At 53.3% G+C, this 115,343-nt stretch carries 100 protein-coding genes, 8 tRNA genes and 1 pseudogene (2 of these 109 cut by a window edge); 67 read left to right on the plus strand and 42 right to left on the minus strand.

From position 1 onward, the window contains the following. Both gsiB and F3J40_RS15070 read right to left on the minus strand, forming a co-directional pair. Window positions 1-313, minus strand: partial view of a glutathione ABC transporter substrate-binding protein GsiB gene (gene gsiB, locus F3J40_RS15065; protein ID WP_237761000.1) — the 5' portion only. 1,211 nt of this gene lie to the left of the window's left edge; 313 of the gene's 1,524 nt are visible here — the first part of the coding sequence; the start codon lies at window positions 311-313; its stop codon lies off the left edge, out of view. Window positions 314-380: 67 nt separating this feature from the next. Beyond that, window positions 381-2,243: a dipeptide ABC transporter ATP-binding protein gene (locus F3J40_RS15070; protein WP_167015858.1), complete on the minus strand. Its 1,863-nt coding sequence runs from the start codon at window positions 2,241-2,243 to the stop codon at window positions 381-383. Window positions 2,244-2,617: 374 nt separating this feature from the next. Here F3J40_RS15070 and moeA point away from each other — a divergent pair, with 374 nt between their 5' ends. Continuing rightward, window positions 2,618-3,853 (plus strand): molybdopterin molybdotransferase MoeA, encoded by a 1,236-nt coding sequence (gene moeA / locus F3J40_RS15075; RefSeq protein WP_167015860.1) that lies wholly within the window; start codon window positions 2,618-2,620, stop codon window positions 3,851-3,853. Beyond that, window positions 3,854-4,615 (plus strand): molybdopterin-synthase adenylyltransferase MoeB, encoded by a 762-nt coding sequence (gene moeB / locus F3J40_RS15080; RefSeq protein WP_167015862.1) that lies wholly within the window; start codon window positions 3,854-3,856, stop codon window positions 4,613-4,615. A 10-nt stretch (window positions 4,616-4,625) separates the two neighbouring features. Here moeB and F3J40_RS15085 read toward each other — a convergent pair whose 3' ends face one another. The 8 genes from F3J40_RS15085 to mntR form a co-directional block, all read right to left on the minus strand. Then, a complete protein-coding gene (locus tag F3J40_RS15085; protein WP_167016172.1) occupies window positions 4,626-6,218 on the minus strand; it encodes an ABC-F family ATPase in 1,593 nt (530 codons plus the stop codon). 266 nt (window positions 6,219-6,484) lie between these two features. Beyond that, window positions 6,485-6,883 carry an H-NS family histone-like protein gene (locus F3J40_RS15090; RefSeq protein WP_017346949.1) on the minus strand — a complete coding sequence of 133 codons (399 nt, stop codon included), beginning with the start codon at window positions 6,881-6,883 and terminating at the stop codon, window positions 6,485-6,487. Between the two features lie 423 nt (window positions 6,884-7,306). Continuing rightward, window positions 7,307-8,791 (minus strand): sugar porter family MFS transporter, encoded by a 1,485-nt coding sequence (locus tag F3J40_RS15095; RefSeq protein ID WP_167015864.1) that lies wholly within the window; start codon window positions 8,789-8,791, stop codon window positions 7,307-7,309. A 266-nt stretch (window positions 8,792-9,057) separates the two neighbouring features. Further along, window positions 9,058-10,581: an efflux transporter outer membrane subunit gene (locus tag F3J40_RS15100; RefSeq protein WP_167015867.1), complete on the minus strand. Its 1,524-nt coding sequence runs from the start codon at window positions 10,579-10,581 to the stop codon at window positions 9,058-9,060. Between the two features lies 1 nt (window position 10,582). Then, window positions 10,583-12,151, minus strand: a complete 1,569-nt coding sequence (locus F3J40_RS15105; RefSeq protein ID WP_167015869.1) for a DHA2 family efflux MFS transporter permease subunit — start codon at window positions 12,149-12,151, stop codon at window positions 10,583-10,585. Then, window positions 12,148-13,290, minus strand: a complete 1,143-nt coding sequence (locus F3J40_RS15110) for an HlyD family secretion protein (protein ID WP_167015871.1) — start codon at window positions 13,288-13,290, stop codon at window positions 12,148-12,150. The genes F3J40_RS15105 and F3J40_RS15110 overlap by 4 nt, the downstream gene beginning before the upstream one ends. 135 nt (window positions 13,291-13,425) lie before the next feature. Further along, window positions 13,426-14,535 carry an SLC13 family permease gene (locus F3J40_RS15115; protein ID WP_167015873.1) on the minus strand — a complete coding sequence of 370 codons (1,110 nt, stop codon included), beginning with the start codon at window positions 14,533-14,535 and terminating at the stop codon, window positions 13,426-13,428. 22 nt (window positions 14,536-14,557) lie between these two features. Beyond that, window positions 14,558-15,016: a manganese-binding transcriptional regulator MntR gene (gene mntR / locus F3J40_RS15120; RefSeq protein ID WP_167015875.1), complete on the minus strand. Its 459-nt coding sequence runs from the start codon at window positions 15,014-15,016 to the stop codon at window positions 14,558-14,560. 259 nt (window positions 15,017-15,275) lie between these two features. On the opposite strand from mntR, the gene F3J40_RS15125 reads away from it, so the two are divergent. Then, the gene (locus F3J40_RS15125; protein ID WP_017346942.1) at window positions 15,276-15,467 is read left to right on the plus strand and encodes a hypothetical protein; all 192 of its coding nucleotides are present in this window, start codon (window positions 15,276-15,278) and stop codon (window positions 15,465-15,467) included. 136 nt (window positions 15,468-15,603) lie between these two features. Here the strand turns inward: F3J40_RS15125 and fruA are convergent, their stop codons facing one another. The 4 genes from fruA to F3J40_RS15145 all read right to left on the minus strand — a co-directional run bounded on the left by fruA (window position 15,604) and on the right by F3J40_RS15145 (window position 19,898). After that, on the minus strand, window positions 15,604-17,298 hold the full coding sequence (gene fruA / locus F3J40_RS15130; RefSeq protein ID WP_167015877.1) for a PTS fructose transporter subunit IIBC: 1,695 nt from the start codon (window positions 17,296-17,298) through the stop codon (window positions 15,604-15,606). 16 nt (window positions 17,299-17,314) lie between these two features. Then, on the minus strand, window positions 17,315-18,253 hold the full coding sequence (gene fruK / locus F3J40_RS15135; protein WP_017346940.1) for a 1-phosphofructokinase: 939 nt from the start codon (window positions 18,251-18,253) through the stop codon (window positions 17,315-17,317). Continuing rightward, complete coding sequence (gene fruB, locus F3J40_RS15140) at window positions 18,250-19,380, minus strand: fused PTS fructose transporter subunit IIA/HPr protein (RefSeq protein WP_167015879.1); 1,131 nt, start codon at window positions 19,378-19,380, stop codon at window positions 18,250-18,252. Before fruB ends, fruK begins: the two co-directional genes overlap by 4 nt. Before the next feature lie 263 nt (window positions 19,381-19,643). After that, window positions 19,644-19,898 (minus strand): YkgJ family cysteine cluster protein, encoded by a 255-nt coding sequence (locus tag F3J40_RS15145; RefSeq protein ID WP_167015881.1) that lies wholly within the window; start codon window positions 19,896-19,898, stop codon window positions 19,644-19,646. A 161-nt stretch (window positions 19,899-20,059) separates the two neighbouring features. Here F3J40_RS15145 and yeiP point away from each other — a divergent pair, with 161 nt between their 5' ends. The 9 genes from yeiP (at window position 20,060) to yejF (ending at window position 30,927) form a co-directional block, all read left to right on the plus strand. Further along, window positions 20,060-20,632 (plus strand): elongation factor P-like protein YeiP, encoded by a 573-nt coding sequence (gene yeiP / locus F3J40_RS15150; RefSeq protein WP_167015883.1) that lies wholly within the window; start codon window positions 20,060-20,062, stop codon window positions 20,630-20,632. Window positions 20,633-20,734: 102 nt separating this feature from the next. Further along, a complete protein-coding gene (locus F3J40_RS15155) occupies window positions 20,735-21,709 on the plus strand; it encodes a CobW family GTP-binding protein (protein WP_167015885.1) in 975 nt (324 codons plus the stop codon). A 39-nt stretch (window positions 21,710-21,748) separates the two neighbouring features. Next, window positions 21,749-22,456, plus strand: coding sequence for a phosphatase PAP2 family protein (locus tag F3J40_RS15160; protein ID WP_167016174.1), 708 nt, complete (start codon window positions 21,749-21,751; stop codon window positions 22,454-22,456). A gap of 515 nt (window positions 22,457-22,971) precedes the next feature. Beyond that, window positions 22,972-23,559, plus strand: coding sequence for a bifunctional murein DD-endopeptidase/murein LD-carboxypeptidase (gene mepS, locus F3J40_RS15165; RefSeq protein ID WP_167015887.1), 588 nt, complete (start codon window positions 22,972-22,974; stop codon window positions 23,557-23,559). A gap of 225 nt (window positions 23,560-23,784) precedes the next feature. Then, window positions 23,785-25,350 (plus strand): cyclic di-3',5'-guanosine monophosphate phosphodiesterase PdeN, encoded by a 1,566-nt coding sequence (pdeN, locus tag F3J40_RS15170; protein ID WP_167015889.1) that lies wholly within the window; start codon window positions 23,785-23,787, stop codon window positions 25,348-25,350. 40 nt (window positions 25,351-25,390) lie between these two features. Continuing rightward, window positions 25,391-27,199, plus strand: a complete 1,809-nt coding sequence (locus F3J40_RS15175) for an extracellular solute-binding protein (RefSeq protein ID WP_167015891.1) — start codon at window positions 25,391-25,393, stop codon at window positions 27,197-27,199. Window positions 27,200-27,209: 10 nt separating this feature from the next. Next, window positions 27,210-28,301, plus strand: a complete 1,092-nt coding sequence (locus F3J40_RS15180) for a microcin C ABC transporter permease YejB (RefSeq protein WP_017346932.1) — start codon at window positions 27,210-27,212, stop codon at window positions 28,299-28,301. Then, on the plus strand, window positions 28,298-29,320 hold the full coding sequence (locus F3J40_RS15185) for a microcin C ABC transporter permease (protein WP_167015893.1): 1,023 nt from the start codon (window positions 28,298-28,300) through the stop codon (window positions 29,318-29,320). Before F3J40_RS15180 ends, F3J40_RS15185 begins: the two co-directional genes overlap by 4 nt. A 2-nt stretch (window positions 29,321-29,322) precedes the next feature. Next, window positions 29,323-30,927: a microcin C ABC transporter ATP-binding protein YejF gene (gene yejF, locus F3J40_RS15190; protein WP_167015895.1), complete on the plus strand. Its 1,605-nt coding sequence runs from the start codon at window positions 29,323-29,325 to the stop codon at window positions 30,925-30,927. 54 nt (window positions 30,928-30,981) lie between these two features. Here the strand turns inward: yejF and F3J40_RS15195 are convergent, their stop codons facing one another. From F3J40_RS15195 to rsuA, 3 genes are all read right to left on the minus strand, one after another. Next, on the minus strand, window positions 30,982-31,308 hold the full coding sequence (locus F3J40_RS15195; RefSeq protein WP_017346929.1) for a YejG family protein: 327 nt from the start codon (window positions 31,306-31,308) through the stop codon (window positions 30,982-30,984). 294 nt (window positions 31,309-31,602) lie between these two features. Further along, a complete protein-coding gene (locus F3J40_RS15200) occupies window positions 31,603-32,799 on the minus strand; it encodes a Bcr/CflA family multidrug efflux MFS transporter (RefSeq protein WP_167015897.1) in 1,197 nt (398 codons plus the stop codon). Between the two features lie 11 nt (window positions 32,800-32,810). Then, window positions 32,811-33,533, minus strand: a complete 723-nt coding sequence (gene rsuA, locus F3J40_RS15205) for a 16S rRNA pseudouridine(516) synthase RsuA (protein WP_167015899.1) — start codon at window positions 33,531-33,533, stop codon at window positions 32,811-32,813. A 158-nt stretch (window positions 33,534-33,691) separates the two neighbouring features. On the opposite strand from rsuA, the gene radD reads away from it, so the two are divergent. Beyond that, entirely contained in the window at window positions 33,692-35,446 is a 1,755-nt protein-coding gene (gene radD, locus F3J40_RS15210; RefSeq protein ID WP_167015901.1) for a DNA repair helicase RadD, read from the plus strand. Window positions 35,447-35,580: 134 nt separating this feature from the next. After that, window positions 35,581-35,862, plus strand: coding sequence for a 50S ribosomal protein L25 (gene rplY / locus F3J40_RS15215; protein ID WP_017346925.1), 282 nt, complete (start codon window positions 35,581-35,583; stop codon window positions 35,860-35,862). 57 nt (window positions 35,863-35,919) lie between these two features. On the opposite strand, the gene yejK is transcribed toward rplY, so the two are convergent. Further along, a complete protein-coding gene (yejK, locus tag F3J40_RS15220) occupies window positions 35,920-36,924 on the minus strand; it encodes a nucleoid-associated protein YejK (protein WP_167015903.1) in 1,005 nt (334 codons plus the stop codon). A gap of 160 nt (window positions 36,925-37,084) precedes the next feature. Between yejK and F3J40_RS15225 the strand changes: the two genes are divergently transcribed. The 5 genes from F3J40_RS15225 (at window position 37,085) to F3J40_RS15245 (ending at window position 41,395) form a co-directional block, all read left to right on the plus strand. Further along, entirely contained in the window at window positions 37,085-37,312 is a 228-nt protein-coding gene (locus F3J40_RS15225; protein WP_017346923.1) for a YejL family protein, read from the plus strand. A 22-nt stretch (window positions 37,313-37,334) separates the two neighbouring features. Next, on the plus strand, window positions 37,335-39,089 hold the full coding sequence (gene yejM, locus F3J40_RS15230) for an LPS biosynthesis-modulating metalloenzyme YejM (RefSeq protein ID WP_167015905.1): 1,755 nt from the start codon (window positions 37,335-37,337) through the stop codon (window positions 39,087-39,089). A 73-nt stretch (window positions 39,090-39,162) separates the two neighbouring features. After that, window positions 39,163-39,239 (plus strand) — tRNA-Pro (locus tag F3J40_RS15235). Between the two features lie 242 nt (window positions 39,240-39,481). Further along, a complete protein-coding gene (locus F3J40_RS15240; RefSeq protein ID WP_167015907.1) occupies window positions 39,482-40,504 on the plus strand; it encodes an oxidoreductase in 1,023 nt (340 codons plus the stop codon). A gap of 111 nt (window positions 40,505-40,615) precedes the next feature. Then, on the plus strand, window positions 40,616-41,395 hold the full coding sequence (locus F3J40_RS15245) for a TIM barrel protein (protein WP_167015909.1): 780 nt from the start codon (window positions 40,616-40,618) through the stop codon (window positions 41,393-41,395). A gap of 48 nt (window positions 41,396-41,443) precedes the next feature. Here F3J40_RS15245 and F3J40_RS15250 read toward each other — a convergent pair. After that, window positions 41,444-42,573, minus strand: a pseudogene (locus F3J40_RS15250) (RNA-guided endonuclease InsQ/TnpB family protein). A 244-nt stretch (window positions 42,574-42,817) separates the two neighbouring features. Between F3J40_RS15250 and F3J40_RS15255 the strand changes: the two are divergent. Further along, on the plus strand, window positions 42,818-43,720 hold the full coding sequence (locus F3J40_RS15255; protein WP_167015911.1) for a LysR family transcriptional regulator: 903 nt from the start codon (window positions 42,818-42,820) through the stop codon (window positions 43,718-43,720). 177 nt (window positions 43,721-43,897) lie between these two features. Beyond that, complete coding sequence (locus F3J40_RS15260) at window positions 43,898-44,413, plus strand: SRPBCC family protein (RefSeq protein ID WP_167015913.1); 516 nt, start codon at window positions 43,898-43,900, stop codon at window positions 44,411-44,413. 144 nt (window positions 44,414-44,557) lie between these two features. Here F3J40_RS15260 and F3J40_RS15265 read toward each other — a convergent pair whose 3' ends face one another. Continuing rightward, entirely contained in the window at window positions 44,558-44,887 is a 330-nt protein-coding gene (locus F3J40_RS15265; RefSeq protein WP_167015915.1) for a hypothetical protein, read from the minus strand. Window positions 44,888-45,159: 272 nt separating this feature from the next. Between F3J40_RS15265 and F3J40_RS15270 the strand changes: the two genes are divergently transcribed. Beyond that, window positions 45,160-45,363 carry a hypothetical protein gene (locus tag F3J40_RS15270; RefSeq protein WP_167015917.1) on the plus strand — a complete coding sequence of 68 codons (204 nt, stop codon included), beginning with the start codon at window positions 45,160-45,162 and terminating at the stop codon, window positions 45,361-45,363. Window positions 45,364-45,425: 62 nt separating this feature from the next. Further along, the gene (locus tag F3J40_RS15275; protein WP_167015919.1) at window positions 45,426-46,169 is read left to right on the plus strand and encodes a 4'-phosphopantetheinyl transferase family protein; all 744 of its coding nucleotides are present in this window, start codon (window positions 45,426-45,428) and stop codon (window positions 46,167-46,169) included. Window positions 46,170-46,306: 137 nt separating this feature from the next. On the opposite strand, the gene F3J40_RS15280 is transcribed toward F3J40_RS15275, so the two are convergent. From F3J40_RS15280 to apbE, 3 genes are all read right to left on the minus strand, one after another. After that, window positions 46,307-47,959: a multidrug ABC transporter permease/ATP-binding protein gene (locus F3J40_RS15280; protein ID WP_167015921.1), complete on the minus strand. Its 1,653-nt coding sequence runs from the start codon at window positions 47,957-47,959 to the stop codon at window positions 46,307-46,309. A gap of 79 nt (window positions 47,960-48,038) precedes the next feature. Beyond that, a complete protein-coding gene (alkB, locus tag F3J40_RS15285) occupies window positions 48,039-48,680 on the minus strand; it encodes a DNA oxidative demethylase AlkB (RefSeq protein ID WP_167015923.1) in 642 nt (213 codons plus the stop codon). A gap of 16 nt (window positions 48,681-48,696) precedes the next feature. Next, window positions 48,697-49,740: an FAD:protein FMN transferase ApbE gene (gene apbE / locus F3J40_RS15290; protein WP_255464872.1), complete on the minus strand. Its 1,044-nt coding sequence runs from the start codon at window positions 49,738-49,740 to the stop codon at window positions 48,697-48,699. A 359-nt stretch (window positions 49,741-50,099) separates the two neighbouring features. On the opposite strand from apbE, the gene F3J40_RS15295 reads away from it, so the two are divergent. After that, window positions 50,100-50,243: a hypothetical protein gene (locus tag F3J40_RS15295; RefSeq protein WP_167015927.1), complete on the plus strand. Its 144-nt coding sequence runs from the start codon at window positions 50,100-50,102 to the stop codon at window positions 50,241-50,243. Between the two features lie 58 nt (window positions 50,244-50,301). Here the strand turns inward: F3J40_RS15295 and ompC are convergent, their stop codons facing one another. After that, window positions 50,302-51,420, minus strand: coding sequence for a porin OmpC (ompC, locus tag F3J40_RS15300; protein WP_167015929.1), 1,119 nt, complete (start codon window positions 51,418-51,420; stop codon window positions 50,302-50,304). Window positions 51,421-52,689: 1,269 nt separating this feature from the next. On the opposite strand from ompC, the gene rcsD reads away from it, so the two are divergent. Next, a complete protein-coding gene (rcsD, locus tag F3J40_RS15305; protein ID WP_167016176.1) occupies window positions 52,690-55,341 on the plus strand; it encodes a phosphotransferase RcsD in 2,652 nt (883 codons plus the stop codon). A gap of 1 nt (window position 55,342) precedes the next feature. Further along, complete coding sequence (gene rcsB / locus F3J40_RS15310; RefSeq protein ID WP_017346906.1) at window positions 55,343-55,990, plus strand: response regulator transcription factor RcsB; 648 nt, start codon at window positions 55,343-55,345, stop codon at window positions 55,988-55,990. A gap of 41 nt (window positions 55,991-56,031) precedes the next feature. Here rcsB and rcsC read toward each other — a convergent pair whose 3' ends face one another. Both rcsC and gyrA read right to left on the minus strand, forming a co-directional pair. Next, the gene (gene rcsC / locus F3J40_RS15315) at window positions 56,032-58,863 is read right to left on the minus strand and encodes a two-component system sensor histidine kinase RcsC (RefSeq protein ID WP_167016178.1); all 2,832 of its coding nucleotides are present in this window, start codon (window positions 58,861-58,863) and stop codon (window positions 56,032-56,034) included. Between the two features lie 123 nt (window positions 58,864-58,986). After that, window positions 58,987-61,626, minus strand: coding sequence for a DNA topoisomerase (ATP-hydrolyzing) subunit A (gyrA, locus tag F3J40_RS15320; RefSeq protein WP_017346904.1), 2,640 nt, complete (start codon window positions 61,624-61,626; stop codon window positions 58,987-58,989). A 175-nt stretch (window positions 61,627-61,801) separates the two neighbouring features. Here gyrA and ubiG point away from each other — a divergent pair, with 175 nt between their 5' ends. The 4 genes from ubiG (at window position 61,802) to yfaE (ending at window position 66,752) form a co-directional block, all read left to right on the plus strand. After that, window positions 61,802-62,530 (plus strand): bifunctional 2-polyprenyl-6-hydroxyphenol methylase/3-demethylubiquinol 3-O-methyltransferase UbiG, encoded by a 729-nt coding sequence (ubiG, locus tag F3J40_RS15325; protein ID WP_167015931.1) that lies wholly within the window; start codon window positions 61,802-61,804, stop codon window positions 62,528-62,530. Window positions 62,531-62,998: 468 nt separating this feature from the next. Next, a complete protein-coding gene (nrdA, locus tag F3J40_RS15330) occupies window positions 62,999-65,284 on the plus strand; it encodes a class 1a ribonucleoside-diphosphate reductase subunit alpha (RefSeq protein ID WP_167015933.1) in 2,286 nt (761 codons plus the stop codon). 74 nt (window positions 65,285-65,358) lie between these two features. Then, complete coding sequence (gene nrdB, locus F3J40_RS15335; RefSeq protein WP_017346900.1) at window positions 65,359-66,489, plus strand: class Ia ribonucleoside-diphosphate reductase subunit beta; 1,131 nt, start codon at window positions 65,359-65,361, stop codon at window positions 66,487-66,489. A 2-nt stretch (window positions 66,490-66,491) separates the two neighbouring features. Further along, complete coding sequence (gene yfaE / locus F3J40_RS15340) at window positions 66,492-66,752, plus strand: class I ribonucleotide reductase maintenance protein YfaE (protein ID WP_017346899.1); 261 nt, start codon at window positions 66,492-66,494, stop codon at window positions 66,750-66,752. Here yfaE and nei read toward each other — a convergent pair. The 9 genes from nei to seqA all read right to left on the minus strand — a co-directional run bounded on the left by nei (window position 66,747) and on the right by seqA (window position 75,465). Next, a complete protein-coding gene (gene nei / locus F3J40_RS15345; RefSeq protein WP_167015935.1) occupies window positions 66,747-67,535 on the minus strand; it encodes an endonuclease VIII in 789 nt (262 codons plus the stop codon). The genes yfaE and nei overlap by 6 nt on opposite strands. 10 nt (window positions 67,536-67,545) lie before the next feature. After that, the gene (pxpA, locus tag F3J40_RS15350; RefSeq protein WP_167015937.1) at window positions 67,546-68,286 is read right to left on the minus strand and encodes a 5-oxoprolinase subunit PxpA; all 741 of its coding nucleotides are present in this window, start codon (window positions 68,284-68,286) and stop codon (window positions 67,546-67,548) included. Then, a complete protein-coding gene (gene pxpC / locus F3J40_RS15355; RefSeq protein WP_167015939.1) occupies window positions 68,276-69,208 on the minus strand; it encodes a 5-oxoprolinase subunit PxpC in 933 nt (310 codons plus the stop codon). The genes pxpA and pxpC overlap by 11 nt, the downstream gene beginning before the upstream one ends. Continuing rightward, the gene (gene pxpB, locus F3J40_RS15360) at window positions 69,202-69,858 is read right to left on the minus strand and encodes a 5-oxoprolinase subunit PxpB (protein ID WP_167015953.1); all 657 of its coding nucleotides are present in this window, start codon (window positions 69,856-69,858) and stop codon (window positions 69,202-69,204) included. Before pxpB ends, pxpC begins: the two co-directional genes overlap by 7 nt. A gap of 123 nt (window positions 69,859-69,981) precedes the next feature. Next, on the minus strand, window positions 69,982-70,725 hold the full coding sequence (locus tag F3J40_RS15365) for a type 2 GTP cyclohydrolase I (protein ID WP_167015963.1): 744 nt from the start codon (window positions 70,723-70,725) through the stop codon (window positions 69,982-69,984). Window positions 70,726-70,743: 18 nt separating this feature from the next. After that, entirely contained in the window at window positions 70,744-72,168 is a 1,425-nt protein-coding gene (phrB, locus tag F3J40_RS15370; RefSeq protein WP_167015965.1) for a deoxyribodipyrimidine photo-lyase, read from the minus strand. A gap of 3 nt (window positions 72,169-72,171) precedes the next feature. Then, window positions 72,172-73,125, minus strand: a complete 954-nt coding sequence (locus tag F3J40_RS15375) for a YbgA family protein (protein ID WP_167015967.1) — start codon at window positions 73,123-73,125, stop codon at window positions 72,172-72,174. Window positions 73,126-73,262: 137 nt separating this feature from the next. Beyond that, window positions 73,263-74,903 (minus strand): phosphoglucomutase (alpha-D-glucose-1,6-bisphosphate-dependent), encoded by a 1,641-nt coding sequence (pgm, locus tag F3J40_RS15380; RefSeq protein WP_017346891.1) that lies wholly within the window; start codon window positions 74,901-74,903, stop codon window positions 73,263-73,265. Between the two features lie 25 nt (window positions 74,904-74,928). Next, complete coding sequence (gene seqA / locus F3J40_RS15385) at window positions 74,929-75,465, minus strand: replication initiation negative regulator SeqA (RefSeq protein WP_017346890.1); 537 nt, start codon at window positions 75,463-75,465, stop codon at window positions 74,929-74,931. A gap of 246 nt (window positions 75,466-75,711) precedes the next feature. Here seqA and ybfF point away from each other — a divergent pair, with 246 nt between their 5' ends. The 4 genes from ybfF (at window position 75,712) to fur (ending at window position 78,365) form a co-directional block, all read left to right on the plus strand. Continuing rightward, window positions 75,712-76,476 carry an esterase gene (gene ybfF / locus F3J40_RS15390; protein WP_167015969.1) on the plus strand — a complete coding sequence of 255 codons (765 nt, stop codon included), beginning with the start codon at window positions 75,712-75,714 and terminating at the stop codon, window positions 76,474-76,476. Window positions 76,477-76,632: 156 nt separating this feature from the next. Further along, the gene (ybfE, locus tag F3J40_RS15395) at window positions 76,633-76,914 is read left to right on the plus strand and encodes a LexA regulated protein (protein WP_017346888.1); all 282 of its coding nucleotides are present in this window, start codon (window positions 76,633-76,635) and stop codon (window positions 76,912-76,914) included. A gap of 129 nt (window positions 76,915-77,043) precedes the next feature. Further along, window positions 77,044-77,574 (plus strand): flavodoxin FldA, encoded by a 531-nt coding sequence (fldA, locus tag F3J40_RS15400; protein WP_167015971.1) that lies wholly within the window; start codon window positions 77,044-77,046, stop codon window positions 77,572-77,574. Window positions 77,575-77,921: 347 nt separating this feature from the next. Further along, the gene (fur, locus tag F3J40_RS15405) at window positions 77,922-78,365 is read left to right on the plus strand and encodes a ferric iron uptake transcriptional regulator (RefSeq protein ID WP_017346886.1); all 444 of its coding nucleotides are present in this window, start codon (window positions 77,922-77,924) and stop codon (window positions 78,363-78,365) included. A 50-nt stretch (window positions 78,366-78,415) separates the two neighbouring features. Here fur and F3J40_RS15410 read toward each other — a convergent pair whose 3' ends face one another. The 3 genes from F3J40_RS15410 to nagE all read right to left on the minus strand — a co-directional run bounded on the left by F3J40_RS15410 (window position 78,416) and on the right by nagE (window position 82,821). Further along, window positions 78,416-78,808 carry a hypothetical protein gene (locus F3J40_RS15410; protein WP_167015973.1) on the minus strand — a complete coding sequence of 131 codons (393 nt, stop codon included), beginning with the start codon at window positions 78,806-78,808 and terminating at the stop codon, window positions 78,416-78,418. 161 nt (window positions 78,809-78,969) lie between these two features. Beyond that, window positions 78,970-80,637: a glutamine--tRNA ligase gene (glnS, locus tag F3J40_RS15415; protein ID WP_167015975.1), complete on the minus strand. Its 1,668-nt coding sequence runs from the start codon at window positions 80,635-80,637 to the stop codon at window positions 78,970-78,972. A gap of 150 nt (window positions 80,638-80,787) precedes the next feature. Beyond that, entirely contained in the window at window positions 80,788-82,821 is a 2,034-nt protein-coding gene (gene nagE / locus F3J40_RS15420; RefSeq protein WP_167015977.1) for an N-acetylglucosamine-specific PTS transporter subunit IIBC, read from the minus strand. 316 nt (window positions 82,822-83,137) lie between these two features. On the opposite strand from nagE, the gene nagB reads away from it, so the two are divergent. From nagB to F3J40_RS15475, 11 genes are all read left to right on the plus strand, one after another. After that, on the plus strand, window positions 83,138-83,938 hold the full coding sequence (gene nagB, locus F3J40_RS15425) for a glucosamine-6-phosphate deaminase (RefSeq protein ID WP_017346882.1): 801 nt from the start codon (window positions 83,138-83,140) through the stop codon (window positions 83,936-83,938). A gap of 47 nt (window positions 83,939-83,985) precedes the next feature. Further along, the gene (nagA, locus tag F3J40_RS15430; protein ID WP_167016180.1) at window positions 83,986-85,134 is read left to right on the plus strand and encodes an N-acetylglucosamine-6-phosphate deacetylase; all 1,149 of its coding nucleotides are present in this window, start codon (window positions 83,986-83,988) and stop codon (window positions 85,132-85,134) included. Window positions 85,135-85,141: 7 nt separating this feature from the next. Further along, a complete protein-coding gene (gene nagC, locus F3J40_RS15435; RefSeq protein ID WP_017346880.1) occupies window positions 85,142-86,362 on the plus strand; it encodes a DNA-binding transcriptional regulator NagC in 1,221 nt (406 codons plus the stop codon). Window positions 86,363-86,671: 309 nt separating this feature from the next. Further along, complete coding sequence (gene asnB / locus F3J40_RS15440) at window positions 86,672-88,336, plus strand: asparagine synthase B (protein ID WP_167015979.1); 1,665 nt, start codon at window positions 86,672-86,674, stop codon at window positions 88,334-88,336. Window positions 88,337-88,587: 251 nt separating this feature from the next. Beyond that, a tRNA-Met gene (locus F3J40_RS15445) sits at window positions 88,588-88,664 on the plus strand. A 15-nt stretch (window positions 88,665-88,679) separates the two neighbouring features. Further along, window positions 88,680-88,764 (plus strand) — tRNA-Leu (locus F3J40_RS15450). 19 nt (window positions 88,765-88,783) lie between these two features. After that, window positions 88,784-88,858: transfer RNA gene (locus tag F3J40_RS15455), tRNA-Gln, on the plus strand. A gap of 36 nt (window positions 88,859-88,894) precedes the next feature. Next, a tRNA-Gln gene (locus tag F3J40_RS15460) sits at window positions 88,895-88,969 on the plus strand. 36 nt (window positions 88,970-89,005) lie between these two features. Continuing rightward, window positions 89,006-89,082 (plus strand) — tRNA-Met (locus tag F3J40_RS15465). 6 nt (window positions 89,083-89,088) lie between these two features. Continuing rightward, window positions 89,089-89,163 (plus strand) — tRNA-Gln (locus tag F3J40_RS15470). 28 nt (window positions 89,164-89,191) lie between these two features. Continuing rightward, a tRNA-Gln gene (locus F3J40_RS15475) sits at window positions 89,192-89,266 on the plus strand. A 96-nt stretch (window positions 89,267-89,362) separates the two neighbouring features. Here F3J40_RS15475 and ubiF read toward each other — a convergent pair. Then, window positions 89,363-90,535 (minus strand): 3-demethoxyubiquinol 3-hydroxylase, encoded by a 1,173-nt coding sequence (gene ubiF / locus F3J40_RS15480; RefSeq protein ID WP_017346877.1) that lies wholly within the window; start codon window positions 90,533-90,535, stop codon window positions 89,363-89,365. A 171-nt stretch (window positions 90,536-90,706) separates the two neighbouring features. Between ubiF and miaB the strand changes: the two genes are divergently transcribed. From miaB to F3J40_RS15525, 9 genes are all read left to right on the plus strand, one after another. Continuing rightward, on the plus strand, window positions 90,707-92,128 hold the full coding sequence (gene miaB, locus F3J40_RS15485; protein ID WP_205297379.1) for a tRNA (N6-isopentenyl adenosine(37)-C2)-methylthiotransferase MiaB: 1,422 nt from the start codon (window positions 90,707-90,709) through the stop codon (window positions 92,126-92,128). 208 nt (window positions 92,129-92,336) lie between these two features. Next, a complete protein-coding gene (locus F3J40_RS15490; protein ID WP_017346875.1) occupies window positions 92,337-93,392 on the plus strand; it encodes a PhoH family protein in 1,056 nt (351 codons plus the stop codon). Then, window positions 93,389-93,862, plus strand: a complete 474-nt coding sequence (ybeY, locus tag F3J40_RS15495) for an rRNA maturation RNase YbeY (RefSeq protein WP_017346874.1) — start codon at window positions 93,389-93,391, stop codon at window positions 93,860-93,862. Before F3J40_RS15490 ends, ybeY begins: the two co-directional genes overlap by 4 nt. A gap of 84 nt (window positions 93,863-93,946) precedes the next feature. Beyond that, window positions 93,947-94,828, plus strand: a complete 882-nt coding sequence (gene corC, locus F3J40_RS15500) for a CNNM family magnesium/cobalt transport protein CorC (RefSeq protein ID WP_167015982.1) — start codon at window positions 93,947-93,949, stop codon at window positions 94,826-94,828. A 3-nt stretch (window positions 94,829-94,831) separates the two neighbouring features. Beyond that, window positions 94,832-96,355, plus strand: a complete 1,524-nt coding sequence (gene lnt / locus F3J40_RS15505; protein ID WP_167015984.1) for an apolipoprotein N-acyltransferase — start codon at window positions 94,832-94,834, stop codon at window positions 96,353-96,355. A 458-nt stretch (window positions 96,356-96,813) separates the two neighbouring features. Further along, entirely contained in the window at window positions 96,814-97,743 is a 930-nt protein-coding gene (locus F3J40_RS15510) for an amino acid ABC transporter substrate-binding protein (RefSeq protein WP_167015986.1), read from the plus strand. Window positions 97,744-97,898: 155 nt separating this feature from the next. Beyond that, window positions 97,899-98,639 carry an amino acid ABC transporter permease gene (locus F3J40_RS15515; RefSeq protein WP_167015988.1) on the plus strand — a complete coding sequence of 247 codons (741 nt, stop codon included), beginning with the start codon at window positions 97,899-97,901 and terminating at the stop codon, window positions 98,637-98,639. Further along, complete coding sequence (gltK, locus tag F3J40_RS15520; protein WP_167015990.1) at window positions 98,639-99,316, plus strand: glutamate/aspartate ABC transporter permease GltK; 678 nt, start codon at window positions 98,639-98,641, stop codon at window positions 99,314-99,316. Before F3J40_RS15515 ends, gltK begins: the two co-directional genes overlap by 1 nt. After that, on the plus strand, window positions 99,317-100,042 hold the full coding sequence (locus F3J40_RS15525; protein ID WP_167015992.1) for an amino acid ABC transporter ATP-binding protein: 726 nt from the start codon (window positions 99,317-99,319) through the stop codon (window positions 100,040-100,042). Between the two features lie 47 nt (window positions 100,043-100,089). Here F3J40_RS15525 and F3J40_RS15530 read toward each other — a convergent pair whose 3' ends face one another. Further along, entirely contained in the window at window positions 100,090-100,572 is a 483-nt protein-coding gene (locus F3J40_RS15530; protein WP_167015994.1) for a zinc ribbon-containing protein, read from the minus strand. Window positions 100,573-100,760: 188 nt separating this feature from the next. Here F3J40_RS15530 and leuS point away from each other — a divergent pair, with 188 nt between their 5' ends. The 13 genes from leuS (at window position 100,761) to lipA (ending at window position 114,316) form a co-directional block, all read left to right on the plus strand. Continuing rightward, complete coding sequence (leuS, locus tag F3J40_RS15535) at window positions 100,761-103,343, plus strand: leucine--tRNA ligase (RefSeq protein WP_167015996.1); 2,583 nt, start codon at window positions 100,761-100,763, stop codon at window positions 103,341-103,343. A gap of 14 nt (window positions 103,344-103,357) precedes the next feature. Beyond that, window positions 103,358-103,954, plus strand: coding sequence for an LPS assembly lipoprotein LptE (lptE, locus tag F3J40_RS15540; RefSeq protein WP_167015998.1), 597 nt, complete (start codon window positions 103,358-103,360; stop codon window positions 103,952-103,954). Then, window positions 103,951-104,982: a DNA polymerase III subunit delta gene (gene holA / locus F3J40_RS15545; RefSeq protein WP_167016000.1), complete on the plus strand. Its 1,032-nt coding sequence runs from the start codon at window positions 103,951-103,953 to the stop codon at window positions 104,980-104,982. The genes lptE and holA overlap by 4 nt, the downstream gene beginning before the upstream one ends. After that, window positions 104,975-105,619, plus strand: a complete 645-nt coding sequence (gene nadD, locus F3J40_RS15550; protein ID WP_167016002.1) for a nicotinate-nucleotide adenylyltransferase — start codon at window positions 104,975-104,977, stop codon at window positions 105,617-105,619. The genes holA and nadD overlap by 8 nt, the downstream gene beginning before the upstream one ends. Before the next feature lie 89 nt (window positions 105,620-105,708). Further along, window positions 105,709-106,026: a ribosome silencing factor gene (gene rsfS, locus F3J40_RS15555; RefSeq protein ID WP_167016004.1), complete on the plus strand. Its 318-nt coding sequence runs from the start codon at window positions 105,709-105,711 to the stop codon at window positions 106,024-106,026. A 3-nt stretch (window positions 106,027-106,029) separates the two neighbouring features. Beyond that, window positions 106,030-106,500 (plus strand): 23S rRNA (pseudouridine(1915)-N(3))-methyltransferase RlmH, encoded by a 471-nt coding sequence (gene rlmH, locus F3J40_RS15560; protein ID WP_017346861.1) that lies wholly within the window; start codon window positions 106,030-106,032, stop codon window positions 106,498-106,500. Window positions 106,501-106,534: 34 nt separating this feature from the next. Beyond that, window positions 106,535-108,439, plus strand: a complete 1,905-nt coding sequence (gene mrdA, locus F3J40_RS15565; RefSeq protein WP_167016006.1) for a peptidoglycan DD-transpeptidase MrdA — start codon at window positions 106,535-106,537, stop codon at window positions 108,437-108,439. An 8-nt stretch (window positions 108,440-108,447) separates the two neighbouring features. Beyond that, window positions 108,448-109,560: a peptidoglycan glycosyltransferase MrdB gene (mrdB, locus tag F3J40_RS15570; RefSeq protein WP_167016182.1), complete on the plus strand. Its 1,113-nt coding sequence runs from the start codon at window positions 108,448-108,450 to the stop codon at window positions 109,558-109,560. Window positions 109,561-109,570: 10 nt separating this feature from the next. Beyond that, window positions 109,571-110,737, plus strand: coding sequence for an endolytic peptidoglycan transglycosylase RlpA (gene rlpA / locus F3J40_RS15575; protein ID WP_167016008.1), 1,167 nt, complete (start codon window positions 109,571-109,573; stop codon window positions 110,735-110,737). A 132-nt stretch (window positions 110,738-110,869) separates the two neighbouring features. After that, window positions 110,870-112,081 (plus strand): D-alanyl-D-alanine carboxypeptidase DacA, encoded by a 1,212-nt coding sequence (gene dacA, locus F3J40_RS15580; RefSeq protein WP_157060529.1) that lies wholly within the window; start codon window positions 110,870-110,872, stop codon window positions 112,079-112,081. 102 nt (window positions 112,082-112,183) lie between these two features. Further along, window positions 112,184-112,447 (plus strand): DUF493 family protein YbeD, encoded by a 264-nt coding sequence (gene ybeD, locus F3J40_RS15585; protein WP_017346856.1) that lies wholly within the window; start codon window positions 112,184-112,186, stop codon window positions 112,445-112,447. 82 nt (window positions 112,448-112,529) lie between these two features. Beyond that, window positions 112,530-113,183 carry a lipoyl(octanoyl) transferase LipB gene (gene lipB / locus F3J40_RS15590; protein WP_167016010.1) on the plus strand — a complete coding sequence of 218 codons (654 nt, stop codon included), beginning with the start codon at window positions 112,530-112,532 and terminating at the stop codon, window positions 113,181-113,183. Window positions 113,184-113,350: 167 nt separating this feature from the next. Further along, window positions 113,351-114,316: a lipoyl synthase gene (lipA, locus tag F3J40_RS15595; RefSeq protein ID WP_017346854.1), complete on the plus strand. Its 966-nt coding sequence runs from the start codon at window positions 113,351-113,353 to the stop codon at window positions 114,314-114,316. 138 nt (window positions 114,317-114,454) lie between these two features. On the opposite strand, the gene tatE is transcribed toward lipA, so the two are convergent. Continuing rightward, window positions 114,455-114,658 (minus strand): twin-arginine translocase subunit TatE, encoded by a 204-nt coding sequence (gene tatE / locus F3J40_RS15600; RefSeq protein ID WP_017346853.1) that lies wholly within the window; start codon window positions 114,656-114,658, stop codon window positions 114,455-114,457. Between the two features lie 119 nt (window positions 114,659-114,777). Then, window positions 114,778-115,343 carry the 3' portion of a deaminated glutathione amidase gene (locus tag F3J40_RS15605; protein WP_167016012.1) on the minus strand. The gene runs 226 nt beyond the window's last position, so only the last 566 of its 792 coding nucleotides appear in the window; its start codon lies beyond the right edge, outside the window; its stop codon occupies window positions 114,778-114,780.

Raw genomic sequence — 115,343 nt, forward strand, 5'->3', positions numbered from 1 at the left:
TCACCGCTTCCGCATTAAAGTCCGTGCCGTCCTGGAATTTAATGCCAGAACGCAGCTTAATGGTATAGGTCAGGCCGTCTGGGCTGACCTGATAGCTTTCTGCCAGCACCGGCTCAACTTTCAGGTCTTTATCCAGCCCGTACAGGCCCTGATAAAATGATTTGGCGACCGTTTGCGACAGCGTGTCGTTGGCATCGTAAGGATCCAGCGTGGTAAAGTTCGATCCGACGGCGATCACTGCATCCTTGGCGGCCCAGGCGGGAAGCGCCACCGCACTGCTCAGCAGTCCTGCTACTACCCATCCCGTACGCATTTTATTGTGCATTGTTGTGCTTCTCCTGTGATCCCTGTTCTGCCAGGGTAAGTGCGAAATGCCGTATTTATGCATTGCCCGCTGTATGGCGGGCAACAAAATGACCCGGTGCCACTTCCATCAGCGGCATCACTTCAGGTTCTTCTCCCAGTTTGCGCACCGCACTTGGGATCTCATCCACCAGCAAGGGACGTTCACGACGGCGTTGACCTGGATCGGCAACCGGAACGGCTGCCATCAGCTTACGTGTATAAGGGTGCCGTGGCTGTCCGAAGACCGCCTGGCGCGGACCGATCTCCACAATTTGGCCGAGATACATCACTGCCACCCGGTGGCTAATGCGCTCGACCACCGCCATATCGTGGGAAATAAACAGAAACGCCAGGCCCAGCTCACGTTGAAGATCGAGCATCAGATTGACGATTTGCGCCCGCACCGAGACATCCAACGCGGAAACAGATTCATCGGCAATCACCACTTTCGGATTGAGCGCCAGCGCGCGCGCAATACAAACGCGCTGCCGCTGGCCGCCGGAGAATTCATGGGGATAACGTGCGGCGTGCTCTGGCAGTAACCCGACTTTTTCCAGCAGCCAGGCTACCCGTTGTTCAGCCTGCTTACGCGGCATCACTTTATGCACTAACAACGGTTCCATAATGGAGTAACCGACCGTATGACGTGGATCGAGCGACGCATAAGGGTCTTGAAAAATAAACTGAATATCACGGCGTAGAGGCGCTAACTGGTGAGCGGACAGGGTATCAATGCGTTGGCCATCAAAGGTGATGCTTCCCCCCTGGCTCTGAACCAGGCGCAATAATGCGCGGCCCGTGGTCGATTTCCCACAGCCCGACTCCCCCACCAGCGCCAGGGTTTCACCGGCATAGAGATCAAAACTGATTTTTTCTACGGCGTGGACACGACGCTGCACGCGATTAAGCCAGCCACCACGCAGATCAAAGCGCGCGACTAAGTCACGCACCTGCAAAATGGGGGGCTGTTGGTAACGGGCAGTATCCTGCGGTTGCCCGGCTGCGCGCGCTTCGTCGGTACCGAGCAAAGGAAATTTCAGCGGTAAGGGCTGGGTTTTCATTTCGCCTAAACGCGGTACCGCAGCCAGTAGCGCCTGGGTATAGGGCTGCTGCGGCTGGCTGAAGAGTTGCTGTACCGGGGCCTGTTCGATCACGTCTCCGCGATACATAACCTGCACACGGTCAGCCATTTCTGCCACCACGCCCATGTCGTGCGTGATAAAAATCACCCCCATCGACATCTCTTTTTGCAACACGCGAATCAGTTGCAGAATCTGCGCCTGAATCGTGACATCCAGCGCAGTGGTCGGCTCATCGGCGATCAACAATGCCGGTTTGCAACTCAGGGCCATGGCAATCATCACCCGCTGACGCATACCGCCAGAGAGTTGATGGGGATAACGCGTCATCACGTTTTTGGCTTCAGGAATGCGCACCCGCTCCAGCATCTCGTGAGCTTCTTTCAGCGCTTCACGCTGGCTTTTCCCCTGATGCAGCCGAATCGACTCGGCAATCTGCTCCCCTACCGGAAACACCGGATTGAGCGAGGTCATCGGTTCCTGAAAGATCATCGCCATATCTGCACCACGCACCTGACGCAGATGGGCAGGCGACGCGCGCATAAGATCCAGCACCTGATCGTTACGACGGCGCAGCAAAACGTCCCCGGTCACCGTGGCACTCGATCCGCCCAGCAGTTGCATCAGCGCCAGTGAACTCACTGATTTACCCGAACCGGATTCGCCGACCAACGCCAGCGTCTCCCCTCGCTGCACATCCAGTGAGAGTTGACGAACCGCCGTAGTGTTTACACCTTCACGCCGAAAGCTGACAGTGAGATCGCGCACTGCCAGCACTTGCTGTGGGGCGAGTTGTAGGGTTGCTTTTGCGGCGGGCATCACACCTTCTCCTTAGTATTTTTCGCCAGACTGTCCCTCTGGCGAGGTGGCATTTAGCCGACCGGCCTGAAGATGTACTTACAGGGAAGACCTGCGTACCCGCAGCGGATACTGCATTGAGTATAGAAGCTCACTGCGCAGATGCCGCAGCCGAGTGGACCTGAACAGAAAGTGCTGAACTCTCTGATTTCACGCATCTTTCATCGTGACAGGTGAATTTTCGACTATAAAAAAATCAGCCGGGTGCTGTAAAGCAAAAAGTCACCTTACGGTCATAACCTTTTGTTTTGGCTTATAACCGGTTGTAAGTGTGACATCCCGAAAAAACCTTTTCATAATGAAGGTAAATCCAGACTTAAGCAGGTATAAGCAGCATGGAAAGTTTCACCGCAGGATTGATCTCACTGGAAGACGCGCAGGCCAAAATGCAGGCGCAGCTCAAGCCGATTACCGATTCACTGATGGTCTCTCTGGCTGAAGCCGCTGGCCGAATCACCGCCAGTGCCATTCAGTCACCCATCGACGTCCCCTCTTTTGATAACGCCGCGATGGATGGTTATGCCGTACGTCTGGCAGACGTTGCCGCTGGCCTGCCGCTGCCCGTGGTGGGTAAAGCGTTTGCGGGTGCCCCCTTTAACGGTGAATGGCCTGCCGCTAGCGCCATTCGGATTATGACCGGTGCGCCGGTTCCTGCCGGGTGTGAGGCGGTGGTGATGCAGGAACAGACCACATTGCAGGACGATGCGGTCACGATCAATGCCGACGTCACTGCCGGGCAAAATATACGTCGCGTGGGCGAAGATGTCCGTGCTGGTGCCCCCGTATTAGCCGCAGGCGTGCGCCTGGGTGCCGCTGAATTACCGCTGTTAGCCTCATTGGGCATTGCTCAGGTCAGCGTGCTACGAAAACTGCGCGTCGCCATCTTCTCGACCGGGGACGAACTGCGTCCGGTTGGCGAACCGCTGGAAGCGGGTCAGATTTATGATACCAACCGTTTCACCGTCTCTCTGATGCTCAATAAACTTGGCTGTGAAGTGGTTGATCTCGGTATCGTCAAAGATGATCCCGCCGCGCTGCGTGCCGCTTTTGCCGAGGCCGATCATCAGAGCGATGTGGTGATCAGCACAGGCGGTGTTTCCGTTGGCGAAGCCGATTTTACTAAAGCGATGCTGGAAGAACTCGGGGCAATCACCTTCTGGAAGCTGGCGATCAAGCCAGGCAAACCCTTTGCCTTTGGTCGTTTAGCCAGTAGCTGGTTCTGTGGCTTGCCGGGCAACCCGGTTTCTGCCGCCGCCACCTTCTATCAACTGGTACAGCCGATGCTGGCACAGCTGACCGGACAGACACGCTCCCCACTGCCGACGCGCCAGCGTGTCCGTGCGGCGACTCGCCTGAAAAAAAGCCCTGGCCGGCTCGATTTCCAGCGTGGCATTTTGCAACGTACGGCGAACGGCGAGCTGGAAGTCAGCACCACCGGGCCACAAGGTTCCCATATTTACAGCTCTTTCGCGCTGGCGAACTGTTTTATCGTGCTGGAACGTGAGCGTGGTGATGTTGAGCCTGGTGAATGGGTTGAGGTAGAACCGTTCAATACGCTGCTGGAGGGATAAATGCAGGCGGAACTCAGTCGGGAAGAGATGCTGCGCTACAATCGCCAACTGGTACTGCGCGGCTTTGACTTTGATGGCCAGGAGCGTCTGAAAGCTTCCCGCGTATTAGTGGTGGGGCTGGGCGGGCTGGGTTGTGCGGCCACGCCCTGGCTGGCTTCCGCGGGTGTCGGTAAGTTAACGCTACTTGATTTCGACCAGGTGGCGCTGTCCAATTTACAGCGTCAGATCCTGCACCATGATGCGGATATCGGTCATGACAAAGTGCGCTCTGCCGCTGCCAGCCTGCAGGCTATCAATCCACACTGTGAAATTACCCCTTGTGCCTCCAGGCTTGATGATGCTGCGTTGTCTGCATTACTGGCACAGCATGATGCCGTGCTGGATTGCAGCGATAACGTTGAGACACGGGAACAGCTTAACCGGCTATGCCTGGCACAGCGGGTGCCCTTGATCTCCGGCGCAGCGATTCGTATGGAAGGCCAACTGATGGTGTTTCGCTGGCAAGCGCATGAACCTTGCTATCGCTGCATCAGCCGTCTGTTTGGCGATCAAACATTAAGCTGCGTAGAAGCAGGTGTGATGTCACCGTTAGTGGGCGTGATCGGGGCACTGCAAGCGATGGAGACGTTGAAGATATTGGCGGAATTTGGCGTGACGCAGCCAGGGAAATTGCTGCTGTATGAGGCAATGACGTTGCAGTTTCGCGAAATTAAAATCAATCAAGATCCGCGCTGTGAAGTGTGCGGCCACCCCGCAGGGTGACCGCCCGACATCAGGCGATGCCCTGGCTGCGCAGGTAATCTTCGTAGTTGCCGGTGAAATCCACCACGCGATCTGCTTTGATTTCCAGAATACGTGTGGCCAGTGAGCTAACGAACTCACGGTCGTGAGAGACAAACACCACGGTCCCTTCGTAGCCTTCCAGCGCCAGGTTGATCGATTCGATCGATTCCATGTCGAGGTGGTTGGTGGGTTCGTCCATCAGCAGGATGTTGGGTTTTTGCATCATCAGCTTACCGAACAACATGCGACCTTTCTCACCACCGGAGAGGACCTTAGCCGGTTTCTTAATATCATCCTGGCTGAACAGCAAGCGGCCCAAAATGCTACGTACTGCCTGCTCATCATCGCCCGGTTGCTTCCACTGGCTCATCCAGTCGAATACCGTCAGGTCATCAGCAAAATCAGCCGCGTGGTCCTGCGCATAATAACCAATCTGCGCATTTTCAGACCATTTTACCGTTCCGTTATCCGGGGTTAATTCACCCACCAGGGTTTTTAACAGCGTGGTTTTACCAATACCGTTGGCACCGAGCACGGCAACTTTTTCACCGACTTCTAACAGCAGGTTAAAGTTTTTAAACAGCGGGCCATTATCAAAACCTTTCGTCAGTGCTTCGACTTCCAGTGCGTTACGGAAGAGTTTTTTATCTTGCTCGAAGCGAATGAACGGGTTTTGACGACTTGATGCTTTAACTTCATCCAGTTTAATTTTATCAATCTGTTTAGCGCGCGATGTCGCCTGACGAGATTTAGAGGCGTTAGCACTAAAGCGACTGACGAAAGATTGCAAATCTGCGATCTGGGCTTTCTTTTTCGCGTTATCAGATAACAGACGTTCACGCGCCTGCGTTGCCGCAGTCATGTATTCGTCATAATTACCTGGGTACACACGCAGTTCGCCGTAATCCAGATCGGCCATGTGCGTACAAACCATATTCAGGAAGTGACGGTCGTGCGAAATGATAATCATGGTACTGTTACGTTCGTTAAGTACCTGCTCCAACCAACGGATAGTATCGATATCCAGGTTGTTCGTCGGTTCATCGAGTAACAAAATATCTGGATTGGCAAACAGTGCCTGCGCCAGTAACACACGCAATTTCCAGCCCGGCGCTATTTCACTCATTGGGCCATAATGTTGCTCAACGGGAATGCCAACACCGAGTAATAATTCTCCAGCGCGTGATTCAGCGCTGTAGCCATCCATTTCACCGTACAGCACTTCAAGGTCAGCCACTTTATAGCCTTCCTCTTCGCTCATTTCCGGCAAAGCATAAATGCGGTCGCGCTCTTCCTTTACTTCCCACAGCTCGTTGTGGCCCATAATGACCGTATCCAACACGCTGTATTCTTCGAACGCAAACTGATCCTGACGCAGCTTACCAATGCGCTCATTAGGATCGTATGAAACGTTGCCTCCGCTCGGAACCAGGTCTCCACCCAGAATTTTCATAAAAGTGGATTTACCGCTGCCATTAGCACCGATTAAACCGTAACGATTACCCCCACCAAATTTCACGGAGATATTCTCAAACAGCGGCTTACTGCCAAACTGCATGGTGATATTGCTGCTGACTAACACGGCGATGACCTTTTTTTGATTCAGAGAAGAAAAAACAGTCGCCATTATGCCAGAGGAAGCCGCTACCCCGCCACCCCGGACAACACGACATCAGTAAGTAAAAAAGCCGATGAACGCTTTCGCGATCATCGGCTCCCACTTCCAAGGATTGTGTACTTCTCACCAGGCTTCCATTATCTGATAGCGTTGCTGCGACCTTGCGGTACAGCCGTATGCGCATCCACGCACACCTGCCATCCTTTGCTGCCCGGCGTATTGCTCAATGATTAGATCAGGAAATCATCCAGGCTTTTGCCTGCGTCCAGTGCTTTTTTGATTGCAGCTGGAGTACGGCCCTGGCCAGTCCATGATTTCTGCTCACCGTTTTCGTCGGTGTAAGAGTATTTAGCTGGACGCGGTGCACGCTTAGCGCGTTTTTTACCGGTTTCCAGTGCACCCAGCAATTCATTCGGGTCGATACCGTCTGCCAGCAGCATTTCACGGTATTTAGACAGTTTTTCTTCTTTTTCGCGATTCTGAGTTTGCTCAGCTTCAACTTCTTCGCGACGTTCGGTCACAACTACAGTTAATTTCTCCAGAATTTCTTCCAGATCGGTCAACGCAACTTCACGAGCCTGAGCACGCAATGTGCGAATGTTGTTCAATACTTTAAATGCATCACTCATCACAATGTCCTTGATTAAGGGGGGTAATAAAACTGTAGCGCCAAGATTACCTAAATCAAATAGAAAAATAAAATAATTTTGTTGTCACGTTAATTCTATACCGCACATTTATCACTTTTTGTCCTTTTCCAGGGCACATTTTGTTTAATAAATCGGGGGGAATAAAATGCGGGGTAAAGCCAGTAAAACTCTATGGTATCGATTTCAAAGACCGGACTAACTTAAACCATGGATTAACAATATTGTTAAGAAGGCGTGAATGGTAAAGCGGATAGCCAGAGATAATGCACGAGTCAGCGGAGAGTTCCTGACACAATCCTTTCAGTATTCAGCGAGATTTGTCACATTTTCGCCAACAATTGCCATAAAAAAAGCCGGTTTAAGACCGGCCTGAAATAGTTAGCAACAGCTTAATATTTTAGATTATGAAGTTCGCTTAACCGGTTGAGAAAGCGTCGCCTGCTCCGCTTCATTCGGCGACAGCCACTCATGTAAGTAGTGTTCGATTTGTTCAAGGCTACGATCGCGCGTTTCGGGTACACAGGTAACAACAAAAATGGCACCCAATATTCCGATACCGGCAAAGATAAAGAAAGTGCCAGCCAGACCCACGCTCGCCAACAGTACCGGGAACATCAAAGCGATTAAAAAGTTAGAAATCCAGAGTGCAAACACCGCTCCGCCCATAAAAATACCGCGCAAACGCGTAGGGAAAATCTCAGATAACAGCAGCCAGGTCACCGGTGACAGCGCGCCCTGCTGGAAGCTCAGGAAAAGCAACATTCCTAATAGCACCATATAGCTACGCAGAATATCAGGCTGTCCGTTGATACTTTCCGGCATTAAATAACTCACCGTCCCAATAAATACCAGGCATGCGGTACAACCAAACTGACCAATCATCGTCATGGTGCGACGACCTATTTTCCCCAGTAACCAGATGCCAACAAAGGTCATTAATACCGAAATGACCCCATTAGCAATGGTGGCAAATAACGCTGCACTATCGTCCATTCCCACCGATTTCAACATGGTCGGGGCGTAGTACATGATGGTATTAACACCGGTTAGCTGCTGAATCATCGCAATCCCCATCCCGATCCAGAACAGGCGGAATAACCACGGCTTGCGCAATTCACGCAGACGCGGCTTCTGTTTTTCCTGCTCTTCCGAGAGGGTTTCCTCAATTTCCGTCAGTTCCCACTCCACATCCTGTTTGGCTCGGGTACGTTCCAGGACTTTACGCGCTTCAGCCAGGCGGCCTTTCATGGCATACCAGCGTGGGGTATCAGGCATAAATAGCATGCCAAACCACAACAGCACCGCTGGCACCGTGGCGACAGCTAGCATCCAACGCCAGGTGGTATCCCCACCCCAGGCCGCATTGAAGCCCGCGTTAGACATAAATGCCAACATCTGGCCGCTGACAATCATCAACTCCTGCAACGTCACAAACTGACCCCGTTTATTCGCCGGGGCAATTTCCGCGATATATACCGGTACCGTCGCTGAAGCGCCGCCAACGGCAACCCCGAGGATGACACGGAAAATAATCATCCATTCAACGTCAGGGGCCAGCGACGTTCCCAATGCACCAATGGCAAAGATAATCGCCAGCACCAGAATGATTCTACGCCGCCCGATAGCCGCCGCGCAGTGACCCGACAACAGCGCGCCGAAAGCGGCACCAAATAACAGACTGCTGGTGACTAACCCGGTGGTAAAGGGGGTTAGATGCAGTTCTCCCCCCATAAACAACAAGGCCCCTGAAATCACGCCGGTGTCATAGCCAAACAACAAACCACCCAGGGTGGCAATCAGCGCGATTACCCTGACAAAGGGCTCAGCTTTGGCCGAACTGTTCGGCCCTGAGGCTTTGTTAAGGGTGAGATATTTTTCCCGGGACATACAATCTCCTTATTAGGATTATGATGAGATGCTCCTTTTGAAAATAGATTATTTTTACCAAGATCTGCGATAATGAAATTTAAGTTTTGCGCGGCAGCGCATAGAAAACAGACAAAGAGGTAATTGAGATCACATTTACATCATAAAAAGATGGATATGACCGCAATGATGGGAGTCAATCATTTCATGGAGGGGATTTAAAGCGGATTTTTGTTTCATTCATTCTTCGCAGTCGACCTGAAACTGCGAAGAATGAAATAAATTTTTTATTGCACCCGAGTGCCAGGTCCAAATACTGAGTATTCTGGTAACTGCACCTGCTGCCAGGACTCCCAGCCACCGCCTAACGCTTTGTACAATGCCACCAGATCCAGCGCACTCTGCATTCTTGCCTGAGTGGATTGCTCCTGTGCCTGCGACAGCTGGCGCTGAGCATCCAGCACTTCCAGGAAGCTGCTGATCCCCTGGCGATAGCTGGTAGTGGCTAAATCAAAGCTGCGTTGCAGTGCGCCTGCGGTATTATCCAGCGCAATAACCCGCTGTTGGTCGGCACGGTAGCTCACCAGCGCATTTTCAACATCCTGTAAGGCCGTCAGTACCGTCTGGCGGTATTGCAGCGCCGCGTTGGCCTGCTGCGCTCGCGCCAGTTTCACGCTAGCCACCAGTTGCCCGCCCTGGAAGATGGGAATCGATAACGATGGGCCGAAGCTGTAGAAATGGCTGCTCCAGTTGTCCAGATAACTGGCATCGGTATTACGTACGCCCAACTGGCCGGTCAGTGACAGGCTAGGGAAAAGTTGGGCGACCGAGACACCAATGTTGGCTGTCTGGGCATGAAGTTCCGCTTCCGCCTGACGAACATCAGGGCGACGGCGCGCCAGCGTCGAAGGAATACCGACGTTCACCATTTTTGGCAGCTCTGGCAGCGCTTTTTGCTGACTTAACTCGCCATCCAGCGAGCCCGGCACTTTGCCCAGTAGCACCGCCAGGCTGTTCATCGCCTGCTGCACCTGCGCCTGATATTGCGGCAGTTGCGCTTGCAGGCTAAAGAGTTGCGCCTGCGAGTTCTCCACATCCGTGAGTGGCGCTAAGCCATTATGCTGCTGATTCTGCGTCAGGGACTGTGTCTGCTGCGCGATGGAGATCTGCTGCTGCAAGGTTTGCAAGGTGGTTTGCGCACCGCGTAATTGCAGATAGGTGCGTGCCACTTCAGCTTCCAGTGACACCAGCGCATCATTACGCTGCTCAACGGCCACCTGCTGCTGCGCCCCCGCCATCTCTACCTGGCGGCGTACTTTGCCCCACATATCCAGTTCCCAACTGGCATCGAAACTTCCCTGATAGAAGCCGCCGGATTGCGTCAGGCTATCCAGTGAACCAGCCACATCGCTGTCCACTTTGCTGTAGACATCCTGAGATTTTAGTATCCCCTTCAGCCCCAGCTGTTCCCGGCTGGCTTTCACGGAGCCATTCACGCTCGGTAAGAAGCCACCCCGCGCCTGAGTAAGCTGTTCACGCGCCCCGGCGATACGTAACACCGCCTGCTGTAACGATAGGTTCCCGGCCACTGCGCGGTTGATCAGGCTATCGAGCTGCGGATCGTTGAAACTGTGCCACCAACGCGGATCGGTTGCGGTGGCCTGCGTTTTAGAGGCCTGCTGTGAAGCCACATCGTGGAAGCTGTTTGGCAACTGAGGCTTAGGTGCCTCGTAGTCTGGCCCTACAGCACAGCCACTGAGTGTAATCGCCAGCGCCAGTAGGCTCAGGCGAGGAAAGTAAGAAACGTTCATGTCAGTGTGCTCCTGCACTGCCTTCGCTTTTAATCGGCGAAAGTAGCCAACAAATGGGGATCAGAATCAGTGCCAGCACCGTCAACCCGGTAAATACATCGATGTAAGCCAAAATACGCGCCTGGGTCATCATCTCTTGATAGATTTGCCCGGTCGCCAGCGAAATCGGATCGCCGATGGCGCTGGTGTAGTCGCGGATGTTTTGCGCCCACTGCTGTACCGTGATGTTAAATTGCTCATTTAACGGCGTCATGTTGTGCACCATATTGGCCGAGTTAACCTGTGTTCTCTCGGTGATCGCCGCCGTCGAGAGCGAGATCCCAATCGATCCTGCCACATTACGGAACATGGTAAACAACGCCGCCGCGTCAGCATTCAACTGCTGGGGAACGGTGATAAAGGCTATGGTCGTGAGCGGGACGAACAGGAAGCCCAGACCGATGGATTGTGCACAACGCATCAACATCAGCGTGGTAAAGTCCACCGTGGGTGTCAGGGTGGCAGAGTAGACAAACGAGAGCGCCATACAGAGAAAACCAAACGCAATCAGATAGCGCGTCTGCACCACCGGCATCAGTTTTAACACCAACGGGATCGTCAGGACGATCAAGGCTCCACTGGGCGAGAGGAATAGCCCTGCCAGGGTGGCGGTATAGCCCAAATCCTGCTGTGCCAACTGCGGCATCACCACGGAACTGCCGTATAACGCGACGGACATGCCCGCCATCAGCAGCCCTGCGACCCAGAAATTGCGATCTTTCATCACGGTCAGGTCAACCACTGGCTTACGGACATAAAGCAGCCAGTAGATAGCGCCGACAATTCCGATCACCGCCAGCGTGGCGAATACCATAATGAAGTGGGAATTGAACCAGTCTTCATCTTCACCGCGATCGAGGAAGACCTGTAAGCAGCCCAGGCCTAAGGTGATTAGCGAGATGCCAATGTAGTCAATGCGTAAACGATGACGTGCCCACTTACGCTCCCACGGTGGATCTTCGAGCAGATTATAAATCGCGATCACCGCCATAATGCCGACCGGGATATTAATAAAGAAGACCCAGCGCCAGTTGAAATTATCGGTGATCCAGCCGCCCATCGTCGGGCCAATAATTGGCGCGACAATAATGGCGATTGAAGAGAGGCCAAAAGCCTTGCCGCGATCTTCCGGCTTGAAGTAATCCAACAGTACCGATTGCTGTACCGGCTGCAAACCACCACCAAAAAAGCCCTGTAAGACGCGGAATAAAATGATCTGCCACAGTTCAGTAGCAATACCGCACAGGAAAGAACAGATGGTGAACATCACAATACAGATAATAAAGAACTGCCTACGACCAAATACGCGGGTAAAGAAGGCCGAGATCGGCAGCACAATGCCGTTCGCGACCAAATAAGAGGTTAATACCCAGGTAGATTCGTCGTAGCTGGACGAGAGCGAGCCAGCAATGTGGGGTAGCGCAACGTTGACAATCGTGGTGTCCAGAATCTCCATGAACACCGCGATAGTCACTGTTATCGCGACCAGCCAGGGGTTGCTGGTGGGTTTCCAGCTCTGCGCCCCGTTCATTTCACGGTGACCTTCGGTTCAACCGACAGACCCAGTGGCAGAGGACGGTTTGGATCGAGACCTTTATCAATCACGATTTTAACCGGCACGCGTTGCACAATTTTCACGTAGTTACCGGTGGCATTTTCAGACGGGAAAGTCGAGAAGCGTGAACCGGTCCCCATCTGAATACTGTCCACATGCCCTTCGAGCTTCAGATCCGGCAAAGCATCGACACTGATCGTCACTTTATCGCCAGGGTTCATGTGTTGTAACTGTGACTCTTTAAAGTTAGCGGTGATCCAGATATCGGGAGAAACCAGCGAGAACAACGCGGTGCCCGCCTGAACCAGTGAACCCACCTGGACATTACGTTTAGTAACAAATCCGTCGTAAGGCGCGCGAACCTGAGTGTAGGAAAGATTAAGTTCTGCGGTGTTGAGCTGCGCCTGCGCCTGATCGACCTGCTGCTGACGCGCCTCTACGTTTGTCTCTTGCTGACGAATTTGCAGCGCGACCTGAGAAGCCACTTCCACCTGTGCTTTGGCACTTTGTAACTGTGCCTGAGCAGAGCGGAGCTGCGCGCTCGCGTTATCGATATTACGCTGTGTGGTCGCGCGTGGATCAACGGCACGCTGGCGACGATCGTCCGCCTGGGCATTGAGTAAGTTCGCCTGGGCTTTTGCCTGGTCTGCCAACGCCTGATCGCGCTGCGCAGGGTACTGCACGCGTGACAGGCTAAGTTGAGCCTGCGCCTGATGCAGCTGTGCCTGAGCTAAGCCTAACTGCGCTTTTGCCTGATCGCGCTGGGCAGCGTTATCTCGTGGGTCAATCTCTACCAGCAGATCGCCCTTCTTCACCCGCTGGTTATCCGTGACCAGTAGCTTGACCACATAGCCGGACGCTTTCGGCGCAATGGTTACCGCATTCCCTTCGGTAAAAGCATCGTCTGTGGTTTCTTCATTACGCGTACTCAACCAGTACCACAGGGCGATCACCACCGTTATCACCACGATGATAACGAGGATCACCAGCGGTTTTTTACCGGGGCGTTTGCGTTCAGGCTCGTTTTCTTGCTGCTGGGAAGTGTGGTTTGCGTTGTTGGTGTCTTCCTGACGTGAATCACCATGATTTGATGCGGGGGTGCGGTTCTCGCTCATAATTCCCTTCACTAGCCATTGGCCCTTTATCTTGGGCAAAAAAGGTCAGCTTAAAAGGTAATTGCTAAATGGAAAAACACCAGCGTTTCTTAACTGTTACGAAAAATAAAAGGCACAATATGTCAAAGTTTAACGCTAGCTAAACAGTTGCAGCAGACCCCAGCCGACCAGCATGGCCCAGGCCAGCATCGGCACAGAGAACAGATGGAACTGCCACCAGACGCGACGGTCTTGCGCCATGCGTAACGCGATCAGGTTAGCCAGTGAGCCAGGTAACAGGCCAAAGCCACCGATATTCACCGCCCAGGCCAGGACCTCGGACGGTGGCAGTTTTTGCAGTAGCAGAATGGTAGTGGGCACGTTGCTGATCACCTGAGAGAGCGCAATCGCCAGCAGGTAGACACCCCCCTGCCCTAACTGGCTGACGGCAGAAAAATGGGCTTGCAGCAGCGGTAAACCGGTCAGAAGGCGGACATCAATGAACATCACGATGAACACCAGCAACAGGCTCCAGTCGATGTGCAACAACACCTGGCGGGCCATCACCAGATAGCAAGCAAAGATCAGCAACAATGCCGCGCCGGTAAGATGCCACTCCAGCGCGGCGATAAACAGCAGGTACAACGCCAGGCTGGTCATAAACAGCGGCTTTTGCCACTCAGGAGACGCCTGGGCAGTGTGTTTTTCGATGGTTCGAGCGGGGAAACTCCACCAGGTGAGCGCCATCAGCGTCAGTAACAACACCGAAAACAGCGGCAGCATCTGCCAGATAAAACTCGCTACTCCGGCTCCACTCTGGCTCCATAACAGGATATTTTGCGGATTGCCCACTGGCGTCAGCAGAGAACCGGCATTCACCGCCAGTGCTTCAAAAATGATTAAACGCCCCAGTGGCAGGCGGGAGTATTTACGCAGTGTCAGGGTTAACGGCACCAGGATAAACAGTGCCACATCATTCGTGAGGAAAGTCGATAACAGCGCCGCTGCCAACACCATGAACAGCGCCAGCGCTCGCTCATGGTGAAAACGGCCCATCAGACGCGCGCCCAATACATCAAAGTACCCGCTGTTCTCTAACCCTTTGGTCAGCAGCAGCAACCCCGTCAGGGTGATGATGGTGTGCCAGTCTACCGCTTGCGGCAGGTCGGAAATGCTTACATCCGACCAGATAAACAGTAATGCTCCGAGAACCAACAACAGATGCAGAATGCGATCCTGCAGAAAAGAACGGAACACGATAGACATCGGGTGCAGCGCCTTATAGTGACTAGCGACTCTCGTAAAATTTCTGGAACACTTGCAGGGTCTCATCGCTCACGTGATGCTCGATGCCCTCGGAATCACGACGTGCGGTTTCCGGACTGATGCCCAGTGCCAGTAAAAAGGTTTCAACGATGTGATGGCGCGCACGGCTCTCTGCGGCCAGCCTTTCTCCTTCCGATGTCAGGAACACACCGCGGTAAGGCACCTGTTCTACCAGGCCGGTTGTCGCCAGACGCTTCAGCATTTTTGCCACGGTAGGCTGTGATACGCCGAGACGCGCGGCCATATCGACCTGGCGTGCCTCGCCAAATTCGCCAATTAAATCAGAGATTAACTCAACGTAGTCATCAATCAATTCCCGACGATGTGCTTCACGCACCTGCCGAAATCCTTCGACATGCTCCTCAATATCTTTCAGTGGCCCCTGGGGGCTGCCACCCACGTTTTTCGCACGACGACTCATTCAGCTTCCTCTTTATTATGTTCCGCATCAGACCTTCAATACGGATTTGCTGCGCCTATTGTAAACCAGGCTTAAAGAAGCTCAAATTTTTCGTTATTGCCTCTGGCTAAATAGTATAGCCAGTGCTATCTTTGTTGATAATGTAAGCACAAAACGTTGATGCATCCAGATCCGCAAGGATCTTACCGTGAGAGCGGTTTTATCTGCACCATGACGCAATGCTGGCTTACGGCTTCATTGAATTGATTGGGAGGTGACCATGAGCACCATGAAATGCTGCCTTGATTGTGGCAAATGCTTCCAGGCAAAAAGCGCGCCTGCTGTGGATGTGAAATCCTGGTTATGCGTATTAACCCGTTCGCCTTTCAGCCTGAAACTGATGCTGATTGAAAAGCTGACCGGGAAGAAAATTGGCGAGCGTACTTGCCCTAACCTGATCTGGCGCGGCTAAGCTCACTCAAGCCCGCGCAGTAAAAATTCCCTGACCCACTGGTTAACGCCAGTGGGTTTTATTTTGCTTTTTTTCTGACACCACCCATAAAAAAGCCGGGCTCAATAGCCCGGCTGGTCACTGCATAACGGTTTGGTTAGGCTTTGGCTAACTCTTCTTCTGGGCGCTTGAGGATGGCATAACCCAGCCCTGCAACCAGCGTACCTACGGCGATTGCCAGCAAATAACCCAGCACTGGCGTAATCGCGCCTGGAATCAGCAGTACGAACAAACCACCGTGCGGAGCCATAAGCTTCGCGCCAACCAGCATCGAAACGGCACCGGTCAGTGCGCCACCGATAATGCAGCACGGCAGGACACGCATTGGATCACGGGCCGCAAACGGAATTGCCCCTTCAGAGATAAAGCACAGTCCCAGTACCAGCGCCGCTTTACCGCCTTCCTGCTGTCCTTTATTGAACTTACGGCGCGCGACCAGCGTTGCCAGGCCCATCGCCAGCGGTGGCACCATACCCGCTGCCATGATCGCTGCCATCGGTGCATACGTTTGCGAGCTCAGCAGGCCAACCCCAAAGGCGTAAGCCACTTTGTTAACCGGACCGCCCATATCGGTACACATCATGCCACCGAGGATCGCTCCCAGCAGCACCGCATTCGCCGTACCCATATTCGCCAGCCAGTGCGTCAGGCCGGTCATGATAGCCGCGACCGGTTTGCCCACCACGAAGATCATCAACAGGCCGGTAATCAAGCTGGCGACCAGTGGAATGATCAAAATCGGCTTCAGGGCTTCCATACTTTGCGGCAATTTAACCTTGCTGCTCAGGAACTTCGCCGCGTAACCGGCAATAAAGCCCGCGATAATCCCCCCCAGGAAGCCCGCATTAATGCTGGTTGCCAGCATACCGCCGATCAAACCTGGCGTCAGGCCCGGACGGTCAGCAATCGAGAAGGCAATAAAGCCTGCCAGTACCGGCACCATGAGGGCAAACGCACTGCCACCACCAATTTGCATCAGTGCAGCGGCCAGCGTGCCCTGCTCTTTAAACGCGGTGATGCCGAAAGCAAATGACAAAGCGATACTTAAACCACCGGCGACCACCATTGGCAGCATATAAGAAACGCCGGTCAGCAGATGGCGATAGCCGCCCGCTTTCTCTTTCTTCTCTGCCTGCTGAGCACCGCTTTGGTTGCCAGAAGGCTGATAAGTTTTGGCTTCAGCCTGCGCTTTATCCAACTCCTGCGCGGTCTTTTTCAGCGCCAGGCTGGTAGACGTGCGGTACATCGGCTTACCGGCAAATTTTGCCAGTTCAACTTCAATGTCCGCCGCGACGATGACTAAATCGGCTGCGGCCACTTCTTCTGGCGTAATGGCGTTACCCGCGCCCACTGAGCCGCGTGTTTCAACTTTCACCCACCAGCCACGGCGTTTTGCTTCCGCTTCAATGGCTTCAGCCGCCATAAAGGTATGTGCCACACCCGTTGGACAGGCGGTGATGGCCACAATACGTTTTTGCGCATTGGCGGCGGCCGGTTGTGCCGCAGCAACGGCTACCGGTGCAGGCTGCCATGGACGCGCCTGGGTTTTGGCTTGTTGCAGTACGCTTTCCGGTGCATCCAGCGCCTGCTGTACGTCAGCCAGCCAGACAGATTTACCGTTCAGCGCCGCGTCAGCCGGTACCTGATGACCCAGAACAATCACCAGCTCAGCATCCGCTGGGGTTTCAGTAGCGACCAGGCCATGCGCTGCCAGTGCGGCAGTCAGGCGCTGTTTTGCCATAAATGTTGCAGCGATTCCCAGTGCGGGATCTTGTATCAGCAGCGTTTTCATTATCGCTCTCCTGCTGTCAGTTAACGGGTTGTAAGTCGACGCGCGCCATCATTGCGGCCAACTGAGTACGATCGGTAACGCCGACGTTACTTTGCGTAACGGCCATTGCCGCTACAGCCGTCGCCAGACGTAAGGTATGTTCGCTGGATTCGCGCATCAGCAGGCCATAGATCAGGCCGCCTACCATCGAATCACCCGCGCCTACGGTGCTCACCACTTCACAGGCCGGTGGTCTGGCAATCCACTCACCAGAAGCATTGACCCACAGAGCCCCTTCCGCACCGAGGGAGATCACTACGTGAGCGATACCTTGCTCACGCAGTTCATGGGCGGCGGCGATCACTTCCTGTAGCGTTGCCAGCTTACGGCCCGCCCAGATTTCCAACTCGCGACGGTTAGGTTTCACCAACCACGGTGACGCTTTCAAGCCCGCCACCAGCGCTTCGCGGCTGCTGTCAAAAATGATGCATGGGCATTGAGAGCGCAGCTCGCTCATCCAGCGCGTAAAGGCATCGGGATCAACGCCCGCCGGTAAGCTTCCGCTGACGCAAACCATATCGAACTGGCCTAACCAGCTCAGGGAGTCAGCGCTAAAGCGATCCCAATCCTGACGCGTTACGTTGAAGCCGGAGAAGTTCAGGTCAGTGACTTCACCATTCTGCTCGGTGAGTTTGACGTTAATACGGGTACGTCCTTCAACGACCTGGAAACGGTTGGCAATCCCCAATTCACTGAACAGCTGTTGGAAACCATCCTGATTCTCTCTGCCAAGAAAGCCCCCCACGGTGACATCAATACCCAGATCTTTCAGAACCTTGGCAACGTTGATGCCCTTTCCGGCTGCGTGCAGGCCGGTGGTTTTGACCAGGTTTACCTCGCCCCGCTCGATCTCTGGGGTAAAGCCCACCAGATCGTAAGCGGGATTCAGGGTGATTGTTGCTACGCGTCTGCTCATGCTGCACCCTCGCCTAAACCGGCGTTAATCGCTTCACCAATGGCCTCAATCGCCTGCTGCGCATCTTCGCCACTGGCGGTAAAGCGCAGGCGATGTCCTTTTTTCACCCCTAACGCAACCACTTTCATCAGGCTACGCCCGTTGGCAGGTTTACCGCTGCCGTCGAGGTTGATCACGCTGACATCACAGTTGAACTGTTTAATCACGGTCACCAACGCGGTGCCTGGACGGGCGTGCAAACCATGCTCATTACGAATGGTGAATTCTGCCGTAACCTGTGCCGCTTCTTCACTGACTTCACTGGTCAGCAGCGCCAGCACGCCGGCCGCATCGGCTTTGAGCAGGCGTTCGCCCTGCTGCTTATTCAATAAGGTATTCAACCAACCCAGCACGCTCAGCGGCTGTTCATCCGTTGCTGCAACGGTTACCAGCAACGCAGCCTGATTGCCCTGATGCGCAAAAGCAGTAGCAGCACGGCTCACGGCAACAGCGCTACGCAGATTGCCTTTGCCGCTGTCATTGAGCCAAATACCCTGCCCGAGATGAACAGGGGTAGCCGACACCGCATCCGCCACAAACGTCGCATCTACCGCACCTGCGGCCTGGAGACGCCCGGCATTAAGCGCTTGCAGGGTGATCAAATCAGCGGCCTGTACATCGAGGCCAATTAATGACGTGTCGAAAGTAAATTCGGCCTTCTGCTTCTCACCTTGCAGAATGGCGCGTAAATCTTCAGCTGAAGCCTGCTTGAGTTGATCGCTCAAGGTGTCATCGCTCAGCACGTGCGTCAGCTGGCGTAGCAATGCGAGGTGTTCATCGGATTTGGCGGCAATGCCAATCACCACATAGGCAGTCTGATCTTCTCCCCAGGCAATTCCCTGTGGGAACTGAAACACCTGCACGCCGGTTTTAAGCACCTGATCGCGCGTGTCCGTGGTGCCATGCGGGATGGCGATACCATTACCAAGGAAGGTCGAGGTCTGCTGCTCGCGTGCCAGCATACCGTTAATGTATCCATCCGCGACGTTACCTGCCGCAGTCAGTGCGGCAGCTACCTGGCGGATAGCATCTTCTTTATTCAGGGCGCTGGCCGCTGTGTGAATGGCCTGCAATTCGAGCTGCAACATAGAACTCCTCGCTTGCTGAGATTGAATCGTTTCAGCTACTGGTGAAAAAGAGACGTCACTCGACTTCAGGACAGAGAAGAGAGTAACGCTGAAACGTTTCAAGAATATTGAGACAGCGCAACCCGCCAGGCAAGCTTTAGCGAAAAGTGCGTAGCAGATTTTTGACATCACGCACACTTCGTAGATATTACCGGGGTTATCTGGTTGATTAGCTGAGAGAGTTGCTGTACACCCGCCACCTTTTATAGCAGCGCGTCAGCAACTTAAGGCGCGGTTTCAGCTTCTAGCTGAAGGAGCCAGGTCATGGCCTCAACACGGCTGTTGCCGCACATTTCGCGGGAGGGTTGCAGGCCAGCACACACTTTCGGTCGCAGTGGCGACGTAAAAATTTTACAGCGCTGGTCAGCACCCAGCTGAACGCAAGGTGTATTGGCCGGCTTGCCATTGGGCATACCGGGAATAGGCGAAGAAATAGAAGGTGCAGTGCAACAAGCACCACATTGACTCCGACACTCCATACCAGGCTCCCATGTCATTTTTTCGCGGACAATAGCAGTCCTTCAGGGTGAATGCCACGCTTATCGCAGCAGAGAAATATTTCCCCGCTGCTCTATTGCCTGTTACTGCGCCCAGGCGTAACGTGACGCGCAACGAAAGCTTGAAACTAGTGAGAACTGCAATGCCAAGAGCGAATGAAATTAAGAAAGGAATGGCCGTTACCTGGAACGGCAAACTGCTGCTGGTAAAAGATATTGATGTTCAGAGCCCAAGCGCACGCGGTGCGGTCACCCTGTATAAAATGCGCTTTACGGATATCCGCACCGGATTAAAAGTTGAAGAGCGTTTTAAGGGCGATGACATCATCGATGCGATTGCCTTGAGCCGTCGCGCTGTCACCTTCTCTTATATAGATGGTGATGAATATGTGTTTATGGATAACGAAGACTTCACCCCTTACAACTTCAAACAGGATCAGATTGAAGAAGAGCTGCTGTTCATTCCTGAAGGGGGCATTCCAGGCATTCAGGTACTGACAATGGATGGCCAGATTCTGGCGCTGGAACTGCCGCAGACTGTCGATATGGAAATTGTCGACACTGCGCCAGGCATCAAAGGGGCTTCAGCCAGTGCACGTAATAAACCGGCTGTGATGAGCACCGGTTTGTCGATTCAGGTTCCGGAATACCTCAGCAACGGCGACCGTATTCGCATTCATATTGCTGAACGCCGTTATATGGGTCGTGCTGATTAAGCACATCCCGTACTTTTCCTGCCCCTACTCTGTTATAAAATAACACTTTTCCGCCGTGCGCTGCTTCACTGCGCGGCGGCATGACTCAGTGGGGGCAAGGAAATGACCAAGGTAAACCTGATCACCGGTTTTCTCGGCAGTGGTAAAACCACGCTGCTATTACAGTTGCTGAAAAAAAAACCAGCACATGAAAACTGGGCCATTCTGGTCAATGAGTTTGGGGAAATAGGCATTGATGGTGCCCTGCTGCGCGCAGGCGGAGCCACGCTAAAAGAGATCCCTGGCGGTTGTATGTGCTGCGTCAACGGACTGCCGATGCAGGTCGGCCTGAACAGCCTGTTACAACAGCACAAGCCCGATCGTCTGTTGATTGAACCCACCGGCTTAGGCCACCCTAAGCAGTTACTTAAACTGCTCAGTTCCGATGTGTATGCCGACTGGCTGCAATTAAATGCCACGCTGACGTTGCTGGACCCGCGCCAGCTCGCCGATGAACAGATCCTGTCTGATGAAAATTTTCGCGATCAGCTCACCGCCGCTGATGTCATTGTTGCCAGCAAAGCTGACCGCTGGGTGCCGGAAGACCACACTCGCCTGGCACAATGGCAACAGCAGCAAGTGCAGGTGCGCCCGCTGGTCACCGCCCACTGGGGTGATATCCCCCTGACGCTGCTCGATCACCCACGCGACCCTGCCACAACGTTGCCTGATGCACGCCATCATCATCATCACCCCGATCGTAGCGGTTTTGCCGCCTTGAAACTGGACGGGCCGACTCGCTGGCGCCGTGCCGTCAATCAGGGCCAGGGTTACTTCTCTTGCGGTTGGTTATTTGATGCTGATACCGAATTTGATGGTGAAGGTGTACAAGCCTGGCTGGCAGAACTCCCGATTGAACGTGTAAAAGGACGCCTGAGGACGCCTCAAGGTGTATTGACGCTCAATCGCCAGGGCGATGATGTCCAGATCACACTGCAAGATGAAAGCGTCACAGATAGCCGAATTGAGCTGATACATCGCGAGCAGACGGACTGGAACCGACTACAATCCCAGCTGTTGAAGTTTCGTTTAACCTAAGCAGAGTAGGTTCCCCCATTTCGACTTTGAGTGATTATGATGCGCGCGACTCGTCTTATTACCATTCTGCTGCTTAACCTGCTCGGTCTGGTCCTGTTCTTCTCCTGGTATCTGCCGCCAGACCATGGATTCTGGTTTGCGCTGGATAAAGACATTTTCTACAGCTTTAACAGCAAAATGGTGACCCATCCGGGCTTCGCTATGCTGGTCGCCATTACCAATTTCCGCGGCTTTGATCTGGTTTCACTGCTCGCCATGGGCAGCCTGTACCTGTTCTTCTGGCGCAAGCAGACCCCTCAGGGTAAACGCCGCATGTTAGCGATTGGCGTGACCATGCTGTTAACGGCCGTGGTGCTTAACCAGTTGGGTCATTTGATTCCGGTTCATCATGCCAGCCCGACGCTGTTCTTTAAGGATGTGCATCGCGTCAGTGAACTGACCGGCATTCCGGCCAAAGATGCCTCAGGAAATAGTTTCCCTGGCGACCACGGCATGATGCTGATTATTTTTGCCTGCTTTATGTGGCGTTATTTTGGCGCGAGAGCGTTTATTGCCGGTCTGGTGATTGTTTTTGTCTTTGCGCTGCCACGTGTAATGGCGGGTGCGCACTGGTTCACCGATATTGCTGTCGGTTCCATGACCGTGGTGCTGGTTGGCTTAAGCTGGTGTCTGCTCACACCGCTGACCGATAAGATTATCGACTGGCTGGACCGTAAAATGCCGGGAAAATATAAGCCCGCTGCGTAACTGATAAGCCCTGGCGATAGAGTGGGTAAATTTCCACCGGCCAGGGCTTAACAATCGCCGGTTATTATCTATTTCTACTAAGGTTATTCCGCCAAAGGAAAAGATTATGTTGTAGGCGGAAAATCGTTGAAGTTTAATTATCGATGTCCAGCCAGAAAAGTCTTAAAAACCCCGTTACAACCCGCTTCCGACCGCGATCTGCCGTTTTATTTCGTAAAAAATACTCTTCAGTGGCGCAAAAGTGAACAGCATGTGACAGTTTGATTTCACATCAAAAAAACCTATAAGAATTTGGCTAAAACCGCTCGCCACGGCGTCTCGGATCAGTTAATCTCAGTCGCAGTGAGATAACAACAGCAGAAAATTCGGCACTTCCTGATTAAAAAATGTGTCCTGAAACACATTTTGACCATTAAGGAATTGTTTGTCGGTTTCACTCTTATTAATCTCATCTCGTTTTTGTCATCTGGCTGACGACATTTGTCGTAAAAGGACATCGAAGGAAAGAAACAATAATGGTCAAATCTCAACCAAGACTGAGATACATCTGGCGGATTGTCCCGGCAATGCTTTTGGCAACCCTCCTCTCAGCATGTACTACAGGTCATAGCAGTCAGAACGCGAAAAACGAGAATCATGAAGTTAACAACCACAATGGTTTTTTACTTCAGGCGTCTCAGGATGAATTCGAACAGATGGTGCGTAATGTCGATGTTAAATCGCGCATCATGGAACAATATGCCGACTGGAAAGGCGTTCGTTACCGTTTAGGCGGTGATACTAAACGCGGCATTGATTGCTCAGCATTCGTTCAACGTACTTTCCGCGAACAATTTGGTCTTGATCTGCCACGTTCTACGTCAGAGCAGCAAGACACAGGTAGAGAAGTCTCTCGCGGCAAATTGCGCCCCGGTGATTTAGTGCTGTTCCGCGCCGGTTCCACGGGCCGCCACGTAGGCATCTACCTCGGTAATGATAATTTTGTTCATGCTTCCACCAGTAATGGCGTGATGATTTCCAATCTCAATGACAGCTACTGGAAAAACCGCTATCGCGAAGCAAGACGGGTATTAAGCCTCCGTCGCCCAGGGACACCAGGCTAAAGCCTCTCCCCCTAAGATTCCTTTCTCAGCCAGAGAAAACAGAAACGCTGCCGATGCAGCGTTTTTTTTCGTCTTAATGCTGCACTTCTCTCCATCTCACGAAAAAAGTAATTGAGAATCATAATTATAACGAGACATCTCAATGGCACTCGTTATATTCTCATCTCCTTATTCAGAGCAGTCGTGCGTAAATTTACGAAAAAAATTTCCAGGGGAATGCACTTCATGCCACTGTTAGAGACGCCGTTGCGTCATGCAGTTTTTTCGCGCCGCATTATTATGTTCGGCCTGTTATTCTTTGCCCTGTATTGTTCTCTCATGCTGACGCTAACCTGGCACGACCGGGAGCTTCAGCATCAGCAATTGCTAGAATCCAGCAGCCTGACGCTACAAAAAGACCTCAACAGCCATCAACGGCTGCTCTCCCCTCTCTTACCTTTTACTCAAACGCCCTGCGACAGCATTGGCCAGGAACTCAGCTCACGGGCGGCGATTGCCGGGGATCTGCGTACCCTTCTTTTGGTGAATAACGACCACGCATACTGCTCATCCACAACCGGTGCCTTTGATCTGCCGGTAAGCGACATCTCAGCACAGGTGGACACCACACAAGACAGCGACATTCAGCTCATCAAAGGAACGTCGTTTCAACCCGGCAAACCTGCGCTGGTGATGTGGCTGAAAACACCCGGCAGTGCGCAATCCGGTGTGCTCACGATGATGGATCTGACGCTGGCCCCCTTTCAGCTGATGATGGCGAATCACCCTGAAATTACCGGTATTGCCTTAGAGAACCATGGGAACGCCATGACAAGCTGGCAAAGCCAGCTCACGCCACTGAATCGGCTACCGGCTGTGCCACTGCACAGACTCGCGGTGGCAGGCTATCCACTCGAATTTACGTTGTATGGCTCACACCTTGCGGCGCGTGATTACCAACTGACCGCGTTGGGTGGCATCCCGCTGACCCTGATGGTGATGCTGATCGCCTGGCTGGCCTTGTATTACGTGTGCGATCCGGGCAAACAGATTTTACTGGCGATCAAGCGCGGTGAATTTCACGTTGAATACCAACCGCTGATTGCCAGTGCCAGTGGCGCAGCTTACGGTGTTGAGGCCTTGTTGCGCTGGCACCACCCGCGCCAGGGCATGATTCCCCCGGACATTTTTATCCGCGTTGCCGAAAAACAAAACGTCATTATTGCCCTGACGCGCCACCTGTTCCAGCTAGTGGCGCGTGATGCCAAAATGCTGTGCCAGCATCTTCCCGCAGGAACACATATGGGGTTAAATCTGTCACCGCTCCACCTGGAAGATGAGGGTTTCCGCCAGGATGTGCTGAAGTGGGTGGCCACCATGCCTGAAAATCACTTTAACTACGTGTTTGAGATCACTGAACACATTATGGTGCGGGAAAAAAATGCTGAAGCGATTTTCAGCTGGCTACGTCAAAACGATATTCGTATTGCGATTGATGATTTTGGCACCGGGCACAGCGCGCTGATCTATCTGGAAAAGTACCCGTTTGACTATCTCAAAATCGATCGTGGTTTTATTCAGCCTCTCAGCAGTGATACCTTGACCTCCCCAGTGCTGGATACGGTATTGCAACTGGCACACAAGCTAAAGCTAAAAACCGTGGCTGAAGGCGTCGAAACCCGCGAGCAAGAAGCCTGGCTCATCAATCGTGGCGTCTCTCACCTTCAGGGCTATTTGTATAGTCGTCCGCTAAAACCAGAGGGGCTGATTAGCTGGTTTGAGCAACACGCAGCGCTAAAAATCGCCAGTTAACCCCCTGGCAACGCTATGTTGAAGAGGAATTGCCTGACCCATGCTACTGCGCTTTGTTTTCATCCTGCTGCTGGCGAGCCTGACTACACCGCTACACGCGGCCACCATCCATAATAGCTATGCCTTTGCGCGGCTGGGTGAACCCAAGTATGCGGTTGATTTTAATCACTATGATTACGTCAATCCGGCGGCGCCCAAAGGCGGAAAGATGACCATGGCCGTGGTGGGCACCTACGACAATTTCAATCGTTATGCCTCGCGCGGTAATCCCGCAATCGGGACCGATACGCTCTACGACGGTCTGTTTACCACCTCTGATGATGAAGCCGGCAGCTACTACCCGCTGATCGCCTCCTTTGCCCGTTACCCCAGCGATTTTCACTGGATGGAAGTCAGCATTAACCCGCGCGCGCAGTTTCAAGATGGCACCGCCATTACGGCGCAGGATGTCGCCTTTACCTTTAAAAAGTTTATGACCGAAGGTGTGCCACAATTCCGCGTGGCCTATCGGGGAGTGACCGTCACTGCCCTAAACCGGCTGACAGTGCGTATCGATTTACCGCATCCCGATAAAGACCAAATCCTTGGCTGGCTGACGTTGCCGGTGCTGCCTGAAGCCTTCTGGCACGATAAAAAATTCAATGAACCCCTGGGTTCCCCGCCACTCTCCAGCGGCCCCTACCAGATCACCCGCTGGAAGCAGGGTCAGTTTATTGAATACAGTCGGGTGAAAAATTACTGGGCGGCGGATTTACCGGTGAATCTTGGGCGGTTTAATTTTGATACGCTGCGTTATGACTACTACCTGGATGACAATGTCGCGTTTGAGGCGTTTAAAGCGGGTGCCTACGACCTGCGCGCTGAATCGTCCGGGAAAAAGTGGACAACGGAATACCGGGGACGCAACTTCGATAATCATCAAATTGTGAAATACACCGCGCCCAACACTGCCGCCACGGACACCCGCTGGCTGGCGTTTAATAATGAGCGCCCACTGTTTGCCGATCGCCGGGTGCGCCAGGCGTTAACGCTGGCCTTTGATTTTGAGTGGATGAACAAAGCGCTGTTCTATGGCGCTTATAAGCGTACTGACAGCTACTTCCAGAACACCGCCTATGCGGCAAAAGGTTATCCGGATGCCGATCAACTGGTCCTGCTCGCCCCGTATAAAAAGCAACTGCCCGCTGCGGTCTTTGATGATGAATATCAACCACCGCACACCGATGGCAGCGGATTTAATCGTGCCAACTTGCTGAAAGCACTGGATTTACTTCAACAAGCAGGCTGGGTGGTGAAAAATCAGCGGCTGGTGAATGCCGTTACCGGGCAGCCTTTCACCTTCGAGCTATTGCTCCGGTCTGGCACACCCAGTGAGTGGGCGCTTCCCTTCCAGCACAGCCTCGCGCGTCTTGGGATCACCATGACGCTGCGCCAGGTCGATACATCACAGTTTTTACGCCGCCTGCGAGAAGGGGATTACGATATGATCCCTACCATGTACCTCGCAATGCCCTTCCCTTCGCCTGACCTGCGTTTTGTCTGGCAGTCCGACTACATCTCCTCCTCCTGGAACAGTGGTCGGGTGAAAGATCCGCTGGTCGATCAGTTTATCAAGCTGATCATCGCCAATCAGGGGGATGAAAAACGCCTGCTCCCCTTAGGTCAGGCACTGGATCGCATCCTGCTGTGGAATGCGTACATGATCCCGCTATGGTATAACGCCGATCAGCGTATGGCCTATTGGGATAAATTCTCCCACCCGGAAATCAAGCCTGCGTTTAGCACCGGGCTGGATACCTGGTGGTACGATGTCAACAAAGCTGCCCGCCTGCCGGCGGATCGTCGCTGAGGAGATCGGTTTGCCCGCTTATTTTCTGCGTAGATTACTGCTGGTGATCCCCACCTTATGGGCGATCATCACACTCAATTTCTTTATTGTTCAGATCGCGCCAGGAGGGCCAGTCGATCAGGCGCTCGCCAATATTCAGTTTGGCCGCAGCAACGGTCTGCCCGGCAATATGGATACCAGCGTCAGCCACGGACGTCAGGCGATGGACAATCCCGCCAGCACCCAATATCGCGGCGCACGCGGGCTTGATCCCGAAGTGATCGCCGAAATTAAGCACCGCTACGGCTTCGATAAACCGCTGTGGCGGCGCTATGTCGATATGCTGTGGGATTATGTGCGTTTCGACTTTGGTAACAGCCTGTTCCGCAGTGCCTCCGTGATTCAGTTAATCAAAGAGAGCTTGCCGGTCTCGATAAGCCTCGGGCTATGGAGCACCTTGATTATCTATCTGGTGTCGATTCCCCTCGGGGTGCGTAAAGCCGTACGCAACGGCAGCGCCTTTGATATCTGGAGCAGTACGCTGATTATCATCGGCTACTCCGTACCCGCCTTCTTATTTGGCATCATGTTGATTGTGCTGTTTGCAGGCGGTAGCTATCTTGACTGGTTCCCCCTGCGTGGCCTCACCTCACCCCAGTTCGATAGCCTGCCGTGGTACGGCAAAATCACCGACTATTTGTGGCACATCAGTTTGCCGGTGTTAGCCACAGTGATTGGCGGCTTCGCGACGTTGACCATGCTGACCAAGAATGCGTTCCTCGATGAAATTCGCAAACAGTACGTGGTCACCGCGCGGGCTAAAGGCCTCGATGAGGGACGTATCCTTTATCATCATGTGTTCCGCAATGCGATGCTGCTGGTGATTGCCAGCTTCCCGGCCACATTTATCAGCATGTTCTTCACCAGTTCGGTGCTGATTGAGGTGATGTTCTCTCTCAATGGTTTGGGGCTACTGGGCTACGATGCCACCATCCAACGTGACTACCCGGTGATGTTTGGCACGCTGTATATCTTTACCCTGATTGGTTTACTGATGAATATTCTCAGCGATCTGACTTACACGCTGGTGGACCCGCGCATTGATTTTGAGGGACGCAAATGAGGCTTTCGCTGGTCAATCAACAACGCTGGCAGCGCTTTCGCCATAACCGGCGCGGTTACTGGTCACTGTGGATTTTTCTGCTGCTGTTTATTCTGAGTCTCGGTTCAGAATTGTTAGCCAACGAGAAACCATTACTGGTGCACTATCAGCAACGCTGGTACTTCCCACTGGTGAAAAATTACAGTGAAAGTGATTACGGCGGCGATTTAGCCACCGCCGCCGATTATCAGGACCCCTGGCTGCGCCAGCGCCTGGAACAGCAAGGCTGGGTGTTGTGGGCACCGATTCGCTATAGCGACAGCAGCATCAATTTCTCATCACAGCTCCCCTTTCCGTCTCCTCCCTCAGGGCAAAACTGGTTAGGGACCGATGCCAATGGCGGTGATGTGCTGGCACGCATTTTATACGGTACCCGTATCTCATTGCTGTTTGGGCTGATGCTGACGCTGGTCTCTAGCGTCATTGGCATTGTAGTGGGTGCCGTGCAGGGTTACTTTGGCGGCAAGGTTGACTTGATAGGCCAGCGCTTAATCGAAGTGTGGTCCGGTATGCCGTCGCTGTTTCTGCTGATCCTGCTTTCCAGCGTGATCCAGCCCGGCTTTTGGTGGCTGTTGCTGGTCACGATTGTCTTTGGCTGGATGAGTCTGGTAGGGGTGGTGCGAGCGGAATTCCTGCGTACCCGCAACTTTGACTATATCCGTGCGGCGCAGGCATTAGGGGTCAGCGATGGGCGCATCATGTTACGCCACATGCTGCCGAATGCGATGGTGGCAACCTTAACCTTCCTGCCCTTTATTCTCTGCGGGTCAATCACAACGCTGACCTCGCTCGATTTTCTTGGCTTCGGTTTGCCCCTTGGCTCCCCTTCGTTGGGGGAGTTGCTGTTACAGGGTAAAAATAACCTTCAGGCCCCGTGGCTCGGCGTTTCCGCCTTTATCACGCTTGCACTGCTGCTTTCGCTGCTGATTTTTATTGGCGAGGCGGTGCGCGATGCCTTCGATCCCAGCCGAGGAAGCTAACTATGTCGCCACTCCTGAGCATTAATCATCTCTCCCTGGCCTTTCGCCAGGGCGACCAGCTACGCCCCGTGGTCAACGATCTCTCCTTGCAGATCGACGCGGGAGAGACGCTGGCGCTGGTGGGCGAATCCGGCTCAGGGAAGAGCGTAACTGCCCTCTCCGTGATGCAATTGCTGCCCGCCGCCAACGTCCGCTACACCAGCGGTGAGATCCTGTTTGCCGGTGACGATGTGCTGAAAGCCAGCGAACGTACGCTGCGTGGCCTGCGCGGCAACCAGATGGCGATGATTTTTCAGGAACCGATGGTCTCGCTCAATCCATTGCATACCGTAGAAAAGCAGCTCTACGAGGTGCTTTCTCTGCACCGTGGGATGCGCCGTGAAGCAGCGCGCGGCGAGATCCTCAGCTGGCTGGATCGTGTAGGCATTCGCCAGCCACTGTCACGGCTCCAGGATTTTCCACACCAGCTTTCCGGTGGCGAACGCCAACGCATCATGATCGCCATGGCCCTGCTCACCCAACCGCGCCTGCTGATTGCCGATGAACCCACCACCGCGCTGGATGTGACCGTACAGGCGCAAATCCTGCACTTGCTACGCGAGCTACAGCGCGAGCTGAATATGGCGATGTTGTTTATTACCCATAACCTGAACATTGTGCGTCAGCTGGCACAGCGCGTTACCGTGATGCGGGATGGGCGCGCACTGGAGAGCAGCACGGCCACCGCGCTGTTTCAACATCCTGCACACCCGTACACGCGCGAACTGTTGGCCGCAGAGCCAGAAGGTCGTGCCCTGCCATTAGCAGCCGATGCCGCCGTGCTACTAAAAGTACGTAGTTTACAGGTGAGTTTTCCTCGTAAGTCGGGGCTGTTCAAACGCAAAGTTGCCGACAAAGTGGTGCTAAACGCACTGAGTTTTACCCTACGCCGGGGTGAAAGCCTGGGATTGGTGGGTGAATCCGGCTCAGGAAAAAGTACGGCGGCGCTAGCGCTACTGCGATTGCTGCGGGCACAGGGGGAGGTCTGGTTTGACGATCATCCTTTGCACCAGCTCAGCCGCAAACAGCTGTTACCTTTACGTAAACGTATCCAGGTGGTGTTTCAGGACCCTAATTCATCCCTGAATCCGCGCATGACGGTACAGCAGATTATTGCGGAAGGACTGAGCGTGCATCAGCCAGATCTCAGTGCTGCCGAACAGGAAGAGAAAGTGAAGGCAGTGATGGCCGAAGTCGGGTTGGATGTTGAGAGCCGTCAGCGTTATCCGGCTGAATTCTCCGGTGGCCAGCGCCAGCGCATTGCCATTGCCAGGGCGCTGATCCTTGAGCCGCAGCTGATCATTCTCGACGAACCGACGTCATCCCTGGATCGTTCCGTGCAGAAGCAGGTTTTGACCCTACTGCGCCGCCTGCAACAGCAGCGTCAGTTAGCCTACCTGTTTATCAGTCATGATTTACAAGTGGTGCGCTCGCTTTGCCATCAACTGGTGGTATTACGGCAGGGAGAAGTGGTTGAACAAGGGGATTGTGAGACGTTGTTTTCTGCACCAGGCACGGACTACACGCGCGAGCTGCTGGCTTCGGCGCTGGATCAGCCAGCGAAGTGACGGCTCGCTACGTCTTACTCGCGCATGGGTGAATTACACGGGCAACAGGGTTGTTTAGTGACCCGGAAACGTTTCGGCGATCGCCACACCCTGATTTTTCAGGCAGCAGTTGGTGGTGCTCTCATCACCGCAAGGCACCAACAAGCAAGGATAGCCGCCACACTCGGCAACCCGGCATTCAATCTGAATATCGCGCAGTGTCGCCTGTAACTGACGCAAAATTTCCCAGGCAGATGAACCATCGTGGCTGATTAAGCGTAGTGCTACGACATCAGCATCATTAATAAGCCCGCCCGCTTCCGCAATCTCTACCGCACTATGATGTTCGCTAACCCAGCGGAAGCGCTGCGGCAGCCGGTGCACAACCGAAAGTTGTAGCATAGTAGTGTCCCCAGAATGGACCTGTAATTATTCAGAACAACGACGATTGCGTTGTGAACCCCTGTTCCCGGTATTTCAATCCACGGACGTCAAGGCTTACCTTCTCGTTTTTAATATAAAAATGAGCCCAGCCATTTAAATTGTGGGCCAGATCTCACTAAGGGCTATATGTACCGCGATAGCAGGACTTATACAATCATTTTAGACGCTATTTCGTTACTTTCTTGTCTCTTTAAATTCACAAGAAAGAAACATTATTTTGTCTTGAAGAGGAACAAACGAAACTGCAGCCGCTTATTGCGGCTGCATATGAGGACGGGATGCGTAGAAGAACAGCGATATGGAAATAGTGGCACAGGCGGCAATTGTGCCTACCATCGGCCAGGCACTGTCAAAGCTCACCAGCGAGAGCAATGCCCCGACCAGTGCCCCAACGCCAAAACGTAAGGTTCCAGCCAGCGAGGATGCCGTACCCGCCATGTGTGGGAACTCATCCAGTACGACGGCCATCGCATTTGAAGAGACGGTGGACACGCAGCCAATAAACATCGCCACGCCCAGCACCAGGGGGATGAACCCCAGATGTAGCGCGCTGACCAACAGCAGCCACAGCCCGGTAATAAACTGGACTAGCAGCCCAAAGCGGAACATTTTGAGTGGCCCGACCCGACGAACCGCGCGGCTGTTAATCAACGTCATAATGAACAGGAACACCACGTTAAGGCCGAAATAGTAGCCAAAATTCTGCGGTGAAACATGGTTCACTTCGATGTAGACAAACGGGCCTGCGTTGAGAAAGGTAAACAGCCCGGCGAACGAAAAACCACTGGCCAGCATATAGCTGAAGACCCGTTTATGGCGGAACAGCAGCACAAAATTACCCAGCGTGGTACGCAGATGAAAACGCTGGCGCTGCGCCGGTTTCAGGGTTTCGCGGATCTGAGTGACCACCAGCAGTGTGGTGATTAACCCGGCAATCGAGAGCGCCCAGAAAATCGCGTGCCAGCTCCACAGCAGCAGTAGCCAGCCGCCAAGAATGGGGGCAACTAACGGTGCAATGGTGGTGACCAGCATGACAAACGACATCATGCGGGAGAAGTCCTCTTTGGCGTAGCTGTCGCGCATCAGGGCGTTAATCACCACGCTGGCCGCCGCCGCAGCCAGGCCGTGCAGGAAACGCATTGCGATCAGATATTCTACCGACTGTGACAGCGCGCAAGCTGCCGCAGCGCAGGCAAAGATCAAGGTTCCCAGTACAATAACCGGCTTACGCCCATAGCTATCCGCCAGCGGCCCGTAGACCAACTGACCAATAGCAAACCCCAAAATGTAGAGGTTTAGCGTCATTTGTACGCTGCCCGCACTCACCGCAAACTCGCGGGCGATCTGCGGCATCGCGGGCAAATACATATCGATGGAAAGAGGCATCAACATGGCGAGCAAGCCGAGGATGATGACCAGACCCACCGGTGAATTTTTTTCCTGACGCACGTTTGCTCCGGTTATCGCTGCTGTTTCAGCTCATCGGGCATGCCGATGCTGGCAATCTCTTCTTCCGTGAGCTCGCGGTATTCACCTTCTTCAAGATCTTCATCCAGGATGATCCCACCAATGCTTTCACGATGCAGTGCCACAACGTGGTTGCCTGAGGCGGCAAACATTCGCTTCACCTGATGATAGCGGCCTTCACTCAGCGTCACGCGTGCTTCCAGCGGAGAGAGAATTTCCAGTTCCGCCGGTTTGGTCAGCTCTTTTTCACCGTGGAGCTGAATACCCGCCGCGAACTGCGCGATCAGCGCTTCCTCTAAAGGATTTTCCAGGGTGACAAAATAGGTTTTTTCACAATGGTGGCGTGGTGAGGTAATACGATGTGACCACTGTCCGTCATCGGTTAACAGCACCAATCCGGTGGTATCGATATCCAGACGGCCCGCCGCGTGTAGCTTGCCCACTGCCGGTTCTTCAATAAAGTAAAGTACGGTGGGGTGATCGGGATCGTCAGTTGAGCAGACATATCCCTGCGGCTTGTTCAGCATGAAGTAGCGCGGCCCAATCTGCTGTTTCAGCGGGTTGCCGTCATATTCCACTTCATGTTCCGGCAACAGTTTGAACGCGCCGTCACGGACCACTTCACCATCGACGGTGATTTTGCGTGCGCGCAGTTCACGTGCTGCGATCGCACGGCTGATTTCAAGTTGCTGGGAGATAAATTTGTCGAGTCGCATGGGAGAGTTTTGCCTGTTACTGCGGGGAACCATTTACCCCGTAAAAAGTGCGGGAAGTATAGCCGGATCTGCCTGGCGCTAACAGTGCTGTGCTCGGTGTTTCATCTGCTTTCATGCAATAATGACAAATGACAGCCAGTTCCGAAAAAGTGATGCCCATGTCATTCAGTTTACGTCCCTACCAAAAAGATGCGGTGGAAGCCACCCTCAATCATTTCCGCCGTCACCCCGATCCTGCGGTGATCGTATTGCCCACCGGTGCCGGGAAAAGCCTGGTGATTGCCGAACTGGCACGTCTGGCGCGTGGGCGCGTTCTGGTGCTGGCGCACGTAAAAGAGTTGGTTGAGCAGAATCACGCGAAATATCAGGCTTATGGGCTTGAAGCGGACATTTTTGCCGCCGGCCTGAAGCAGAAGCAGTCCAGCGGCAAGGTGGTGTTTGGTAGCGTGCAGTCCGTGGCGCGTAATCTCGACCAGTTTGATGGCGCTTTTTCCCTGATCATTGTCGATGAGTGCCACCGTATTGGTGACGACAGCGGCAGCCAGTATCAGCAAATTTTCAGTCAGTTGCGCCAGCAGAATCCACAGCTCCGGCTCCTGGGCCTGACCGCAACCCCATTCCGCCTCGGTAAAGGCTGGATTTATCGCTACCACTATCACGGCATGGTACGCGGTGATGAAAAGGCGCTGTTTCGTGACTGCATTTTTGAACTGCCGCTGCGCTATATGATCAAACACGGCTTCCTGGTGCCGCCTGAGCGTCTGGACATGCCTGTGGTGCAGTATGACTTTAGCCGTCTGGTGGCACAGACCAATGGGTTGTTCAGCGAAGCCGATCTTAACCGGGAATTACAGCAGCAACAGCGTGTTACACCGCATATTTTACGCCAGATTGTCGACATGGCCGAAGACCGGCGCGGCGTAATGATCTTTGCTTCCACTGTGCTGCATGCCCGTGAAATCCTGGCGCTGTTGCCGGAAGGCAGCGCGCTGGTTTCCGCCGAAACACCGGCCAGCGAACGTGACAGCATCATTCGCGCCTTTAAAGCCCAACAGCTGAAATTCCTCGTCAACGTCGCCGTTCTGACCACCGGTTTTGATGCGCCCCACGTTGATTTAATCGCCATTCTGCGCCCGACCGAATCCGTCAGCCTGTATCAGCAAATCGTCGGACGTGGCCTGCGTCTGTTCCCCGGTAAAAGTGATTGCTTGATCCTTGATTACGCAGGTAATCCACACGACCTCTATACGCCCGAAGTGGGCAGCGCCAAAGGCAAAAGCGATAACCAACCGGTGCAGGTGTTCTGCCCCGCCTGCGGGTTCGCCAACACCTTTTGGGGCAAAGCCACCTCCGATGGCACGGTGATCGAACATTTTGGCCGCCGCTGCCAAGGCATTTTTGCCGATGATGAGGGCGAGCGTGAACAGTGTGATTACCGTTTCCGCAGTAAAAGCTGCCCGCACTGTGGCGCGGAAAATGATATTGCCGCCCGTCAGTGCCATCAGTGTGCCGGGGTGTTGGTGGACCCGGACGATATGCTGAAAGCCGCGCTGAAGCTGAAAGACGCGCTGGTCCTGCGCTGTGGAGGTATGGAACTCACACACGGCAAAGATGATAAAGGCGAGTGGCTGAAAGCAATTTACTACGATGAAGAAGGCACCAGCCTGAGCGAACGTTACCGCCTGCACACGCCAGCGCAGCGTAAAGCGTTTGAGTATCTGTTTATGCGTCCACATCAGCGCGCGCCGGGCGTGCCTTTAGGCTGGGAAACGGCGGCGGACGTCGTTGCGATGCAGCCACTCCTCCGCCACCCCGATTTTGTCGTCGGACGGATGAAGGGCCAGTACTGGCAGGTGCGTGAGAAATTGTTTGATTACCAGGGACGCTTTCGTCGCGCCAATGAGTTGCGCTGAGCGCGGGGCAAACCATTTGCCCGCGATACGCAAAGAGGCTATAATCCCGCCCGCTTTTGCTTATGCATCAGCACAATCTGAATCAATCCCTGTTGCTGGGTCGCCTGTAACAGGCTAGCTAAAAGAGAATTAGAATGTCTATTATTGCACAAGTACGTAAAGAGCAGGGTAAGGGTGCGAGCCGCCGCCTGCGCGCAGCTAACAAATTCCCAGCGATCATTTATGGTGGTGAAGAAGCTGCTGTTGCTATCGAACTGGATCACGACTTCGTAATGAACGCTCAGGCAAAACCTGAGTTCTACGACGAAGTTCAGACCCTGGTTGTTGATGGTAAAGAAGTTAAAGTTAAAGTGCAGGCTGTTCAGCGTCACCCGTTCAAGCCAAAACTGCACCACATCGACTTCGTTCGCGCTTAATCGCTGACGAGTTGATTAAAGAACGCCGCATCTGCGGCGTTTTTTTATGTCTGCGATTTACGGCTTGCCGGTGCGGCGTTGTAGCTGGTCGCGCAGGTTAGGTGGCGTGCCTTTAATGGTTAGCGTATCGGTTGCCGGGTCCCAGAAAATGCGCTCGCCTAGCAGCATCGCATCAAAGTTCAGCGTCAACCCACCGCCGCTGCCCGCATATTTGGTGAGCTGGCGTAACGTACTGCGATCTGCCGGGAAGTGCTCTTCCAGTTCATAACCCTGGTCCTGAGTAAACGCCTGGAAACTTTTCTCACCCAGTGGAGGCAACTCGTTAGAGAGCTCTTCCAGCGCAATCTCTTCGCCCGCCTGCAACTGCTCATTACAATAGCTGTAAACCTGCTGACGGTAGTTTTGACGCTCGTTTTTATCGAGGTTAGATTCCGCACAGTAATCATCCACCGCCTGTAACAAGCCACGGTTCTGCGCTTTGGTGTCAAGGCCGACGCTGGCACCGAGGAAATCCATAAAGAAATCAGACACCTTACGGCCAACACGTCCACGCAGGAACGTCAGGTAACGGGTCGATTCAGGATTGGTTTCCCACTCGGTCAGATCAACACGCGCGACAATATCTGCATGGTTGATGTCAAGATAGTGCGTTGAGCTGATATCCAGTTGCTCATTGACGCGTAGACTGCTCAGGCTGCTTAGCACTGCCACCAGCAGATACTCCACCGCGAGGTAACGGTAGTGGATAAACAGCACCACGCCGCCTTCGGCAAACGGGTATTTACCTAACTCGTCACGCAACCGACCGGTCGCTGCGCGGCTAAAGGCCAGAAAATCATCCTGTCCCTTGCGGCAATTGCGTAGCGCTTCAGCCAGTTCACTTTCCGCGTCAAACAGCCCATAGGCTTTGTTTTTTGCACTGTAAACACGGTGCAGCTCTGCGACCATCTCTTCTGCCGTGGCATTCGTAGGCAATAGTGAATCACGCAGCACCACGTCAAGCTGGTTTTCCTCACGCTTGACCAACTGGTGCAGGGCAATCTGGCTGATATCCACACTCATTATTTACTCTCCTCTGATTTCAGGCGCGTATTCAAACACCGCCCGCTGCGGCTTTCAACACCTGAACACAATTCACACGCGCTGCTTGCGATAAAAGATGGGGAAAAAAGTGTGCTGTTACGGTAATATATCGTCTTTTGAAACGAGATTAGTCGACGTTATGCCACAATCATCCCGTTACAGCGACGAACACGTTGAGCAACTGCTTGCGGAGCTGGTGCAAGTGCTGGAAAAGCACAAAACCCCTACTGACCTTTCCCTGATGTTACTGGGCAATATGGTCACGAACCTGATTAACACCAGTATTGCGCCGGCCCAACGCCACGCGATGGCCCGTTCGTTCGCCGATGCCTTGCAGGCTTCCGTGCACGATGACAAAGCCCATTAATTGACTGATTCGATAGCATAATATGGTAACCAACCACCAGCGCTACCGCGAAAAAGTCTCCCAGATGATTAGCTGGGGACACTGGTTCGCCCTGTTTAATATCTTTTTTGCGTTGATATTAGGTAGCCGCTTCCTGTTGGTTGCCGACTGGCCTGCCTCTCTGTTGGGGCGGGTTTATGCCTACAGCAGTTGGATCGGCCACTTTAGCTTTATTGTCTTTGCCGTTTACCTGCTGGTGATTTTCCCGCTCACCTTTGTGGTGATGTCACAACGCCTGCTTCGGGTGTTGTCGGCCATTATTGCCACCACCGGCCTCACGCTGCTGATGGTGGACAGTACCGTCTTCAACCGTTTCCATCTCCATCTCAATCCGGTGGTGTGGGAACTGGTGATTAACCCTGACCAAAGTGAGATGGCGCGCGACTGGCAGCTGATGTTTATCAGTGTGCCGGTGATCTTCCTGGTGGAGATGTTATTTGCCACCTGGAGCTGGCAAAAGCTGCGTAGCCTTAACCGTCGCACGTTTGGTAAGCCGCTGGCCGCGCTGTTTATCTGCGCCTTTTTTGCCAGCCACCTGCTCTATATCTGGGCAGATGCCAATTTCTATCGTCCAATCACAATGCAGCGTGCCAACCTGCCGCTCTCCTATCCGATGACAGCGCGTCGCTTCCTTGAGCGTCACGGTCTGTTGGATGCGCAGGCTTATCAGCGTCGTCTGGTACAGCAAGGCGACCCGGAAGCGCTGTCAGTGCAGTACCCGCTGAACGATGTCACTTTCAGCGACAGTGGCTCGCACAACAACCTGCTGGTGTTGACGGTCGAAGGACTGAACGGCAGCAATGCCACACAGGCCCTGCCGCAGCTGAATCAATTTGCCCAGAGTAATGTGCAGTTCACGCAGCATTTCAGCGCGGGTGATACCGCTGAAAAAGGCCTGTTTGGTCTGTTCTATGGCATTTCTGCCAGCTACATGGAAGGCGTGCTGAGCGCCCGTATTCCTTCCGCGTTACTGAATGCACTCAGTACTCAGGGCTACCAGTTTGGGCTGTTCTCGTCGAATGGCTTTAATCAACCACTCTATCGACAGGCGCTGCTGGCGGATTACACCCTGCCTGCGGTGAAAAGCCAGTCGAACAGCCAAACCATTGACCAGTGGCAAACCTGGTTGAATGGTCAGAATGGTAGCAAAAACCCCTGGTTCTCGTGGGTTGCCTTAAATGGCATCACCCCAACGGGCGATTCGCCGAAGGCGTTGCAGCGGAGTTATCAGCGCCAGGCCAGCAGCCTCGACGATCAAATTCACAGCGTGCTGGATACACTACAGCAGCGCGGATTGCTGGATAACACCGTGGTAGTGGTGACTGCGCAGCATGGCGTAGACCTGGACAGCACCAGGACCACAACCGGTGACCGTTCGCTGCTGCAAGTGCCGTTAGTGGTACACTGGCCGAATACGCCAGCGCAGACCATTACGCACCTGACCGATCACCAGGATGTGATGGTCACACTGATGCAGCGCCTGTTGCACGCCAATACCAATCCGGCCAGCTATGCCCAGGGTGAAGACCTGTTTACCACCCAACGCCATCGTGACTGGGTGGCCAGCAGTGAGCAGAATCGTCTGGTTATTACCACGCCGCAGGTCACGCTGGTGCTCAACAATAACGGCAGCTATGAAGCCTATGACGCCAATGGCAAGCAGTTGAAAGACCATAAACCGCAGCTTGCACTGCTGCTGGAAGTGTTGACGGAAGAGAAACGCTTCATTGCTAACTGATTAATTTTTCGGCATTTAGCGGACAGGCATATTGCATTGGTAATAAAACCCGGTAGTATGTTTTTCCACAGTTCGGCACGTAGCGCAGCTTGGTAGCGCACGGTCATGGGGTGTCCGGGGTCGGAGGTTCAAATCCTCTCGTGCCGACCAATAATCCCTGAAGAGCAGCCTTTTATGGCTGCTTTTTTATTGCCTGTAATTTGATGTGCCCCCCAGGCACTTCTCCCCTTTTCTTCCTCTGACACCCGGCTTTTTGGCCTTTCGCCCTGGTTAACAGTGACGTAGCTCTCATCTCAAATTGAAACTAATATTTTGTTTTTATTTTTTCCTGATAATATATTTCATACGCATTGCCAACGTTGGCAATCTACATCGGATTGTGGAGGATTGAGATGTCTCAGGTTTATCGTGTAGGGATAATCGGGTATGGATTCTCGGGTAAGCATATCCATGCAAACCTGATCAACAATACCCAAGGGCTAAGCCTGGCAGCGGTGTGCGATCGGCACGCGACAGCCGGTCAGAGAGAAACCTACCGCGTGGTGAACGATGCGGAAAGCATCATTCAGGCTCCTGATATTGATTTGGTCGTCATCGCTACCCCCAACCAGCTGCATTTTCCCCTGGCAAAACAGGCGCTGGAAGCCGGTAAAGACGTGGTCATCGACAAGCCTTTTACGGTATCTGTCGCCGAGTCCCTTGCGCTGGCTGAGCTGGCTAAACAGAAAAATAAGCTCCTGTGTGCATTCCAGAACCGCCGCTTTGATAGCGACTTCCTGACGGTAAGCCAGCTGATTAAAGAAGCCGCAGTGGGCGAAGTTCGGTATTTTGAATCGAACTACACCTTCTTCCGCCCTGAGGTGGATGCAGGATGGCGTGAGAATCACGCGCCTGGCAGCGGCGTTTGGTTTGACCTGGGTGCGCACCTGGTTGACCAAATGGTTAACCTGTTTGGGCAGCCTTTATCCGGCAACGTGACGCTGGGTCAACACCGTATCGGGGCGAAAACCACAGACTTTTTCCATGCCACCTATAACTACGCGTCACTGCATGTCTCCTTACGCGGCAGCTTGTTTGGTGCCCCACAACAGCCGCGCTTCCTGATTGATGGCACAAAAGGCAGTTACATCAAAACCGGGCAAGATCCACAGGAAGATGCGTTGATTGCTGGCCTTGTACCCACTTCGCCGGGTTGGGGCATTGATCCGCAGCCAGGGAAAATCATCACTGGCAGTGAACAGCAGCAAAATGAAGCGATCTACCCCTCGGTGGTAGGCCGCTATGGGGCATTTTATGCAGCGATCTATCTCGCGATGCTGGGTGAAGCCCCCTCCCCTGTGGCACTCAACGAGACGTTAACCACCGTGCAGCTGATTGAAAAAACGTCACAGGCGACAAAGATCGATTTTTTATAAAGCACTGACGTTTGCGTATTGCTTTCAGGTCATCGCATCAGGAGATGCGATGCTGAGGATTGCAGTCGATGACGTTATTGAACAACAACCTGTCAGGCCTGGAGGCTTTTGATGGCTGGTTATCAACTTTCTGTTTGCGCCGAAATGGTGTTTCTCGACCTGCCCTTTGTAGAGCGTGTTAAGCGCATTCACCAACTTGGTTTTGGTGTGGAAATCTGGGGATGGGCGAATAAAGATATCGATGCGCTGGTGGCAACCGGTGCGCGTTTTACCTCAATGACGGGCTATCTCAGCGGTAATTTTACCGATGAGCCGGAAATCGAACAGCTGCTACAGAGTGCAGAAGCATCATTGGCGGTTGCGGAACGTTTGAACTGTCCGGGGCTGAATCTGCACGGGACCGGACTGGACGATCGTGGCTTGCCCGTGAAGCCGGTCGAAGTGGTCACTGGCACGATGTGGTTAAAAGCGGTCGAGACTTTACGTAAAGTCGCCGAACTCGGTGAACGCGCAGGCCGGGTCTTTACCCTCGAGAACCTCAATCTGCCGGTGGATCATCCCGGTACGCCGTTCGCGCTGGCGGCCGACACTCTGGCGTTAGTCGAAGCGGTAAACAGCCCGGCGCTGAAAATGAATCTCGACCTGTATCATGCGCAAATTGGCGAAGGCAACCTGATTGAACTGATTCGCCGCGCTGGCCCCGCCATCGGTGAGATTCAGGTGGCCGATGTCCCAGGCCGTCAGCAGCCGGGCACCGGAGAGATCAACTATCGTGCCATCGCACGGGCGCTGCACGAGGTGGGTTATCAGGGCACGGTCGCCATGGAAGGATGGGCCAGCGGCGACAGCACCCTGGCCCTTGAGCAGTTCCGCGACCACTTCACCTTTTGACTGCTCCCCGCCCCAAGGGGCGAGGATTCCCAATTCACAGAGTCCAACCTAAGCCGCTTGATGCGATTTAGGGTTTACAGACTCTCCAGGGGCTAACACCGCGAGACCAGCGGCTTTAATATTTTTAGCGGCGTTAACGTCACGGTCATGGTCAGTATTGCACTCAGGGCATACCCAGGAACGTGTATTTAACGCCAGTTTAGACAGGGTGAAGCCGCACCTATTGCATCGTTTTGACGAGGGGAAAAACTGATCTATGGCTACCAAAGTTCGACCATGCCAGTCAGCTTTATATTCCAGTTGGCGCGTGAATTCGCCCCAGCTTGCGTCTGCTATCGCCCTGGACAGCTTAGGGTTGCGGATCATGTTTTTCACTTTCAGGGATTCAACGCAGACAACTTGGTTCTCGTTAATCAGTCTGCGGGACAACTTGTGCAAGTTATCCAGACGGCAATCAGCAATTTTTGCGTGGAGTTTTGCGACTTTCTGTTTTGCTTTAGCGCGGTTACTTGAGCCTTTTTTCTTCTTGCTCAGGCGGCGCTGTAGCAGAGCTAAACGTTTCGCATATTTCGCAGTATGGCGGGGATTGCCGGTTTTCAATCCGGTATCAGTGACAAACAAATCTGTTAAACCAACATCAATGCCCGTTGTTTTTGCAGAAACAGGCAGTGGTTTTGATTCAAATTCACACAAGCAGGACACGAAATACCTGCCTGATGCGTCTTTAGAAATGGTGACACTGGAAGGGGGTGAAGACAGTTCGCGGCTCCAACGAATATCTAATGGCGCTTTGCTTTTGGCCATGTAGAGCTTGCCATCATGATACTTAAAGGCGTATTCATGAAAGTTGCTGATTGCCTGTGGTGCTTACTTTTGAATGCCGGATATTTAGCGCGACCCGAATAGAAGTGAGCAAAGGCCGATTGTTGGTGGCGTAGTGCTTGTTGCAGAGGGACAGAACTAACGTCATTGAGCCATGAAAGTTCAGGGCTTTCTTTCATAGCGGTCAGTCGTGCGCTCGCATGGGTGTATGTCACTTTCTCTTTTCTTTCATAGAAAGCATCGGTACGCCAGCGTAGGATTGAGTTGTAGACGAAACGCACACAGCCGAACGTTTGAGCTAAAAGCTCAACCTGTTCAGATGTTGGGTAAAACCGATATTTATAGGCGCGTTTCATTTTTACATACTACTATTTAATTGTGTAATTTACTGGCATTATTTACAGTAAAAGTCTACTACACGCTTATATCTCCGCCCGTATTGGGCGAGGTTTTACGCGCTTAACTGATAAACCTGTGCCACCGGGTAGCTGCCTGTTACCCGGTGTCATTGCATTTGCTCTCCTGACTCCGCCATAGACAACCTGATTACCAGTGACTAGTATCCTATAACTATTTTTATAGGTGATGCCCGTTACCCGTATGAATGATGATATCAGAAAGCTGGATCTCAACTTATTAAAAGCGCTGGATGCGCTGCTTGATGAAGGCAGCGTGACCCGTGCGGCTCAACGCCTTGGCCTGACACAACCCGCAGTGAGCAGCATGCTGAACCGTATGCGCGACTATTTTGGCGATCCGCTGTTTATCCGCACGCCGCGCGGCATGACACCTACGCTGCGCGCCATCGAACTTGCGGTGCCAGTCAAAATGATCCTGACGGATATCTCCGTTCTGTTAAAACCCGCGACGTTCGATCCGGCAACCGCAGAACTGACCTACAGCATCATGGCAACGGATTATGCATTACAGGCGGTTATCGTCCCGTTGATGAGTGCGTTAAAAAAACGTGCGCCCGGCATTCGCGTGGCAGTGCGCGCGGAGGACAGCACCCACCTGTTTTCCCTGCTGGAACACGGTGAGGTTGATCTGGCACTGGTCACCCCATCGACCACGCCGGACGAACTGCATGGACGCGCGCTGTATCAAGAGCAATATGTTTGCGTCATGCGCCATCATCATCCCCTGGCGACCGCCGCCACCCCGCTGACGCTGGATCAGTTCTGCGAGCAGGAGCATATTCTGGTCTCTTTTGAGGGGCGATTCACTGGTGTAACCGATGAAGCGCTGGCGCGATTAGGGCGTACGCGCCATGTAGGCATGTCGGTGAATAGCTTTCTGGTTATCCCCGAAATATTGCGTGAGACGGATATGATTGCGGTTGTTCCCCAGCGCCTGGTCCGTCAACAAGACAACCTGACCGTGGTCGCGATGCCGCTGGAAGTACCGGGGTTTACCAAAAGCATGGCCTGGCATGAACGTACCCATCGTAATCTGGCCCATCAGTGGATCCGCGCTTTATGTGTGGAAGTGAGCCAACGCTGATATCGAATGGGCCGGTAAAAACGCCGTGATATAAAATTATTTATATTGAATATTAATAATATCAATTTGAGTGATATCTGAAAGTATTGATAATAGTGTGCATAGCAAGATGTGGCGCTGAAAGAAGTAAACGTGACATCTTTCTCAGACCCTACTCTTAATTTCAGGATATTGACTATGCACGCAATTATCTGGCCAGAAGGTTTTATTCCGGGCTTTAGCGATAACTTCGTTTCTAATGAAATGATTATCTCAGGCTTGAGCGTTAATGATGTCTGGCCATTCCTCAACCAGCCATTCTTATGGCCTGATTACTATAAAAATTCAGCAGACATCCGCTTTTATGATAATAAAGGTCCGGAACTGGAAAATAATGTCCGTTTTTACTTCACCACCTTTGGCTTCCCGGTCGAAGCTCAGGTTGTAGAGTATGTTCCGGCTGCTGATGGCCAGCCTGCTCGCGTTGCCTGGCATGGCTGGGCGGGTGAAGAAAATACACCAGAGCGTCTGGATGTCCATCACGCATGGTTGCTGGAAGATTTACCGAATAACCGAGTGCGCATTCTGACGCAAGAAACACAGAACGGTGAGCCGGCTAAAGTATTGGCCGCTACGCGTCCTAACCCGATGCTCAACGGTCATCAGGAGTGGCTGGATGGACTGGTTGATTCGGCATTGAAAGCTAAGATTTAAATATTACGTCTCAATTTGATAACAGTTCTGATTGAACCGATATCAAATTGAGTATTACGCCTGTTTGACAATGTATAAAATCCGCCGGGTATATTTCCAAATAATCTGATTACTTAATTTTTTAATTTTTTACTTGTATTTTCTTTACTTTCCTAACACACGATTATAATTGACAATAAGCTGCGCTAGCTGGAACTGTACTAGCTTATCAACTCGCTCTTTTTCTTCTGCTGACAATTTGTTTTTTAGTACCGCAATCCCAATTTTTTGTAACTGATCGGAGAGGTCGTCAACCCCTTTCTGTAACGATGTGAGCAAATTCTGGTCTTTATAGGTAATTTCTAAGCCGTTGGCGAGTTTATCCGCTTCAACAGCAAAGCTGATAACCTCCTGATTATCTACCCTGTCATCCTTAGCAATAGCATCCAGTTTTTCACTTAACTCAGCATAGTTTGTAGCAAGTTTAAGTTTCATAAAAACCTCTTTGATTATTGGTAAATGTTTACAGCTATTTAAATCTAGTCTTAAAATCCACTCCGTCAAGCCAGCCAAATAAAAAAGAAATAGCGCGACTAAACGCCGCGGAAAGCAAGAAAACACCCACTGCTTTATTGTTAATCACGGAGATTATCTCTGCGCAACATCACATTTTGACGTTTTTATGACACAACTTCATCGCATTGAAACAAAACCGTCACATTCCAGGTTTATTCTGATGGTCCCTGAGAAATGATGGGAACATCGATATGGTTATCAAAGCGAAAAATCTGCAGGACGCCGAAGAGCTGCTCCATTCAGGTATTAGCAAAGTCGAACTGGCCTATGATATTGGTAGTGATGACTTTTTCCGCCTGGCGTCTCGCTGGTGCGATCGCGGTGCTCGCATCGTTAAAGACCAGGACCATTTTGTGGTACAGCTGAAAGGCATGGCGATTCCACCTAACCAGTGACACCTTGTCCTTACGCTTCCCGGCTGGTTTAATGGGTTTTTACCCTGCTGCCCGGAGCGTGAATGCTTTACCCGACCCCTACAGAGCCGCTGCTTTCAGGCGGCTTTATTAATGGCTTTAGTCGCAGCGTCAGCGATCCTTTAATCGCCGTAAGCCATTTCGATCTTGCCCATTTCCACGACGATCTGTTAACCCAGTTTGCTGTCCCGCTTCCGGCCACTCTGCAACGCGCCGTCAATAAACGCAAAGCGGAATATCTCGCCAGCCGCCTCCTGGTACGCGAGGTGTTGTCTGACTTTGGCCACCCGAATTTCCTGTTAACCAATGCGCCAGACCGCTCTCCACGCTGGCCTGACAATCTCAATGCTTCACTCTCTCACAGCCAGGGGATCGCGGTGCTGGCCGTTACCCGGCAGGCATTGTGCGTGGGCGTGGATGTTGAACATGTGATGGCAGAAAAAACGGCGCAGGAAACCGCCAGAATGTTGATGAACCAAGAGGAGCAACAGCGCTTAGCGGCACTGCCGCTCACGCTGGCTGAGGGGGCGACCCTGCTGTTTTCGCTGAAAGAGAGTTTGTATAAAGCGCTGTGGCCTAAACTGCACGAGGTAATGGATTTTCATCAGGCGGCGCTGGTAGAGATCGATCTCCCCGCCGGAAAGGCACTGCTGCGACTGGAGCATCACTTTAATGCGGACTTCCCACGGGGAACGCTGCTCGAGGCCGTGTTTACGCCAGTGAATGAGCATGTCATCACGCTAGTCACCTATGACGCCAATAAAAAACCGGCACAGCAAGTGGGCTGAGCCGGTATACAGAAACACAACAAGACGACAGAAAAAGTTCCAGGGATGCACAGACCTCAGTCTGGGCTGGAATTAGCTTAGTCCTTTGGTTGTGCATCTCGCCAATAAGCCTTTTCGCTAAGCTTTCCCACTCCGTGTTAAAAGCCCGTGTCAGTACGCTGTACCGCATCACGTGAGGCCAGTTCTCGTTCAGCCCCTGTCAGCTCATGCAGTTGGCCTTCGCGCATCTCTAACAACCGGTCGGCATGGCTGAAGTAGTGATCGTCATGGCTGATGGCGAAGACGGTTTTTCCACTCGCCTGTAGCCAGGGTAACAGCTCACGATAAAACACGCGGCGGAAATGCGGGTCCTGATCGGCAGCCCACTCATCCAGCAGCAGAATATCGCGCTGTTCCGCAGCGGCTAACAGCAATGCCAGTCGCTTACTCTGCCCTTTTGACAGTTGCAGATTCAGCACACGATTGCCCTCCAGCTTGAGCTTTTCCTGCATTTTCAGGCGCACCAGCCACTGTTCAACCAGCGCTGGATCGGCCTCTGTGCCTTGTGGGCCAAGCAGACGATCAAATAAATGGACATCGGTAAACACGGCGGAGAAATGCTGTCGCCAGCCATCGATATCCTGATTCGCGCAGACCTTACCATCAATCAGCAAAGTCCCACTCAGCGGCTGATATAACCCGGTCAATAACAGGGCAAGCGTTGATTTTCCGCTGCCGTTGCCGCCAATCAAAAACACCAGCTCGCCACGTTGCAGCGTCAGGTTGACGGGCCCGACGACAAATCCATTCTCACCGTAGCGGAACGTGACATCGCGCAGTTCCAGCGTTTGCCAGGCCGTGGTGGCCGAAGGAGAGGCAAATTCGGCCTGATAAGGCGCCAAATCAAAGGTGTTGAGCTTCCTGAAAGCCACCTGCGCGCTGAGTAAGGTGGGCAAAGCCCCGACGGCAGAGAGCAGTGGTGTGCGCAAAAATAGCAGCGTTAATGAATAGGTTGCAGCTACCGCGGTATCCGCCCAACCCAGGGTGTTGGCCATGAAGAACACCATGCCAATTGCACCCAACGTCATGATATTTGACCAGTTCACCGCACTGAGGTGGAAGGTGTCTGCCCGCACAATATGGTGGCGATAGTCGCGCGCATCTTCCTGATAAACCGTGTCATAGATCTGCTGGGCACGTTGACGATTAAGCTGTAACTCTTTACGGCCATCAATAATGGTTTGGTAATCGCGATACAGATTGTCTTCTACGTCACGCAGTTTAGCCATGTGCTGGTAAACCCGAGACACTAGCAACCAGCCGCCAACCAGAGTGACCGCTAACCACAAGCTGGTAACGGCAAGCATACGTGGCGAAAGCCAGGCAAGATACAAAGCAGAGCCAAGGGTAATGATCACACCCTGAATCAGTTCAGGCAGGCGGACAAAGGCGATAGTAATGGCACGCACGTCGCTGGTCAGTCCGGCAAGCAGTTGCGCGCTGCCAATTTGTTCAATGCGGGCGATGCGCGTATCGAGAATACGCTTGATAAACTCGCCGCGCATCCGCCAGACGAAATGGTGGCCGAGCAGCGTCAGCGCTAGCTGCGCGCCCAATGTCACCGCCATCAGCGCCAGGAGTAATAACAGAAACTGTGGCAGAACCAGCCATGAACCGTTAACTGAAACAATCATTTCACGGTTGATAAAGGCAATCATGCCGATACCCACCACGGCACTGAGCAGCGTCAGTGCAATAACACCCAGAAAAGGCCAGCGAAACTGGCGAAAAACAACGTTGAGCAGCGCCATGTAAAAATCCGGCTAAAGAAGAACAGCCAGCAGTGTAATGCGCCAGCCGCGAATCGCAATCAGAATCGTTTAGCCGGGGTCAGAAAGCGCGACGGAAGGTGAGATTGTAGCGAAAAGCCCCCGCTAACGGATGTACACCCGCTTTTAACGGCAGAATCCCATGATAGCGCAGCCGTGAAGGGCCACCCCAAACCACCACATCGCCATGTTCCAGCAGGACCTTTTGCGTGCTATCGCCACGTTCAAAACCACCAAATTGAAACACCGCGGGTAAACCCAGTGAGACCGAAACGATCGGCTGCTGGAGATCCCGCTCGTCTTTATCCTGATGCAGCGTCAGTTTAGCCTCAGGGGCATAGCGATTAATCAGGCAGGCGTCCGGATTAAACCCCGGAAAACCTGCCTCTGCCGCTGCCTCCTGCGCTAACTGGCGAAACAGCCCAGGCATTGCAGGCCAGGGTTGGTGACTGTGGCTGTCTTTTTCACTGTATTGATAGCCGCGAATATCCGAAGACCAGCCCACATCGCCACAGTTGGTCATTGCAACCGACATACGATAGCCGCCCGGCGTGATGCGATGTGCAAAAGGATTGATCTGCGCGACTCGCGCAATTTCATCTAACAGCGCCTCTCCCTGATCAAAGGCGCGACGGCGAATAATCACCGCCCCTTCGGCCAGCGGTTCCTGCCACGGCGCTTCGCCACTAAACAGATCCAGCATCGGCTTCTCCAGTCCGCTACTTCTGCGGATTTTCGATGATAAAGTTGCGAAACTGCGGTGACATCCAGCTATGGAATCCGTCCGCCTCTTTGGTGATCAAATAGACCGCCAGATGTTCACGCAACGCCAGCGCTTGCGCTCTCTTCTCGCCAAGCACCATTAAGCCCGTGTCCCAGCCATCGGCTTCCAGCGCGGTAGTGGCGATCACCGTAGCAGAAACTAACCGGTGTTCGATAGGACGTCCGGTAGCAGGATCGATGATATGCGAGAGCCGTTTGCCATCCAGCTCATAGTAGTTGCGATAGCTTCCCGAGGTGCTGATGCCGTGCCCTTGCAGATCAACCAGCGCCTGTACGGCATTTTCACGATCGGTAGGTTTCTGGATCGCAACACGCCAGGCGTTTCCGGACGGATTTTTCCCCCGGCTTAGCACCGCTCCGCCAACCGAGACCAGATAATTGGTGATCCCCTCGCGCTCCATTAAGCGCGCCAGATGATCGGTTGCGTAACCCTCACCCATCGTGGAGAGATCAACATACAGGCCGGGCAGATCTTTTTGCAACCACTGCCCAGAACCCCCCTGAATCACCCGTAAATGTTGTAATCCAATTTTTGCCTTGGCGGCGGCGATTTCTGCATCACTCGGGGTGTGCGTGGGCACTTTTGTCGGGCCGAAGCCCCACAAATTCACCAGCGGCCCCACGGTAATATCCATCTCGCCGTCAGTTTTTTGGCCGATACGCAGCGCTTCCGTCACGATATCCGCCATATCTGCACTGACAGGCTGTGGCTCGCTTCCCTGATACTGATTAAAGCGCGACAGGACAGAATCACTCTTCCAGGTGGAGATTTGGTGATCGTCTGCATCTAACTGCTGCTGAATCGCCTGCTGTAGTCCTGCCCGACGTGCGCTCTCTACCCCACTCAGACTTACGCGCCACACAGTACCCATGGTTTTGCCTTCCAGCACCATGCCGTTTTCAGCTGAAGGCGTGGCACCATCACAACCCACCAGCACCATCGCCAGCGTCATTAGCAGAACATTCCGATAAAGAGTCAATTCATCACCTGTAATACTGAGTTTTACTTGTTTAGCACGTTTTATCACCGCAACGCTCTGCCTTGTTGCCCAATTCACACTGTAGTAAATGGAGAGCATACGATGATCTATTATGTCATTTTGGCAATTGCCGCAGCATTGTTGTTGTTCAGTGGCTGGCGTCTGTGGTCACAGCGTCACCGCCACGGGCTAGCCAGAAAACGCCAATCCCGCCGTTGATGTGCACCAAAACCGTACTGCTGCACCAACCTGAAGCGAGGCGCAGTGTACCAAACCCGCACAGCGGGCTGTGTCGCTGAGAGCTATCTGCATGGCACGATTTCTGCACGGTTTAACCTGGGTTAATCGTGGAGAGTCACATGAGCAATATTCAGAACAAACAGAAAGGTTGGCAACACTGGCTGCGCTTTTCCGCTTTTACACTGGCAGGTGTCGCATTTGAGGGAGGCGCAGTCGCGCAATCGGTGGCGAAACCGAAGAAGTGGCCTGCATCTGGGCAGTAACCCCGAACATGGCAAAAAAAAGCGCAGCCGAGGCTGCGCTTGTCGTTTGTAGCGGGGATTAGAACTGGTAAACCAGGCCCAGTGCTACGGTGTTATCCGTGCTGACATCAGCCGCTTCGGTGAAGTCGTTGTCTTTGATCAGGTTGATATTGTAATCAACATAGGTCGACATGTTTTTGTTGAAGTAGTAAGTCGCGCCGACATCGATGTATTTTTTCAGGTTCTGCTTGCCGTAGCTGCCGATGCCTGATGCACGTTCAGTCACGAAGGCCAGAGACGGACGCAGGCCGAAGTCAAACTGATACTGCGCAACCAGTTCCCAGTTGTCGGTTCTGTCCGCGAAGCCATACAGGCTTGAGTCGCTTGAGCCGAAACGGTTAGCGTTGTAGCCACGGGCATACATTGCCGCCAGGTAGATGTTGTTAGCATCGTACTTAATACCGCCGTTATACACAGCAGCTTTATCACCACGACCAGAGATGTTAGCGGTTGCCGCGGTCAGGCCATTCTGTTCGTTAGTACGATCAGACTGGAACATAGACGCACCCAGCGCAAAACCTGAACCCAGATCGTAGGTGGTGCTCATGCCCCAGCCGTCGCCGTTCTGGCTCAGCACATCACGACCGTTAGCAGATTCGCTGGTGCTGCCGTTTTTACCCTGATACTGCAGGGCAAAGTCCCAGCCATCCACCAGGCCGAAGAAGTTGTTGTTACGGTAAGTCAGCAGGCCATTAGCACGCTGGAACATGAAGTTGTCCGCGCCATAGGTATCGCCACCGAACTCTGGCAGAACGTCGGTCCATGAACCGATGTCGTACGCTACGCCGTAGTTACGGCCGTAGTCGATAGAGCCAGCATCGCCAAATTTCAGACCCGCAAAGCCAACGCGGGTGTAAGAGTTGGCGGTGCCTTGTGATTCAGTTGTGTTCAGTGCTGCCTGGTACTCCCACTGGCCATAGCCGGTCAGCTGATCGCTGATTTGGGTTTCACCTTTAAAGCCGAAACGCAGATATGACTGATCGCCATCGCTTCCGCTGTCTTTAGAAAAATAGTGCAGGCCGTCAACTTTACCGAACAGGTCTAATTTGTTGCCGTCTTTATTATAGATTTCTGCTGCGTGCGCTGAACCAGCCACCAGCAGAGCGGGGATCATCAGGGAGAGAACTTTACGTTTCATTTATTACCCTCTATTTATAAATTTGTTATGTGTGCCACTGCTAACTGAATGCTTAAAATCCAGCCGCAAGCCATTGTTAATATATGACGCGCAATAATCTATCACGAATATGCTACTAAATATCCATATATGTTTCAAAATACGAATTAGTTATTGCAGGATATGAATATAGAGGAACTAATAAACAGCACGGAAGGATTAAAAATATCGCACAGTTTGATAAGAATATATAAAAAACAAACAAAACAACAAGTTACAGGAACCCCTCCTTTCGCACTGAATGATAAAACTTAGTAGTGACGTAGGAATACAATTAGCTCGCTATCATCATTTATTTCATTATTACCTTCATTCACCCCGAATGATATGTTTTACCCTATTTTCCCGCCAGGCCTTGTGCCTGGCTTTTTTTTCGCCTGTTGAACACTGTGCCAGAGAAGTGTGACCGTAAACTTTCACTGCGATTAAAAATAAGCCACCCTATAGCCAGCACCATTTGTTAAAATTAGCACAAAATGGAAAAATAATGCATAGTTAATTTCCTGACGTAATAAAAAACCCCACTCTCATTACCGCACCAAATATCCCTCTAAATTCACCGGGTATATTTCAGGCTGCTACTTGCGATATTAGATGCCATTCTGCGCATTTCAGTCGGCGAATTAACCTAAGCAATTGGCCTGTTATCTTCGGCCCAGCGCGACGCAGCGATGATTGCTTGACCAGGAAAGTTCTGGAAAAAAATGGCAGCGTTCAAAAAGACGGTAGAATGTTCTCTGGCTTCCGGCTAGACACGGAAAAAACCAGAAGAATATATTGATGCGCCACAGCATCACTGTGACCTGATTGTCCGACTTTGAACCTGTTTGTTTGATTTAGCTGAAACTATGACTGCACCAGATACTGTAATGCACCACCCCATCACAGCGTATCCGATGATCCGCCCAGCGTTATCTGCTGGCGTTTGCCTGTGCACGTCCCCAGCTCGCCAAATGCCGCAGACCGCCTCGCGATCTAACGGGTGGCGAATGGTTGTGAGCCAGGCAGGTAATGCTATGCTAAATCAATACGATAAGTTATCACCTCAGGTGATTTCACTCATGACAATGCCGGGATATAAAGGTATTCTTTCAGGTCCATCCTTGGCTGGATTTGCTGGTAAATGCTTGACGATGGGAATTACAGTGCTGTTGTTCGCCCTTCAGCCACGCACCAGGTTGCCAGTGCCCGACTGGTTATGCGCTTATTGCAGGACTCTGATACACGATGCTGCCCTATAAGTTTTCCATGACATCCGGCAATGTGACGCGCTTCTTTGTCGTGTTTAACCTTGTGCTATTACTGGCACTGGGCTTTATGGTGCAAAACAGCGTCAATGCCTGGCTGGCGGACAAACGTAACACCATGGCGGATGCTTCACGTTCTCTGCAAAAACGCATCGATAGCTATCGTTTCGCGACCTGGCAGATTTACGAAAATCTCGCTACCAGTGCAACCGGTGCGGCGGGAAATAGCTTGCAGGAAACTCGCCTGCGCCCGGACGTCTATTATCTGGAAAAAACCCGGCGGAAGACGGAAGCCCTGATTTTCGGCTCACATGACAGCAGCACGCTGGATATGACCATGCGCATGTCCAACTACCTTGATACGCTGTGGGGCGCAGAAAACCCGACCTGGTCGATGTACTACCTGAATGGTCAGGACAATAGCCTGATCATGATTTCAACCCTACCGCTGAAAGATCTCTCCACGCGTTATAAAGAAGGCATGATCAACAGTCTGGTGGATGCTCGCCGCGCCGAAATGCTACAGCAGGCGAATGCACTGGATGAGCGGGAAAGCTTCTCACCCTTGCGCCACCTGCCGTTCCAGAACGATCACTACGTTACGTTGCGTACCACCTTTAATCAGCCTGGACATCTGGCTACCGTGGTGGCCTTTGATCTGCCGGTGAATGACATCCTGCCGCAAAACATGCCGTTGGAAAACTTCCAGCTGCGCCAAAGCAATGCGCCCGCACTCAGCAGCGATGATAATGACAACGCCATCACGCAGGTGACGCTAGCGAACCCAAACCTGGAAATTAGCGCCAGCCTGCCGGGTACGACGCTGCAACTGGTGTACCGGGTGCCGTTGCTGAGCCTGGCGCTGGATACCCTGCACAACCTGATGTGGCCTCTGTTTATCAACGGCCTGCTGTTTGCCCTCTCCTTCACGGGGATTACCCTGCTTCGCCAGCAAACACTGCGCCCCAATGAGAATCAGAGTGCTGAGCTGGATTCACTGCGCCGCTTAAACGACGAAATTGTTGCCAGCCTGCCGGTCGGTCTGATGGTGTATGACTTTGCCAGTAATCGTACCATTCTGAGTAATAAGATTGCCGAGCACCTCCTGCCGCACCTGAATCTTCAGAAGATCGTCAATATGTCTGACGAAAACCAGGGTGTACTACAGGCAACCATTAACAACGAAGTGTATGAAATCCGCCATGCACGCAGCATGTTGTCACCGCAGACCCAAATTTTCCTGATGCGCGATCAGGATCGCGAACTGATCGTGAATAAAAAGCTGCAAAAGGCGCAGCAGGTACTGGAACGCAACCATCAGATGCGCCAGCAGTTGCTGCAACATCTGGGCGACTCGCTCAGTCAGCCACTGACAAAACTGACGGCCCAGCTAGTGCATCTCAGCCAGCATGATGACAATGAGCAGGTGATAGATCTCCTTAATGAGGGGCAATATCTCCAGCGCTTCGTGGAAGATATTGTGTTGCTGAACCAGCTGGAATCCCACGACTGGGCACCGGATAAAGCCGTGTTCAGCTTGCAAGAGCTGCTGGATGAATTCACGCTTGAGCACCTGCCTCTGTTGCGCCGTAAGGGCCTGGCGCTGATCGTCAACAATCATCTGCCGTTAGATGAGCAACGCTTTGGCGATCGCAACGCACTGCGCAAAATCCTGCATACCCTGATGCATTACGCGCTTACCACCACACAGTGGGGGAAAATCAGTCTGAATATCGATAGCGCCACCCCGAGCGGTGAACGCATTAATTTCCAGCTGATCGATACCGGTGAGGGGCTTAATCCTGAAGAGCTGAGCAATATGGACTTCCCGTTCCTCGGCGACGTGCAGAAAGATCGTTACGGCCAGCCAACCGGAATGGCATTCTTCCTGTGCAAGCAACTGAGTAAGCACATGGGCGGGAGTCTGGAAATCGTCGCAAAACAGGGAATTGGTACGCGCTATAACCTACAAATCCCACTGACTTTAGAACCCGCTCAGCCCGAGGAAGATGAAAAGCTGCTTGAAGGCATTACGGTACTGCTGGAAATTGCGGTGGAAGATGTGCACAAGATTGTCAGTCGACAGCTGGAGCATCTGGGTGCGCGCTGCCTGACGTCAGATGAACGTATCTCAGGCCAGCAACATGATTTCCTCGTGACCGACGAACCGGCGAAACTGCAGGGTTGGGGCTTACTGCTTACCGGTGATGAACCGGGTGCCAGTGCCTTGAATGAAAAACAGTTCCGCGTCAATTTCAACCTCAGTTCTGCACTGCAAGACGCATTACTGACCTTAATCGAAGCCCAACTGGCGCAGGATGAACTGGAGGGGAATGAAGAAGACAGTACATCAGAACCTCTGCTTAGCGGGGGCTACTTCCAGCTGTTTACTGAGACAGTACCGGATGATGTAAGTAGGCTGTATACTGAGGCAGCGGAAAAGGACTACTCCGCGCTTGCTCAGACAGCGCATCGCCTGAAGGGCGTGTTTGCCATGCTGAATTTGCATCCAGGTAAACAGCTTTGTGAAAAGTTAGAACTCCACATTAAGTCGTGTGACGATTCAACCATTAAAAATACCACCAGTGACATTGACACTTACGTCAATCAGCTGCTGCAGCAAGGTAACCAATAAGATGAATAATCTGAACGTAATTATTGCCGATGACCATCCAATCGTTCTGTTTGGAATTCGTAAGTCCCTGGAACAAATTGAGTGGGTTAATGTTGTTGGTGAGTTTGAAGACTCCACAGCACTGATTAATAGCCTTTCGCGGCTAGATGCCAATGTGCTGATCACCGACCTTTCCATGCCGGGCGAGAAGTATGGCGATGGCATTACCCTGATCAAATATATCAAACGTCACTATCCTGACTTGTCGATCATTGTTCTGACCATGAACAATAATCCCGCCATTCTGAGCGCCGTGCTTGATCTGGATATTGAAGGGATCGTGCTCAAACAGGGCGCCCCGACCGATCTGCCAAAAGCGCTGGCCGCGTTGCAGAAAGGGAAGAAATATACCCCGGAAAGCGTGGCAAAACTGCTGGAGAAGATCAGTGCCGGTGGTTACGGAGACAAACGTCTGTCACCGAAAGAGAGCGAAGTATTGCGTCTGTTCTCTGAAGGCTTCCTGGTTACAGAGATTGCCCGTAAGCTGAACCGCAGCATTAAAACCATCAGTAGCCAGAAGAAATCAGCGATGATGAAACTGGGTGTCGATAACGACATCGCGCTGCTGAATTATCTCTCTTCGGTCAGCGCCAACCAGCCAAAAGAGTGATAAAAAAAACGGTGCTTCGCGCACCGTTTTTTCTTTCCTGCTTATCCCACCCGACTTTTCCGTACCCGCTCTGCATACACGGCCAGTGTGGATTTCAGTACGTCCAGCGTGACCGGTTTCGACAGACAATTATCCATGCCGGCGTCAATACAGCGCTGCTTCTCTTCCGCTAACGCATTTGCCGTGACGCCAATCACCGGGAAGGCATGACCAAGTTGACGTAAACGCTGGGTCAGACGATAGCCATCCATGTTCGGCATATTGACGTCAGTGAGTACGATATCAATTTCACTGCGGCTCAAGACGTTCAACGCATCTACGCCATCCTGCGCGGTTTTGATCTGATAACCAAAGGTGCCTAACTGCTCTGACAGCAGCATACGGTTAATCGGATGGTCATCCACAATCAGGATCATAATATCGTCATTGTTGGTCACGGTAGTTTCCGGGGCTGGCAGAGCAAAGCCCGCGCTGTCACCTTCAATTGCAACCCGGTAAATACGGCCCAGCAATACCGGTAGCTCATGTGGCGTCGCGGTGCTATGCAGCCACTGGCCTGGCTGAACCTCGCGCGGCATATCAATATGCTCACCGCTAAAGGTGATCAATGCACGCAACTCAGGCAGTGAGTCAGGCTGATAGTCTGTCACCAGAACATCGTCAGGACCGCCCTTGCCCTCATAACGCATCGCATTGATCCCCTGCCCTTGCAGGCTGCGCATGACAAAGTCCGCCAGATAGTCATTGCGCATATCAATCCAGACGCGTTTGTCGTGCAACGCGTCCAGCAGCGCCAACGACGGCCGCTGTCCCTTGTAAATAGGCAGGCGCACCACAAACTGGCTGCCCATGCCAGGACCCGAGTCGACCTCAATATCGCCATCCATCATGTTGACCAGCTTTTCGCAGATCGCCAGCCCCAGTCCGGTCCCCTGGAAGTTACGCTGCACGCCCGTCCCGACCTGATAGAACGGATCAAACAGCTGCGTGATTTCACTGGCAGAGATCCCGACCCCGGTATCCCGCACCCGGAACAACAAATACCCCTGATGCACATAGGCATGGAGGATAATACAGCCCGTGTGGGTGAATTTAATCGCATTACTCAACAGGTTAGCGATCACCTGTTGCAGGCGCAGCGGATCGCCATTCAGCGTCAGCGGTACATCATTTTCGATGTAACAGTATAAGGTGAGGCGTTTTTTCATCACCAGTGACAGATAGTTACCGGCAATATGGGTAATCACTTCACGCGGCGAGAACGGCCTTGGCTCGATTTTGAGCTGTTCGGACTCAATTTTTGAGAAGTCGAGAATATCGCTGATGATTTTCAACAGCAGGCTGGACGAGTTATTCATGGCGCTGACCAGAGAATCAATTTCTTTAGGCAGCGCTTTGGTTTGCAGCAGGTCGAGGTTACCAATGATGCCATACAACGGCGTGCGCAGCTCATGGCTGACGGTGGCAAGGAACATCGATTTTGACTGACTCGCCTGCTCGGCGGCCTGCGCCATTGCCTGTAACGACTGCTCCATCTGCACACGCGTGCTGACGTCAACCAATACGCAAATGGCCACGTTTTCATTACGGTAACGCGAATGCACAAAACTGATTTGCAAGTTGGTATTACTGCCGGTCAGCAAATCAACGAAGTTGACCTGCTGGCCGCTGATGATCTCATTCAGACGCTGGCGATCTTCCTCGGTTAACAACGTCAGGTAGTTATGTGCCAGCTCGTTACTCAGGATGTTGCTGCCATCGCTGGTGCGCAGAATACAGATCCCCACCGGCGCGGAAGCGACGATTTTACGGTTGAACTGCTCATGCTCTTCCAGCCGCTGTGCGTGATCTTCTGCAGGCAGGAACATGCGGCGCTCAAACAACCAGGCCAGGGTAAATAACAGCATGGCGCTGATGATGTTCATCAATACGGCGTTAATCATCATCAGCTTCAGCTGATCCACCAGCACATCGGTGGAAACCGACCACACTACGCTCAGATTAGAGGGTGGCAGGGGTTTCTTCAGCACCAGTTGACGATAGCTGTCGAGATAGCCGAACCAGGTTTTATCATCCGGCAAGGTGTCCAGCGTGTAACCCGGCCCGCCGCGACGTGAGGTCATCAGCACCTGGTTGTCATCATCAATAATGGTGGCTACAACGGGCAAAGTGCCCGGCTGGATAAACTCATCCAGCCGAATATTCTGTTCCAGTCCCAACAACGCCTGCTGCTTATTGGCGGCATAGACGGGCATCATAATGGAGAAGTGCCCCACGCCCGGTTGGCTACCTTCACTGATCCAATAATAGGGGCGATCGCGCTTGTCCTCTCCGCTATTGCGGTAGTTAAGTAGCTGCTCACGCAACTCTTTCAGGCTGTTTTCACGGTCTACTGAGCTACTGCCTACGGCGAAGTCCGCCAGACACTGGCTTTCACTGCCAATAAAAAAGATGCGATTCAGCTCGTAAGCGGAAGAGAAGTGACTTTTCCAGAAATTAATGTAGCCACTGAGGGCATCCAGCGGGGTGTTCCAGGTATCACTCATGCGGGTGCAGTCACCGTTGGCATAGAGTGGCACCATCTGCGGCTGGATAAACTTGTTACTGCCATCACTCGCGGGGTCAGCCGTGAGGCGGTTTTCACTGATGAACTTTAGCTGCCGCAGCATATCCGCAGAGTGACGCACATACCACTGCGCCTGGCCGTAATTATTAGCAAACTCCTGCCGCACCATGCTCTCTTTCTGATGCAAGACGCTAATAATGTAAAAGGTGGTTAAGAGTGCGCCCAGCGTCCAGAGCAACAACGCCAGCGTGCGAAACAGATAGCGTGAAATTCTCAGCGTGGTACGAAAAGAGACAAGGTATCTCAACGGTGACTTACTCCGGTTAGTTTGGCGTGCTGCCACCCGCTTATCTCCCTGTTTAAGCCTGGCCATAAATAGCAAAACGGCAGGCCAGGTTTCCCTGCCCTGCCGTTTTTTCAACCTGACAGATTACTCTTCGTCATCTGCTTCAGGTGCATCATCTTCAACGTCTGCTTCTGGCGCGATGTCGTCCTCGCCTTCCGCTACGCTGCCGTCAATCGCATCCAGCTCTTCTTCTGCGACAGGTTCCGCAACACGTTGCAGACCGACAACATGCTCATCTTCAGCGGTACGGATCAGGATCACACCCTGGGTGTTACGCCCTACCACACTCACTTCAGATACGCGAGTACGCACCAACGTACCGGCATCAGTGATCATCATGATCTGATCGCTGTCTACCACCTGTACTGCGCCAACCACTGGGCCATTACGATCGGTGACTTTGATCGAGATAACACCCTGCGTAGCACGAGACTTGGTCGGATACTCGCTGGTTGCCGTACGCTTACCGTAACCGTTACGCGTGACTGTCAGAATTGCGCCTTCTTGTTGCGGCACAATCAGTGACACGACGCTATCGCCTTCCGCCAGCTTGATACCGCGTACGCCCGAAGCCGTACGGCCCATGGTACGCACTGCCGTTTCAGAGAAGCGCACCACTTTACCCGCAGCAGAGAACAGCATCGCTTCGTTACTGCCATCAGTCAGTGCCACGCCGATCAGCTCATCGTCATCACGCAGGTTCAGGGCGATAATCCCGGCACTACGAGGACGGCTAAACTCTTTCAGCGAGGTTTTCTTCACCGTACCGCTGGCGGTTGCCATGAAGATATTGACGCCTTCTTCATACTCACGGACTGGCAGAATCGCGGTAATACGTTCGTTTGCTTCCAGCGGCAGCAGGTTGACGATTGGACGACCACGCGCACCACGGCTGGCTTCTGGCAGTTGGTACACCTTCATCCAGTAGAGGCGACCACGGCTTGAGAAGCACAGAATGGTGTCATGGGTGTTGGCAACCAGCAGGCGATCAATGAAGTCTTCTTCTTTGATGCGCGCAGCAGATTTACCTTTACCACCACGACGTTGCGCTTCGTAATCTGACAGCGGCTGATACTTGACGTAACCCTGGTGCGACAGCGTAACCACAACATCTTCCTGATTGATCAGGTCTTCGATGTTGATATCCGCGCTGTTGGCGGTGATTTCGGTACGACGTTCATCACCGAACTGGTCGCGCATGGCGATCAGCTCTTCGCGAATCACTTCCATCAGGCGATCGGCGCTGTTCAGGATACGCAGCAGTTCTGCAATCTCATCCAGCAGTGCTTTATATTCGTCGAGCAGTTTTTCATGCTCCAGGCCGGTCAGTTTCTGCAGACGCAGATCCAGAATCGCCTGAGCCTGCTGTTCAGTCAGGTAATATTGACCGTCACGGATGCCGAACTCAGGTTCCAGCCACTCCGGACGCGCTGCGTCATCACCCGCACGTTCCAGCATTGCAGAGACGTTGCCCAGCGCCCAGGACTGCGCGATCAGGCCCGCTTTTGCTTCCGCAGGGGTAGGTGCACGGCGAATCAGTTCGATGATCGGATCGATGTTAGCCAGCGCAATCGCCAGGCCTTCAAGGATATGAGCACGATCGCGCGCTTTACGCAGTTCGAAAATGGTACGGCGCGTCACAACTTCACGGCGGTGGCGCACAAACGCTTCAATAATATCTTTCAGCGGCATGATTTTCGGCTGGCCTTGATGCAGGGCCACCATATTGATGCCGAAAGAGGTCTGCAACTGGGTCAGTGAGTAGAGGTTGTTTAACACCACTTCACCAACGGCATCGCGTTTGATCTCAATGACAATACGCATGCCGTCTTTATCTGACTCATCACGCAGGCCGCTGATGCCTTCAACACGCTTCTCTTTTACCAGCTCGGCAATCTTCTCAATCAGGCGGGCTTTGTTTACCTGATACGGAATTTCATTGACGATAATGGTTTCACGTCCGGTCTTGGCATCAGTTTCCACTTCAGCGCGCGAACGGATGTAGATTTTGCCGCGCCCGGTGCGGTACGCCTCTTCAATGCCGCGACGACCATTAATGAAAGCAGCGGTAGGGAAATCTGGGCCGGTGATGTGCTCCATCAGACCTTCTACGCTGATGTCTTCATCTTCGATATACGCCAGGCAGCCGTTGATCACTTCCGTCAGGTTGTGCGGTGGAATGTTGGTTGCCATACCTACCGCGATCCCGGACGAACCGTTGATCAGCAGGTTAGGAATTTTGGTCGGCAACACTTCCGGGATCTGTTCTGTGCCATCATAGTTTGGCACGAAATCCACGGTCTCTTTTTCCAAATCGGCCAGCAATTCAGAAGAGATTTTCGCCATACGCACTTCGGTATAACGCATCGCAGCGGCATGGTCACCATCGACCGAACCAAAGTTACCCTGACCATCAACCAGCATGTAGCGCAGGGAGAACGGCTGAGCCATTCGGACGATACTTTCGTAAACTGCGGAATCACCGTGTGGGTGATATTTACCGATTACGTCGCCGACAACACGGGCGGATTTTTTATAGGGTTTGTTCCAGTCGTTGCTCAGCTCGCTCATCGCAAAGAGCACGCGGCGGTGCACCGGCTTCAGGCCGTCACGCACATCGGGTAAGGCTCGGCCAACAATGACCGACATGGCGTAATCGAGGTAGGAGTTCTTTAACTCCTCTTCAATATTGACCGGTGTAATTTCTCTCGCAAGGTCGCTCATGGAGCCGCTATCCCTCTAATAATCCCGGAATTGAAAGGTGCGAAAGTATATCACATTTCATTCATACGGTGAACGTTCAGCACGGGTTTATGCTGCCTTTCATCATGATGGACAGGTGCGCCAACCGGGGTTAAGCGTTTATACTGCCCGAACATTTTGTCAGGAGTTATATCGAATGAATGCACAATCTCCGCAAAGCCCACAAAACGTTGATGCACAGGAGATCGCAAAGTTTGAAGCGGTCGCCTCACGCTGGTGGGATTTAGAGGGGGAATTTAAACCTCTGCACCGGATTAACCCCCTGCGCCTTGGCTATATCGCGCAGCGCAGCAACGGCCTGTTCGGCAAGAAAGTGCTGGATGTCGGCTGTGGTGGCGGCATTCTGGCTGAGAGTATGGCGAAAGAGGGCGCGCTGGTTACCGGGCTGGATATGGGTGCCGAACCGCTACAGGTGGCCCGTTTACACGCGCTGGAGAGCGGCGTGAAGCTCGACTACGTGCAACAAACCGTAGAAGCGCACGCCGAAGAGCACGCCGGTAGCTACGATGTGGTGACCTGCATGGAGATGCTGGAACACGTTCCTGACCCCGGCTCCGTGATCCGCGCCTGTGCGCGTCTGGTGAAACCGGGCGGAGAGGTCTTTTTCTCGACTATTAACCGCAACCCGAAGGCCTGGCTGCTGCTGATCTTTGGTGCTGAATATGTGATGCGCATGGTGCCGCGCGGCACCCACGATGTGAAAAAGTTTATCCGTCCGTCAGAAATGCTGGCATGGGTTGATGAAACACCATTGCGTGAACAGCATATCACTGGCCTGCACTATAACCCGCTGAGCAATAAGTTCCGTCTGGGCCCAGGCGTTGACGTCAACTACATGCTGCACACCCGTTACGTGCAAGAATAACATCACCTTTTCACCCTGCTTCGGCAGGGTGAAGCCGCCTGCGTCATCATACTGTCACCTCTTTCCTTTATGCTGATTTAGCAATAACTGAATATTTTACATTCCATTAAAATTTCAGTTAAAAACACTGCCAAGATGAATCTGATACCCAAAGCGCCACTGTTGCTGGTAATTAACACAGCAATGCATAAAAAATCAGCGGTCGATCAAAAAGAGGAATTTTTTAGTAGAACCGTTGACAAGAGGAACGCCCTTATCGTGCGCGGCCTTAGTAAAAACAGCGGAAATTACAAGCCCTTCTGACATCATTTTTTCCTCTTGTGTAAGCGCCACAACAGACTAAAATAACCGCCATCTTGTTGTTACTATTTCCAACACCCCCAATATGTAGTGTTTATCCACAACATTATTCACAGGAATATGCTGTGCATAAACTCGGGGTTCTCTTTACTTTTCGGATACTCACACATGAACCAGAGTCTGCTCGTTACGAAACGCGATGGCCGCCAGGAGCGCATTGATCTCGACAAAATTCACCGGGTGCTGGACTGGGCCGCTGAAGGCTTGAGCAATGTTTCGGTCTCTCAGGTTGAACTGCGTTCGCACATCCAGTTTTATGATGGCATCAGAACTTCTGATATCCACGAAACCATCATCAAAGCCGCGGCAGACCTGATCTCGCGCGACGCGCCAGACTACCAGTACATGGCAGCTCGCCTGGCTATCTTCCACCTGCGTAAAAAAGCCTACGGCCAGTTTGAGCCACCAAAGCTGTATGACCACGTCACCAGCATGGTTGAGCGCGGCAAATATGACCGCCACCTGTTAGAAGATTACAGCGTGGAAGAGTTTGAGCAGATGGAAGCGTTCCTCGATCACTGGCGTGACATGAACTTCTCTTACGCTGCGGTTAAACAGCTTGAAGGGAAATATCTGGTTCAGAACCGCGTTTCCGGTGATATCTACGAAAGTGCCCAGTTCCTCTACATCCTGGTTGCCGCGTGCCTGTTCTCAAACTACCCACGCGAAACCCGTATGGATTACGTGCGCCGTTTCTACGACGCGGTATCGACCTTTAAGATTTCACTGCCTACGCCAATCATGGCGGGCGTGCGCACCCCAACCCGTCAGTTCAGCTCCTGCGTACTGATCGAGTGTGGTGACAGCCTCGACTCCATCAATGCGACCTCTAGCGCCATTGTGAAATACGTTTCGCAGCGTGCGGGTATTGGTATCAACGCCGGTCGCATTCGTGCGCTGGGTAGCCCAATTCGCGGTGGCGAAGCCTTCCACACCGGTTGTATCCCGTTCTATAAGCATTTCCAGACGGCGGTAAAATCCTGCTCACAAGGCGGCGTACGTGGCGGTGCAGCGACACTGTTCTACCCAATGTGGCACCTGGAAGTGGAAAGCCTGTTGGTACTGAAGAACAACCGTGGTGTTGAAGGCAACCGCGTGCGTCACATGGACTACGGCGTCCAGCTCAACAAACTGATGTATCAGCGCCTGCTGAAAGGTGAAGATATCACCCTGTTCAGCCCATCCGATGTGCCGGGCCTGTATGATGCTTTCTTTGCCGATCAGGAAGAGTTTGAGCGTCTGTACACCAAGTACGAGCAAGATGACAGCATTCGCAAACAGCGTGTAAAAGCGGTTGAGCTGTTCTCACTGATGATGCAGGAACGTGCTTCTACCGGCCGTATCTACATCCAGAACGTTGACCACTGCAACACCCACAGCCCGTTTGATCCGGTTATCGCGCCAGTGCGCCAGTCTAACCTGTGCCTGGAAATTGCCCTGCCGACCAAACCGCTGAATGATGTGAACGATGAAAACGGCGAAATTGCACTCTGCACCCTCTCCGCTTTCAACCTGGGCGCAATCGACAGCCTGGATGATTTAGAAGAGCTGGCGATTCTGGCTGTTCGTGCGCTGGATGCACTGCTGGATTACCAGGACTACCCAATCCCGGCGGCAAAACGCGGTGCAATGGGACGTCGTACGCTGGGTATCGGTGTGATTAACTTCGCGTATTACCTGGCGAAGAACGGCGTACGCTACTCTGATGGCAGCGCAAACGGTCTGACCCATAAAACGTTCGAAGCGATTCAGTACTACCTGCTGAAAGCCTCCAACGAGCTGGCGAAAGAGCAAGGTGCCTGCCCGTGGTTCAATGAAACCACCTACGCGAAAGGCATCATGCCAATTGATACCTATAAAAAGGATCTCGACAGCATTTGCCAGGAGCCGCTGCACCTTGACTGGGAAACACTGCGCGAGCAGGTGAAAACCCACGGCCTGCGTAACTCAACGCTTTCCGCGCTGATGCCATCAGAAACCTCTTCGCAGATTTCGAACGCGACCAACGGCATTGAGCCACCGCGTGGCCACATCAGTATCAAAGCGTCTAAAGACGGGATTCTGCGCCAGGTGGTGCCAGAGTATGAGCGTCTGAAAGATCAGTACGAGCTGCTGTGGGAAATGCCTTCTAACGACGGCTACCTGCAACTGGTTGGTCTGATGCAGAAATTTATCGACCAGGCAATCTCGTCTAACACCAACTACGATCCAACGCGCTTTGCTAACGGCAAAGTCCCGATGAAACAGTTGCTGAAAGATCTGCTGACCGCTTATAAACTGGGTGTGAAGACGCTGTACTACCAAAACACCCGCGACGGTGCGGAAGATGCCCAGGACGATCTGGCACCTTCTATTCAGGATGATGGCTGCGAAGGCGGCGCCTGCAAAATCTAAGGTAAAGCGGGCTGCATGCCCGCTTTAATCATGTCACGGGGCCCCTGCGGCCCCGGCTACTTTTGGACAGTTTTATGGCTTACTCCACGTTTTCCCAGAATAAAAATGATCAGCTGAAAGAACCGATGTTTTTCGGTCAGTCGGTGAACGTTGCGCGTTTCGACCAACAAAAATATGACATCTTTGAAAAGCTGATCGAAAAGCAGCTTTCGTTCTTCTGGCGTCCAGAAGAGGTGGATGTTTCCCGCGATCGTATCGACTATCAGGCGTTGCCAGATCACGAAAAACACATCTTTATCAGCAACCTGAAGTATCAGACGCTGTTGGACTCCATTCAGGGCCGCAGCCCAAACGTGGCTCTGCTGCCACTGATCTCGATCCCGGAGCTGGAAACCTGGATTGAAACCTGGGCGTTCTCTGAGACGATCCACTCGCGCTCTTATACCCATATCATCCGTAATATCGTGAACGATCCGGCCGTGGTATTTGACGATATTGTCACCAACGAGCAGATCCTGGCGCGTGCGGAAGATATCTCGAAGTACTACGACGATCTGATCGAGATGACCAGCTACTGGCATCTGCTGGGTGAAGGCACGCATGAAGTGAATGGCAAAACCATCACGGTGAATCTGCGCGCCCTGAAAAAACAGCTCTACATCTGCCTGATGAGCGTCAATGCGCTGGAAGCCATCCGCTTCTACGTGAGCTTTGCCTGCTCCTTCGCCTTCGCTGAGCGCGAACTGATGGAAGGTAACGCAAAAATCATCAAGCTGATCGCCCGTGATGAAGCACTGCACCTGACCGGAACACAGCACATGCTGAACCTGTTACGTACCGGTGAAGACGATCCAGAAATGAAAGAGATCGCTGCCGAGTGCCGCGACGAATGCTACGAGCTGTTCCGTAAAGCGGCTGAGCAAGAGAAAGAGTGGGCGGAATACCTGTTCAGCGGTGGCTCAATGATCGGCCTGAACAAAGACATTCTGTGCCAGTACATCGAGTACATCACCAACATCCGCATGCAGGCTGTTGGCCTCGATCTGCCATTCCAGACGCGCTCAAATCCAATTCCATGGATCAACAGCTGGCTGGTTTCAGACAACGTGCAGGTTGCACCGCAGGAAGTGGAAGTCAGCTCTTATCTCGTGGGCCAGATCGACGCCGAAGTTGGCGAAGACGACTTCAACGACTTCCAGCTGTAATTATGTCGCGTTCTGTTGTCATCGTGCGTAACTCCGGCCAGCGGCTGGAGTGTGCCGATCACCACCGTACCTTGTTGGCGACGCTTGAAGCCAACAAGTGTTACGTGGAATTCCAGTGCCGCGAAGGGTTTTGTGGCTCCTGCCGCACCCGTCTGGTGAAGGGCGAAGTACACTATCCGCAAACGCCTATCGCATTCGTACAGCAAGGCGAGATTCTGCCCTGCTGTTGCCAGGCCAAAGGCGAGATTGAGATCGAGCTATAGCTGACAGCCCGGACACCAGTAGAACGGCCGGGATGAAAGCACGCCCTTCTCAATAATCGTGCCGCAGCGGCGGCACTTTTTCCCCTGCCGATGAAACACTTCAAAGCGAAACGCCGCCTCTGCGTGATACTTTTTCATGGAACCACGCATCCGGTAAGAGTGCCGTGGCACAGAGAGCAGAGCTTCACTCAGCGCCTGTAGCTGCTCCTCAGAAAGATCCACCGCCCGATGCTGAGCCAGTAAGCCTGCTACCCACAAGATTTCCACCCGGAGATAATTCCCCAGTCCGGCAAGAAACGCCTGATCTAACAACAAGCCACTAAACTGCCTACGGCTAAAACGGCGCGACAACAGCCGCTCGCGTACCGTAGCCACATCAAGCATGGGATCTAACACATCCGGGCCGACGCGCATTAAGAAAGGATGCGTCGCCAGGGTCTCGGCATTGAGCAGCTCAATGTCCGAAGCGCTGTACAATAAAATCGTCTGGCGGGCGGTGGCCAGACGGACGCGCAGCTGGCGCTTACTTTCTGGCACTGTGCCGGTATCCACCACGCGCCAGACACCGTAAAGCTGGTTATGGCTATACAAGGTTAAGCCGTTGCTGAAGTGGGTTAGCAGCGCCTTGCCGCGTGTCTCAATGGCAGTGACCTGCTCACCGACCAGGGCCGCTTCATAGGTTTTTAATTCTGGAAACGCAAACCATGCCTCGGTCAGCGGCTGATGTAACACCGCGGCCTCTAGCTGATCGGCAGCGCGTCTGATTTCCGGTCCTTCTGGCATAGCGCTCCCTTTAAAGATGGCTGGTCACTGTAATTTGCTGTTCGGTAAACAAGGCGCGAAGCTGGCGCGCAAAGTGCAGAGCATGTGCGCCATCACCATGTAAGCACACGGTTTGCGCCTTCACGGCGATCCACTCGCCTGCTAGCGTGCGCACTTTGCCCGTTGTCACCATGGTTAAGGTCTGCTGCAACGCCTGGTGCGCATCTTCCAGCACCGCGCCTGGCTGTGAACGTGGTACTAATGCACCGTTGGCCTGATAGGCGCGATCGGCAAACACTTCTTCCCGTGTCACCAGGCCGTGATGCGCGGCGGCAAGGATGGATTCGCTGCCCGCCAGACCAACCAATATTAAGTGGGGATCGACCGCCAGCACCGCCCGGGCAATGGCATCGGCCAGCACAGCATCTTCTGCCGCCTGGTTATACAGCATGCCATGGGGCTTCACGTGGACCAGCCGCTGCCCCTGGCTTTCCGCCAGGCTTTTCAACGCACCCACCTGGTAAACCACCTGAGCGAATACCGTCTCTGCGGCAAGCTGCATGGCGCTACGACCAAAATTTTCCCGATCGGGAAAGGAGGGATGCGCACCAATCGCCACGCCATACTCCGCCGCCCAGCGGATCGATTGCAGCATGGTTTCTGCATCCCCGGCATGGAAGCCACAGGCGATGTTGGCCGAACTGACTAACTGAAGCAGCTCACGATCGCAGGCTGCGCCCTCACCCAGGTCCGCATTGAGATCAATTTTCACGCGCTAACCCCCATGCCATGCTGCGGAGTGCCCTTTCCTGCTCGCGCCGGGCCTGCATCGCTTCAGCCAGCGTGCAGGGAATAAAGTGGATCGGCTCGCCAAGGCGCACCTGAGCCAGTTGATAGAGATCGGCCTCGATAACACAGGCGATACGTGGATAGCCTCCGGTGGTCTGTGCATCTGCCATTAATACAATCGGCTGACCGTTGGGCGGTACTTGCACCACGCCGGGCACCAGACCATGAGATAACAACTCACGCGAAGTTTGCCGTTGCAACACCTCCCCTTTCAGGCGGTAACCCATGCGGTTGCTCTGCGGGCTGAGCTGCCAGGCTGAACGCCAGAATGCCTGCTGCATCTCTGGGCTGAACTCGGCATATTCAGGCCCCGGTAAGGCGCGAATACGATTACTCCACAGCAACTGGCGCACGCCCACCTGACGCGATAACTGACGCGAAGGTGGATTAAGCGGGAGTTTATCGCCCTCGACGAGTTTACGGCCCTGCCAGCCGCCAAAACCGGCCTTTAAGTCGGTGCTGAAGGAGTCCAGCACCGGCTCAACGGCAAACCCACCGTGGATCGCCAGATAACTGCGCATGCCATGCTCGGAGTGGGCCAGAGTGAGCACCTGCCCCTTTTTCACCGGTGTGCGCCAGCCGGTCCATACCGGCTGTCCATCCAGATCGGCATTACAACTGGCCCCGGTCAGGGCAAACCACCCTGACCGCTGGAAACGCGCCTTGAACTGACCCAGCACAATTTCCAGCACGGCACTGTGCTCATGGTTAGCTACCAGCATATTGGCAGTGCGCATCGCGGGTTCATCCAGCACGCCCCCAAGGCTGATGCCTGACTGCCGCCACCCCTTACGCCCGCTGTCCTGTAACGTAGAGCTCAATCCAGGCCGTAAAATGGTTAACATATGCCCTCCTGCTGCGGCACGAAGCGCACGCTATCCCCCGGACGCAGCAGCGTCGGTGGCGTCTGTGTAGGATCGAAAAGGGCCAGTGAAGTCTGGCCAATTAGCTGCCAGCCGCCGGGCGTAGCCAGCGGATAGACGCCGGTCTGACTGCCGCCAATTCCCACGGAACCCGCGGGAACCTGCAATCGCGGCTCGGCACGACGCGGGCTGTGTAAACGGCTATCAAGGCCGCCAAGATAGGGGAAACCCGGCTGGAAACCGATAAAATAGACCACGTAATCCACACTACTGTGCAGTTCAACGACCTGCTGTGGCGTGAGATTGGCGTGGCTGGCAACCTGAGCCAAATCCGGCCCGGCTGCGCCACCATATACGACCGGGATTTCCACCCGCCGCGACGCCGGCAGTTGCTCTTCACTCGCTTCCCACCAGGCCTGTAAAAGCGCAATCGCATCCAGCTCACTGTACTGGGGCTGACGCAAAATCACGGTCACGTTGTTCATGCCGGGAATGACTTCTGCCACCTGCTCATTGCCTTGTAACTGCTGGCATAGCCCCCAGATTCGCTGCTGGCTTTGCAGCGACAACGGCGGCTCCAGCTCCAGTACTACCGCCCGCTCACCGAGCAAATAACAACGCGGTCGTTGCATCCTTCTCTCCGATCGTGGCGCGGGCCAACCCCGCGTCGGTTTCAACGTTAGCATTACTGTTGCGGATGAGGTCAGAAAGTGTCAATCGTTTTGCGCCTGCATCACCGCAGGCGCAAGGGAACATCAGGCCGGATTGGGGATATCAATAAACGTCACATCAAGACCGTAGGCATCAGCCAGCCACTCGCCCAGTGCTTTGATCCCGGCGCGTTCAGTGGCATGGTGTCCGGCAGCAAAGAAGTGCAGACCCTGCTCGCGAGCGCTGTGAATGGTCTGCTCTGAGACTTCACCGGTGATGTACGCATCAACGCCAAACGCGGCCGCGTTGTCGATGAAACCCTGTCCGCCGCCGCTGCACCAGGCGACACGCTTGATCTCCGCCGGTGCGTTGTCACCACAGTGCAGCGGTTCACGATCCAGCACCTGGGAAATCCGCGCGGCCAGCGCTTCGCCACTCAACGGCGTTTTCAGTTCGCCCCAGAATACCAGCGGCATCACTTCGCCTTTGACTTCGATATCCAGCATCTTTGCTAACTGGGCGTTGTTGCCCAGATGGGGATGCGCATCAAGCGGCAGGTGCCAGCCATAGAGATTAATATCGTTTACCAGCAAGGTACGCAGGCGCTGGCGCTTCATCCCTTTAATCACCGGCGCTTCGCTTTTCCAGAAGTAACCGTGGTGCACCAGGATGGCATCTGCCCCGTGCGCCACCGCAGCATCCAGCAACGCCTGGCTGGCGGTGACGCCAGTAACAATTTTTTTCACCTCAGCACGGCCTTCAACCTGTAAGCCGTTGGGGGCGTAATCGCTGAAGCTGCTGCTGTTCAACTGCTGGTTAACGATATGCTCTAATTCAAACTGATTCATAACTGCTCCGTCCTCACTTCAGGCGGCATTTTTTGCCCGCTCGAAGGCGTCTAATGTTTTTTTACGTGCTTCCTTATGTTCCACGATTGGCGACGGATAATCGAGTGTGCAGCGATTTTTCTTCGCCCAGACATCAGGCTGATGGATCGCACTGTCAGGGACATGGGCCAATTCCGGCAGCCACTGGCGAATAAACGCCCCCTTGGGATCAAAGCGTTCGCCCTGCGTTGTCGGGTTGAAGATACGAAAATAGGGAGCCGCATCGGTGCCGGTAGAAGCGGCCCACTGCCAACCGCCGTTGTTGGCCGCCAGGTCGCCATCAATCAGCTGCTGCATGAAATAGCGCTCACCTTCACGCCAGTCAATCAGCAGATCCTTCACCAGGAAACTGGCGACGATCATGCGCAGGCGGTTGTGCATCCAGCCCAACTGATTGAGTTGTCGCATCGCCGCATCGACAATCGGATAGCCCGTCTTGCCCGCTTGCCATGCCGCCAGATGCGCTGCGCTCTTCTGCCACTGCACCTGGCGCGTCCAGTGAATAAACGGCTGGTGCTTGCACAACGCGGGCCAGGCGACCATTAGATGACGATAAAACTCGCGCCAGATCAGCTCATTGAGCCAGACCATCGGCTTTTCATCATCCAGTGCAGCGGGGTGTTCCCTTAATACCCGGTGCAGACACTGACGGGGGGAAAGGACGCCGGTGGCGAGGTAGACAGAAAGCCGGCTGGTGCCATCCACCGCCGGTTTGTCCCGTTCGGCGGCATAATCCATCACCCCCTGGGTCGCAAAATGCCGCAGCTGTTTGAGGGCAGCCGCCTCCCCCGGTGGGAATAAATCGTGATCAAAGCACGCCTGCGGATAGGCGAACCTGGCGATTTTTTTAGCCTTGAGCGGCGCACCGCTGCGCGCTTTAGGCGCGGGGACACACTCCGGTAAGTGCTGCTGCAAGCGGCGGACAAAAGCCCGACTGAAAGGCGTGAAGACTTTGTACATTTCATTATTGCCGGTGCGCACACTGCCCGGCGGTAACAGCAGGCTATCGTCAAACCCCTGACAAATTACGCCTGCGGCATCAAGGCGCTTTTCTGCGGCCACATCCCGCTCACGCTCGTTCACTTCATATTGATAGTTGTAAAACAGGTTATCCACCTGCTCTTGCTGACAAAACGCCGCCAGGTAGTCAATCGAGGCTGCAAAATCATCACATTGATGGGTAAACAGTTCGATACCGCGTTCACACAGCGACGCCTGCAGTAATTCCAGGCTCTCAAAAATAAATGCGGCCTGTTTGGGGGCCATATCATGCTGTTGCCACTGCTGCTCAGTGGCAATAAACAAGGCAATCACGCGGGCGTGACCGTCTCGGCAGGCGGCATGCAGCGCCAGATTATCGTTGATGCGGAGGTCATTACGTAACCAGACCAGATGCGTAGTCATTAATTATTGTCCATAACGAAGGCGCAGTGCTTCCGGGTAAGGTTCAAAATAGCGCTGTTGTGCCAGCCACGGATGCGGATATTGCGCCATATAGTGTTTGAGCATGGTGATCGGCACCAGTAGCGGCTGTAAGCCACAGCGGTAGCGATCGATCAGATCGGCCAGTTCCTGCCGTTGTGGTGAACTCAACTGGCGGCGGAAATAGCCCTGAACATGCATCAGTACATTGGTGTGGTTGGTACGGGTTGCAGGATGACTTAGCAGATGCATCAGGCGATTACGGTACTCAACTGCAAACGCATCCAGCGAGCTCCACTGGCCGATACTGGCGACAAAAGGCCCTAACTGCCGATATTCCGGCTGAGAATGGGACAGCAACAGGAGTTTGTAGCGGCTGTGGAATGCGATCAAACCGGCGCGCGTCAGCCCCTGCTGCCACATTTGGTTGAATTCATGTAAGGCACAAATGCGGGAGACGAAGTTCTCACGCAGTACCGGGTCGTGTAACCGGCCATCTTCTTCCAGCGGCAACCAGGGCATCTCGCGTTGCAGCATTTCGGTAAACAGGCCCGTTCCCGCTTTACGGTTATTGTTACTTTCTGGCTCATACACGCGCACGCGCTCCATGCCGCAACTGGGCGATTTCGCACACAGAATATAGCCGCAGAGATGGTGCAAGGATTTCACCCGCTCTGCTGACCAGCTGCGCATCGCGTCGGTCACTTCGCTACCGCCCTCTTTGCTGAAACACAGGTGCACTTCATCCTGCTGTTTCACCAGCCGCAGCGCCGGGCGCGGGACCGGCAGACCAATCGACATCTCAGGGCACACGGGTTCATAGCGCACAAATGGTGCCAGCTCATCGGTGGCAAAACTCAGACGTTTGTGTCCGCCATCGAAACGCACCTGCTCACCCAACAGGCAGGCACTAATACCCACAGGAATATGATTTGCCATACTTGTACAACCTCCATAGCCTTGTACAAGTTTAAGTGTAGCCTGGTCTGCGAAGATTTACAGCAGGTCGTTACCTGCGGCACAAAAGAAAACGGCCACCCGAAGGCAGCCGTTTTATTAAGCAATGATTTGTTTAATCAGGCGTTTTTCAACACTTCACTGACAATTTCCACCGCTTCTTTCTCGATTTGCTGACGATGTTCAGCGCCGAGGAAACTTTCACAGTAGATTTTGTACGCGTCTTCTGTGCCAGAAGGACGAGCGGCAAACCAGCCGTTTTTAGTCATCACTTTCAGGCCGCCAATGGATGCGCCGTTGCCTGGTGCCGCCGTCAGGCGTGCAGTGATTGGGTCACCAGCCAAGGTATCGGCACTCACCATTTCCGGTGAAAGCTTAGACAGCGCAGCCTTCTGCGCAGAGGTTGCCGCAGCCTGCAAACGGTTGTAGCTCGGCGCGCCAAAACGCTGCGCCAGCTCATCATAGTGCTGCTGTGGGTTTTTACCGGTTACTGCGGTGATTTCCGCCGCTAACAGGCAAAGAATGATGCCGTCTTTGTCCGTTGACCAGGCTGAGCCGTCGAAGCGCAGGAACGAAGCCCCGGCACTCTCTTCGCCACCAAAGCCAAAGCTGCCATCAAACAGGCCATCCACAAACCACTTAAAGCCCACCGGCACTTCAACCAGCTTACGGCCAATGTCTTCAACAACGCGGTCAATCATGGCGCTGGAGACCAGGGTTTTACCCACGGCAACCTCTTTGCCCCACTGCGGACGGTGCTGGAACAGATAGTTGATCGCCACGGCCAGATAGTGGTTCGGGTTCATCAGCCCTGCCGGGGTGACAATGCCATGACGGTCGTAGTCGGGATCGTTACCGAAGGCGAGATCGAACTTGTCTTTATAAGCCAGCAAACCGGCCATTGCGCACTCTGACGAACAGTCCATGCGCACGACGCCATCTTTATCCAGATGCATAAAGCGGAAGGTCTGGTCGATCGCATCGTTAACGATGGTGATATCCAGCTTGTAGTGCTCGGCAATGCGCTGCCAGTAAGCCATACCTGATCCACCCAGTGGATCAACACCGATTTTCAAACCCGCTTTTTGAATCGCCGGGAAATCAATCACCTGTGCCAGGCCTTCAACGTAAGGCTGAATCAAATCCTGCTCAACGATGCGGCCACTCGCCCACGCCTGATCCAGTGGTAAGCGCTTAACGTCTTTCAGCTCACCTTTGATCAGTTGATTAGCACGATCTTCTACCACTTTCGTGACGTTGGTATCAGCCGGACCGCCGTTTGGCGGATTGTACTTGATACCACCGTCTTCCGGTGGGTTGTGCGAAGGCGTAATAACAATACCGTCAGCCTGTGCGCCGCCACGTTTGTTATGTTCGAGAATGGCATTAGAGATAGCAGGGGTTGGCGTGTAGCCGTTGTCCTGTTGAACAATGACATCCACACCGTTCGCTGCCAGCACTTCCAGCACCGAGATGATGGCCGGCTCGGACAGCGCATGCGTATCTTTGCCGACATAACACGGACCGGTGATCCCGTTTTTTTGGCGATCTTCGGCAATCGCCTGGGCAATGGCCAGGATATGTTGCTCATTAAAGCTCTGACGCCCAGCGCTACCGCGGTGGCCGGAAGTCCCGAACTTCACCGCATGATCCGGATTAGCGGCATCGGGCTTAAGGACGTAGTACTGTGACGTTAATTGTGCAACGTTAATCAAATCGCTCTGACGGGCAGGTTGTCCTGCACGGGGGTGATTGGCCATTGGCGCTTCTCCCTGACGCTTCGGTTTAAATGGTGCCGCAAACTTTCTCTGTCAGTTCCGCCGGGAACTGCATTGCCAGCATAATATGCTCTACCATGCTGCATTTGCGACCGGTATTGGTATTGGTAATCACCCAGTACGGTGTGCCTGGCACGTGCTTCGGCTTCGTATGGGTGCCATTCTGCAACAGCGTCTGCTCATCACCCGCAAAATAGACACGAGTGCGCCCCTGCAGTGACGCAGAAGCATCAGAAAACGCTTGTGGATCAAGACGATAAAGCGTTGACAAAATCAGCATAAAACGGTTAACCGCTTTTTTCTGCTCGGCATACTCATCTGACAACAGTAATTCACGCACCGCACGTACGCGATCCTGTGGCCCTTTGCGCGTCTCTTTTGGTGCAATGCTTTCTGCCGGGCGGCTGACCGCAGCAACAGGCGCTGCTTGCCCAGGCGTAAATTTAAGCATCCGCCGTAAAATGTCAGAGGCGCTCTCCCCAATGTGTTGAGTATGGCTGGCAATGTAGCGGTAGAGATCTTCGTCAACTTCAATCGTTTTCATCTTGGTCCGTATCGTTCTTGCTCATGACAGAACCGACCAACCGCATACAGAGTTAAGAAAAATCTGGCCTGTACACGCCGGGAACGGGTTCTAACATCAGGATTATAAAGTTAAATTCAGGTGGGTCGAAAGTCTTCAAACCGATTAACCGCAAAAGTCAGAATATCACCCAATTGCACGCTAGCCCCCCGAAATCGTGGAAGCATGATACCCTAAGGCAAGGTCACAACCGTAAAGAACTTTGCCATGATTTTGAACGCTCGTCTGCAAACTGAACAATCGACTGCTGATTCTCTCCCCATTCTGCTTATTCATGGCCTGTTTGGTAGCCTGGACAACCTCGGCGGCCTGGCACGCGGCCTGAAAAATGATCGTCCACTGATTCAGGTTGATGTGCGTAATCACGGTCTCTCGCCACGAAGCGAAGAGATGAACTACCGCGCCATGGCGCAGGACATGTTCGACACGCTGGACCATCTGGGTATTGATCGGGTTTCCGTCATTGGCCACTCCATGGGTGGAAAGATTGCCATGACCATGAGCGCCATTGCCCCTGAGCGTGTCGAGCAGCTCGTGATGATCGACATTGCGCCAGTGGATTATCAAACCCGACGTCATGATGAAATTTTCGCGGCCATTCGCGCCGTGACAGCGGCAGGTATCGTTTCCCGCAGCGAGGCGGCGCAGTTGATGCGCGAAAGCTTGCCTGAAGAGGGCGTGATTCAGTTCCTGCTGAAGTCGTTCCAGGAGGGGGAGTGGCGCTTCAATGTGCCGGTCCTCTGGGATAACTACAGCACGATTTCTGGCTGGGAGGAGATTCCCGCCTGGCCTGAACCGGCGCTGTTTATTCGTGGCAGTGAATCACCGTATCTGGATAATCGCTACCGAGATGCCCTGTTACGTCAGTTCCCGGCCGCCCATGCGTATGTCATCAGCGGAGCCGGGCACTGGGTTCATGCAGAAAAACCCGAAGCAGTACTGCGTAGCGTGCGGCGATTTTTTGCACTTTAACAGCAATTGCTTGCCGACCAGTGGTTTAGGGTTGGCGTACGCCGCCAGGCTAGAGTATGATGGCGCGCTAAAATTTCAGGCCATGCTCAGTGAGTGGGCCTGAATGATACCTAAATAAACATCGCGCAGTGTGCGCCCATTCAGTTTCACAGAGTCATGGCTAAAGAAAACACTGATCGTACCACGCTCGATCTGTTTGCCGATGAGCGCCGCCCCGGTCGTCCCAAGACCAGCCCGCTTTCGCGCGATGAGCAACTGCGTATCAATAAGCGCAACCAGTTAAAACGCGATAAGGTGCGCGGATTGCGCCGTGTCGAACTTAAACTGAACAGTGAAGCCGTTGAAGCACTGAACACCCTTGCTGAGCTTCGCAACATCAGTCGTAGCGAATTAATTGAACAAATTCTGCTGGCGCAACTCAAAGCAGCGGATGAGTAGAAACCGCACGCAGTAACACAAACCAGGGGCTGATAAAGTACCGCCCCTCTCCCCGGTCTGCTATCATTCGCACAATTACGCAGGCATACACATTTATCCCACAATCCGGATGTAAGAGGTTTTTTATCCATGGCAATCGTAGGCATCTTCTTTGGCAGCGATACCGGCAACACTGAAAATATTGCGAAAATGATCCAGAAGCAGCTGGGCAAAGACGTTGCTGACGTGCACGACATCGCTAAAAGTACCAAAGAAGATCTGGAAGGTTACGACATTCTGTTGCTGGGTATTCCTACCTGGTACTACGGCGAAGCCCAGTGTGACTGGGATGACTTCTTCCCAACCCTGGAAGAAGTGGACTGCAACGGCAAACTGGTTGCGCTGTTTGGCTGCGGCGATCAGGAAGATTACGCTGAATACTTCTGTGATGCGTTGGGCACCATCCGTGACATCATCGAACCGAACGGTGCAGTGATTGTCGGCAACTGGCCAACCGAAGGCTACCACTTTGAAGCCTCTAAAGGCCTGGCCGATGACAAACACTTCCTCGGTCTGTGCATCGATGAAGATCGCCAGCCAGAATTGACTAACCAGCGCGTTGACGGCTGGGTGAAGCAAATCAAAGATGAACTGCAGTTAGACGCGATTATTAACGCCTGATGTGCATTTTCTATCAATGTGAGCGCTGGCTCACATTGATGGAAAGGAAACAGCGATAGAAATAATAGCCACACGTTTTTTATTTTCACCTGCAACACTGTACAATACCCACAACGGTCATCCGCCTATTCTCCTCCTGGATTGCAGGACAGCGGAACAACCGACATCTGATGCTCCACCTCTGGCTCAAGACTCTTCGCCTTACAGCCTGTGTTGATTTATCCGGTGTTCGGGTTTTCATTTTGCTGCGTCGGTTCTATAATGAGACGCAAATGAGAATAGCGCGTGACCAACATTCAAGGCCAAGCGCCACAAAGTGACTCGCTAAGTAACAGGACAATATCCGCATGACTGACAACAACTCCGCATTGAAGAAGGCAGGCCTGAAAGTCACGCTTCCACGACTGAAAATTCTGGAAGTGCTTCAGGAACCTGCATGCCATCATGTCAGTGCGGAAGATTTGTACAAACGTCTGATCGATATCGGCGAAGAGATTGGCCTCGCAACCGTATATCGCGTTCTTAACCAATTCGACGATGCTGGCATTGTCACCCGTCACAACTTTGAAGGTGGCAAGTCTGTTTTCGAACTGACTCAGCAGCAGCACCACGATCACCTGATCTGCCTGGACTGCGGTAAAGTGATTGAGTTCAGCGATGAATCCATCGAGACTCGCCAGAAAGATATCGCGACGCGTCACGGTATTAAACTGACCAACCACAGCCTGTACCTGTATGGTCACTGTGCGTCTGGTGACTGCCGTGAAGATGAAACACTGCACAACGATTAATCTTTGATGCAGTAAAAAACCCGCCACTTCGGCGGGTTTTTTTTATCTCTTTAGACCACTCGGGTCTCTTGCAGGTAGCGCCAGCGCGGCACGCGTGAACTAAAATCCAGCACCGCAACAGCGATGCGGCTGTGGCTTTCACCATTCATCATCTGTATTTCGCGGTATTGCACCGTCACTTCTTTTTCGTGCGCTGAAATCAAACGATGCTCGCAGGTTGCAATGCGCATGCCCTCTCTCGCCCCTTGCAGACGGCGAAACAGCGCTTCAGTATCATTGAAATTTAACGCCGCACCTTGTGGTGTCACCATGGTAAATTCCGGGTGAAAGTGCGAGAGAAACAGTGACATAGCATCTGAATCGTTGGAGTGATTAAAAATTTGTTCGATCAGTTGGTGCAACTCCACAACACTATGGCGAGCTTCCTGAGCAAGAGATGTCATTTTCCTTACGACTTCCTGTTATGAATGAACTTTATGGCTCCCAGCCTACCGAAATCTTGCCTGTTTGCCTCAGAGAATACCTAAATTGCTTGAATATCAGACAACGCCCATCATGCAGATAAAAAAAACGCCTGAAATCAGGCGTTTTTTTCATTCAGCGATTACTCGCCCGCTTTTGCCCAGGTATCACGCAGGCCAACCGTACGGTTGAACACCAGATGACCGGGCTTGCTGTAGACGCTGTCGGCACAGAAGTAGCCTTCGCGTTCGAACTGGTAAGGTGCGCTGGCTACCGCATCAGCCAGGCTCGCCTCAACGAAGCCCTGCTTGATCTGCAGAGAATCAGGGTTGATCGCGGTGAGGAAGTCCTCTTCCGCACCCGGATTCGGTACGCTAAACAGACGGTCGTACAGACGAATTTCTGCTGGCAGCGCATGCTGCGCTGAAACCCAGTGGATCACACCTTTCACTTTGCGTCCGTCAGCCGGATCTTTGCTCAGCGTATCGAGATCAACCGAGCAGTACACCGTAGTGATATTGCCTGCGTCATCTTTCTCAACGCGATCGGCACGGATCACGTAAGCATTACGCAGACGCACTTCCTTGCCCAGCACCAGACGTTTGTACTGTTTGTTGGCTTCTTCACGGAAATCCGCGCGATCAATCCACACTTCATGGCTGAATGGCACTTCACGCGTACCCATTTCTGGTTTATTAGGATGGTTAGGCATCGTAATAATTTCGGCGTGATCGGCTGGCAGGTTTTCCAGTACCACTTTGATCGGATCGATAACGGCCATAGCACGCGGTGCATTTTCGTTGAGATCGTCACGAATGCAGGACTCCAGCGACGCCATCTCTACGATGTTGTCCTGTTTAGTCACACCAATGCGGCGGCAAAACTCACGAATAGAGGCTGCGCTGTACCCACGGCGACGCAGACCAGAAACGGTCAGCATACGTGGATCGTCCCAGCTCTCGACCACATTTTCGCTCACCAGCTGCGTCAGCTTGCGCTTCGACATCACGGCGTATTCGAGGTTAAGACGAGAGAACTCGTACTGACGCGGGTGCACCGGAATCGTGATGTTATCCAGCACCCAGTCATACAGGCGGCGGTTATCCTGGAATTCCAGCGTACACAGCGAGTGCGTAATGCCTTCCAGCGCATCAGAAATACAGTGGGTGAAGTCGTACATCGGGTAGATGCACCACTTTTCACCGGTCTGGTGGTGTTCAGCGAACTTGATGCGGTACAGCACCGGATCGCGTAGCACGATAAAGCTGGAAGCCATATCAATTTTGGCACGCAGGCAGGCTTTACCTTCAGCAAAACCACCGCTGCGCATTTTTTCGAACAGGGCGAGGTTCTCTTCCACGCTGCGATCGCGGTACGGGCTGTTTTTGCCCGGCGCAGTCAGCGAGCCACGGTATTCGCGAATCTCATCAGCCGACAGTTCATCAACATAGGCCAGGCCTTTGTTGATCAGTTCAACCGCATACTGATGCAGCTGATCAAAATAGTCAGAGGAATAGCGTACATTGCCGCTCCACGCGAAGCCAAGCCACTCTACGTCACGCTTGATGGATTCAACGAACTCCATGTCTTCTTTTACTGGGTTGGTGTCGTCGAAACGCAGGTTGCACTGACCTTGATAGTCTTGTGCGATGCCAAAGTTCAGGCAGATAGATTTCGCATGACCAATATGCAGATAGCCATTGGGTTCAGGCGGGAAACGGGTATGCACGCTGTTGTGCTTACCGCTCGCCAAATCTTCGTCGATGATCTGACGAATAAAGTTCGTTGGGCGGGCTTCAGCCTCACTCATCTCAAAAATCCTCAATACAAAGCTAATGATGGCATCACGAATTAACGGATTATGATCCACAAAGCGCCGTCGGGAAACAACCTGTTTGTGTGGGCTTGATAAGAAAAAAGGCAGGAATCGCTTCCTGCCTTACGGGAAACTGCGGGGAAATTAACCTTTAACTTCAAACAGCGGCGTTTTGCCCGCTTCAACCTGGCCACGCGCCAGAAGATTCAGCCCAACAAACTCGTCGCTGTTGCTGACCACGACCGGGCTGACCATGGAGCGCGCGTTGGCATTTAACCAGGCAAGATCCATCTCCAGCACCGGCTGGCCAGCGGTAACAACGGCATCTTCTTCTACCAAGCGGGTAAAGCCTTTGCCATCAAGTGCCACGGTATCCAGCCCCATGTGCACCACGATTTGCACTCCGTTATCGGTTTCAAGGCAGAACGCATGGTTGGTCGGGAAGATTTTCACGATGGTGCCGCCAATAGGCGCAACCACTAAGCCATCACGCGGCTTAATTGCCAGGCCTTCGCCCACGGCGCCACTGGCGAAGGCTTCATCGGGCACATCTTCCAGCGTCACAATCACACCGCTTACGGGTGCCAGCAGCGTTGCAACCACCTTCCCTGCGCTGGCAGGTACCGGTGCCGCTGCGGCCACAGGTGCAACCGGTGCAGCCACTGGTGCAGCTTCAGCAGGTGCGACCGGGCCTTTCTGCAACACGCGCTTCATGGCATTGGCGATAATTTCTGCCTGGGTACCGACAATAATCTGTACGCTCTGCTTATTCAGGCGAATCACCCCGGAAGCGCCGAGTTTTTTCGCCAGACCTTCGTTCACCTGTGCTGCGTCTTTCACCGTCAGGCGCAGGCGGGTAATACAGGCATCAATCACCGAGAGGTTTTCTGAGCCACCCACGGCACCAATGTAGCGGCGAGCCAGGTTTTCGGTTTTATTTTCACCGTTATCACTGTGCTCAACATTCACGTCATAGCCATCGCTTTCATCACCCGCCACTGACAGTTCGCGACCCGGCGTCAGCAGGTTGAAGCGCTTAATGGTGAAGCGGAACACGGTGTAGTAGATAACAGAAAACACCACGCCTTGTGGAATCAACATGTACCAGTGCACTGCCAGCGGGTTACGCGTCGATAAGAACAGGTCGACCAAGCCCGCACTGAAACCAAAACCGGCAATCCAGTGCATCTGCGCGGCGATAAACACGGAAATACCGGTCAGTACCGCATGAATCAGATACAACACCGGTGCTACGAACATGAAGGAGAATTCCAGCGGTTCGGTAATACCGGTAAAGAAGGAAGCAAAGGCGGCTGCCAGCATGATACTGCCGACTTTGACCCGGTTTTCCGGACGTGCGCAGTGATAAATGGCCAGGGCTGCACCCGGTAGACCAAACATCATTACCGGGAAGAAGCCCGCCTGATAGCGGCCGGTAATGCCAGGGATGCCCGAACCATCGGCGATAGACTGCGCGGCACCGAGGAATTTAGGAATATCGTTGATGCCTGCCACATCAAACCAGAACACCGAATTCAGGGCGTGATGCAGACCAACCGGAATCAGCAGACGGTTGAAGAAGGCGTAAATCCCGGCACCGACTGAACCCAGTTTCTGAATGTGCTCACCAAAGCTGACCAGCCCGCTAAAGATCACTGGCCACACATACATCAGCACAAACGCGACGGCGATCATCAGGAAAGAGACCAGAATAGGCACCAGACGACGGCCACTGAAGAAAGCCAGTGCCTTCGGCAACTCAACGTGGCTGGTGCGGTTATACACCTCCGCCGAGATAATCCCCACCATGATGCCGATAAACTGGGTGTTAATTTTGCCGAACGCGGCGGGCACCTGGTCGAGAGGGATTTTTTGAATCATCGACACAGCGGCAGGTGAACAGAGCGTTGTCACCACGAGGAAACCGACATAGCCCGTCAGCGCGGCTGCACCGTCTTTGTCTTTTGACATGCCGTAGGCAACACCAATGGCAAACAGCACCGCCATGTTGTCGATAATCGCTGAACCCGACTTGATGAACAGCGCTGCCAGTGCATTGCTTTGTCCCCAGCCAGTAGGATCAATCCAGTACCCCACCCCCATCAGGATGGCGGCCGCAGGCAAGGTGGCAACCGGCACCATTAGAGAGCGCCCGACTCTCTGTAAGTAACTTAACATTGATATTTTTCCCCTTGAGACAAGCTGTTATCACTGTATCGATCAGGATGATGACCAGCTGGCATTTTGTATGACATAACAGTACTGGTGAAGAATTGTAAAGAGTATTTAATTCGCTTCGCAAATTAAATACTCACCATCTGTGATAGTTATCACCATAAAACGATAATAACCACCAACAGTGCTAGAAAAACCACCCGACTTATTTTATGATGCGAAATATCTGGTCGTACCCATCCAGGCAACATGACGTACACTGTAAATGCCCGCGATGGCCGCGCCACCACCGCTTTCATTTTAAATGTTGAGGCCAAACATGAGACTAATTCCCCTCGCCACACCGACCCAGGTAGGAAAATGGGCCGCTCGCCACATTGTTAACCGCATTAATGCGTTTAACCCCACCGCAGAGCGTCCTTTTGTCCTCGGTTTACCGACTGGCGGCACCCCACTGGAAGCGTACAAACACCTTATTGAGATGCATAAATCAGGCCAGGTTAGCTTCCGCCACGTTGTGACGTTCAATATGGATGAGTACGTCGGCCTGCCTAAAGAGCACCCGGAAAGCTATCACAGCTTCATGTACCGTAACTTTTTCGATCATGTCGATATCCAGCCGGAAAATATCAATCTTCTCAATGGCAATGCGCCGGACATTGACGCAGAATGTCGCCGCTATGAAGAAAAGATCCGCGCACTGGGTAAAATTCATCTGTTTATGGGGGGCGTGGGCAACGACGGTCATATCGCGTTTAATGAACCTGCTTCCTCGCTGGCTTCCCGCACCCGCATCAAAACGCTGACCCATGAAACCCGCGTCGCGAACTCGCGCTTTTTCAATGGCAACGTCGATTTAGTGCCTAAATATGCCCTGACTGTGGGCGTTGGCACGCTGTTGGATGCCGAAGAGGTGATGATTCTGGTGATTGGCCAGGTCAAAGCCCTGGCATTGCAAGCTGCGGTCGAAGGGAACGTCAACCATATGTGGACCATTAGCTGCCTGCAGTTGCATGCAAAATCCGTGGTGGTGTGTGATGAGCCCGCGACCCTGGAGCTGAAAGTCAAAACCGTGAAATATTTCCGCGAAATGGAAGCGGAAAACATAAAAAACGTATAACGCCGCCTAGTGCCGTGATACAGAAAGGATTAAGCCGGGAGAAAATGATGTACGCACTCGTTAATGGCCGAATTTATACCGGCTATGAAGTACTTGATAATCATGCTGTAGTTATTGCGGACGGTCTGATCGAACGCGTCTGCCCCATTGCAGACCTTCCGCCACAAGTGGAACAGCGCGATGTTTCAGGCGCGTCCATCGCTCCCGGATTTATCGATCTGCAACTCAACGGCTGCGGGGGTGTGCAATTCAACGATGATATCAATGCGCTTAGCGTTGAAACGTTGTCGATTATGCAGCGCGCCAACGAAAAGTCGGGCTGTACCAGCTTCCTGCCAACGTTGATCACCAGCCGTGATGAACTGATGGTGCGCGCCATTGAAACCATGCGTAGCTGGCTGAAAGACCATCAGAATCAGGCGCTTGGCCTGCATCTTGAAGGCCCATGGCTAAACAAAGGCAAAAAAGGCACGCACGATCCCGCCTTGATCCGCCAGCCCGATCCCGCATTAGTGCAGTACCTCTGCGACAACGCGGATGTGATCAGCAAAGTGACGCTGGCACCGGAAAACGTCTCACCAGAAGTGATTCGCCAACTGACGGCGGCGGGGATTGTGGTTTCAGCAGGTCACTCATGCGCCACCTATGAGCAAGCCGTTACGGGTTTTCGTGCGGGCGTCACCTTCGCGACCCATCTCTATAATGCCATGCCGACCTTTGCTGGCCGTGAACCGGGTCTGATCGGTGCGCTGTTTGATTCACCGGATGTTTATTGCGGCATTATTGCAGATGGTTTGCATGTCCATTACGCTAACGTGCGCAACGCAAAGAAAATCAAAGGCGACAAACTGGTGCTGGTGACGGATGCCACCGCCCCGGCAGGCGCGCAGATTGAAAAGTTCATCTTTGCGGGCAAAACCATATACTATCGTGACGGACTGTGTGTAGATGAAAACGGTACGCTAAGCGGTTCCGCTTTGACCATGATTGAAGCGGTGCGCAACAGCGTAGAACATGTCGGTATCGCTCTGGATGAAGCGTTACGCATGGCTACCCTCTACCCGGCACGAGCAATGGGCGTGGAACAACGTCTGGGGTCGGTGAGCGAAGGAAAAGTCGCTAACCTCACGCTGTTCACGCGCGACTACAAAATCATCAAGACGTTGGTCAATGGAGACGACGTCCTCAGCGAGTAATTACGGAATGACCACTGGCGGCCAGGCACAAATAGGAAATGTCGATCTTGTTAAACAACTCAATAGCGCCGCCGTTTACCGGCTGATTGACCAACAAGGCCCCATCTCCCGGATCCAAATTGCGGAACTGAGCCAGCTCGCCCCCGCCAGCGTCACGAAAATTACTCGCCAGCTACTTGAACGTGGTTTGATTAAAGAAGTCGATCAGCAGGCGTCCACCGGTGGACGCCGCCCTATCTCCATCATCACCGAAACCCGCCATTTTCACACTATCGCCATTCGCCTTGGACGTAACGACGCCACGCTATCGCTGTATGACCTGAGCGGTAAATCGCTGGCGCTGGAAGATTACCCCCTGCCAGAGCGCACGCAGGAGACACTGGAAGCGGCCCTGTTCCGCGCGATTGAACAGTTTATTGCCCAGCATCAGCGTAAAATTCATCAGTTGATTGCCATTGCGGTGATCCTGCCAGGGTTGGTCGATCCGATTAATGGCGTGATCCGCTATATGCCCCACATCAGCGTCAACCAGTGGCCGCTGGTCGCTAATCTGACGACGCGCTTTAACGTCAAAAGTTTTGTCGGCCATGATATTCGCAGCCTGGCGCTGGCCGAGCACTATTTTGGCGCAAGCCGCGACTGCGCGGACTCCATTCTGGTGCGCCTGCATCGCGGTACCGGTGCCGGTATTATTACCAACGGGCAGATATTTCTCGGTAGCAACGGCAATGTGGGTGAGATTGGCCATATTCAGGTCGATCCGTTGGGTGAGCGCTGTCACTGTGGCAACTTTGGCTGCCTTGAGACCATTGCGGCCAACGGTGCCATTGAAAGTCGGGTGCGCAATCTGATTAACCAGGGCTACCCCACGTCCCTGACGCTGGACAATTGCCAGATGCCGCAGATTTGCAAAGCCGCCAATCAGGGCGATGCGCTGGCGTGTGAAGTGGTTGAGTATGTTGGCCGCTATCTTGGAAAAGCCATCGCCATTGCGATTAACTTGTTTAATCCGCAGAAAATCGTGCTGGCGGGGGAGATCACCGAGGCAGAAAAAGTGCTGTTCCCGGCCATTGCGGGCTGCATCAATACCCAGTCACTGGAAGCTTTCCGCCGCAACCTGCCGGTGGTGCGCTCCGAACTCGATCACCGTTCCGCTATCGGTGCCTTTGCACTGGCTAAACGCGCCATGCTAAATGGCCTGTTGCTGGTGCATCTGATGGAAAACTAACAGAGCTTCCTCTTATTACCAGAGGCCGCCGGGCTCGGCGGTTTCTCTGGTTCAAACGTGAACACATTGCCCATCTCATCGGCGATGAAATCACCACAAACGCCAAAAAATTGCATAATCAGCAAAAATTAATGCGATTCATTGCGTTTTATCTAAAAATTCAGCCTCCGCGATAATCTTTTTCTCAATCGACTCTATTTGTTCTTGCATTACCTCCCCCAGATAGCGCATTTTCTTATACATCACGCAGTCATTCACTGCCGGACAAGCAAAAAATACATCACTGTTAGGTGAGTTCAGGAGTCAGATATGTGTTCTATTTTTGGTGTGCTGGATCTGAAAACCGATCCTGTTGAACTGCGCAAAAAAGCGCTGGAGTGTTCTCGTCTGATGCGTCACCGTGGCCCGGACTGGTCAGGTGTATTTGCTGATGATAACGCTATTCTGGTGCACGAGCGCTTATCGATTGTTGACGTTAACAACGGCGCACAGCCGCTGTACAACGCTGACCACACCCATGTACTGGCCGTGAACGGTGAAATCTACAACCATCAGGCGCTGCGTGCTGAGCTGAGCGATCGCTATGCGTTCCAGACCGGTTCTGACTGCGAAGTTATCCTCGCGCTGTATCAGGAAAAAGGCCTCGACTTCCTCGATGACCTGCAAGGAATGTTCGCCTTTATCCTGTGGGATAGTGTGAAACAGCAATACCTGATTGGCCGTGACCATATCGGTATCATCCCGCTGTATATGGGCAATGATGAGCACGGAAACCTGTTTGTCGCATCAGAGATGAAAGCATTGGTGCCGGTCTGCCGCACCATCAAAGAGTTCCCACCGGGAAGCTTCCTGTCCAGCACCGATGGTGAGATCCGTCGCTACTGGCAGCGTGACTGGATGGACTTCGCGGCCGTTGCCGAGAACACCACCGATGCCGCTGGCCTGAAACACGCGCTGGAAGAGTCAGTAAAAAGCCACCTGATGTCAGACGTGCCTTACGGCGTACTGCTCTCTGGCGGCCTTGACTCCTCTATCATCTCTGCCGTCACCAAGCGCTTTGCCGCGAAACGTGTAGAAGATGAAGACAAAACCGATGCCTGGTGGCCACAGCTGCACTCTTTCGCAGTGGGTCTGGAAGGTTCACCGGACCTGAAAGCGGCGAAATCTGTCGCTGAGCATTTGGGCACCGTGCACCATGAAATCCACTTCACCGTGCAGGAAGGCCTCGATGCGATTCGCGATGTGATTTATCACATTGAAACTTACGATGTCACCACGATCCGTGCATCAACGCCGATGTATTTGATGTCGCGTAAGATTAAAGCGATGGGCATCAAAATGGTGCTGTCGGGTGAAGGTGCTGATGAAGTGTTTGGTGGCTATCTCTATTTCCACAAAGCCCCGAACGCCAAAGAGTTCCATGAAGAGAACGTGCGTAAACTGCTGGCGCTGCATATGTTTGACTGTGCGCGTGCCAACAAAGCGATGTCCGCCTGGGGTGTGGAAGCACGTGTACCGTTCCTGGATAAAAAATTCCTCGACGTTGCTATGCGCATTAACCCGGAAGACAAGCTGTGTGGCAGCAACGGTAAGATGGAAAAACACATCCTGCGCGAGTGCTTCTCTTCTTACCTGCCAGAAAGCGTTGCATGGCGTCAGAAAGAGCAGTTCTCTGATGGTGTCGGCTATAGCTGGATCGATACCTTGAAAGAAGTGGCTGCGAAGCAGATCAGCGATCAGCAACTGGCAACGGCGCACTTCCGTTTCCCGTACAACACGCCAACGTCAAAAGAGGGCTACCTGTACCGTGAAATCTTTGAAGAGCTGTTCCCGGTAGCCAGTGCCGCTGAGTGTGTGCCTGGTGGTCCATCTGTGGCTTGTTCGTCAGCAAAAGCCATTGAATGGGATGAAGCATTCAAAACCATGGACGATCCTTCAGGCCGTGCGGTGGGTGTCCACCAGTCTGCCTACTGATAAGTCATCTCTTCTGCATAGCGGGTCCTACGGGACCCGTTTTTTTTGCGCGCTATTTTTATCGGATCATCGGTTATTTCCCTGTTTTGCTGGAGTAATCTGCAATTATTGCTGAATAATTCGACGTAGTGGTTATAAGCCAGACAATCAGTCACATTCTGAGGAAAAACGTCAAAAAACTTGTTGACGCTACAAGGCTCAATACGCATAATGCGCCCCGCAACGCCGATGAAGGCAGCGAGAAAAAAGATGGCTACGTAGCTCAGCTGGTTAGAGCACATCACTCATAATGATGGGGTCACAGGTTCAAATCCCGTCGTAGCCACCATCTTTTTTCATGCATGCGGGAGTGGCGAAATTGGTAGACGCACCAGATTTAGGTTCTGGCGCCGCAAGGTGTGCGAGTTCAAGTCTCGCCTCCCGCACCATTTCTTCATAGGCAGCAGTTGGGGTATCGCCAAGCGGTAAGGCACCGGTTTTTGATACCGGCATTCCCTGGTTCGAATCCAGGTACCCCAGCCACTTTTTTTCGATGTACTCATAGTTTGAGTAAACTGGTGGGGTATCGCCAAGCGGTAAGGCACCGGTTTTTGATACCGGCATTCCCTGGTTCGAATCCAGGTACCCCAGCCAACATCGAAAGGGTTCGTGTAGTAAAGCAGTAATTATGGCTACGTAGCTCAGCTGGTTAGAGCACATCACTCATAATGATGGGGTCACAGGTTCAAATCCCGTCGTAGCCACCAAATTTTTGGGGTGTCGCCAAGCGGTAAGGCACTGGTTTCTGATACCAGCATTCCGGGGTTCGAATCCCTGCACCCCAGCCATACAAAACAATTTGACTGAAACACCTTTTGGGGTGTCGCCAAGCGGTAAGGCACTGGTTTCTGATACCAGCATTCCGGGGTTCGAATCCCTGCACCCCAGCCAAATTGACAATAAAGCCCACCTCGTGTGGGCTTTGTTGTTTTTGTCGTTTACACAATAAAAAAACTGAACGGCCCGTGGCGCGTTCAGTTTGGTCGATTAGAGTCCTAAGGCATAACGTAGTGCCTGACGCTTAAGGACGCCAGAGTGCTCTGCGGCGATCAGTCCCAGATTACGCAGCACCTTTAATGGGCCAAGACGGTTGCTGAACGAGAAATAGAACAGATCCATGCCCGCCTGCATCAGACCATTATCCCGTTGGCGTTTACGCTGGTAGCGCAGCAGCACGGTTTCGCTGTGCCACTCTTCCGCCTGATCGCGTGCCGCCACAAGCACATCCAGTAACGCATCAACATCACGATACCCCAGGTTTACGCCCTGCCCGGCCAGTGGATTAATGGTGTGTGCAGCATCGCCAATCAGCGCCAGCCCGGAGAGGACATAGCGCGTAGCGTGACGCCGTACCAGCGGGAAAGATGCCGCCGCCGTCGCATGGATACGGCCTAAACGCGCAGGGAAAGCACGAGCGATCTCCTTTTCCAGCTGTGGCATCGGCAAGCTTTGCAGCTGCCTGATGCGCGCTGGGCTGTCATACCACACCAGCGAGGCGCGATTATCAAACAGCGGTAAAAACGCTCTTGGCCCTTCTGGCGTAAACTGCTGCCAGGTGGCGTCGCCAGGCGCATGCTCGCAACTCACGCTGATTAACATACAAGACTGCGCGTAGCTCCAGCCATGGACGCCAATTTGCGCCCGCTGACGCACCTGAGAGTTGGCACCATCGGCCCCCACTACCAGACGCGTCTCAATCTGCTTGCCGCTTACCAGGCCTAAATGCCAGCCGCCGTTGTGCTGCTGCATCTGTTGCAACACCTCCGGGCAGAGTAACGTAATGCCCTGCGCTTGCATCTGTTCCCACAGCGCGCGTTGCAGGACGCTGTTCTCCACCATATAACCCAGCTCCGGCAGCCCGAGTGAAGCGGCATCAAAGGTCACATGTGCACTCTGCCACTCCCAGGTTTCCAGTTTTCGGTAGGGCGCACTGCGCATGGCCATGACGCGTGGCCACACCTCCAGTTGCTTGAGCAGATCGACGGAAGCACTGCCAATGGCGGAAATACGCACATCGGGCGCGCTTGTGGCCTCAAAGACAGCCGGTTCACTGCGTTCAATCACCGCAACGCGAAACCGCTGCGCCGCAAGGCCGCAGGCCAACGCTGCACCCACCATGCCGCCACCGACAATCACGACATCAAAGGCATTATCCTGCATTGCTTTTTCCTTCTTATTTTGCCCGGCAGGTATCAGAAATGACCGGGTAGATAGCGCAAAGTGTACCGTAAAACCGTGCCACAAACAGAAAAGCCCTGGCACTGGTCACAACACCAGCAAAGCATTACAATACGCGCCCCGCATTGCACTGAATCAATGGCTTATTCGACGATGAAAAAACTGTACATTAAAACCTGGGGCTGTCAGATGAATGAGTATGACTCATCCAAGATGGCTGACCTGCTCAACAGTACCCACGGCTACACTCTCGCCGAAGAAGCAGAAGATGCGGACGTCCTGCTCCTTAACACCTGCTCGATTCGCGAAAAAGCGCAGGAAAAAGTCTTCAACCTGTTAGGTCGCTGGAGACAGCTGAAAGAACGTAACCCTGATTTAATCATCGGCGTTGGCGGCTGTGTTGCCTCGCAGGAAGGGGAAAATCTGCGTCAACGTGCCAGCTGCGTAGATATCGTATTTGGCCCGCAAACCCTGCATCGCCTGCCAGAAATGATTAACCACGTCAGAGGCACGAAAAGCCCGGTGGTGGATATCACTTTCCCGGAAATCGAGAAATTTGACCGTCTGCCAGAACCGCGTGCAGAAGGCCCGGCGGCGTTTGTTTCCATCATGGAAGGCTGCAACAAATACTGTACTTTCTGCGTCGTGCCATACACGCGCGGTGAAGAAGTGAGCCGTCCGAGTGATGACATTCTGCTGGAAATCGCTCAGCTAGCCGAACAGGGCGTGCGAGAAGTGAACCTACTGGGGCAAAACGTGAATGCCTATCGCGGTGAAACCTTTGATGGTGAAACCTGCACCTTTGCCGATCTGCTGCGCCTTGTGGCGGCTATTGACGGTATTGACCGCATTCGTTTTACCACCAGCCATCCGATTGAGTTCACCGATGACATCATCGATGTCTACCGCGATACACCCGAGCTGGTCAGCTTCCTGCACCTGCCGGTGCAAAGTGGTGCAGACCGCATTCTGACGCTGATGAAGCGTGCGCACACCGCGCTGGAATATAAATCGATCATCCGCAAGCTGCGGGCGGCACGCCCTGATATTCATATCAGTTCCGATTTTATTGTGGGCTTCCCCGGTGAAACGCAGCAGGACTTCGAGCAGACCATGAAACTGGTGGCGGATGTGAATTTCGACATGAGTTTCAGCTTTATCTACTCTGCACGCCCTGGCACACCCGCCGCGGATCTGCCGGATGATGTATCCGAAGAGGAGAAAAAACAGCGCCTCTACATTCTGCAAGACCGCATTACTCAGCAAGCCATGTCCATGAGCCGCAAGATGTTGGGCACCCACCAGCGCGTGCTGGTTGAAGGCTTGTCACGCAAGAATGTGATGGAACTGGCGGGCCGTACCGAGAATAGTCGTACGGTAAACTTTGAGGGCAGCCCGGAGCTGATCGGTAAGTTTGTTGACGTAGAAATTGTAGAGGTCCTGACCAACTCACTGCGTGGCAAAATCATCCGCACAGAAGATCAGATGGGCCTGCGCGTCGCACAAAGTCCGGCCTCGGTGATTGCCCGCACTCGCAAAGAGAATGAGATCGGTGTTGGCCTCTACCAGCCTTAAAACCTCTGCGTATTTCTGGTGACAGCGCACAAGTGCTGTTGCCGTTTTACCGCCGTTGCACTTGCATTCCCACAACGCCGCCCAAATATGCTGTTTGAGGCTTGCGCCTGTGCTTTGCCACGTAAATACTTTCGCAGCGACGCCGTTCTGTAACGGAAACGGCGTCTGATACTTTTTCAACTGGCCCTGAGTGACCCAAAGGATTCGTTTGAATATCGAAACGCGTGAAATCGCCCTTGAACCAGCCGATAACCATCGGTTGTTAAGCCTGTGCGGGCCGTTTGATGACAATGTGAAGCAGCTGGAACGTCGCCTCGGCATCGAAATCAATCGTCGCGATAACCTGTTCAAGCTGGTTGGACGCCCACTGAGCGTCAATGCGGCTGCGGATATTCTGCGGACGTTATACGTGGATACCGCACCAGTACGTGGTCATATCCCGGATATCGATCCCGAGCAGATTCATCTGGCCATCAAAGAGAGTCGCGTGCTGGAGCAGACGGCGGAAAGCGTGCCGGAGTTCGGTAAAGCGGTCAACATCAAGACCAAACGCGGTGTCATTAAGCCACGCACGCCAAACCAGGCGCAGTACGTGGCCAATATCCTTGATCACGACATCACCTTTGGCGTTGGCCCAGCCGGTACCGGTAAAACCTACCTGGCCGTAGCAGCGGCAGTTGATGCACTGGAGCGCCAGGAGATTCGCCGCATCCTGTTAACCCGCCCGGCGGTCGAAGCCGGTGAAAAACTGGGCTTCCTGCCAGGGGATTTGAGCCAGAAGGTCGATCCCTACCTGCGCCCGCTGTATGACGCTTTATTTGAAATGCTCGGTTTTGAGCGCGTCGAGAAGCTGATTGAGCGCAACGTGATTGAAGTGGCACCTTTGGCCTACATGCGCGGCCGCACCTTGAATGATGCTTTCATCATTCTTGATGAAAGCCAGAACACCACCATCGAACAGATGAAGATGTTCCTGACGCGTATTGGTTTTAACTCCAAAGCCGTTATCACCGGCGACGTGACCCAAATCGATTTGCCACGCAACCTGAAGTCCGGTCTGCGCCATGCGATTGAAGTCCTGAGTAACGTCGACGAAATTAGCTTTAACTTTTTCCACAGCGAAGATGTTGTGCGTCACCCGGTGGTGGCTCGCATCGTTATCGCGTATGAAGCCTGGGAAGCGGCGGACCAAAAACGCCGTGACCAGTTGGCCGAAGAACGTAAACAGGCCGCACTGAACACACACCCGCAGGAACCCACATGAGCGAAGTAATTCTGGATCTGCAGATAGCCTGCGAATCTCCACAGGGGCTACCAGAGGAAGCTGACTTTTTACGCTGGCTTACCGCCGCGGTCAGCCCTTTCCAGCCGGAAAGTGAAGTCACGATCCGCCTGGTTGATGAAGCAGAAAGCCACGAGCTTAATCTGACTTATCGCGGCAAAGATAAGCCAACCAACGTGCTCTCTTTCCCGTTTGAAGCACCGCCAGGCATTGAGCTGCCCCTGCTGGGCGATCTGATCATCTGCCGCCAGGTGGTTGAAGCCGAAGCGCAGGAGCAGCAGAAAACCGTGGAGGCCCATTGGGCGCACATGGTGGTACATGGTACGCTGCATCTGCTGGGCTATGACCATATCGAAGATGAAGAAGCTGAAGAGATGGAGTCGATCGAGACCGAGATAATGCTTGCTCTCGGCTACCCCGATCCGTACATTTCCGAGAAAGAAGAAGACTGATAACCCTGTCAGTCTGATACGTTGCTGGCTGAGTGTGCGCCAGCAACTTTGATTACGCTAACGAGAGAACACAACCAAAACGCCATGAGCGACGACCATTCTCAAAACAACGACGCACCCAGTAGTAAAAAGGGATTTTTCTCACTGCTTCTCAACCAGTTATTTCACGGCGAACCTCAAAACCGCGATGAACTGCTTGAACTGATCCGCGATTCTGAGCAAAAAGAACTGATTGATCCTGATACCCGCGACATGCTCGAAGGGGTCATGGAGATTGCCGAGCAGCGCGTCCGCGACATCATGATCCCTCGCTCACAAATGGTCACATTAAAACGCAACCAGAACCTCGAAGAGTGCCTGGCTGTGATCATCGAATCTGCCCACTCTCGTTTCCCGGTCATCAGTGAAGATCGCGATCACGTAGAGGGCATCCTGATGGCCAAAGATCTGCTGCCGTTTATGAGCAGCGAGTCTGAGCCGTTCAGTATCGAAAAAGTCCTGCGCCCTGCGGTTGTGGTGCCGGAAAGCAAGCGCGTTGACCGCATGCTGAAAGAGTTCCGCTCACAGCGTTACCACATGTCGATTGTGATTGATGAGTTCGGCGGCGTTTCCGGACTGGTCACCATTGAAGATATTCTTGAGCTGATTGTCGGCGAAATTGAAGACGAATATGACGATGAAGACGATCGTGATGTACGTCAGCTCAATCGTCATACCTACACGGTGCGGGCTTTAATGCCTATTGAAGACTTCAACGAGGTGTTTGGCACCCAATTCAGCGATGAAGAAGTCGACACCATTGGTGGACTGGTGATGCAGGCCTTTGGCCACTTGCCTGCGCGTGGGGAAAGCATCGACATTGATGGTTACCAATTTAAAGTCGTGATGTCCGACAGTCGCCGTATTATCCAGGTTCATGTCAAAATCCCTGAAAACGCAGCGCTACCCCAACTGGATAACGAATAATTTATGGATCTGGTTTCACTTTTTCAGCGGCAGCGCGTGCGCCTGCTGCTGGCGCTACTGACGGGTGCCGCTGGCACCCTCGCTTTCTCACCTTATGATTTCTGGCCGGCTGCACTGATTGCCCTCACCGGTCTACAACTCCTGACCCTTAACCGCACCACGCCACAGGCGACCGCCATTGGTTTCGTCTGGGGCATGGGGCTGTTTGGCAGCGGTGTGAACTGGGTGTATGTCAGTATTGCCACCTTTGGTGGCATGCCCGGCCCGGTCAATATCTTCCTCGTGGTGCTGCTGGCGGCTTACCTGTCGCTCTATCCGATGTTGTTCAGTGCCTTGCTGAACCGCATCTGGCCGCGCGCCACGCTGTGGCGTCTGGCGCTGGCTGCACCCGCCCTGTGGCAGGTGACGGAATTTCTGCGGGGCTGGATCCTCACAGGCTTCCCGTGGCTGCAATTTGGTTACAGCCAGATTGATGGCCCACTCAAAGGGATTGCTCCGCTGGCAGGCGTAGAAACGCTGACATTTGTTTTGATGATGGTGGCAGGCCTCCTGGTATGGGCCGCCTGGCACCGCAGTGTCAAAGGCCTGCTGGTCGCTTTAGCACTGCTGCTGTTGCCATGGCCATTGCGCTACGTTCACTGGTATCAACCGCAGCCAGAACGCGCCGTCCCTATCGCCATGGTGCAAGGTAACATTGCACAGTCGATGAAATGGGACCCGCAGCAGCTGTTGCGCACCCTGCGCACCTATACCGACCTCACGCGCCCGGAAGTGGGTAAAGCGAAGATCATTATCTGGCCTGAGTCAGCCATTACCGATCTGGAAAGCAATCAGCAGCCCTTCCTGCAGGAGATGGATCACGCCCTGCGTGAACGAGGAAGTACACTGATTACCGGCATCGTTGATTCGCGCCTGCAACAGAATCGCTATCATGATTACAACAGTGCCATCGTGCTGGGCGATCAGCAGCCGTACAGCTATCAAAGCCACAACCGCTATCAGAAAAACCACCTGGTGCCGTTTGGTGAGTTTGTCCCTCTTGAGACGCTACTGCGTCCATTAGCGCCGTTCTTTGATCTCCCCATGTCCTCTTTCAGCCGGGGTGCCTATGAGCAACCCGCTTTACAGGCGGCGGGTTATCACCTGACTGACGCTATCTGCTATGAAATTGTGTTGGGAGAACAGGTTCGCGCTAACTTCAAGCCGGACACGGATTTCCTGTTGACCATGTCCAATGATGCCTGGTTTGGCCACTCTATTGGCCCGTGGCAGCACTTACAGATGGCAAAAATGCGTGCGCTGGAACTGGGCAGACCGCTGCTGCGTTCCACCAATAACGGTGTCACCGCCGTCATTGGCCCGCAGGGCGATGTGCAAAAAATCATCCCGCAGTTTAGCGAAGGCGTACTGAGCGCCACGGTAACACCAACAACCGGTGAAACACCGTATTCGTGGTTGGGCGTTTGGCCAGTTTGGCTGCTCACGCTGCTGACGGCTGCCGTGGCGCTGTTACGCCGCCAACGTTAATGCCCCTGCTGGCGAAACTGCGGTTTCGCCAGCGTTCTCCGCTTCCTTTTGCATTTCCCACCACGCTTTCCCCTGTTTTTCCCCGACTCTGCCGATCTTTAACTGCATTCACAGCAAAATCATCTCCCCTTAAATAATTTCTGGCACGATGATTGCTAATTATTTCAGGGTTTTTCAGTTGGATAACGCAGGGTTACCTGTCTCGCTGTAGATATGCACTGCGGTGATGCAGGTGAATGCACCAAAACAGCGCGTATCTCGCAAAATGATCGTTGATGGTGCGAGTTACACCGCAAAAACAAAATGTTCCTTGTTTCATTGTGTTAACAATCCGCTATGTTATGAAATAACCTCAGCGCGAAAGCGCCAGGATTAAAGCAAAAAGGCAGCAATAACTGCCACAACATCACACACCGCACAGCATTTCCCCTGTGCATCACAACCGAAAGGAGTGACAGATGAAATTACGGAAACTTGGTCTGTGCCTCGCACTGGCCGGACTGGCATCTGGACTGGCACACGCAGAAGACGCACAAACCACTGCTGCCCCCGCAGACGCCGCACAAACTGCGACGCTGGACAAAATCAGTAAAAACGGCGTGATTGTCGTAGGGCACCGTGAATCGTCTGTACCGTTCTCTTATTACGATAACGATCAAAAAGTCGTCGGCTATTCGCAGGACTACTCCAACGCTATCGTTGATGCGATCAAGAAAAAGCTGAATAAACCTGACTTGCAGGTGAAGTTCATTCCAATCACCTCACAGAACCGTATTCCGCTGCTGCAAAACGGCACCTACGATTTTGAGTGTGGCTCCACCACCAATAACCTCGAGCGCCAAAAGCAGGCGGCCTTCTCCGATACGATTTTCGTCGTCGGCACCCGTTTGCTGGTGAAGAAAGGCGGTCCGATCAAGGACTTTGATGACCTGAAGGGTAAAACCGTTGTGGTCACCTCTGGCACCACCTCAGAAATTCTGCTCAACAAAATGAACGATGAGAAGAAAATGGGGATGCGCATCATCAGCGCTAAAGATCACGGTGACTCCTTCCGTACGCTGGAAACCGGTCGTGCGGTGGCCTTTATGATGGACGATGCGTTACTGGCGGGTGAACGCGCGAAAGCGAAAAAACCGTCAGACTGGGAAATTCTCGGCACGCCTCAGTCACACGAAGCCTACGGCTGCATGCTGCGTAAAAACGATCCTGCTTTCAAAACGCTGATGGATGACACCATTGCTCAGGCACAAACTTCAGGTGAAGCGGCGAAATGGTTTGATAAGTGGTTCAAAAACCCAACGCCACCGAAAAACGTTAACCTGAATTTCGAACTGTCTGACGACATGAAAGCGCTGTTCAAATCACCGAACGATAAAGCACTAAACTAATAACGATGACACGGGCGGTGTTTACCGCCCACGTGATTGCTGAAACCACGGCACGGACAGACAACTGCACAGGTCGTTCCCCTGATGCAGACCGCAAGATGCCATTCATCAATCTTCAGGGTAGCGCTGCTACCCTTTTTTTACCGGAGTTCACTATGGGTATCGACTGGAACTGGGGCATATTTTTGCAGCAGGCCCCGTTCGGCAACACCACTTACCTCGGCTGGTTGTGGTCCGGATTTCAGGTCACCGTTGCGGTTTCCTGTTGCGCCTGGATTATCGCCTTTTTCGTTGGTTCATTTTTCGGCATTCTGCGCACCGTACCGAACCGCTTTTTAGCGGCGATCGGCACCTGCTATGTCGAACTGTTTCGTAACATCCCACTGATTGTGCAGTTCTTCTTCTGGTATCTGGTGGCACCGGAGCTGGTCGGTCAGGATCTGGGCATGTGGTTTAAATCCGAGCTCGACCCCAATATTCAGTTCTTTGTCTCTTCGGTTGTCTGCCTTGGGCTGTTTACCAGCGCTCGCGTCTGTGAACAGGTACGCGCCGGGATCCAGTCACTGCCCCGTGGACAGAAAAATGCCGGTCTCGCCGTCGGCCTGACGCTGCCGCAGACTTATCGCTATGTGCTGCTACCGAATGCTTATCGCGTGATTGTGCCACCGATGACCTCCGAAATGCTGAACCTGGTGAAGAACTCGGCCATCGCATCCACCATCGGTCTGGTCGATATGGCTGCGCAGGCCAATAAACTGCTGGATTATTCTGCGCACGCGTATGAATCGTTTACCGCCATTACGCTGGCGTACGTCGCGATTAACCTGGTGATCATGCTGATCATGAGCCTGGTTGAGCGCAAACTGCGCCTGCCCGGCAGCATGGGAGGAAAATAATGTACGAGTTTGACTGGAGTTCGATTCCTCCCAGCCTGCCCTATCTCATGAATGGCCTGGTGGTGACGTTGAAAATCACCCTGGTGGCCGTGGTGTTTGGTATCGTCTGGGGCACTCTCCTCGCGATGATGCGGCTTTCCAGCTTTAAGCCCATCAGCTGGTTCGCCAAGCTTTACGTCAACCTGTTCCGCTCCGTGCCTTTGGTGATGGTGCTGCTGTGGTTTTACCTCGTGGTCCCGAGCTTCTTACAACAGGTGCTGGGGCTCTCACCGAAAACCGATATTCGTCTGATCTCAGCGATGGTGGCGTTTTCGCTGTTTGAAGCCGCCTACTACTCAGAGATTATTCGCGCCGGGATCAAGAGTATCGCACGCGGCCAGTCCGGTGCGGCGCTGGCGCTTGGCATGACATCATGGCAATCCATGCGCTATGTGATCTTGCCGCAGGCCTTCCGCGCGATGGTGCCACTGCTGCTGACGCAAGGCATCGTCCTGTTCCAGGATACGTCACTGGTCTACGTCCTGAGCCTGGCGGATTTCTTCCGCACCGCGTCCACCATTGGGGACCGTGACGGCACCCAGGTAGAAATGATTCTGTTTGCCGGACTGGTCTATTTCGTTATCAGTCTGAGTGCTTCGCTGTTAGTCAGCTATCTAAAAAGAAAGAGGACCGTTTAAATGATTAACCTGAAAAATGTTTCAAAGTGGTATGGTCAATTTCAGGTGCTGACTGACTGCACAACCGAAGTGAAAAAAGGTGAAGTCGTCGTGGTGTGTGGTCCATCCGGCTCGGGTAAGTCCACCCTGATTAAAACCGTCAATGGCCTTGAGCCGGTGCAAGAAGGGGTCATTACCGTTGACGGCACCGCCATCACCGATAAGAAAACCAATCTGGCGCAACTGCGCAGCAGAGTGGGCATGGTGTTCCAGCACTTCGAACTGTTTCCGCATCTGAGCATCGTCGATAATCTGACGCTGGCGCAGGTTAAAGTGCTGAAGCGAGATAAAGCCGTAGCCCGTGAGAAAGGGCTGAAATTGCTGGATCGCGTGGGGCTTTCGGCGCATGCGCACAAGTTCCCTGGCCAGCTTTCTGGTGGGCAACAGCAGCGTGTTGCCATTGCACGCGCACTCTGCATGGACCCAATTGCGATACTGTTCGATGAGCCAACCTCGGCACTCGACCCAGAGATGATCAATGAAGTGCTGGACGTCATGGTTGAGCTGGCGAATGAAGGCATGACGATGATGGTCGTGACCCATGAAATGGGCTTTGCCCGCAAAGTGGCAAATCGGGTGATTTTCATGGATGAAGGGAAGATTATTGAGGATCGGGCGAAAGACGACTTCTTTAATAATCCACAGTCACCGCGCGCCCGTGACTTCCTGGCGAAAATTCTGCACTAAGCACAAAAAAGCAGGGCTGAACGCCCTGCTTTTTCTCTTACTGACAACTAAGGCTCAAAAGCCTGGCGTTGAAACTGATCGTGCCCACACTCCGGGCAACGCGTCAGGGTTTCCGGGGTATAGATCGCACGGGTAAAACCGCACTTTTCACACACCAGATTCCCCAGTCCCACCACCTCACCACTCTGATACACCCCATGGTGCTGTAAATCCTGAAACACCTCGCGCCACTCTAACTGGCTCTTATCAGTGATATCCGCCAGCTCTTTCCACAGGCTCTGCCGAATCACCCGCAGGAAGACGGAATCCCCCAACGGCTGCTCACTCTCTTCATAGCTTCGGGCAAACTCTGCTAAATCGCGGCGCACTGCTGAGAGCAACTGTTCGATCTGGCCGGGGCTTAACTCCCCTTCCGCTAACAGCTTCTCGCGCCGCTGTGCAATCAGGGCATCAATATCACGATCGCCTGCACGTAACTGCTCGGTCAGAACCGAGAGTGAGGTCTGATAAGACTGCGCCACTTTATTCATTTTATTCTCCTTTCTGCGCTGCTAACCTGCTATTAGTTTAGTCGCTCCAACACAACTCACCGCAGAAAAAGCCCTCAGAGAAATCCAGATTCAACCCGTCGCAACTGTTGTTGATATGCCGCCTAATGGGTATGCTATGCGGATCTGAACGTAAGTTTTGCGATACTCATTAAGGACCACAGGCAGCCATGCAAGAGCAATACCGCCCGGAAGAGATAGAATCCCGCGTCCAACAGCATTGGAACGAAAACGAGACATTTAAAGTCACCGAGCAGGAAGGTAAAGAGAAGTACTACTGCCTCTCAATGCTGCCTTATCCTTCTGGCCGCCTACATATGGGCCACGTGCGCAACTACACCATCGGTGATGTAATTGCCCGCTACCAGCGTATGCTGGGTAAAAATGTCCTACAGCCAATCGGCTGGGATGCTTTCGGCCTGCCGGCTGAAGGGGCTGCGGTCAAAAACAACACTGCGCCAGCACCATGGACTTACGACAATATCGAATACATGAAGAACCAGCTGAAACTGCTGGGCTTTGGTTACGACTGGAGCCGCGAGCTGGCAACCTGTAAACCTGAGTACTACCGCTGGGAGCAGTGGTTCTTCACTAAGCTGTTTGAAAAAGGCATGGTTTACAAGAAAACCTCTGCCGTTAACTGGTGCCCGCACGATCTCACCGTGCTGGCCAACGAACAGGTTATCGACGGCTGCTGCTGGCGTTGTGATACCAAAGTGGAACGTAAAGAGATCCCACAATGGTTCGTTAAAATCACCGCTTATGCCGAAGAGTTGCTCAACGATCTCGATACGCTGGAAGGTTGGCCTGAGCAGGTTAAAACCATGCAGCGCAACTGGATTGGCCGTTCTGAAGGGGTAGAAATTACCTTTGACGTGGCGGAGAGCGCAGAGAAAGTCACGGTTTACACCACTCGCCCAGATACCTTTATCGGTGCTACCTACCTCGCAGTCGCCGCTGGCCATCCTTTGGCACGTCAGGCCGCTGCGGGTAATCCAGCTCTGGCCGATTTCATTGCCGAATGCAGCACCACCAAAGTTGCCGAAGCAGACATGGCGACCATGGAGAAGAAAGGCATGGCAACCGGCCTGTTTGCGGTACACCCGCTGACCGGTGAAAACCTGCCAATCTGGGTCGCAAACTTCGTCCTGATGGAGTACGGCACCGGTGCCGTGATGGCCGTACCGGCACACGATCAGCGTGACTGGGAATTTGCGACTAAGTACGATCTCGCCATCAAACCGGTGATCCTGAACCTCGACGGTAGCGAACCAGACGTGACTGCGGCAGCCATGACCGAAAAAGGCACCCTGTTCAACTCTGGTGAGTTCAACGGTCTTGACCACGCGGCTGGCTTCAATGCCATTGCACAGGCGCTGGCAGACAAAGGCGTTGGTGAGCGTAAAGTTAACTACCGTCTGCGTGACTGGGGCGTCTCTCGTCAACGTTACTGGGGCGCACCAATTCCGATGGTGACACTGGAAGATGGCACCGTCATCCCAACACCAGAAGATCAGCTGCCGGTTATTCTGCCAGAAGACGTGGTAATGGACGGGATTTCTAGCCCGATCAAAGCCGATCCTGAGTGGGCGAAGACCACCGTTAACGGCCAGCCTGCGCTGCGCGAAACCGATACCTTCGACACCTTCATGGAGTCCTCCTGGTACTACGCGCGCTACACCTGTGCCAACTATGACGAAGGCATGCTGGATCCGGCCGCCGCGAACTATTGGCTGCCAGTCGATCAGTATGTCGGGGGCATTGAGCACGCCATCATGCACCTGATGTACTTCCGCTTCTATCACAAGCTGCTGCGTGATGCGGGTCTGGTTAACTCGAATGAGCCAGCCAAGCGCCTGCTGTGCCAGGGCATGGTATTAGCCGATGCGTTCTACTACACCGGTGCCAACGGCGAGCGTAACTGGGTATCTCCGGTTGACGTAACTGTCGAGCGTGATGACAAAGGCCGCATTGTTAAAGCCGTGGATAACGAAGGCCGCGAAGTCGTCTATGCTGGCATGAGTAAAATGTCGAAGTCGAAAAACAACGGCATCGATCCACAGCTGATGGTAGAGCGTTACGGTGCCGATACCGTGCGTCTGTTCATGATGTTTGCTTCTCCGGCAGAAATGACGCTGGAATGGCAGGAGTCTGGCGTTGAAGGTGCCAACCGCTTCCTGAAGCGTGTGTGGAAACTGGTTTATGACCACACCGAAAAAGGCGCTACCGTTGCGCTGGATATCGCTAGCCTGAATGAAGATCAGAAAGCACTGCGTCGCGATCTGCACAAAACCATCGCCAAAGTGAATGATGATATTGGCCGTCGTCAGACCTTCAACACCGCTATCGCGGCGATTATGGAGCTGATGAATAAGCTGACCCGTGCTTCACAGGAAAGCGAGCAAGACCGTGCACTGTTACAAGAAGCGCTGGTCGCTGTAGTGCGTATTCTGTATCCGTTTACCCCACATGCCAGCTATGTTCTGTGGCAGGAGTTGGGTGGCGAAGGCAGCATTGATGATGCAAGCTGGCCAGTCGCTGACGAAGCTGCGATGGTAGAAGATTCAGTGCTGGTTGTGATTCAGGTTAACGGCAAAGTACGCGGAAAAATCACCGTTGCGGCGGATGCTACTCAGGAACAAGTGCAGGCTCGTGCTGCACAGGAGCACCTGGTAGCGAAATACCTCGATGGTGTCACTCTCCGTAAAGTGATTTATGTACCGGGCAAACTGCTTAACCTGGTTGTAGGTTGAGTTCAGGAGGAACTGTGCGACATCCGATTATCAGGCTATTTTTGACGCTGGCGGTGCTGGTCATTGCAGGCTGTGGTTTCCATCCACGTGGCACCACTCAGCTCCCCTCAGAGCTGAAAACCCTGGTGCTGGAAACAGGCGACCCGTATGGCCCGCTGACGCGTACCGTGCGCCAGCAGCTGCGTTTGAACAACGTGAACATTGTTGAAGAGGGGAATAAAACGGCCCAGCTTCCAACTCTGCGCATTGGCGGCGAAGTTGTCGGTCGTGATACCGCGTCGGTGTTTATCAGCGGTACAGCGGCAGAATACCAGCTGGTCATGACGGTTACCGCACAGGTTCTGTTGCCAAATAAAGGGATCTATCCAATCAGTACCACGGTTTATCGTTCCTTCTTCGATAACCCGAATGCAGCACTGGCGAAAGATGCTGAACAGGACATCATCATTCAGGAGATGCGCCAACGTGCAGCAGAACAGCTGGTACGTAAGCTGTTGAGCGTGCATGCAGCCCAGGAAGCAGGCAAGGACACAATCCCGCAAACGGTGATTGAAGTACCGGGCCAGGAAGATAAAGAATTCCCTACTTCCTCTGCTACTAGTCTGCAATGATTCGGATTTACCCTGAGCAACTTGGCGCGCAACTCCGTGAGGGGTTGCGCGCCTGCTATATGCTGGTAGGAAACGAACCGCTGTTGATACAGGAAAGCAGTGATGCACTGCGTACTGTCGCTCAGCAGCACGGTTTTGAAGAGCACCTTAGCTTCACGCTGGATAACCACACCGACTGGGAAGCGATTTTTTCCAGTTGCCAGGCGCTTAGCCTGTTCTCGACGCGTCAAACACTCACGCTTCAGCTGCCGGAAAATGGGCCAAATAGCGCCATGGCAGAACAACTGCTGCAACTGGCAAAACTGTTGCACAGCGATCTGCTGCTGATTTGCCGCGCGGCAAAACTGACCAAGGCCCAGGAAAACAGCGGCTGGTTTAAAGCCCTTACACAGCAAGGCGTGCTGGTTCCTTGCCAGACTCCCGAACAGGCGCAGCTGCCACGCTGGGTAAACACCCGCGCCAAAGCCATGAAGTTAACCCTTGATGATGCGGCCGTTAACCTGCTGTGTTACTGCTACGAAGGGAATTTACTGGCTTTGTCACAAGCGCTGGAACGCCTGTCTCTGCTGTGGCCGGATGGCAAACTGACGCTGTTGCGCGTGGAAGAAGCGGTAAGTGATGCCGCACACTTCACGCCGTTTCACTGGGTTGATGCGCTGCTGGCCGGTAAAAGCAAACGCGCCCTGCATATTTTGCGTCAGCTGGAAAAAGAGGACAGCGAAAGCGTTATCTTGCTGCGCACCCTACAGCGCGATTTACTGACTCTGCTCCAGTTGCAGCGTTTGCAGCACCAACAGCCGCTGCGTAACTTAATGGATCAACAGCGGATCTGGCAAAACCGCCGGGCGCTGTTCACCACGGCCCTGCAACGGCTTGACGCTACGCGCCTGCAACGCGCGATCCATCTGCTGACGCAGCTTGAGCTGACGCTTAAACAGGATTATGGGCAGTCAGTCTGGCCGCAGTTGGAAACGCTGTCTCTGTTGCTGTGCAATCCCGCTTTTCCACTGAGCCTGAGCAATGTCTGAGCTGTTTGCCCTGTTTGGTGGCACCTTCGATCCGATCCACTACGGCCATCTCCATCCGGTGATGGCACTGGCCGGTCAAACCGGGTTGCAAAAAGTCACTTTGCTGCCCAACAACGTGCCACCGCATCGACCTCAGCCCGAAGCCACAGCCCTTCAGCGTGTTGCCATGCTGGAGCGGGCGATTGCCGATTTACCGCTGTTTGAGATCGATACGCGAGAACTCGATCGTGAGACGCCGTCATGGACCGTCGCCACGCTGGAAGCGCTACGTGCTGAACGCGGTCCACACCAGCCATTAGGCTTTATCATCGGGCAGGACTCACTGCTCTCGCTGTCAAAATGGCACCGCTGGCAGGATTTACTGTCACTGTGCCATCTTCTGGTCTGCCAGCGTCCGGGCTATGCCACGCAAATGGAAACGCCAGAGATGCAACAGTGGTTGATGGCGAATCAGGCACAGGATATTCAGCAACTGCACCAAACCCCCGCAGGGTATGTCTGGCTGGCGGATACGCCGCTGGTCAATATCTCTGCCACCGAAATTCGTCAGCGCCGCCATCAGGGGCGCTCCTGCTCTGACCTGTTACCCGCTGCAGTAATAGACTATATTGATGCAGTCGGGTTATATCGCGACTGATCGCAGCGTGATATACTGCGCCGCTTAATTTTTGGCTCTGTCATCCGGGTCTCAGCCAGCCCTCTTCACCCGTATTTGAGGATAACCTTTTGCAAGGTAAAGCACTCCAGGATTTTGTCATTGATAAAATTGATGATCTTAAAGGTCAGGATATCATCACGCTCGATGTTCAGGGCAAATCCAGCATCACTGACTGCATGATCATTTGTACCGGCACCTCCACACGCCACGTTGCTTCTATTGCCGATCACGTGGTGCAGGAATCCCGTGCAGCAGGCATCATGCCATTAGGCGTGGAAGGCCAGGCAGCGGCTGACTGGGTCGTAGTCGATCTCGGTGAAATCATCGTACATGTTATGCAGGACGAGAGTCGCCAGCTTTATGAGCTGGAAAAACTCTGGGGCTAAGCGGTGAAATTGCAGCTTATTGCCGTTGGCACCAAAATGCCCGACTGGGTACAAACCGGTTTTATGGAGTACCTACGCCGCTTTCCGCGTGATATGCCGTTTGAACTGACCGAAGTTCCGGCAGGTAAACGCGGTAAAAATGCCGATATCGCGCGCATCCTTGAAAAAGAGGGTGAAGCGATGCTGGCAGCGGTGGGCAAAGGCAACCGAATAGTCACACTGGATATTCCCGGCCAGCCGTGGGAAACCCCGCAACTTGCGCAGCAGTTGGAACGCTGGAAGCAGGACGGTCGGGATGTCAGTTTGTTGATCGGTGGCCCAGAAGGATTGGCTCCGGCTTGTAAAGCCGCCGCAGAGCAGAGCTGGTCACTTTCAAAGCTCACCTTGCCGCACCCGCTGGTGCGTGTACTGGTGGCAGAAAGCCTGTACCGAGCCTGGAGCATCACAGCAAATCATCCTTATCATCGTGAGTAACGAATAAGGCACACACACTCACTACAAGCCGCGGATGAAATTACAAAGCAACGATTTTCGTGATTACAGTGCCGAACAGAAGCTCTTTGTCCGCCGAGCTTTGGTCGCTTTTGTCGGTATTTTATTACTTTCCTCTGTGCTGGTGTTTAACCTCTATCACCTGCAAATCCTGCGCTTTGACGATTACAGCACGCGATCCAATGAAAACCGCATTAAGCTGGTACCGATTGCACCCAGCCGTGGCATTATCTATGACCGCAACGGCACGCCGCTGGCGTTAAATCGCACCATCTATCAGGCAGAACTGATGCCCGAAAAGGTGGACAACCTCAAACAGACCCTGGCCGATCTGCGCCCGGTGCTCGACCTCACTGATGAAGACCTCGACGCTTTTGACAAAGAGCGTAAACGTTCACGCCGCTTTACTTCCATTCCAGTAAAAGTCGGCCTGAATGATGTTCAGGTCGCGCGCTTCGCCGTGAATCAATACCGCTTCCCCGGCGTTGAAGTCAAAGGCTACCAACGACGTTACTACCCTTACGGCACCACGCTGACCCACGTGGTGGGCTACGTATCGAAAATCAACGACCGCGATGTCGCACGGCTAGACCAGGAAGGGAAATGGCCGAACTACGCCGCGACGCATGACATTGGCAAGCTGGGTATCGAAAATTATTACGAAGACACCCTGCACGGTAAAACCGGCTTTGAAGAGGTCGAGGTCAACAACCGTGGCCGGGTGATTCGTCAGCTGCACGAAGAGTCACCGCAGGCCGGGCGGGATGTCTATCTGACTATCGATCTGAAATTACAGCAGTATATCGAAACGCTGCTGGCAGGCAGCCGTGCCGCGGTGGTGGTCAGCGATCCGCGTACGGGTGAAATTTTGGCCATGGTCTCCACACCCAGTTACGATCCGAATCTGTTTGTTGACGGAATTTCTGGTAAAGATTATCGCGCGTTGCTGAACGATGAGAATCGCCCGCTGTATAACCGGGCAATTCAGGCCTCCTATCCACCCGCTTCCACGGTGAAACCTTATGTGGCCGTGTCGGCATTAACAGCCGGGGTGATCAACCGCAATACGTCATTGTTCGATCCCGGTTGGTGGCAGTTGCCTGGCTCTGAAAAACGCTATCGCGACTGGAAGAAATGGGGACATGGCCGTCTGAACGTCACCAAGTCACTGGAGGAGTCGGCGGATACCTTCTTCTACCAGGTGGCCTATGACATGGGCATTGACCGTCTGTCGGAGTGGATGAACAAATTTGGCTACGGCCAGCGTACCGGCATCGATCTACCACAAGAGAGTGCGGGCAATATGCCAACACGCGAGTGGAAGCTAAAACGGTTTAAAAAGCCGTGGTATCAAGGGGATACCATTCCGGTAGGGATCGGCCAAGGCTACTGGACGGCGACGCCGTTGCAGATGAACAAAGCGATGATGATCCTGATTAACGATGGGGTGATCAAAACGCCACATCTGCTGCGCGCCAGCCGTGAAGGTAACACCATCGTGCCATGGCCAGCACCGCCTGAAAGCCACATTGGTGAAATCCACTCAGGTTTCTGGGAGATCGCCAAAGACGGCATGTATGGTGTGGCAAACCGCCCGAACGGGACCGCGCGTAAAAGCTTCTCGGATGCGTCATATAAAATTGCCGCGAAATCCGGTACGGCCCAGGTCTTTGGTCTGAAAGAGAACGAAACCTATAACGCGCACAAAATTGCTGAGCGCCTGCGCGATCACAAACTGATGACCGCGTTTGCGCCATTTGATAAACCTCGCGTTGCTGTCACCATGATCCTTGAAAATGGTGGCGCTGGCCCTGCGGTCGGCACAGTAATGCGGCAGATTCTGGACCATATAATGCTGGGCGATAACAACACGGTGCTGCCTGATGCAGCCCCGACACCGCCTGGTTATGAAGGTGAATGACCATGTCAATGAGTGACAGCCCGCAAAAAAGATCGATTTGGATGCGCATCCATGTCGATCCGGTATTTATGCTGATCATCATCAGCCTGCTGACCTACAGTGCCTTCGTTATCTGGAGCGCCAGCGGCCAGGACCCAGGCATGATGGAGCGTAAGCTCGGTCAGATCGCAATGGGGATGATCCTGATGCTGGTTCTGGCTCAGGTACCGCCCCGCGTCTATGAAAGCTGGGCGCCCTATCTCTACATCGTTAGCGTCATTCTACTGGTCGCCGTTGATGCGTTTGGTCAAATCAGTAAAGGGGCGCAGCGCTGGCTGGATCTCGGCTTTGTACGCTTCCAGCCATCGGAGATTGCCAAAATAGCGGTCCCGCTGATGGTGGCACGCTTTATCAACCGCGATGTCTGCCCTCCGACGCTGAAGAACACCGCGCTGGCGCTGGTGTTGATCTTCATGCCTACCCTGCTGGTGGCAGCACAACCCGATCTCGGCACCTCGATTCTGATCGCCGCTTCGGGGCTGTTCGTGCTGTTCCTTTCCGGGATGAGCTGGCGACTGATCGCAGTGGCCGTGATCTTAGTGGCGGCGTTTATCCCGATATTGTGGTTCTTCCTGATGCACGATTACCAGCGCGACAGGGTGATGATGCTGCTCAACCCAGAGAGCGATCCGCTCGGGGCGGGCTATCACATTATCCAGTCTAAAATCGCCATTGGCTCAGGCGGGCTGCGGGGTAAAGGCTGGCTTCACGGAACACAGTCACAGCTGGAGTTCTTGCCGGAACGTCACACCGACTTTATCTTCGCCGTGTTGGCGGAAGAGCTAGGATTAATGGGCGTCCTGCTGCTGCTGGGGCTCTACTTGCTGCTGATCATGCGTGGCCTGATGATGGCAGCTAAAGCCCAGACCACTTTTGGCCGCGTTATGGCTGGCGGATTAATGCTGATTTTCTTTGTCTATGTTTTCGTTAACATTGGCATGGTTAGTGGTATCTTACCGGTGGTTGGCGTACCGCTTCCGCTGGTCAGTTACGGCGGCTCCGCACTGATTGTACTCATGGCCGGATTTGGCATTGTGATGTCCATTCATACTCACAGAAAAATGTTATCTAAAAGCGTTTAAGAGGCTGCACATGCGTAAGGACTGGCTAGGGGTTGCACTGATTTCACTGGTATTAGCGGGCTGTGCAACGGATGAGCAACAAACCCAGACGGCACCACCACAACCGGCTTACAGCGGCCCGGTGGTCGAGATCCCTGGCGTTGATCCAAAGTATGAACCGGTTAACCCGTCCACCAACCAGGACTACAGTGTTAACGGTAAGAACTATCGTATCGTCAAGAATCCAGCGAACTTCAGTGAAGTCGGTCTTGCCACCTGGTATGGCGATGAAGCTCAGGGATCGCGTACGGCAACCGGCGAAACGTTCGATCCCAATGCCTACACCGCAGCGCATCCCACGCTGCCGCTGCCTTCTTATGTGCGTGTGACTAACCTCGCCAACGGACGCCAGCTAGTGGTGCGCGTCAATGACCGTGGTCCTTACACGCCAGGGCGTATTATCGATCTGTCACGCGCGGCGGGCGATCGCCTCAATATTTCCAATAACACCCGTGTCCGCGTGGATTACATCAGCGTAGCGCCTGATGGCACGCTCTCCGGGCCAGGCACCATTGGCACCACCGTCGCCAAACAGAGCTATGCCCTGCCCGCTCGTCCGGACCTGGATGGCGGAATGACAACAGGCGGTGGCATGCCAACCGGCGGTGTTGTCGCAACAGGCGGCCTGATGAACGGTGGCGATAACAGCGCGGTGACCCAACCGGCGGCACAGCCCGCGGCGGATGACCAGAATGTCGATGCGATCGATAACTCAACCTTAAAACCGTCAAGCAGCCTCGGTGCTCCGGTGCCAAGCGGTGGTTTCCTTGGCGCACCGCAACCGCTGCGCAGCGGTGTTCTGGAAGATAGCACCCCTGAGCCTGCGGCCGTTGCTGCGCCTGCGGTGGTTGCAGCGCCGGTCGTGAGTGCAGCCCCACGCCAAAGCGCACCGGTGGCATCATCAGGTTCAGCGAGTGGTTACGTGGTGCAGGTTGGCGCGGTGAATGACTCTGCGCGTGCTCATCAGTTAATGCAAAGCCTGAGCAAACGCTTTGGCGTGCCGGGCCGGGTTGAGGCGAACGGCAGCGTGTTCCGCATCCAGTTAGGCGGTTACAGTTCGCGTTCTCAGGCCAGCGCACTGCAACAGCGTTTAAGCAGCGAAGCACAGTTGAACGGCTTTATCACCACCGCACATTAAGAATAAGGCGAAAACGCATCATCACTGATGATGCGTTGAACAATTGTTAACGAAGCCAGATGTCGCTAAAACAGGCATTTGTTATAGTGGCGCCACTTTTTTACTTTACCGATGGATGCAGTAATTCCAGACATGATCAAACTCAATACCTCTCGTTTCCTCAAACGCCTGACAGTGGGTTCACTGATCGCTATCTCCTTCAGCCATGTCGCTATTGCTGATAACGTTAACCTCAACACCATGATTCCTGGCGTGCCGGATATCGATGCAGAAGCCTATGTTCTGATTGATTACAATTCAGGCAAAGTGCTGGCAGAGAAAAATGCCGATGCACGCCGCGATCCTGCCAGCCTGACCAAAATGATGACCAGCTATGTCATCGGTCAGGCGGTAAAAGCCGGTAAAATCCGTAACGATGACATTGTCACCGTAGGTAAAGACGCCTGGGCGACCGGCAATCCGGTATTCAAAGGCTCGTCGCTGATGTTCCTGAAACCTGGCGATCGCGTCCCGGTTTCCCAGCTGACTCGCGGCATTGTGCTGCAATCCGGTAACGATGCCTGTGTTGCGATGGCGGATTACGTTGCCGGTAGCCAGGACTCTTTCGTTGGCTTGATGAACAACTACGTCAAGGCACTGGGCTTACAAAACACGCATTTCCAGACGGTTCATGGCCTGGATGCCGAGGGTCAGTACAGCTCTGCTCGTGACATGGCACTGATCGGTCAGGCTCTGATCCGTGATGTACCTGATGAATACTCGGTCTATAAAGAAAAAGAATTCACGTTCAACAATATCCGCCAGATGAACCGTAACGGTTTACTGTGGGATAGCAGCCTGAATGTCGATGGCATCAAAACCGGCCACACGGATGCCGCAGGTTATAACCTGGTGGCTTCAGCAACCGATGGCCAGATGCGCCTGATCTCTGCTGTGATGGGCGGCCATACCTATAAAGGCCGTGAAACGGAAAGTAAAAAGCTGCTGACCTGGGGCTTCCGCTTCTTTGAAAGTGTCGCGCCGCTCAAAGCGGGTAAAGAGTTTGCCTCTGAGCCAGTCTGGTTCGGCACCACGGACCGCGTACAGTTAGGGGTTGATAAAGATGCCTGGCTGACCATCCCTCGTGGCCGTATGAAAGACCTGAAGGCCAGCTATGTGCTGACCAATACTGAACTGCATGCACCATTGCAGAAAAACCAGGTGGTCGGTAGCATCAACTTCCAACTGGACGGAAAAACCATCGATCAGCGCCCGCTGGTGGTGTTAAACGAAGTACCAGAAGGTGGCTTCTTTGGCCGCATCGTGGACTACATCAAGCTGATGTTCCACCACTGGTTCGGTTAATCACTGTCGGCGATTGAAAAATCGCCACAGTAGCCCAATATACGTTATTATTACGATTGCTCCCGCTGCGGCGGGAGTCTGTTTTTTTGCACCGGAGTGAATATGAAAACCAAACTGAATGAACTGCTCGAATTCCCAACCACGTTTCCCTTTAAAGTGATGGGACTGGCAAAACCAGAGCTGGTTGATCAAGTGGTTGAAGTGGTGCAGCGTCACGCACCGGGTGACTACACCCCAGAAGTGAAGCCAAGCAGCAAAGGCAACTACCACTCAGTATCCATTGTGATCACCGCGACCCACGTAGAGCAGATTGAAACGCTGTACGAAGAACTGGGTAAAATTGATATCGTGCGCATGGTTCTGTAAGCACTGGCTGGCAAATTTGGGGGGTTGGTCATCCCCTTTGCCAGCGTTATACTGCTGTTTTCCCTGCAACCGGACCTCCCCTTTGTCTGCCGATACGCTCTTCATCCGACAGCCAGGCCTGCGCGACTGGCAAACCGTTTCAGAAGCCATGCACCTCTATACCGACAAGCGTGATGAACACAGCCAGGATGAAGTGTGGCTGGTTGAACACCCTGCGGTATTTACCCAAGGCCAGGCCGGTAAAGCTGAGCATCTATTGATGCCTGGCGATATTCCCGTGGTGCAAAGCGATCGCGGCGGTCAGGTCACTTATCACGGGCCTGGACAGCAAGTGATGTATGTGTTGATAGATATTCGTCGACAAAAAACCGGCGTGCGTGAGTTAGTAACGGCACTGGAAGAGACGGTCGTGAAGGTGTTGGCCGAGTTTTCGGTTGACGCTCGTGCCCGCCCTGATGCGCCAGGCGTGTATGTCGGTGATGATAAAATTTGTTCGCTGGGATTACGCATCCGTAAGGGCTGCTCTTTCCACGGCCTCGCGCTGAATGTCAACATGGACCTGGCACCGTTTTTACGCATCAACCCTTGCGGCTACGCCGGTTTGCAAATGACTCAGCTCAAACAGTTTGTCCCGGCGGTCACGCTAAGTGATGTTCAGCCGTTACTGGTCAAACATTTCGCCCAGCACCTGAACTATCAAAATGTGGTGTGGCTGCCCGGAAATGATCTCCCTTAACCTGGTGTGCTTGTTTACAAAATTGTAACCTTACACGTACTATGGTGGCTGCACGCAGGCAGGCGAGATGATATAATTTTCGATAATTTCAAAAAAAGTTGAAAGTCTCGTCCCAGGCCTGAGTGAGGACGCTTTTAAAACGCAATCCGACCGGAAGCTGCAGATTTATGAGTAAACCAATTCAGATGGAACGCGGCGTCAAATATCGTGACGCAGATAAAATGGCGCTTATCCCGGTGAAAACCGTGGTGACGGAACGCGAAGAGATCCTCCGCAAGCCGTCATGGATGAAAATTAAACTTCCTGCCGACTCCAGCCGTATTCAGGGTATTAAAGCGGCGATGCGCAAAAATGGCCTGCACTCGGTCTGTGAAGAGGCTTCCTGCCCTAACCTCGCAGAGTGCTTTAACCACGGTACCGCCACCTTTATGATTTTGGGGGCCATCTGTACCCGTCGTTGCCCGTTCTGCGATGTGGCCCACGGTCGCCCAAATACCCCTGATGCCAACGAGCCCGTCAAACTGGCGCAGACCATCGCTGATATGGCGCTGCGTTACGTGGTGATCACCTCTGTTGACCGCGATGACCTGCGAGATGGCGGTGCACAGCACTTCGCAGACTGCATTGAGGCCATTCGTGAGAAAAGCCCACGCATTAAGATTGAAACACTGGTGCCAGACTTCCGTGGCCGTATGGATCGGGCACTGGATATTCTGACTGCTACACCACCGGACGTATTCAACCATAACCTTGAAAACGTACCCCGCGTCTACCGTCAGGTTCGTCCTGGTGCCAACTATGAGTGGTCGCTGAAATTACTGGAGCGCTTTAAAGAAGCCCATCCGGATATCCCAACCAAGTCAGGCTTAATGGTCGGATTGGGTGAAACCAACGCCGAGATCGTGGAAGTGATGCGTGATCTGCGCCGCCACGGCGTGACCATGCTGACGCTGGGCCAGTATTTACAGCCAAGCCGCCACCACCTGCCGGTGCAGCGTTATGTCAGCCCGGCGGAGTTCGAAGAGATGAAAGAAGAGGCGCTGGCCATGGGCTTCACCCATGCTGCATGTGGCCCGTTTGTTCGCTCTTCCTACCATGCCGATATGCAGGCGCAGGGTCTGGAAGTGAAATAATCCTCTGGCGGGTGGCTCTGCTACCCACTCAGGCACAAATAATAAAGCCAGGCAGTTATGAAGTGTCACCACTTCGATATCTGCCTGGCTTTACTTTTATGTCACATTTGCTCACAGATTACTGAGCAAAATATAACATTACTCTTTGTGCGTTACGCGATCTGCCGGAACTTCTTCCGCAGTGGTTTTCGCTACAGCGGGTTCTTCATCTTTCATGGCTTTCTTGAAGCCCTTGATAGCCGATCCCAGATCACCACCCAGTGAGCGTAACTTGTTGGTACCGAACAGCAGCACGATGAGCGCACCGACGATCAGCAGTTTGGCAATACTGATACCTTCCATAAATTAACCTTTCAATCTCAAGATAAAACGAACAAGGATATTTACGCGCACTTTGGCTTCAGGCTCAAGTACTATCTGTAACAGTTTAAGAACATTTAGTGATAAAGCCCGTAAAAAAATCAGGCCTTAAGCTGGGGTGGCGCAAAGCGATTATTCTCCAGTACCGGTAACGCTTCTCTCGCCTGCCTCACCCGTTCTGGTGCTAATTCAGCAAACAACAGTGCCGGTGCCTCGCCGGCTTTCACAATGGCGACGCCCAGCGGGTCAATCACCAGACTGTTCGCACAGTTCCGTGGCCCACATTCACCCACTGCGACCATATAACAGGTGTTCTCCAGCGCACGGGCCGTGGTGAGTAACTCCCAATGATGCTCTTTCAGTGGCCCACGCACCCACGCGGCAGGCAGCACCAGTACCTCAGCCCCATCACAGGCCAAACGACGCGCCAGATCGGGGAAGCGGACGTCATAGCAGGTCATCAGCCCTACTTTCATGCCGTCGATCTCCAGCAGTGCCGGGATCTCGTTCCCCGCAATCACTCGCTGCGACTCCTGCATTGCGAAGGCATCATAGAGATGCAGTTTATCGTAACGCGCGACGATCTCGCCGTTGCGAATCGCTATCAACGCATTCAATGCTTTGTGTTCGCTTCCCGGCGTCAGGAAGGTCAAGACCGTGGTCAATG

The organism is Candidatus Pantoea multigeneris (genome assembly GCF_011752615.1).
GTDB classification, from domain to species: Bacteria; Pseudomonadota; Gammaproteobacteria; order Enterobacterales; family Enterobacteriaceae; genus Pantoea; species Pantoea multigeneris.

What these genes read in the sequence shown, in the direction of transcription:
- F3J40_RS15070 (WP_167015858.1), bottom strand. Translation starts at nt 2,243, where the DNA reads ATGCCCGCCGCAAAAGCAACCCTACAACTCGCCCCACAGCAAGTGCTG.
- moeA (WP_167015860.1), top strand. Translation starts at nt 2,618, where the DNA reads ATGGAAAGTTTCACCGCAGGATTGATCTCACTGGAAGACGCGCAGGCC.
- moeB (WP_167015862.1), top strand. Translation starts at nt 3,854, where the DNA reads ATGCAGGCGGAACTCAGTCGGGAAGAGATGCTGCGCTACAATCGCCAA.
- F3J40_RS15090 (WP_017346949.1), bottom strand. Translation starts at nt 6,883, where the DNA reads ATGAGTGATGCATTTAAAGTATTGAACAACATTCGCACATTGCGTGCT.
- F3J40_RS15095 (WP_167015864.1), bottom strand. Translation starts at nt 8,791, where the DNA reads ATGTCCCGGGAAAAATATCTCACCCTTAACAAAGCCTCAGGGCCGAAC.
- F3J40_RS15100 (WP_167015867.1), bottom strand. Translation starts at nt 10,581, where the DNA reads ATGAACGTTTCTTACTTTCCTCGCCTGAGCCTACTGGCGCTGGCGATT.
- F3J40_RS15105 (WP_167015869.1), bottom strand. Translation starts at nt 12,151, where the DNA reads ATGAACGGGGCGCAGAGCTGGAAACCCACCAGCAACCCCTGGCTGGTC.
- F3J40_RS15110 (WP_167015871.1), bottom strand. Translation starts at nt 13,290, where the DNA reads ATGAGCGAGAACCGCACCCCCGCATCAAATCATGGTGATTCACGTCAG.
- F3J40_RS15115 (WP_167015873.1), bottom strand. Translation starts at nt 14,535, where the DNA reads ATGTCTATCGTGTTCCGTTCTTTTCTGCAGGATCGCATTCTGCATCTG.
- mntR (WP_167015875.1), bottom strand. Translation starts at nt 15,016, where the DNA reads ATGAGTCGTCGTGCGAAAAACGTGGGTGGCAGCCCCCAGGGGCCACTG.
- F3J40_RS15125 (WP_017346942.1), top strand. Translation starts at nt 15,276, where the DNA reads ATGAGCACCATGAAATGCTGCCTTGATTGTGGCAAATGCTTCCAGGCA.
- fruA (WP_167015877.1), bottom strand. Translation starts at nt 17,298, where the DNA reads ATGAAAACGCTGCTGATACAAGATCCCGCACTGGGAATCGCTGCAACA.
- fruK (WP_017346940.1), bottom strand. Translation starts at nt 18,253, where the DNA reads ATGAGCAGACGCGTAGCAACAATCACCCTGAATCCCGCTTACGATCTG.
- fruB (WP_167015879.1), bottom strand. Translation starts at nt 19,380, where the DNA reads ATGTTGCAGCTCGAATTGCAGGCCATTCACACAGCGGCCAGCGCCCTG.
- F3J40_RS15145 (WP_167015881.1), bottom strand. Translation starts at nt 19,898, where the DNA reads ATGGAGTGTCGGAGTCAATGTGGTGCTTGTTGCACTGCACCTTCTATT.
- yeiP (WP_167015883.1), top strand. Translation starts at nt 20,060, where the DNA reads ATGCCAAGAGCGAATGAAATTAAGAAAGGAATGGCCGTTACCTGGAAC.
- F3J40_RS15155 (WP_167015885.1), top strand. Translation starts at nt 20,735, where the DNA reads ATGACCAAGGTAAACCTGATCACCGGTTTTCTCGGCAGTGGTAAAACC.
- F3J40_RS15160 (WP_167016174.1), top strand. Translation starts at nt 21,749, where the DNA reads ATGCGCGCGACTCGTCTTATTACCATTCTGCTGCTTAACCTGCTCGGT.
- mepS (WP_167015887.1), top strand. Translation starts at nt 22,972, where the DNA reads ATGGTCAAATCTCAACCAAGACTGAGATACATCTGGCGGATTGTCCCG.
- pdeN (WP_167015889.1), top strand. Translation starts at nt 23,785, where the DNA reads ATGCCACTGTTAGAGACGCCGTTGCGTCATGCAGTTTTTTCGCGCCGC.
- F3J40_RS15175 (WP_167015891.1), top strand. Translation starts at nt 25,391, where the DNA reads ATGCTACTGCGCTTTGTTTTCATCCTGCTGCTGGCGAGCCTGACTACA.
- F3J40_RS15185 (WP_167015893.1), top strand. Translation starts at nt 28,298, where the DNA reads ATGAGGCTTTCGCTGGTCAATCAACAACGCTGGCAGCGCTTTCGCCAT.
- yejF (WP_167015895.1), top strand. Translation starts at nt 29,323, where the DNA reads ATGTCGCCACTCCTGAGCATTAATCATCTCTCCCTGGCCTTTCGCCAG.
- F3J40_RS15195 (WP_017346929.1), bottom strand. Translation starts at nt 31,308, where the DNA reads ATGCTACAACTTTCGGTTGTGCACCGGCTGCCGCAGCGCTTCCGCTGG.
- rsuA (WP_167015899.1), bottom strand. Translation starts at nt 33,533, where the DNA reads ATGCGACTCGACAAATTTATCTCCCAGCAACTTGAAATCAGCCGTGCG.
- radD (WP_167015901.1), top strand. Translation starts at nt 33,692, where the DNA reads ATGTCATTCAGTTTACGTCCCTACCAAAAAGATGCGGTGGAAGCCACC.
- rplY (WP_017346925.1), top strand. Translation starts at nt 35,581, where the DNA reads ATGTCTATTATTGCACAAGTACGTAAAGAGCAGGGTAAGGGTGCGAGC.
- yejK (WP_167015903.1), bottom strand. Translation starts at nt 36,924, where the DNA reads ATGAGTGTGGATATCAGCCAGATTGCCCTGCACCAGTTGGTCAAGCGT.
- F3J40_RS15225 (WP_017346923.1), top strand. Translation starts at nt 37,085, where the DNA reads ATGCCACAATCATCCCGTTACAGCGACGAACACGTTGAGCAACTGCTT.
- yejM (WP_167015905.1), top strand. Translation starts at nt 37,335, where the DNA reads ATGGTAACCAACCACCAGCGCTACCGCGAAAAAGTCTCCCAGATGATT.
- F3J40_RS15240 (WP_167015907.1), top strand. Translation starts at nt 39,482, where the DNA reads ATGTCTCAGGTTTATCGTGTAGGGATAATCGGGTATGGATTCTCGGGT.
- F3J40_RS15245 (WP_167015909.1), top strand. Translation starts at nt 40,616, where the DNA reads ATGGCTGGTTATCAACTTTCTGTTTGCGCCGAAATGGTGTTTCTCGAC.
- F3J40_RS15255 (WP_167015911.1), top strand. Translation starts at nt 42,818, where the DNA reads ATGAATGATGATATCAGAAAGCTGGATCTCAACTTATTAAAAGCGCTG.
- F3J40_RS15260 (WP_167015913.1), top strand. Translation starts at nt 43,898, where the DNA reads ATGCACGCAATTATCTGGCCAGAAGGTTTTATTCCGGGCTTTAGCGAT.
- F3J40_RS15265 (WP_167015915.1), bottom strand. Translation starts at nt 44,887, where the DNA reads ATGAAACTTAAACTTGCTACAAACTATGCTGAGTTAAGTGAAAAACTG.
- F3J40_RS15270 (WP_167015917.1), top strand. Translation starts at nt 45,160, where the DNA reads ATGGTTATCAAAGCGAAAAATCTGCAGGACGCCGAAGAGCTGCTCCAT.
- F3J40_RS15275 (WP_167015919.1), top strand. Translation starts at nt 45,426, where the DNA reads ATGCTTTACCCGACCCCTACAGAGCCGCTGCTTTCAGGCGGCTTTATT.
- F3J40_RS15280 (WP_167015921.1), bottom strand. Translation starts at nt 47,959, where the DNA reads ATGGCGCTGCTCAACGTTGTTTTTCGCCAGTTTCGCTGGCCTTTTCTG.
- alkB (WP_167015923.1), bottom strand. Translation starts at nt 48,680, where the DNA reads ATGCTGGATCTGTTTAGTGGCGAAGCGCCGTGGCAGGAACCGCTGGCC.
- F3J40_RS15295 (WP_167015927.1), top strand. Translation starts at nt 50,100, where the DNA reads ATGAGCAATATTCAGAACAAACAGAAAGGTTGGCAACACTGGCTGCGC.
- ompC (WP_167015929.1), bottom strand. Translation starts at nt 51,420, where the DNA reads ATGAAACGTAAAGTTCTCTCCCTGATGATCCCCGCTCTGCTGGTGGCT.
- rcsB (WP_017346906.1), top strand. Translation starts at nt 55,343, where the DNA reads ATGAATAATCTGAACGTAATTATTGCCGATGACCATCCAATCGTTCTG.
- gyrA (WP_017346904.1), bottom strand. Translation starts at nt 61,626, where the DNA reads ATGAGCGACCTTGCGAGAGAAATTACACCGGTCAATATTGAAGAGGAG.
- ubiG (WP_167015931.1), top strand. Translation starts at nt 61,802, where the DNA reads ATGAATGCACAATCTCCGCAAAGCCCACAAAACGTTGATGCACAGGAG.
- nrdA (WP_167015933.1), top strand. Translation starts at nt 62,999, where the DNA reads ATGAACCAGAGTCTGCTCGTTACGAAACGCGATGGCCGCCAGGAGCGC.
- nrdB (WP_017346900.1), top strand. Translation starts at nt 65,359, where the DNA reads ATGGCTTACTCCACGTTTTCCCAGAATAAAAATGATCAGCTGAAAGAA.
- yfaE (WP_017346899.1), top strand. Translation starts at nt 66,492, where the DNA reads ATGTCGCGTTCTGTTGTCATCGTGCGTAACTCCGGCCAGCGGCTGGAG.
- nei (WP_167015935.1), bottom strand. Translation starts at nt 67,535, where the DNA reads ATGCCAGAAGGACCGGAAATCAGACGCGCTGCCGATCAGCTAGAGGCC.
- pxpC (WP_167015939.1), bottom strand. Translation starts at nt 69,208, where the DNA reads ATGTTAACCATTTTACGGCCTGGATTGAGCTCTACGTTACAGGACAGC.
- pxpB (WP_167015953.1), bottom strand. Translation starts at nt 69,858, where the DNA reads ATGCAACGACCGCGTTGTTATTTGCTCGGTGAGCGGGCGGTAGTACTG.
- F3J40_RS15365 (WP_167015963.1), bottom strand. Translation starts at nt 70,725, where the DNA reads ATGAATCAGTTTGAATTAGAGCATATCGTTAACCAGCAGTTGAACAGC.
- phrB (WP_167015965.1), bottom strand. Translation starts at nt 72,168, where the DNA reads ATGACTACGCATCTGGTCTGGTTACGTAATGACCTCCGCATCAACGAT.
- F3J40_RS15375 (WP_167015967.1), bottom strand. Translation starts at nt 73,125, where the DNA reads ATGGCAAATCATATTCCTGTGGGTATTAGTGCCTGCCTGTTGGGTGAG.
- pgm (WP_017346891.1), bottom strand. Translation starts at nt 74,903, where the DNA reads ATGGCCAATCACCCCCGTGCAGGACAACCTGCCCGTCAGAGCGATTTG.
- seqA (WP_017346890.1), bottom strand. Translation starts at nt 75,465, where the DNA reads ATGAAAACGATTGAAGTTGACGAAGATCTCTACCGCTACATTGCCAGC.
- ybfF (WP_167015969.1), top strand. Translation starts at nt 75,712, where the DNA reads ATGATTTTGAACGCTCGTCTGCAAACTGAACAATCGACTGCTGATTCT.
- ybfE (WP_017346888.1), top strand. Translation starts at nt 76,633, where the DNA reads ATGGCTAAAGAAAACACTGATCGTACCACGCTCGATCTGTTTGCCGAT.
- fldA (WP_167015971.1), top strand. Translation starts at nt 77,044, where the DNA reads ATGGCAATCGTAGGCATCTTCTTTGGCAGCGATACCGGCAACACTGAA.
- fur (WP_017346886.1), top strand. Translation starts at nt 77,922, where the DNA reads ATGACTGACAACAACTCCGCATTGAAGAAGGCAGGCCTGAAAGTCACG.
- F3J40_RS15410 (WP_167015973.1), bottom strand. Translation starts at nt 78,808, where the DNA reads ATGACATCTCTTGCTCAGGAAGCTCGCCATAGTGTTGTGGAGTTGCAC.
- glnS (WP_167015975.1), bottom strand. Translation starts at nt 80,637, where the DNA reads ATGAGTGAGGCTGAAGCCCGCCCAACGAACTTTATTCGTCAGATCATC.
- nagE (WP_167015977.1), bottom strand. Translation starts at nt 82,821, where the DNA reads ATGTTAAGTTACTTACAGAGAGTCGGGCGCTCTCTAATGGTGCCGGTT.
- nagB (WP_017346882.1), top strand. Translation starts at nt 83,138, where the DNA reads ATGAGACTAATTCCCCTCGCCACACCGACCCAGGTAGGAAAATGGGCC.
- nagA (WP_167016180.1), top strand. Translation starts at nt 83,986, where the DNA reads ATGTACGCACTCGTTAATGGCCGAATTTATACCGGCTATGAAGTACTT.
- nagC (WP_017346880.1), top strand. Translation starts at nt 85,142, where the DNA reads ATGACCACTGGCGGCCAGGCACAAATAGGAAATGTCGATCTTGTTAAA.
- asnB (WP_167015979.1), top strand. Translation starts at nt 86,672, where the DNA reads ATGTGTTCTATTTTTGGTGTGCTGGATCTGAAAACCGATCCTGTTGAA.
- ubiF (WP_017346877.1), bottom strand. Translation starts at nt 90,535, where the DNA reads ATGCAGGATAATGCCTTTGATGTCGTGATTGTCGGTGGCGGCATGGTG.
- miaB (WP_205297379.1), top strand. Translation starts at nt 90,707, where the DNA reads ATGAAAAAACTGTACATTAAAACCTGGGGCTGTCAGATGAATGAGTAT.
- ybeY (WP_017346874.1), top strand. Translation starts at nt 93,389, where the DNA reads ATGAGCGAAGTAATTCTGGATCTGCAGATAGCCTGCGAATCTCCACAG.
- corC (WP_167015982.1), top strand. Translation starts at nt 93,947, where the DNA reads ATGAGCGACGACCATTCTCAAAACAACGACGCACCCAGTAGTAAAAAG.
- lnt (WP_167015984.1), top strand. Translation starts at nt 94,832, where the DNA reads ATGGATCTGGTTTCACTTTTTCAGCGGCAGCGCGTGCGCCTGCTGCTG.
- F3J40_RS15510 (WP_167015986.1), top strand. Translation starts at nt 96,814, where the DNA reads ATGAAATTACGGAAACTTGGTCTGTGCCTCGCACTGGCCGGACTGGCA.
- F3J40_RS15515 (WP_167015988.1), top strand. Translation starts at nt 97,899, where the DNA reads ATGGGTATCGACTGGAACTGGGGCATATTTTTGCAGCAGGCCCCGTTC.
- gltK (WP_167015990.1), top strand. Translation starts at nt 98,639, where the DNA reads ATGTACGAGTTTGACTGGAGTTCGATTCCTCCCAGCCTGCCCTATCTC.
- F3J40_RS15525 (WP_167015992.1), top strand. Translation starts at nt 99,317, where the DNA reads ATGATTAACCTGAAAAATGTTTCAAAGTGGTATGGTCAATTTCAGGTG.
- F3J40_RS15530 (WP_167015994.1), bottom strand. Translation starts at nt 100,572, where the DNA reads ATGAATAAAGTGGCGCAGTCTTATCAGACCTCACTCTCGGTTCTGACC.
- leuS (WP_167015996.1), top strand. Translation starts at nt 100,761, where the DNA reads ATGCAAGAGCAATACCGCCCGGAAGAGATAGAATCCCGCGTCCAACAG.
- holA (WP_167016000.1), top strand. Translation starts at nt 103,951, where the DNA reads ATGATTCGGATTTACCCTGAGCAACTTGGCGCGCAACTCCGTGAGGGG.
- nadD (WP_167016002.1), top strand. Translation starts at nt 104,975, where the DNA reads ATGTCTGAGCTGTTTGCCCTGTTTGGTGGCACCTTCGATCCGATCCAC.
- mrdA (WP_167016006.1), top strand. Translation starts at nt 106,535, where the DNA reads ATGAAATTACAAAGCAACGATTTTCGTGATTACAGTGCCGAACAGAAG.
- mrdB (WP_167016182.1), top strand. Translation starts at nt 108,448, where the DNA reads ATGAGTGACAGCCCGCAAAAAAGATCGATTTGGATGCGCATCCATGTC.
- rlpA (WP_167016008.1), top strand. Translation starts at nt 109,571, where the DNA reads ATGCGTAAGGACTGGCTAGGGGTTGCACTGATTTCACTGGTATTAGCG.
- dacA (WP_157060529.1), top strand. Translation starts at nt 110,870, where the DNA reads ATGATCAAACTCAATACCTCTCGTTTCCTCAAACGCCTGACAGTGGGT.
- ybeD (WP_017346856.1), top strand. Translation starts at nt 112,184, where the DNA reads ATGAAAACCAAACTGAATGAACTGCTCGAATTCCCAACCACGTTTCCC.
- lipA (WP_017346854.1), top strand. Translation starts at nt 113,351, where the DNA reads ATGAGTAAACCAATTCAGATGGAACGCGGCGTCAAATATCGTGACGCA.
- tatE (WP_017346853.1), bottom strand. Translation starts at nt 114,658, where the DNA reads ATGGAAGGTATCAGTATTGCCAAACTGCTGATCGTCGGTGCGCTCATC.